At 64.0% G+C, this 115,343-nt stretch carries 96 protein-coding genes and 4 pseudogenes (2 of these 100 running past the window's edge); 41 read left to right on the top strand and 59 right to left on the bottom strand.

Going from position 1 to position 115,343, the window contains the following annotated elements:
• Positions 1-754: the 5' portion of a lytic murein transglycosylase gene (locus HV765_RS10160; protein ID WP_175169660.1), read on the bottom strand. It extends 473 nt beyond the left edge of the window; only the first 754 of its 1,227 coding nucleotides appear in the window; the start codon lies at positions 752-754; its stop codon lies off the left edge, out of view.
• A 24-nt stretch (positions 755-778) separates the two neighbouring features.
• Positions 779-1,603, bottom strand: a complete 825-nt coding sequence (locus tag HV765_RS10155) for a ferritin-like domain-containing protein (protein WP_175169659.1) — start codon at positions 1,601-1,603, stop codon at positions 779-781.
• A gap of 97 nt (positions 1,604-1,700) precedes the next feature.
• Between HV765_RS10155 and HV765_RS10150 the strand changes: the two genes are divergently transcribed.
• Positions 1,701-2,831: a GNAT family N-acetyltransferase gene (locus HV765_RS10150; RefSeq protein ID WP_175169658.1), complete on the top strand. Its 1,131-nt coding sequence runs from the start codon at positions 1,701-1,703 to the stop codon at positions 2,829-2,831.
• Between the two features lie 20 nt (positions 2,832-2,851).
• Here HV765_RS10150 and HV765_RS10145 read toward each other — a convergent pair whose 3' ends face one another.
• Both HV765_RS10145 and HV765_RS10140 read right to left on the bottom strand, forming a co-directional pair.
• Positions 2,852-3,322, bottom strand: a complete 471-nt coding sequence (locus HV765_RS10145; protein WP_175169657.1) for a cyanophycin metabolism-associated DUF1854 family protein — start codon at positions 3,320-3,322, stop codon at positions 2,852-2,854.
• A gap of 21 nt (positions 3,323-3,343) precedes the next feature.
• The gene (locus HV765_RS10140) at positions 3,344-5,629 is read right to left on the bottom strand and encodes a cyanophycin metabolism-associated ABC transporter (protein WP_054423783.1); all 2,286 of its coding nucleotides are present in this window, start codon (positions 5,627-5,629) and stop codon (positions 3,344-3,346) included.
• A gap of 270 nt (positions 5,630-5,899) precedes the next feature.
• On the opposite strand from HV765_RS10140, the gene cphA (HV765_RS10135) reads away from it, so the two are divergent.
• Positions 5,900-8,515 carry a cyanophycin synthetase gene (gene cphA, locus HV765_RS10135; RefSeq protein ID WP_175169656.1) on the top strand — a complete coding sequence of 872 codons (2,616 nt, stop codon included), beginning with the start codon at positions 5,900-5,902 and terminating at the stop codon, positions 8,513-8,515.
• Positions 8,516-8,529: 14 nt separating this feature from the next.
• Positions 8,530-11,100: a cyanophycin synthetase gene (gene cphA / locus HV765_RS10130; protein ID WP_175169655.1), complete on the top strand. Its 2,571-nt coding sequence runs from the start codon at positions 8,530-8,532 to the stop codon at positions 11,098-11,100.
• A 137-nt stretch (positions 11,101-11,237) separates the two neighbouring features.
• Here the strand turns inward: cphA (HV765_RS10130) and HV765_RS32060 are convergent, their stop codons facing one another.
• Positions 11,238-11,360 (bottom strand): hypothetical protein, encoded by a 123-nt coding sequence (locus HV765_RS32060; protein ID WP_276325541.1) that lies wholly within the window; start codon positions 11,358-11,360, stop codon positions 11,238-11,240.
• Positions 11,361-11,729: 369 nt separating this feature from the next.
• Here HV765_RS32060 and HV765_RS10125 point away from each other — a divergent pair, with 369 nt between their 5' ends.
• From HV765_RS10125 to HV765_RS10115, 3 genes are all read left to right on the top strand, one after another.
• Positions 11,730-11,930: a CsbD family protein gene (locus tag HV765_RS10125; RefSeq protein WP_054423793.1), complete on the top strand. Its 201-nt coding sequence runs from the start codon at positions 11,730-11,732 to the stop codon at positions 11,928-11,930.
• 44 nt (positions 11,931-11,974) lie between these two features.
• Complete coding sequence (locus HV765_RS10120) at positions 11,975-12,139, top strand: DUF1328 domain-containing protein (protein ID WP_006218179.1); 165 nt, start codon at positions 11,975-11,977, stop codon at positions 12,137-12,139.
• Positions 12,140-12,234: 95 nt separating this feature from the next.
• Positions 12,235-12,573, top strand: coding sequence for a BON domain-containing protein (locus HV765_RS10115; protein WP_054423796.1), 339 nt, complete (start codon positions 12,235-12,237; stop codon positions 12,571-12,573).
• A gap of 97 nt (positions 12,574-12,670) precedes the next feature.
• Here the strand turns inward: HV765_RS10115 and HV765_RS10110 are convergent, their stop codons facing one another.
• The 12 genes and pseudogenes from HV765_RS10110 to HV765_RS10065 all read right to left on the bottom strand — a co-directional run bounded on the left by HV765_RS10110 (position 12,671) and on the right by HV765_RS10065 (position 22,246).
• Positions 12,671-13,543, bottom strand: coding sequence for a PhzF family phenazine biosynthesis protein (locus HV765_RS10110; RefSeq protein WP_175169654.1), 873 nt, complete (start codon positions 13,541-13,543; stop codon positions 12,671-12,673).
• Positions 13,544-13,631: 88 nt separating this feature from the next.
• The gene (locus tag HV765_RS10105) at positions 13,632-15,029 is read right to left on the bottom strand and encodes a 4Fe-4S binding protein (protein WP_175169653.1); all 1,398 of its coding nucleotides are present in this window, start codon (positions 15,027-15,029) and stop codon (positions 13,632-13,634) included.
• Between the two features lie 39 nt (positions 15,030-15,068).
• Positions 15,069-15,920 (bottom strand): FTR1 family iron permease, encoded by an 852-nt coding sequence (locus HV765_RS10100; RefSeq protein WP_054423804.1) that lies wholly within the window; start codon positions 15,918-15,920, stop codon positions 15,069-15,071.
• 13 nt (positions 15,921-15,933) lie between these two features.
• Positions 15,934-16,257: a cupredoxin domain-containing protein gene (locus HV765_RS10095; RefSeq protein ID WP_056322182.1), complete on the bottom strand. Its 324-nt coding sequence runs from the start codon at positions 16,255-16,257 to the stop codon at positions 15,934-15,936.
• 32 nt (positions 16,258-16,289) lie between these two features.
• Complete coding sequence (locus tag HV765_RS10090) at positions 16,290-16,826, bottom strand: iron transporter (RefSeq protein WP_054423806.1); 537 nt, start codon at positions 16,824-16,826, stop codon at positions 16,290-16,292.
• A gap of 207 nt (positions 16,827-17,033) precedes the next feature.
• Entirely contained in the window at positions 17,034-17,612 is a 579-nt protein-coding gene (gene phaR / locus HV765_RS10085; protein ID WP_054423809.1) for a polyhydroxyalkanoate synthesis repressor PhaR, read from the bottom strand.
• 121 nt (positions 17,613-17,733) lie between these two features.
• The gene (phbB, locus tag HV765_RS10080) at positions 17,734-18,471 is read right to left on the bottom strand and encodes an acetoacetyl-CoA reductase (protein WP_054423812.1); all 738 of its coding nucleotides are present in this window, start codon (positions 18,469-18,471) and stop codon (positions 17,734-17,736) included.
• A 77-nt stretch (positions 18,472-18,548) separates the two neighbouring features.
• Entirely contained in the window at positions 18,549-20,186 is a 1,638-nt protein-coding gene (locus HV765_RS10075; RefSeq protein ID WP_054423814.1) for a PHA/PHB synthase family protein, read from the bottom strand.
• A 123-nt stretch (positions 20,187-20,309) separates the two neighbouring features.
• Positions 20,310-20,801, bottom strand: a pseudogene (locus HV765_RS32185) (purine nucleoside phosphorylase YfiH/LACC1 family protein); the annotation flags it as partial.
• A gap of 137 nt (positions 20,802-20,938) precedes the next feature.
• Positions 20,939-20,989, bottom strand: a pseudogene (locus tag HV765_RS32180) (hypothetical protein); the annotation flags it as partial.
• 13 nt (positions 20,990-21,002) lie between these two features.
• Positions 21,003-21,239: pseudogene (locus tag HV765_RS32175) on the bottom strand (laccase domain-containing protein); the annotation flags it as partial.
• A complete protein-coding gene (locus HV765_RS10065) occupies positions 21,227-22,246 on the bottom strand; it encodes an RluA family pseudouridine synthase (RefSeq protein ID WP_082387097.1) in 1,020 nt (339 codons plus the stop codon). The pseudogene HV765_RS32175 and the gene HV765_RS10065, both read right to left, overlap by 13 nt.
• Before the next feature lie 107 nt (positions 22,247-22,353).
• Here HV765_RS10065 and HV765_RS10060 point away from each other — a divergent pair, with 107 nt between their 5' ends.
• Complete coding sequence (locus tag HV765_RS10060; RefSeq protein WP_175169760.1) at positions 22,354-23,142, top strand: outer membrane protein assembly factor BamD; 789 nt, start codon at positions 22,354-22,356, stop codon at positions 23,140-23,142.
• 187 nt (positions 23,143-23,329) lie between these two features.
• On the opposite strand, the gene HV765_RS10055 is transcribed toward HV765_RS10060, so the two are convergent.
• The gene (locus tag HV765_RS10055) at positions 23,330-25,459 is read right to left on the bottom strand and encodes a DNA repair helicase YoaA (RefSeq protein ID WP_054423822.1); all 2,130 of its coding nucleotides are present in this window, start codon (positions 25,457-25,459) and stop codon (positions 23,330-23,332) included.
• A gap of 213 nt (positions 25,460-25,672) precedes the next feature.
• Between HV765_RS10055 and tex the strand changes: the two genes are divergently transcribed.
• The gene (gene tex / locus HV765_RS10050; protein ID WP_175169651.1) at positions 25,673-28,051 is read left to right on the top strand and encodes an RNA-binding transcriptional accessory protein Tex; all 2,379 of its coding nucleotides are present in this window, start codon (positions 25,673-25,675) and stop codon (positions 28,049-28,051) included.
• A 289-nt stretch (positions 28,052-28,340) separates the two neighbouring features.
• Positions 28,341-28,853, top strand: coding sequence for a hypothetical protein (locus HV765_RS10045; RefSeq protein WP_175169650.1), 513 nt, complete (start codon positions 28,341-28,343; stop codon positions 28,851-28,853).
• Between the two features lie 109 nt (positions 28,854-28,962).
• On the opposite strand, the gene HV765_RS10040 is transcribed toward HV765_RS10045, so the two are convergent.
• The 5 genes from HV765_RS10040 to HV765_RS10020 form a co-directional block, all read right to left on the bottom strand.
• A complete protein-coding gene (locus HV765_RS10040; protein ID WP_054423828.1) occupies positions 28,963-30,282 on the bottom strand; it encodes a tryptophan--tRNA ligase in 1,320 nt (439 codons plus the stop codon).
• A gap of 152 nt (positions 30,283-30,434) precedes the next feature.
• A complete protein-coding gene (locus HV765_RS10035; protein WP_054423829.1) occupies positions 30,435-30,758 on the bottom strand; it encodes a DUF3325 domain-containing protein in 324 nt (107 codons plus the stop codon).
• Positions 30,755-32,509: a PepSY-associated TM helix domain-containing protein gene (locus HV765_RS10030; RefSeq protein WP_175169649.1), complete on the bottom strand. Its 1,755-nt coding sequence runs from the start codon at positions 32,507-32,509 to the stop codon at positions 30,755-30,757. Before HV765_RS10030 ends, HV765_RS10035 begins: the two co-directional genes overlap by 4 nt.
• Positions 32,506-32,787: a DUF3649 domain-containing protein gene (locus tag HV765_RS10025; RefSeq protein ID WP_175169648.1), complete on the bottom strand. Its 282-nt coding sequence runs from the start codon at positions 32,785-32,787 to the stop codon at positions 32,506-32,508. Before HV765_RS10025 ends, HV765_RS10030 begins: the two co-directional genes overlap by 4 nt.
• Before the next feature lie 23 nt (positions 32,788-32,810).
• Positions 32,811-33,443, bottom strand: a complete 633-nt coding sequence (locus HV765_RS10020) for a DUF4198 domain-containing protein (RefSeq protein WP_054423835.1) — start codon at positions 33,441-33,443, stop codon at positions 32,811-32,813.
• Between the two features lie 253 nt (positions 33,444-33,696).
• Here HV765_RS10020 and HV765_RS10015 point away from each other — a divergent pair, with 253 nt between their 5' ends.
• The 8 genes from HV765_RS10015 to HV765_RS09980 all read left to right on the top strand — a co-directional run bounded on the left by HV765_RS10015 (position 33,697) and on the right by HV765_RS09980 (position 43,219).
• A complete protein-coding gene (locus HV765_RS10015) occupies positions 33,697-34,611 on the top strand; it encodes a dihydrodipicolinate synthase family protein (protein ID WP_054423837.1) in 915 nt (304 codons plus the stop codon).
• Between the two features lie 201 nt (positions 34,612-34,812).
• Positions 34,813-35,745, top strand: a complete 933-nt coding sequence (locus HV765_RS10010; RefSeq protein ID WP_175169647.1) for a 4-hydroxyproline epimerase — start codon at positions 34,813-34,815, stop codon at positions 35,743-35,745.
• Positions 35,746-35,765: 20 nt separating this feature from the next.
• Entirely contained in the window at positions 35,766-36,986 is a 1,221-nt protein-coding gene (locus tag HV765_RS10005) for an NAD(P)/FAD-dependent oxidoreductase (RefSeq protein WP_175169646.1), read from the top strand.
• Entirely contained in the window at positions 36,983-38,593 is a 1,611-nt protein-coding gene (locus tag HV765_RS10000; protein ID WP_175169645.1) for an FAD-dependent oxidoreductase, read from the top strand. The genes HV765_RS10005 and HV765_RS10000 overlap by 4 nt, the downstream gene beginning before the upstream one ends.
• A gap of 9 nt (positions 38,594-38,602) precedes the next feature.
• Positions 38,603-39,403 carry an inositol monophosphatase family protein gene (locus HV765_RS09995; protein ID WP_054423848.1) on the top strand — a complete coding sequence of 267 codons (801 nt, stop codon included), beginning with the start codon at positions 38,603-38,605 and terminating at the stop codon, positions 39,401-39,403.
• A gap of 63 nt (positions 39,404-39,466) precedes the next feature.
• Positions 39,467-40,516, top strand: coding sequence for an ABC transporter ATP-binding protein (locus HV765_RS09990; RefSeq protein WP_054423850.1), 1,050 nt, complete (start codon positions 39,467-39,469; stop codon positions 40,514-40,516).
• Positions 40,513-42,165, top strand: a complete 1,653-nt coding sequence (locus HV765_RS09985) for an ABC transporter permease (protein WP_054423852.1) — start codon at positions 40,513-40,515, stop codon at positions 42,163-42,165. The genes HV765_RS09990 and HV765_RS09985 overlap by 4 nt, the downstream gene beginning before the upstream one ends.
• A 34-nt stretch (positions 42,166-42,199) precedes the next feature.
• Positions 42,200-43,219 (top strand): extracellular solute-binding protein, encoded by a 1,020-nt coding sequence (locus HV765_RS09980; RefSeq protein WP_175169644.1) that lies wholly within the window; start codon positions 42,200-42,202, stop codon positions 43,217-43,219.
• 107 nt (positions 43,220-43,326) lie between these two features.
• Here HV765_RS09980 and HV765_RS09975 read toward each other — a convergent pair whose 3' ends face one another.
• The 8 genes from HV765_RS09975 to HV765_RS09940 all read right to left on the bottom strand — a co-directional run bounded on the left by HV765_RS09975 (position 43,327) and on the right by HV765_RS09940 (position 55,248).
• Positions 43,327-45,786, bottom strand: coding sequence for a TonB-dependent siderophore receptor (locus HV765_RS09975; RefSeq protein ID WP_175169759.1), 2,460 nt, complete (start codon positions 45,784-45,786; stop codon positions 43,327-43,329).
• A 138-nt stretch (positions 45,787-45,924) separates the two neighbouring features.
• The gene (locus HV765_RS09970; protein WP_175169643.1) at positions 45,925-46,884 is read right to left on the bottom strand and encodes a FecR domain-containing protein; all 960 of its coding nucleotides are present in this window, start codon (positions 46,882-46,884) and stop codon (positions 45,925-45,927) included.
• Positions 46,877-47,407 carry a sigma-70 family RNA polymerase sigma factor gene (locus tag HV765_RS09965; RefSeq protein WP_054423860.1) on the bottom strand — a complete coding sequence of 177 codons (531 nt, stop codon included), beginning with the start codon at positions 47,405-47,407 and terminating at the stop codon, positions 46,877-46,879. Before HV765_RS09965 ends, HV765_RS09970 begins: the two co-directional genes overlap by 8 nt.
• 111 nt (positions 47,408-47,518) lie before the next feature.
• Complete coding sequence (zapE, locus tag HV765_RS09960) at positions 47,519-48,610, bottom strand: cell division protein ZapE (RefSeq protein ID WP_175169642.1); 1,092 nt, start codon at positions 48,608-48,610, stop codon at positions 47,519-47,521.
• Between the two features lie 79 nt (positions 48,611-48,689).
• The gene (gene lpdA, locus HV765_RS09955; protein WP_054423864.1) at positions 48,690-50,117 is read right to left on the bottom strand and encodes a dihydrolipoyl dehydrogenase; all 1,428 of its coding nucleotides are present in this window, start codon (positions 50,115-50,117) and stop codon (positions 48,690-48,692) included.
• A gap of 129 nt (positions 50,118-50,246) precedes the next feature.
• Positions 50,247-51,479 (bottom strand): 2-oxoglutarate dehydrogenase complex dihydrolipoyllysine-residue succinyltransferase, encoded by a 1,233-nt coding sequence (odhB, locus tag HV765_RS09950; protein WP_054423866.1) that lies wholly within the window; start codon positions 51,477-51,479, stop codon positions 50,247-50,249.
• 103 nt (positions 51,480-51,582) lie between these two features.
• The gene (locus tag HV765_RS09945; RefSeq protein ID WP_054423868.1) at positions 51,583-54,450 is read right to left on the bottom strand and encodes a 2-oxoglutarate dehydrogenase E1 component; all 2,868 of its coding nucleotides are present in this window, start codon (positions 54,448-54,450) and stop codon (positions 51,583-51,585) included.
• Between the two features lie 327 nt (positions 54,451-54,777).
• Positions 54,778-55,248, bottom strand: a complete 471-nt coding sequence (locus tag HV765_RS09940; protein ID WP_054423870.1) for an Lrp/AsnC family transcriptional regulator — start codon at positions 55,246-55,248, stop codon at positions 54,778-54,780.
• A 192-nt stretch (positions 55,249-55,440) separates the two neighbouring features.
• On the opposite strand from HV765_RS09940, the gene HV765_RS09935 reads away from it, so the two are divergent.
• A complete protein-coding gene (locus tag HV765_RS09935; RefSeq protein ID WP_175169641.1) occupies positions 55,441-56,457 on the top strand; it encodes a 1-aminocyclopropane-1-carboxylate deaminase in 1,017 nt (338 codons plus the stop codon).
• A gap of 81 nt (positions 56,458-56,538) precedes the next feature.
• On the opposite strand, the gene HV765_RS09930 is transcribed toward HV765_RS09935, so the two are convergent.
• Together HV765_RS09930 and uraH are read right to left on the bottom strand one after the other, a co-directional pair.
• Complete coding sequence (locus HV765_RS09930) at positions 56,539-57,744, bottom strand: urate hydroxylase PuuD (RefSeq protein WP_175169640.1); 1,206 nt, start codon at positions 57,742-57,744, stop codon at positions 56,539-56,541.
• A gap of 338 nt (positions 57,745-58,082) precedes the next feature.
• Positions 58,083-58,433 (bottom strand): hydroxyisourate hydrolase, encoded by a 351-nt coding sequence (gene uraH, locus HV765_RS09925; protein WP_054423877.1) that lies wholly within the window; start codon positions 58,431-58,433, stop codon positions 58,083-58,085.
• Positions 58,434-58,629: 196 nt separating this feature from the next.
• Between uraH and puuE the strand changes: the two genes are divergently transcribed.
• The 4 genes from puuE to HV765_RS09905 all read left to right on the top strand — a co-directional run bounded on the left by puuE (position 58,630) and on the right by HV765_RS09905 (position 64,387).
• Positions 58,630-59,574 carry an allantoinase PuuE gene (puuE, locus tag HV765_RS09920; protein WP_175169639.1) on the top strand — a complete coding sequence of 315 codons (945 nt, stop codon included), beginning with the start codon at positions 58,630-58,632 and terminating at the stop codon, positions 59,572-59,574.
• Positions 59,575-59,585: 11 nt separating this feature from the next.
• The gene (gene uraD / locus HV765_RS09915; RefSeq protein ID WP_175169638.1) at positions 59,586-61,364 is read left to right on the top strand and encodes a 2-oxo-4-hydroxy-4-carboxy-5-ureidoimidazoline decarboxylase; all 1,779 of its coding nucleotides are present in this window, start codon (positions 59,586-59,588) and stop codon (positions 61,362-61,364) included.
• Positions 61,365-61,368: 4 nt separating this feature from the next.
• Positions 61,369-62,598, top strand: a complete 1,230-nt coding sequence (locus HV765_RS09910; protein WP_175169637.1) for a M20 family metallopeptidase — start codon at positions 61,369-61,371, stop codon at positions 62,596-62,598.
• Between the two features lie 283 nt (positions 62,599-62,881).
• Complete coding sequence (locus HV765_RS09905; protein WP_175169636.1) at positions 62,882-64,387, top strand: nucleobase:cation symporter-2 family protein; 1,506 nt, start codon at positions 62,882-62,884, stop codon at positions 64,385-64,387.
• 41 nt (positions 64,388-64,428) lie between these two features.
• Here HV765_RS09905 and HV765_RS09900 read toward each other — a convergent pair whose 3' ends face one another.
• Positions 64,429-66,480 carry an OPT family oligopeptide transporter gene (locus tag HV765_RS09900; protein ID WP_175169635.1) on the bottom strand — a complete coding sequence of 684 codons (2,052 nt, stop codon included), beginning with the start codon at positions 66,478-66,480 and terminating at the stop codon, positions 64,429-64,431.
• A 220-nt stretch (positions 66,481-66,700) separates the two neighbouring features.
• Here HV765_RS09900 and mdeB point away from each other — a divergent pair, with 220 nt between their 5' ends.
• The 3 genes from mdeB (at position 66,701) to HV765_RS09885 (ending at position 72,542) form a co-directional block, all read left to right on the top strand.
• Positions 66,701-69,388 carry an alpha-ketoglutarate dehydrogenase gene (gene mdeB, locus HV765_RS09895; protein WP_175169634.1) on the top strand — a complete coding sequence of 896 codons (2,688 nt, stop codon included), beginning with the start codon at positions 66,701-66,703 and terminating at the stop codon, positions 69,386-69,388.
• A gap of 181 nt (positions 69,389-69,569) precedes the next feature.
• Positions 69,570-71,867, top strand: coding sequence for an NADP-dependent malic enzyme (locus HV765_RS09890; protein WP_054423891.1), 2,298 nt, complete (start codon positions 69,570-69,572; stop codon positions 71,865-71,867).
• 222 nt (positions 71,868-72,089) lie between these two features.
• The gene (locus HV765_RS09885; protein WP_054423893.1) at positions 72,090-72,542 is read left to right on the top strand and encodes a DUF2214 family protein; all 453 of its coding nucleotides are present in this window, start codon (positions 72,090-72,092) and stop codon (positions 72,540-72,542) included.
• On the opposite strand, the gene HV765_RS09880 is transcribed toward HV765_RS09885, so the two are convergent.
• The 9 genes from HV765_RS09880 to HV765_RS09840 all read right to left on the bottom strand — a co-directional run bounded on the left by HV765_RS09880 (position 72,532) and on the right by HV765_RS09840 (position 80,648).
• The gene (locus HV765_RS09880) at positions 72,532-73,428 is read right to left on the bottom strand and encodes a LysR family transcriptional regulator (protein WP_175169758.1); all 897 of its coding nucleotides are present in this window, start codon (positions 73,426-73,428) and stop codon (positions 72,532-72,534) included. The two genes, HV765_RS09885 and HV765_RS09880, sit on opposite strands and share 11 nt — an antisense overlap.
• A gap of 146 nt (positions 73,429-73,574) precedes the next feature.
• On the bottom strand, positions 73,575-74,696 hold the full coding sequence (locus HV765_RS09875) for a hypothetical protein (protein WP_254600523.1): 1,122 nt from the start codon (positions 74,694-74,696) through the stop codon (positions 73,575-73,577).
• 100 nt (positions 74,697-74,796) lie between these two features.
• On the bottom strand, positions 74,797-76,107 hold the full coding sequence (locus HV765_RS09870; protein ID WP_025141293.1) for a citrate synthase: 1,311 nt from the start codon (positions 76,105-76,107) through the stop codon (positions 74,797-74,799).
• Positions 76,108-76,127: 20 nt separating this feature from the next.
• Positions 76,128-76,388, bottom strand: coding sequence for a succinate dehydrogenase assembly factor 2 (locus HV765_RS09865; protein ID WP_006218128.1), 261 nt, complete (start codon positions 76,386-76,388; stop codon positions 76,128-76,130).
• A gap of 41 nt (positions 76,389-76,429) precedes the next feature.
• The gene (locus HV765_RS09860; RefSeq protein WP_006218127.1) at positions 76,430-77,146 is read right to left on the bottom strand and encodes a succinate dehydrogenase iron-sulfur subunit; all 717 of its coding nucleotides are present in this window, start codon (positions 77,144-77,146) and stop codon (positions 76,430-76,432) included.
• 18 nt (positions 77,147-77,164) lie between these two features.
• Entirely contained in the window at positions 77,165-78,943 is a 1,779-nt protein-coding gene (gene sdhA, locus HV765_RS09855) for a succinate dehydrogenase flavoprotein subunit (protein WP_054423897.1), read from the bottom strand.
• A 3-nt stretch (positions 78,944-78,946) separates the two neighbouring features.
• Positions 78,947-79,330, bottom strand: coding sequence for a succinate dehydrogenase, hydrophobic membrane anchor protein (gene sdhD / locus HV765_RS09850; RefSeq protein WP_175169633.1), 384 nt, complete (start codon positions 79,328-79,330; stop codon positions 78,947-78,949).
• Positions 79,331-79,747, bottom strand: coding sequence for a succinate dehydrogenase, cytochrome b556 subunit (gene sdhC, locus HV765_RS09845; RefSeq protein WP_006223904.1), 417 nt, complete (start codon positions 79,745-79,747; stop codon positions 79,331-79,333).
• A 121-nt stretch (positions 79,748-79,868) separates the two neighbouring features.
• Entirely contained in the window at positions 79,869-80,648 is a 780-nt protein-coding gene (locus HV765_RS09840) for a GntR family transcriptional regulator (protein ID WP_054423901.1), read from the bottom strand.
• A gap of 372 nt (positions 80,649-81,020) precedes the next feature.
• Between HV765_RS09840 and HV765_RS09835 the strand changes: the two genes are divergently transcribed.
• The 14 genes and pseudogenes from HV765_RS09835 to HV765_RS09770 all read left to right on the top strand — a co-directional run bounded on the left by HV765_RS09835 (position 81,021) and on the right by HV765_RS09770 (position 96,200).
• Positions 81,021-82,010, top strand: a complete 990-nt coding sequence (locus HV765_RS09835) for a malate dehydrogenase (RefSeq protein ID WP_054423904.1) — start codon at positions 81,021-81,023, stop codon at positions 82,008-82,010.
• Between the two features lie 185 nt (positions 82,011-82,195).
• Positions 82,196-83,086 carry a methylisocitrate lyase gene (gene prpB, locus HV765_RS09830; protein ID WP_054423906.1) on the top strand — a complete coding sequence of 297 codons (891 nt, stop codon included), beginning with the start codon at positions 82,196-82,198 and terminating at the stop codon, positions 83,084-83,086.
• A 96-nt stretch (positions 83,087-83,182) separates the two neighbouring features.
• Positions 83,183-84,376 (top strand): bifunctional 2-methylcitrate synthase/citrate synthase, encoded by a 1,194-nt coding sequence (prpC, locus tag HV765_RS09825; protein WP_054423908.1) that lies wholly within the window; start codon positions 83,183-83,185, stop codon positions 84,374-84,376.
• Between the two features lie 72 nt (positions 84,377-84,448).
• A complete protein-coding gene (locus HV765_RS09820; protein ID WP_175169632.1) occupies positions 84,449-85,900 on the top strand; it encodes a bifunctional 2-methylcitrate dehydratase/aconitate hydratase in 1,452 nt (483 codons plus the stop codon).
• A 141-nt stretch (positions 85,901-86,041) separates the two neighbouring features.
• Positions 86,042-86,470: a CopD family protein gene (locus tag HV765_RS09815; RefSeq protein WP_006218118.1), complete on the top strand. Its 429-nt coding sequence runs from the start codon at positions 86,042-86,044 to the stop codon at positions 86,468-86,470.
• Between the two features lie 556 nt (positions 86,471-87,026).
• Entirely contained in the window at positions 87,027-88,382 is a 1,356-nt protein-coding gene (locus HV765_RS09810; RefSeq protein ID WP_338077796.1) for a THUMP domain-containing class I SAM-dependent RNA methyltransferase, read from the top strand.
• 256 nt (positions 88,383-88,638) lie between these two features.
• The gene (locus tag HV765_RS09805) at positions 88,639-88,827 is read left to right on the top strand and encodes a hypothetical protein (RefSeq protein WP_035212795.1); all 189 of its coding nucleotides are present in this window, start codon (positions 88,639-88,641) and stop codon (positions 88,825-88,827) included.
• A gap of 324 nt (positions 88,828-89,151) precedes the next feature.
• Positions 89,152-89,667, top strand: coding sequence for an RDD family protein (locus tag HV765_RS09800; RefSeq protein WP_054423913.1), 516 nt, complete (start codon positions 89,152-89,154; stop codon positions 89,665-89,667).
• A 129-nt stretch (positions 89,668-89,796) separates the two neighbouring features.
• Entirely contained in the window at positions 89,797-90,708 is a 912-nt protein-coding gene (locus HV765_RS09795; RefSeq protein WP_054423915.1) for a DUF2167 domain-containing protein, read from the top strand.
• 103 nt (positions 90,709-90,811) lie between these two features.
• Entirely contained in the window at positions 90,812-91,684 is an 873-nt protein-coding gene (locus tag HV765_RS09790; protein WP_156336610.1) for a UDP-2,3-diacylglucosamine diphosphatase, read from the top strand.
• 129 nt (positions 91,685-91,813) lie between these two features.
• A pseudogene (locus tag HV765_RS09785) lies at positions 91,814-93,460 on the top strand (acetate--CoA ligase); the annotation flags it as partial.
• A 377-nt stretch (positions 93,461-93,837) separates the two neighbouring features.
• A complete protein-coding gene (locus HV765_RS09780) occupies positions 93,838-94,359 on the top strand; it encodes a gamma carbonic anhydrase family protein (protein ID WP_054423916.1) in 522 nt (173 codons plus the stop codon).
• A 73-nt stretch (positions 94,360-94,432) separates the two neighbouring features.
• Positions 94,433-95,362, top strand: a complete 930-nt coding sequence (gene hslO, locus HV765_RS09775) for an Hsp33 family molecular chaperone HslO (RefSeq protein ID WP_175169630.1) — start codon at positions 94,433-94,435, stop codon at positions 95,360-95,362.
• Between the two features lie 91 nt (positions 95,363-95,453).
• Positions 95,454-96,200 (top strand): TadE/TadG family type IV pilus assembly protein, encoded by a 747-nt coding sequence (locus tag HV765_RS09770; RefSeq protein ID WP_175169629.1) that lies wholly within the window; start codon positions 95,454-95,456, stop codon positions 96,198-96,200.
• 62 nt (positions 96,201-96,262) lie between these two features.
• Here HV765_RS09770 and ftsB read toward each other — a convergent pair whose 3' ends face one another.
• From ftsB to HV765_RS09750, 4 genes are all read right to left on the bottom strand, one after another.
• Positions 96,263-96,706 carry a cell division protein FtsB gene (gene ftsB / locus HV765_RS09765; protein ID WP_175169628.1) on the bottom strand — a complete coding sequence of 148 codons (444 nt, stop codon included), beginning with the start codon at positions 96,704-96,706 and terminating at the stop codon, positions 96,263-96,265.
• A gap of 71 nt (positions 96,707-96,777) precedes the next feature.
• A complete protein-coding gene (gene eno, locus HV765_RS09760; RefSeq protein WP_054423924.1) occupies positions 96,778-98,064 on the bottom strand; it encodes a phosphopyruvate hydratase in 1,287 nt (428 codons plus the stop codon).
• 4 nt (positions 98,065-98,068) lie between these two features.
• The gene (locus HV765_RS09755; protein WP_006223888.1) at positions 98,069-98,353 is read right to left on the bottom strand and encodes a DUF1330 domain-containing protein; all 285 of its coding nucleotides are present in this window, start codon (positions 98,351-98,353) and stop codon (positions 98,069-98,071) included.
• 217 nt (positions 98,354-98,570) lie between these two features.
• Positions 98,571-100,223 (bottom strand): CTP synthase, encoded by a 1,653-nt coding sequence (locus tag HV765_RS09750; protein WP_175169627.1) that lies wholly within the window; start codon positions 100,221-100,223, stop codon positions 98,571-98,573.
• 223 nt (positions 100,224-100,446) lie between these two features.
• Here HV765_RS09750 and HV765_RS09745 point away from each other — a divergent pair, with 223 nt between their 5' ends.
• Positions 100,447-101,421: a hypothetical protein gene (locus HV765_RS09745; RefSeq protein ID WP_175169626.1), complete on the top strand. Its 975-nt coding sequence runs from the start codon at positions 100,447-100,449 to the stop codon at positions 101,419-101,421.
• A gap of 86 nt (positions 101,422-101,507) precedes the next feature.
• Here HV765_RS09745 and HV765_RS09740 read toward each other — a convergent pair whose 3' ends face one another.
• From HV765_RS09740 to HV765_RS09700, 9 genes are all read right to left on the bottom strand, one after another.
• Positions 101,508-103,298 carry an aminopeptidase P family protein gene (locus tag HV765_RS09740; protein ID WP_175169625.1) on the bottom strand — a complete coding sequence of 597 codons (1,791 nt, stop codon included), beginning with the start codon at positions 103,296-103,298 and terminating at the stop codon, positions 101,508-101,510.
• Between the two features lie 14 nt (positions 103,299-103,312).
• A complete protein-coding gene (locus HV765_RS09735; RefSeq protein WP_175169624.1) occupies positions 103,313-104,158 on the bottom strand; it encodes a M55 family metallopeptidase in 846 nt (281 codons plus the stop codon).
• A 20-nt stretch (positions 104,159-104,178) separates the two neighbouring features.
• The gene (locus HV765_RS09730; protein ID WP_175169623.1) at positions 104,179-105,273 is read right to left on the bottom strand and encodes a DmpA family aminopeptidase; all 1,095 of its coding nucleotides are present in this window, start codon (positions 105,271-105,273) and stop codon (positions 104,179-104,181) included.
• A 109-nt stretch (positions 105,274-105,382) separates the two neighbouring features.
• Positions 105,383-106,282, bottom strand: a complete 900-nt coding sequence (gene gsiD / locus HV765_RS09725; RefSeq protein ID WP_054423934.1) for a glutathione ABC transporter permease GsiD — start codon at positions 106,280-106,282, stop codon at positions 105,383-105,385.
• A 7-nt stretch (positions 106,283-106,289) separates the two neighbouring features.
• Positions 106,290-107,210, bottom strand: a complete 921-nt coding sequence (gene gsiC, locus HV765_RS09720) for a glutathione ABC transporter permease GsiC (RefSeq protein ID WP_054423936.1) — start codon at positions 107,208-107,210, stop codon at positions 106,290-106,292.
• 89 nt (positions 107,211-107,299) lie between these two features.
• Positions 107,300-108,853, bottom strand: coding sequence for a glutathione ABC transporter substrate-binding protein GsiB (gsiB, locus tag HV765_RS09715; protein ID WP_054423938.1), 1,554 nt, complete (start codon positions 108,851-108,853; stop codon positions 107,300-107,302).
• Positions 108,854-108,919: 66 nt separating this feature from the next.
• The gene (locus HV765_RS09710; RefSeq protein ID WP_054423940.1) at positions 108,920-110,806 is read right to left on the bottom strand and encodes a dipeptide ABC transporter ATP-binding protein; all 1,887 of its coding nucleotides are present in this window, start codon (positions 110,804-110,806) and stop codon (positions 108,920-108,922) included.
• Positions 110,807-110,850: 44 nt separating this feature from the next.
• Positions 110,851-111,831: an isoaspartyl peptidase/L-asparaginase family protein gene (locus HV765_RS09705; RefSeq protein WP_054423942.1), complete on the bottom strand. Its 981-nt coding sequence runs from the start codon at positions 111,829-111,831 to the stop codon at positions 110,851-110,853.
• Positions 111,828-112,703: a MurR/RpiR family transcriptional regulator gene (locus HV765_RS09700; protein WP_054423944.1), complete on the bottom strand. Its 876-nt coding sequence runs from the start codon at positions 112,701-112,703 to the stop codon at positions 111,828-111,830. The genes HV765_RS09705 and HV765_RS09700 overlap by 4 nt, the downstream gene beginning before the upstream one ends.
• A gap of 192 nt (positions 112,704-112,895) precedes the next feature.
• Between HV765_RS09700 and HV765_RS09695 the strand changes: the two genes are divergently transcribed.
• Positions 112,896-113,354, top strand: coding sequence for a GNAT family N-acetyltransferase (locus tag HV765_RS09695; RefSeq protein ID WP_175169622.1), 459 nt, complete (start codon positions 112,896-112,898; stop codon positions 113,352-113,354).
• 87 nt (positions 113,355-113,441) lie between these two features.
• On the opposite strand, the gene HV765_RS09690 is transcribed toward HV765_RS09695, so the two are convergent.
• The 3 genes from HV765_RS09690 to HV765_RS09680 form a co-directional block, all read right to left on the bottom strand.
• Positions 113,442-114,095 (bottom strand): CoA transferase subunit B, encoded by a 654-nt coding sequence (locus tag HV765_RS09690; RefSeq protein ID WP_054423948.1) that lies wholly within the window; start codon positions 114,093-114,095, stop codon positions 113,442-113,444.
• A 12-nt stretch (positions 114,096-114,107) separates the two neighbouring features.
• Complete coding sequence (locus HV765_RS09685; protein ID WP_054423951.1) at positions 114,108-114,806, bottom strand: CoA transferase subunit A; 699 nt, start codon at positions 114,804-114,806, stop codon at positions 114,108-114,110.
• A 291-nt stretch (positions 114,807-115,097) separates the two neighbouring features.
• Positions 115,098-115,343: the 3' portion of an acyl-CoA thioesterase gene (locus HV765_RS09680; RefSeq protein WP_054423953.1), read on the bottom strand. Its footprint extends 204 nt past the window's final position; 246 of the gene's 450 nt are visible here — the last part of the coding sequence; its start codon lies beyond the right edge, outside the window — the gene reads right to left on this strand; its stop codon occupies positions 115,098-115,100.

The raw sequence follows: 115,343 nt of genomic DNA, 5'->3' as shown, positions 1-115,343 counted from the left end.
CGGCGCCCGATGTGTCCAGCCCAGCAGGCAGCTTGACCTCGTAGCCCCAGGCCAGCGACGGATTCCAGCCGGCGCGCTTCAAGAAATTGGCGGTGGACGCCAGCGCATCGGGCACGCTGTCGACCAGATCGCGGCGGCCATCGCCATCAAAATCCACGGCCAGCCGCAAGTAGGTGGACGGCATGAACTGCGTCTGGCCGAACGCGCCCGCCCAGGAGCCCACCAGCCGGTCGGGCGCGATGTGCTCGTCCTGGATGATCTTCAGCGTCGAGAAGAACTCACCCCGGAAATACGCCTGGCGGCGGCCAAAGCACGACAACGTCGACAGCGAGGTCAGCAGTGGCCGGCCACCCAGCGTACGGCCGAAATTGCTTTCCACGCCCCACACCGCCGCAATGGTGGCCGGGTCTACGCCATAGCGCGAGGCGGCGCGGTCCAGGTCGGACTGCCAGCGCGCCATGCCCGCCTTGCCATCCGCCACGCGCTCGTCATCGACCAGCCCGGCCATGTAATCCCAAATGGGCGTCTTGAATTCGGGCTGGGCGTCCAGCAGGTCAATCACCGCCATGTCGGGCGTCAGGCCGGCAGTGTGCGTATCGAAGGTGGCGCCGGACACACCCGCTTTCAGCGCAGGGCCGCGCAATTGCGCGAGGCAGGTAGCGAATGGGTCAGCGGCGTGGGCGGTCGCGATGCAAAGCGCCCCCGCCAAGGTCAAGGCGGCACGGGGTAGCACGGAGGCCAATCGGGTGGTCATGCGAAGAATTCCTTTGGGGTCGAATCAACCCGCTTGCAGCGCGGCGAGTTCGGCGTCGTCGAAGCCGGCCGCACGGCGGGCCTCCAGGTTGAAGGGGCCGCGCAAGCGGGGGGCGTCATAGCGCTGCGCCAGATCAGCGTAGCAGGCCACGGGTTCCTGGCCTGCTTGCGAGCAAAGCAGTTTGAACCAGTGGTTGCCGATGGCGACGTGGCCGATCTCATCGCGCAGGATGATGTCCACAATGGCGGCGCTATCCGCATCCCCCGCCCCAGCCAATTTGTTGCGGATCATCGGCGACGCATCCAGGCCGCGCGCCTCCAGCGTGCGGGGCACCAGCGCCAGCCGGGCCAGCAGGTCGCCGCGCGTGCGTTCGGCCATGTCCCACAAGCCGTTGTGCGCCGGAAAATCCCCATAGGCATAGCCCAAGGTGTCCAGCCGCTGGCGCAGCAGATCGAAGTGATAGGCCTCTTCGCGGGCGACACGCAGCCAATCCCGGTAGAACGCATCGGGCATACCGGCGAAGCGCCAGAGGATGTCCAGCGCCAGATTGACCGCGTTGAATTCAATATGGGCCAGCGCGTGCAGCAACGCCGCGCGCCCTTCCAGCGTGGCCATGGAGCGGTGCTTGACCAGCGCGGGCGCAACCAGCTCCGGCCTCGCGGGCCGGCCGGGCAAGCCTTCCGGCGCCGAGAATTCACGCTGGCAGTCCATCACGGCGCTATCGCTGATTGCGCGTACCGCCGCCATTTTCTCGGGCCACTCGCGCGCGGCAAGCGCGGCGAGAGCCTGGCCGCGAAGGCAGTGCGAGCCTGACCCTTCCTTGGCGGAAGGGGTCGTGTTGCTATCCATGATGTGTGCGAATCCCAAGCGGCGCGAAGCCGCTGCAAAACCTGAAAAAACGAACGGTTTCAAGACCGTGCGTTGACGAAGACTTTATCATTCACGAATGGATTCCCTGCGCTTGACCATTGAAACCGACCTGTCCCGCATCGACGCCCAAGCCTGGGACGCGTTGGCCGGGGACCAGCCCTTTCTGCGGCACGCGTTTTTGTGCGCGCTGCACGAAACGGGCTGCGCCGCGCCCGAGACGGGTTGGGCGCCGCATTATCTGGCGCTGTGGCGCGATGGTGGGCTGGCCGCGGCCACCCCGCTCTATCTGAAATCCCATTCTCGTGGCGAATACGTGTTCGACTACGCCTGGGCCGACGCCTTCCAGCGCCACGGCATGCGCTACTACCCCAAGCTGCTGTCGGCCATCCCCTTCACGCCGGTGACGGGCCCTCGCCTGCTGGCATCTAACGATGAAGACCGCGCCACGCTCGTGCGCGGTTTGGTGGCCTTTGCCGAAGAGGTCAAGGTGTCGTCGCTGCATCTGCTGTTTCCGTCTGACGCCGATATGCGCGTGCTGCGCGAAGCCGGTTTCATGATTCGCGAGAGCGTGCAGTTTCATTGGACCAACGACGGCTTTGCGGACTTTGATGCGTTCCTGGCGCGAATGAGCCACGACAAGCGCAAGAAAATACGGCAAGACAGAAAGAAGGTGGCCGCGGCCGGGCTGGCGTTCCGGTGGCTGCGCGGCAGCGATATTCAAGAGGCCGATCTGGCCTTCTTCTATGACTGCTATTGCCGCACGTATTTTCAGCACGGCAACCCGCCCTATCTGAATCGCGACTTCTTTCTGCGCGCCTACCGCGAACAACCCGATGCCTTTGTGCTGATCATGGCCGAGCGCGAGGGCGAGCCGGTGGCGGCGGCGTTAAATCTGGCGGGCGGCGATGCGCTTTACGGGCGCTACTGGGGCGCGACGGAATACGTGCCGGGGCTGCATTTCGAGACCTGCTACATGCAGTCCATCGCGTATTGCATCGCGCACGGCATCGCACGTTTCGAAGGTGGCGCGCAGGGCGAACACAAAATGGCGCGCGGCCTGTTGCCCACGCCAACGTGGTCGGCGCATTGGGTCGCCCACCCCGGTTTCGCCGAGGCGATCCAGAACTTCCTGGACGAAGAGACCTCGGCGGTGACGGACTATTTGGGTGAATTGGAAGCGCACACGCCGTTCAAGGGCAGCGCGTAGGCAACACGTAGGCAACACGTTTACAGGAACCGGTCCAGCAGTTTGCGGCTGTGCTTGTCCAGCGACAGGATGTCGCGCACTAGATAGAAGATGCCGTGGCTGTCGGCGATCAGCAGCGTCTGCGGGCTGAGCCGGCGGATGTCTTCTTCGCCGCGCAGCGTGAACGACGTCGGACCGCGATCGGTTTCCACCTTCCAGGTGCTGGGCGTGGCAAACGTGGACACGCTGGCCAGCTTGCGGATTTCGGGCATGAATTCACGGCCCGCCAACTCTTCCTCGATCAGCGCGCGCGGCTCAGCCGGAACGTCGGACAGGTGTTCGATCCACACCAGCTCGTGGCCGTCGGCAGTCACCAGCGACAGGCCGCGGCCCGCTTCACTGATCGGAAAGGCGCGCACGGGCAAAACGCCTTCGTGCATTTCGCCATCGGCGGATTGGTATTCCAGGCGCCCGAAGGCATTGCGGCGCAATTGAAAGGTGGGCAACGTCATGACGATAATCCTGGGTCCGCGTCAGGCCACGGCGGCGATGTTTTCGCCGTCCGACGCTTGGGCGTCGGCTTCCGCCTGGCGCGCCTGCGCCTGGTAGAGACGATAGTAGGCGCCCTCGCGGGCCATCAATTCTTCGTGCGGCCCTTGCTCCACGATCTGGCCACGATCCAGCACAACCAGGCGATCTGCTTTGCGCAGCGTGCTCAGGCGGTGCGCGATGGCGATGGTGGTGCGGCCGCGCACCAGATTGTCCAGCGCCTTCTGAATTTCCTTTTCCGTGGTGGTGTCCACCGACGACGTGGCTTCGTCCAGGATCAAGATGCGCGGGTCGATCAGCAAGGCGCGCGCAATCGAAATACGCTGGCGTTCGCCGCCCGACAAGGCCTGGCCGCGCTCACCTACCAGCGAATCGTAGCCATGCGGCAGGCGCAGAATGAACTCGTGCGCATGCGCCGCGCGGGCGGCGGCCACGATTTCATCGCGCGTGGCGTCAGGCTTGCCGTAGGCGATGTTCTCGGCAATGGTGCCGAAGAACAGGAACGGCTCTTGCAGCACCAAACCAATATTGCGGCGGTAGTCGGCCACGCGCACCGAACGGATGTCGGCGCCATCCACCAGCACCGCGCCTTCGGACACGTCGTAGAAGCGGCAGATCAGGTTGATCAGCGTGCTCTTGCCCGACCCGCTATGGCCCACCAGGCCGATCATCTCGCCCGGGGCGATGGTCAGGTCCAGCCCGCGAATCACTTGGCGATTACCGTAGCGGAACCCCACATCGCGCAGTTCGATGCGGCCGTTGATATGCGGCAGCTTGGCCGGATTCTGCGGTTCGGGAACGCTGGAAACGTGGTCAAGAATATCGAAGATGCGCTTGGCACCCGCGGCTGCTTTCTGCGTCACCGAGACGATGCGGCTCATGGAATCCAGGCGCAAATAAAAGCGCCCGATATACGCCAGGAACGCGGCCAGCACGCCCACCGTAATCTGCTTCTGCGACACCTGCCAGATACCGAAAATCCACACCACCAGCAGGCCCACTTCCGTCAGCAACGTGACCGTGGGCGAGAACAGCGACCACGTCGTGTTCACGCGGTCGTTCACTTCCAGGTTGCGGTTATTGGCTTCGCGAAAGCGCGCCACTTCGCGCTTTTCCTGTGCAAACGCCTTGACCACGCGGATGCCCGGAATGGTGTCCGCCAGCACGTTCGTGATCTCGGACCAGATGCGGTCGACCTTTTCAAAGCCGTGGCGCAAGCGGTCGCGCACCGCGTGGATCATCCAGATAATGAACGGCAGCGGCACCAGCGTAACCAGCGCCAGCCAGGGGTTGATGGACACCAGAATCACCGCCGTCATGACGATCATCAGGATGTCGGTGGCGAAGTCCAGCAGATGCAAAGACAGGAACACGCAAATGCGGTCGGTCTCGCTACCGATACGGGAAATCAGATCGCCCGTGCGCTTGCCGCCGAAATACTCCAGCGACAGCTGCTGCAAGTGTTCATAGGTGGTGGTGCGCAAGTCGGCGCCGATACGCTCACTGACCCACGCCAGAATGTAGGTGCGCGCCCAGCCCAGCCCCCAGGCCAGGATGGCGGACGCCAACAGACCGCTCAGGTAGAGGCGGACCTTGCTGTAATCAATGGGCGCGCCGTTCTGGAACGGAATCAGCACGTCGTCCATCAGCGGCATCGTCAGGTACGGCGGCACCAGGGTCGCAGCCGTGCCCAACAACGTCAGCACAAAACCGGCCAGCAAAGCGCCGCGATACGGCCGGGCAAAACGCCACAGGCGCAACAGCGCCCAGGTGGAAGACGGCGCCGCCTGCTCTTGATTGCAGGTGGGGCATTCTTCCTCGCCCGCGGGAATAACGTTATTACAGATGGTGCAGTTGCGTTCCTGCGGCGCCTCTTCCTGATGGCCGGACAGGCGGATCGCCTGTTGCGACTCGAAGTGCGACAAGAGGCGCAGCGCGGCCGGATTGCGGGCCAGCGTGAAGCGCCAGATGGCCAGACGCGCGGTGTCGTCGTGCAATTCCAGCACGGCGGCGCCCGCGTGATCGGTAAGATTCAGCGTTAATTGGGGGCCATAGACCCACGATTCCCAGCCGTTATCGGCAGCATTACGAGCCAATAGCCGACGGTCGGTAGCTGCAATCAGCCCCGGCTGGAACTTCAGCCGCTGGTCCAGGTCTATTTCAACCCAGGCCAGCAAGGTTTCGCCGTCCGCTAATTCAGCGCGGATTTCATCCCGCCAGGCGGCAGGAAAGGCATCGGCAAGGCCAGAAAGCAGGTGTGGTTTTTTCATTGGAACGCATACCGGGCCAGGACTCTGCCCTACTAGGCGGCAACCGGTTTACCACCAACGGCGGCAAACGTGTCCCTTCCTTACAACACAACGAGTTCACGCCTTGAAGGCGTCGTATAGTAGCAGCCGATTTTTCTAATTAGGAATATCTGGGATCCCCCACTCGTTGGCATTATTCTTAAAGCGCAACCCCATAAATTTGCCAGTAAATTCGCGGTCTTACATAGGGGCGTCCGCGCGTGCCAACCTGCTTCTCAAGTAAATTAAAACATGAAAAAGAAAGACATTGAATTTCTCGATGTCGTGGCTTTGCGCGGCCCGAACATTTGGACGTATCGCCCGGTCCTTGAAGCGTGGGTGGATATTGGTGAGTTGGAGGACTATCCGTCCAACACCATTCCCGGGTTTTACGAGCGCCTGTCTGAATGGTTGCCGTCGCTGATTGAGCACCGTTGCAGCCCCGGCGTCCGCGGCGGCTTCCTGGCCCGCCTGAAAGAAGGCACCTGGCCCGGCCACATTCTTGAACATGTCACGCTGGAATTGCAGAACCTGGCCGGCTTGCGCGGCGGTTTCGGCAAAGCCCGCGAAACGTCGACCCGCGGCGTCTACAAAGTGGTGGTGCGCGCCTGGCAGGAACAGGTCACCCGCACGGCGCTGAACGAAGCCCGCGACCTGGTCATGGCGGCCATTGAAGACCGCCCGTTCGACGTGCCCGCCACGATTGCCAAGCTGCGCACGCTGGTGGACCGGCACTGCCTGGGCCCCAGCACCGCCTGCATCGTGGACGCGGCCGATGACCGCGACATTCCCTACATCCGCCTGTTCGAGGGCAACCTTGTGCAGTTCGGCTACGGATCGGCCCAGCGCCGCATCTGGACGGCCGAAACCGACCGCACCAGCGCCATCGCCGAAGGCATTTCGCGCGACAAGGATCTGACCAAGGAACTGCTGTCGACCTGCGGCGTGCCGGTGCCGGAAGGCCGCCTGGTGCGCAGCGAAGACGACGCCTGGGAAGCGGCCGAAGACATCGGCCTGCCCGTTGTGGTCAAGCCGTACGACGGCAACCACGGCCGTGGCGTATTCACCAACCTGACGACCCGCGAAGAGGTGGTGTCCGCCTACCGCGTGGCGGTGGACGAAGGCAGCGGCGTGATCGTCGAGCGCTTCGTGTTGGGCAACGAACACCGTTTGCTGGTGGTGGGCAACCGCATGGTGGCCGCCGCCGCCGGCGAACCGGCCTGGGTGACGGGCGACGGCAAGTCCACCATTACCGAACTGATCGACAACCAGATCAATATCGACCCGCGCCGTGGCCGCACTGAAAACCATCCGCTGAACTTTGTGCGCCTGGATTCCGCCGCCCGGCTGGAAATTGCGCGCCAGGGCATGTCGGAAGACAGCGTGCCGGCCGACGGCCAGCGCGTGTTGGTGCAGCGCAGCGGCAACGTCGCCTTCGACGTGACCGACCGCGTGCACCCGAGCATTGCCGCCACCGTGACGCTGGCCGCCCGCGTGGTGGGCCTGGATATCGCGGGCGTGGACCTGGTGGCCGAAGACATCACCCGGCCGCTGGCTGAGCAGCGCGGCGCCATCGTGGAAGTCAACGCCGGCCCCGGCCTGCTGATGCACCTGAAGCCCGCTGACGGCACGCCGCGCCCGGTGGGCCGCGCCATCGTCGACCATCTGTTCCCCGAAGGCGATGCGGGCCGCATCCCCATCGTGGGCGTCACCGGCACCAACGGCAAAACCGTGGTCGCGCGACTGGTTGCCCGCCTGCTGCATCTGTCGGGCAAGCGCACGGGCCTGGCTTGCAGCGAAGGCCTGTACCTGGACCGCCGCCTGGTGCAAAAGGGCGACCGCGCCGACTTCGCGTCGGGCACCCGCCTGCTGATGAACCGCAACGTGGATGCCGCCGTCATCGAAAACGACAGCGGCGTCATCCTGGGCCAAGGCCTGGCTTATGACCGCTGCCAAGTTGGCGTCGTCACCAACATCGACGACGCCGACCATCTGGGCGACTTCGACATCAACGAAACGGAGCGCATGTTCAATGTGTTCCGCACGCAGGTTGACGTGGTGCTGCCGACGGGCGCCGCCGTGCTCAACGCACGCGACCCGCGCGTGGTGGAAATGGCCGAGCTGTGCGACGGCGCCGTGATCTTCTTCGGCATCGACCCCGCCCTGCCCGCCATCGCCGCCCATCTGCAACAAGATGGCCGCGCCGTATTCGTGCGCGACGGCAGCATCATCCTGGCGCAAGGCGCCCGCGAAGAACGGCTGGCCGATGTGGCCGCGATTCCGCTGACGCATGGCGGACGCGTGGCCTTCCAGGTGGAAAACGTGCTGGCCGCCGTGGGCTCCGCCTGGGCGCTGGACATTCCCGTGGAACTGATCCGCGCCGGCATCGAAACCTTCGATATCGACCAGGCCGACGCGCCGTGGCAGTTCACGCTGTTTGAGCGTAACGGCGGCACCGTGGTGGTTGACGACGTGCACAACGCCTCGGCGTTGCGCCCGCTGATCGCCGCCATCGACCAGTTCCCGTCGACGACGCGCGCCGCGGTTTACTCCGCCGGCGCCGACCGCCGCGATGCCGATCTGATCGAACAGGGCCGCCTGCTGGGCGACGCCTTTGACCGCGTCGTGCTCTATGACGACAAGACCGTCAAGAGCAAGCGCCCCGACGGCGAGGCGCGCGCGCTGCTGCGCCAGGGCTTGTCGCAAGGCAGCCGCGTGAAAGACATCCAGGACGAGCCGGACCATGGCAAAGCCATCGAGAGCGTGCTGAACGGCATCGCGGCGGGCGACTTCGCGCTGCTGCAATCCGACGAAGCCTTCTCTGGCCCCACCATCGATCTGGTGCGCCGCTGGATTCAACAATACTGACAGGAATACCTGCCATGGAAGTTTCCCGTATCCGGGCCCTGCGCGGCCCCAATCTGTGGAGCAAGAACACCGCGATCGAGGCCATTGTTTCGTGCGCCGACGCCGAGTGCTCCATCGACAACCTGCCCGAGTTCGAAGCCCGCCTGCGCGCACGCCTGCCACAGATGGGGCTGATGCGCCCGGAAGGCCATCAAGACGCCGTGTCGATTGCCCACGTTTTGCAGATCGTAGCGTTGACGATGCAGGCGCACGCCGGCTGCCCCGTCACCTTCGGCCGCACGCACTCGACCATCGAGCCCGGCGTGTTCCAGGTCGTTGTCGAATACAGCGAAGAAGAAGTCGGCCTGCTGGCGATGGACCTGGCGCAGCAGCTCGTGCGCGCCGCGTTGGATGACACGCCGTTCGACCTGGCTGACGCGCTCAAGCGCCTGCGCGAACTGGACGAAGACGTGCGCCTGGGACCCAGCACCGGGGCCATCGTGAACGCGGCCGTCGTGCGCAATATTCCGTTCCGCCGCCTGACGCAAGGCAGCATGGTGCAGTTTGGCTGGGGCAGCAAGCAGCGCCGCATCCAGGCCGCCGAAACCGACCTGACCAGCGCCATCTCGGAATCGATCGCACAAGACAAAGACCTGACCAAGATGCTGCTGGACGCCGCCGGCGTGCCGGTGCCGATGGGCCGTTCCGTGACCACGGCTGAAGAAGCCTGGGAAGCCGCGCAGGAATTGAACGGCCCCGTGGTCGTCAAGCCGCGCGACGGCAGCCAGGGGCGCGGCGTGGCGGTCAACATCGAGACGCGCGAGCGTGTGATCCAGGCCTTTGAAGTGGCCGAAGAAATCAGCTCGGAAGTCATCGTTGAACGCTATATTCCCGGCCACGATTTCCGTTTGCTGGTGGTGGGCGGCGCGCTGGTGGCGGCATCGCGCCGCGACCCGCCGCAAGTCACGGGCGACGGCCAGCAGACCATCCGCCAACTGGTGGACCAGGTCAACGCCGACCCCTTGCGTGGCGATGGGCACGCAACGTCACTGACCAAGATCCGCTTTGACGACATTGCGTTGGCCACGCTGAAAAAGCAGGGCTTCGACGCCGATTCCGTGCCGCCTCCCGGCACGCTGATCTTCCTGCGCAATAACGCCAACCTGAGCACGGGCGGCTCGGCCACCGACGTGACCGACGAAGTGCACCCCGAGATGGCCGCGCGCGCCGTGTCGGCTGCCCGCATGATCGGCCTGGATATCTGCGGCGTGGACGTGGTGGCGCAAAGCGTGCACTACCCGCTTGAAGAGCAGCACGGCGGCGTGGTGGAAGTGAACGCCGCGCCCGGCCTGCGCATGCACTTGAACCCCTCGTTCGGCAAGGGCCGCCCGGTGGGCGAGGCCATCATCGCCAACATGTACGCCGACGGCGACGACGGCCGGATTCCGGTCGTGGCCGTGGCCGGCACCAACGGCAAGACGACCACGGTGCGCCTGACCGCCCACATTCTGGGCACGGCCGGCAACCGCGTTGGCATGACGAATTCCGACGGCGTCTACGTAGACAACCTGCGTATCGACACGGGTGATTGCAGCGGCCCGCGCAGCGCCCGCAGCGTGCTCATGCACCCCGACGTCGACGCCGCCGTGTTCGAAACGGCGCGCGGCGGCATCCTGCGCGAAGGCTTGGCGTTTGACCGCTGCAATGTGGCTATCGTCACGAACATCGGCATGGGCGACCACCTGGGCCTGGGCTATATCAGCACGGTGGAAGACCTGGCGGTCGTCAAGCGCGTCATCGTCCAGCATGTGCATCCGTCCGGCACGGCGGTGTTGAATGCCGCCGACCCGATCGTGGCCGAGATGGCGTCCAGCTGCCCGGGTTCGATCACCTACTTCGCCGAAGACCGCAATCACCCGGTGTTGGCGACGCATCGCGCGCAGGGCCTGCGGTCGGTGTATCGCGATGGCGACGCCATCGTGGCGGCCCAGGGTGCGGAAGAAACCCGTTTTCCGCTTGCCGAGATTCCGCTGACGCGCAACGGCACGATCACGTTCCAGGTCGAAAACGCCATGGCGTCGATTGCCGCTGCTTGGGCGTTGAACCTGGATTGGGACATCGTTCGCCGTGGCCTGGCCACCTTCGTCAACGACGCGCAGACGGCCCCCGGCCGCTTCAACGTGTTCGACTACCGCGGGGCCACGGTGATTGCGGACTACGGCCACAACCCCGACGCCATTCTGGCCCTGGTGCGCGCGGTGGACGCCATGCCCGCCAAGCGCCGGTCGGTGGTCATCAGCGGGGCGGGCGACCGCCGCGATGAAGACATCCGCATGCAGACCGAAATCCTTGGCGCGGCGTTTGACGACGTGCTGCTGTATCAGGACCAATGCCAACGTGGCCGCGCCGATGGCGAAGTGCTGGCGTTGCTGCAAGAAGGCCTGGTCGGCGCGCCGCGCACCCAGCATATCGAAGAGATCCATGGCGAGTTCCTGGCCATCGATACCGCGCTGGGTCGGCTGTCGGCCGGCGATCTGTGCCTGATCCTGGTGGACCAGGTGGAAGAGGCGCTGGAGCACATTGCGCAGCGTATCGCGCAGGGCTGACCCCGCGGCCGCAGCCTGACTGCGGCGACGGCAATGCAAACGGGGCGCTCAGGCGCCCCGTTTGCATGATTGGCCCAATCTTTCAGCCCCTACCTAGCAGCACACCTATCTGGCAGCACACCTACCTGGCAGCCCCCTTACGTGCTTGGCGTCACCACTGCGGGTGCCGTGGCCTGATACCGATCCGTCACGTGCGTGCACCCTACTGCCGCCATGGCGGCCAGCGCCAGCAAGATTGCGCTGCAAAGTCGTTGCGTCATGCGTACCCTCTCCCTTTCCTGTTGATGAACCTCGACGAGTTCCGTCACGACTATACCGGGGCGCACCCCCATCGGCCAGGGCGAATATCGCGCAAAAACCCCGTATCTCCCGTTACTAGCCCCGCTCAAAAGGGGACAAAACATTGCGGGAATGTAACTCTTGAGCGGCATTCTTCGGCTGCCGATTTCCGTCGAAAAACCGGGCTGCGGGGGGCCAATTCGGCGGTTACATTTACCCACAGCCAGGTTTGACAGCCCCTATGGCCGACTCGTACGGTAGGGGCTAGCTGATCAGTGTCCAACTCAACCGCGAATGCAGGACTTATAGGCCATAAGCCTTGTGTCGCACGCAGACAAAGAGAGGTCACCATGAATAACGACATCATCGCCGGCAAGTGGAAGCAACTGACCGGCAAGGCCAAAGCGGCCTGGGGTGAACTCACCGACGACGAGTTGACCCGTACGGAAGGCAACGCCGAACGCCTGGCTGGCTTGATCCAGGAGCGTTATGGCAAGACCAAGGAAGATGCTCAGAAGGAAGTCCGGGATTTCTTCGACCGCAATCCCTGATTCCTGCCCCGCCTTGATCGGTCGAAACTTCTGGAGAAGCTGACATGTTGCATTACGCCGTAGTTTTCTTCGTCATCGCGATCATCGCGGCGGTTCTCGGCTTTGGCGGCATTGCCGCCGGGGCCGCGGGTATCGCCAAGATCCTGTTCTTTGTCTTCCTGGTGCTGGCGCTCTTGTCCATCTTGAGCGGCGCTCTTCGAAAGAAATAGAACACGCAGATAGCACGGATACCCAACACGAATATTGAACGTCTGGCGCATGAACCATCACCGCGCCAGACAATACGAAAATAAGGAGCACGACTATGGAAATTCGCAAGCTGATCGCCGCCGCCGCACTGGGTACGGGCGCTGTCTTCACTTCCATGGCATTTGCGGCCGATGACGGCAAGCCGAAGCAGTCCGTGGGCGAGTACGCCTCTGACGCGACGGTCACGACGAAGGTCAAGGCCGCCTTCGTTGCCGACAAGCAATTGAGCGCGCTGGACATTGCAGTGGAAACCAACAACGGCGTCGCCACCCTGACGGGTACCGTCGGCACCGCAGCCGAAGCCGATCACGCAGCCACCGTCACCCGTGGCGTGGAAGGCGTGAAGCAAGTGATGAACAACATCAAGGTCGACCCGGCCAAGAACAAGAAGTAAGCAAGGCCGCATTCCATACTGAGGCCTAGAGAGCCAAACGGCGCCCGTGTCTGACACGGGCGCCGTTTTTTTTGGCTGACCGGAATCGTTGATGGGCTTAGAGGGTGACGGTGCCCCGCCCGATCTCCAATGCGCGGCCGCCCACCTGGATGCGGCCATCAGCCAGCACATCAAGCAGCAAGCGGCAGGGCCGGCCCATCTGATCACCCTGCTCGACCAGGATGCGGGCGGGCAAGGGACGCTTCTGGTGAATCAGCCAGCCGCCCAGATTCGCGCAGGCCGAACCCGTGCCGGCATCTTCGTCCACGCCGCCGCCCGCCTTGGCGAAGAAGTAGCGGGCCACGACGATCTGGCGTTCGTCTTGCACATTGCCTTCGTCGAAGGCGAACACATATAGGGTCTTGCGGCCCAGGCTGCTGACTTGCCAGCGGTTCAGCTTTGACGAATCGGGAGCAGCACGGCGCACGGCATCAACGCTGGCCAGCGGCACCAGCAGTTGGTCAGCGCCGGTGTCGACCCAGATGGGATCGCCCAGCAGGTCATCGGCGTTCAGGCCGATCAGGCCGGCGATCTCGGCACGGTCCATTTCAGGCGGCGCGGTGCGCACGCCACCGGGGCATGGAGCCGTGAAGGTCCAGGTATCGCCACTGGCTTGCACGGGCACGACGCCGGCCTTGAATTCGAGCGTCAATGCATCGCCGGTTTGGCGCAGATCGCGCACCACTTGCGAGGTGCCGATGGTGGGGTGCCCCGCGAACTTCATTTCGTAGCCTGGCGTGAAGATGCGCACGTGCGCATCCGCCTGTTCGGACGGCAGGATGAAGGTGGTTTCGGAAAGATTGAACTGGGCCGCCAGATTCAGCATGGTGGCGTCGTCCAAGCCGCGCGCGTCTTCGAACACGCACAGCTGGTTGCCGCTGAAGGGGGTAGACGCGAAAACGTTGAGCAGGCGAAACGCGTAAGAAGTCATGAAGAAGCGTGTAGAAGAAGGCCGCCGGCCAGTCCGGCGCAGCCTTCCACTGTATCGCAGCGCCCGGCCTCAGGCTATCAAGCGGTTCTTACCAGATTGCAAAGAAAAACACCCAGGCCATGCAGAACGGCGCCAGGCCCGCCACCAGCACCAGCCAGGCCGCAGCCATGCGCCAGCCGCGGGTTTGACGCTGTGTGAGCAGGCGCGCGAAGAGACGCAAGGTCCACAACACGGCAAGCGTCAGCAAGGTGAAACGCACGGGGCCGGCCCACGCGGCTTGCACCCCTTCGTGCTTGAGCAGGTTGACGGTGGTGGCCGACAAGCCCAGGAACACGCCGATGCCAGCCGACGGAATCAGCGCCTGCGCAAGCTTGTGCACGCCGGGGCGAATCCAGCCAGTCGCCCGGGCGTCTGCTTCCATTGCGGCGGGCGCCAGGCGGTCGGCGAGCCACAGTGACAGGAAGCTTGAGCCGCCCACCACGATGGTTGCGCCGACGACGAACATCAGAATGCCTGCACCGTCCAGCCACGAGAAGCTGTCGTTCACGTCCGGGTAGTGGGTCAAGATGAACCAGGGCGCGTTGTCCATCAACGGCCACATGATGTCGTGCTCGACCAGCCAGGTTGCGGCCCATTGCTTGGCCGTCACGAACCAGGGGCTGGCGCTCCAGAGGAAGGCGCCGATCGCAATGCCCATCAGGCCAAAGCACAGCAAGGCGGTCTGCCAGCCGTCGCCGTCGGCCACGTTCACGATTTCTTCTTCGGGCGAACGCGCGGTCAGCTCGATGGCGCCGCGGTAGCCGCTGCAACGCCCGCACATGTGACAGTCGCCGGCGCCCTTCATGTGACGAAGGGGCACCAGCGGCGCACAGTTGATGGGTTCAATGCGGATGACCGGGTGACGCCACTTTTCTTCGTCAACCTTGAAGTGCCAGGGCGCCAGCTTGGCCAGCAGATTGAACACGCCGTTGACCGGGCAAAGGTACTTGCACCACACGCGCTTGCTGCGGCCATAGCGCCAGCCGACGATCATGGCGGCGACGGTCGAGCCGCCCAGCACCGCCAGCACGGCCAGCGGATATTGGTAGACGCTGACAAGCTGGCCATAGATCGTAGTCAGCGCAAAGGCCACGAACGGCCAGCCGCCCCACCGCATCCATTTGGGAATGGCGCGGCCCTGGCCCCGCTCGCTGGCCCATTCGGTCAGCATGCCTTCGGGACACAGCCAGCCACACCAGGCGCGGCCCAGAATTGGCATGGAGATCAGCACGAACGGCCACCAGACGCCCCAAAAGGCGAACTGCGCAACGATCGTCAGATTGTTGAACACCGATGCCGTGTTGTCCGGCAACGGCAGGAGCACAGGCACGATCAACAGGAACGCGTACATCGCAACAATGCCCCACTGCAGCTTGCGCAACAGCGGGGCATGGTCACGAAGAAAGTCGGCGATCCGGGAGGTCACCCTCCCGAGTACAGCTGCCATGGTCAAACCTTCATTGTTCAGTCCGGCATCAAACCGGAATCAGGACGCGCTCCGAGCGGCGGCCGGCGCGCGGACGGGCTTGTTGCCCACCCAGCGCAACAGCGCCCAGACCACAATCCAGTAAGCCACCCACAACAACACCGAGATCAGGGCGGGCAACGCGCGGTAGCCGGCGAAGTCGGCCAGGACCTTGCCCACGCCAGTGCTGTCGCTCAAGAGCCACGAGCTGTCCCACACGGGGTCGATGATGGTGGGCAAGACATCCAGCGAAATCAGATGGTCCAGGCCGCCCACAAGCAGCGAGCCGGCCAGCAGCAACAGCAGAATTTCGGTCACGCGGAAGAACCGGCGCCACGTAATCAGCTTGCCGCCCAGCTGCAACAGCCAGAACGTCAGCAGCGCCACGGCAAAGCCCGCCACACCGGCCAGCGCCAGCTTCAGCATGTCGCTGCCGCCTTCGCCCGCCGACACGGTGCCGTACAGGAACACCACGGTTTCGCTGCCTTCGCGGGCAACCGCAATGGCGACCAGCACAAACAGGCCCCACCAGTTGTCATTGGCAACCGAACTGCGCGCCCCGCTTTCAAGCTCGCCTTTCAGCGTGCGCCCGTGCTTCTTCATCCATACAACCATCTGCACGACCAGTGCGCATGCCGCCAGCGACATGATGGCCTGGAACCATTCCTGCCCTTCGTCGCTGAGCCAGGACGACACGCCCAGCAGCACCAGCGCCAAGGCCACGGCCAGCGCCAGACCCGCCGCAACGCCGCCCCACAGATAGTTCAGCCCCCGCTTGCCTTCGGGCGTAGAACGCAGCCAGGTGTACAAAATACCCACCACGAGCAAGGCTTCGACGCTTTCACGCCAGACGATAAAGAGGACTTGTTCCATGTATAGCTACCGCTTATTCCTTGGGCTTGACGACCAGGGTGCCTTTCACGCTTTGGTGAAAGTCATCAAAGAAGGGATACTCGCCGGGACGCGAAATGGTGATCACCACAAAGGATTTCACCCCGGGTCCCAGGACTTTTTCCTTGCGCAGCGGAATGCTTTCGAATTCCACCGGCTCGTTGCTTTCGTTGATGAGTTCAATCTTGAAACGGCCGGCGGGCACTTCCAGGGTGGCCGGCTCGAACGTGCCGTCCGGCTTGAACCTGAGTGTGAACGTCGGCAGTTCATCCGCCTGCGCAGGCGCCATGCCGGCAACACCGGCCAGGCCGATCAGCAGCGCGGCAACTCCGTTAAGCAGGCGGCGCACGATCAGTAACCGCCCTTCTTGCCGGTACCGGCGTAGACGAATTCATATTCCAGTTCGAACGGCTCGAACCACGGACCCACACCGGTTTCCTTGTCGATGTGGCGGCCGAAGTGGGCCATTTTGTTTTCGGACGGCGGCAGGATCGTGTACTTCAGCTTGTACTTGCCCGGGCCTTCCAGCTTGACGTTGTCGCCATAGTGCGGGCCGTCGTTGGCGACCATGGGCATGAAGGTGCCCTTCTGCACGTTCTGGCTGCCGACTTTCTGGATCTCGAAGTTCACGACCAGGTACGGCACCCATTCGCCTTCCGGAAAGCCCGTCTTGTTGCCGGCGGTGGCGTGGATGTCGGCCTCAAGGTGCACATCGGAATCCTTGGCGGCGCGCATCATGCCGGGCGGGTCCATTTCGATCGGCTGCAGATACACCGCGCCAATTTCCATGCCGCCCTTTTCAACCGGCTTGCCGATGGGGTATTCGGCCGCGTTGGCGGCAGACACGCTCAGAGCGACGATGGCCAGCGCCAAGGCTTTCTTGATCATGTGCATAATCCTTGAGACACAAATGAATGGCGGTTCTAAGAAGCTAAACAAGAACCGTTTTCATTAATGTAACGAAAAAAACTGACATATCCCTGAACCATGGGACCCCAAAAGGGGCGGATTATTGCGTTTGCTCAAACGGCGGCAGGCCACAAAAAAGCCGGCGGGGCTGTTGCCACACCGGCTTTTGAACGAACGGATGTCGGGCTACTTGCGGCCCGTACCCGTGCCCGTGCCCGGCGTGCTGCCGGGCGTGAACGGGAAGGTCGAGAACATCGCGCGCGTTTGGTCCTGCATCTGATCCTGCATCTGCACGAACAGGTTTTTGCTCTGATCGATGTAGTTGTTCATCATGTTCTGCAGCATGGGCGTCTGCACGTTCATGAACTGCGTCCAGGCCTCGGGCCCGAACTGGCTGCCGTACAGGCCCTTGGACTGCTCGGCCATGCGCGTCTGGATTTCCATGAAGGCCTGGATGTTCTTCTCAAGATAAGAACCCATGATGCCCTGCATGGCATGACCATAGAAACGGATGATCTGCGACAGCATGTTCGACGAGAACATGGGCATGCCGCCGCTTTCCTCTTCCAGAATGATCTGCAAGAGAATGCTGCGGGTCAGGTCTTCGCCGCTCTTGGCGTCGACAACCTGGAATTCTTCATTGGCCAGAACCAGTTGCTTGACATCTGCCAGAGTGATGTAGGTGCTGGTCCGGGTGTCGTATAGGCGACGGTTGGGGTACTTTTTAATCAGGCGCAGGCTGGCGCCGGTTTGTGCTTGCGTCATGTGTGTCCCCGGATCGGGCGATCTCTTAGACTTCGAATAAGGTGGAGTGTAATGCCGGAAGGCCCTCTCCCCGAGGCCTTCCGGCGCCTGAGGCCGCCCACGGCGGCCCCGCTTGCCAGCATCAGCCCATGTGCAGGCCGCCGTTGAGCGAGAAGTCTGCGCCCGTCGAAAAACCCGACTCATCAGAAGCCAGCCACGACGTCATGGAAGCGATTTCCTCGGGCGTGCCCAAGCGGCGCACCGGAATGGTGGCCACAATCTTTTCCAGCACTTCGGGACGGATGGCGCGAACCATGTCCGTGCCGATATAGCCCGGCGAGATCGTATTGACCGTGACGCCCTTGCTAGCCACTTCCTGCGCCAGCGCCATGGTGAAACCATGGATGCCGGCCTTAGCCGTGGAATAGTTGGTCTGGCCGAACTGGCCCTTCTGACCATTCACCGAGCTGATGTTGACGATGCGGCCCCACTGCCGTTCAACCATGCCTTCAATGACCTGCTTGGTCACGTTGAAGAGGCTGTTCAGGTTGGTGTCGATCACAGCGCGCCAATCATCGGCGCTCATTTTGCGGAACAGCCCATCGCGGGTGATGCCCGCGTTGTTGACCAGCACATCGACCGGGCCGAGGTCCGCGGTGACTTTCTCGAAAGCCTTTACCGTGGAATCCCAATCCGACACGTTGCCCACCGATGCGTAGAACGTGTAGCCCTGTGCTGCCTGCTCATCCAGCCATTGCTGGTAATTGCGGCTGGGGCCGCAACCTGCCACCACGCGAAAGCCATCCTTGGCCAAGCGCTGGCAAATAGAGGTGCCGATACCGCCCATCCCGCCTGTTACGTAAGCCAGTTTTCCGCTCATTGGACTTCCTCCTGTGTGCGACGGACGCCTCGTTGATTAACTTTCTTATTGGCCTGGGCCAACCGCGCTGGGCGGTTTCAGGCTGCCCGGACCTTCACATACCTGCCAGGCGCCGGCTCGATCGGCTGGTGCTTGGCATTGCCTAATTTTGTACGCGCCTTGACCTGCTTGCCCGAATGCTGCGACAGCCAGTCTGTCCAATCGGGCCACCAGCTGCCCGCGTGCTCGGCCGCTTGTGCGAACCAGGCATTGGGGTCGCCGGGCATGTCGTCGTGCCCCTGCTTGCCCAGCCCGTCCGCCACCCAATAGCTGCGGCGTTTCTTGGCCGGCGGATTGACCACGCCCGCGATGTGGCCCGAGGCCCCCAGCACGAAGCGTTGCGGTCCGCGCAGCAGCTGCGTGGACGCGTAGGCCGACACCCAAGGCACGATATGGTCTTCGCGTGACCCGAAGATGTACGCCGGCATCGTCAGGCGCGTCAGGTCCAGCGGCATGCCGGCGGCTTGCGCGCGGCCCGGCACCTTCAGATTGTTTTCAAGATAGGTATTGCGGAAGTACCAGGAAAAGAACGGACCCGGCAGATTGGTGCTGTCGCCATTCCAGAACAGCAGATCGAACGGGGGCGGCTTTTGGCCCTTCAGATAGTTGCCGACCACGTAGTTCCAGACCAGCTCATTGGGCCGCAGGAACGAGAACGTGGTGGCCAGGTCGCGGCCGGGCATCAACCCGCCGTTGCCTAATTGATGGTCGCGCAGCAACGCGTGCGCTTCGTCCACGAAGACATTCAGGATGCCCGTGTCGTGGAAATCAAGCAGCGACGTCAGCAACGTCAGCGAGGCCACCGGATGCTCGCCGCGCGCTTCAGCCAGCGCCAGCGCGGAAGCCAGCATCGTGCCGCCCACGCAGAAGCCCAGCGCATTGACCTTGGGTTGCTTGGTGATGTCGCTGGCCACCCGCAGCGCTTGCAGCACGGCGTTGTCCAGGTAGTCGGACCAGGTGGCGCGGTCGATGCCGTCGGTGTCGCTTGCTACCGGGTTGCGCCACGACACCAGGAACACCGTAAAGCCCTGCTCCACCGCGTGACGCACGAAGGAATTCTCGGGCTGCAGATCCAGGATGTAGAACTTATTGATGTTCGGCGGCACGATCACCAGCGGGCGTTCGTGCACCGTGGCGGTCGACGGCGTGTACTGGATCAGCTGGAACAGCGTGTTCTCGTAAACCACTTCGCCGGGCGTCACCGCCACGTTGCGGCCGATCTCGAACTGCGATTCGTCGGTTTGCGTGATGCGGCCTTTCTTGACGTCGCCCAGCAGGTTCGCCAGCCCTTCGTTCAGCGCGCGGCCCGCGCTTTCGACGATGGATTGCTGGGCGTCCGGATTCAGCGCCAGGAAGTTCGACGGCGACAGCGCATCCACCCATTGCATGATGGAAAAGCGCAGGCGGTTGCGCATGGGTTCGCTGACCTGGGCGGCGTCAACCATGCGCTGCATGGCGCGCGCCGACAGCAAATACGTGTGCGCCATCAGCAGATGGGAGCTATTGGCGGACCAGGCGTCGCCGGCGAAGCGGCGGTCAGCCAGGGGCGCAAGCGCGCCGCGTCGGGCATCGTCGCAAAGGCGCTGCCACTCGCGAGAGAATTCGGCCTGAATGTCGGCCAGGATTTCCGGTGCCACGCTCACCGGAATGGGTCCTGCGGAGAGATTGGCGTTCACTTCGACACCTTGTTATCGACACTGCTCGATTGATGTTGCATTCCGGGTCCAGGACTGTCAATGCGGGTATACAAGGAGGCAATCAGGGTAGGACTCAACCCCGCCTGCCGGCCTTGCGCAAGATCAAACCGGGTCGAGCCAGGCCAGCAATGCCATGCGTCCGGTTTCGCCGTCGCGCCGATAAGAGAAGAAGCGATCCGAGGCCGATACGGTACACAAGCCGCTTAACGCCACCTCTTGTACCCCGGCGCGGCGCAGGCGGAAATCGGCCAATCCGGCGAGGTCGGCCAGCCACTTTCCCGATAGCCCCGGGCGCGGCGTGAAGTAACGCGCCGTGGCGGGATCATCGGCCGTGAACGCATCCAGCACGTCTTGGCCCACTTCGAAATGTTGCGGGCCGATGCCGGGGCCCACCCAAGCGCGCCAGCCTTCGGCCTGCGGCGCCTTGGCCCGCATGGCGGCCAATGTGTTTTCCAGCACGCCGCCCGACAGGCCGCGCCAGCCGGCGTGCGCCGCGCCCAGCACCTGGCCTTTGGAATCGGTAATGACGACGGGCAGGCAATCAGCCACCATGACGGCCAGCACGCGGCCCGGCTGCGTCGTGACGCTGGCGTCCACGGCAGGTTCATCCTGCGCGGGCGCGCCCGTCGTGGATTCGCCTGCCGCGGGTTCGCCTGCCGCAGGTTCACTTGCCGCAGGTTCGCCTGCCGCGGGTTCGCCCGCCGCAGGTTCGCCCGCCGCAGGTTCGCCTGCCGCAGGTTCGCCTGCCGCGGGTTCGCCCGCCGCAGGTTCGCCTGCCGCATCCATCGCGTCCGCGTCCACGACTTCGCTGCCATGGACTTGGCGCAACCACAGCGGCTCGGCCGGCACGGCGGCGCGCACGCGGCGGCGGTTCTCGGCCACGGTGTCGGGGTTGTCGCCCGCGCGGCGCCCCAGGTTCAGGGTGTCATGCGGGGCCACGCCCACGCCGCCCGCGCGTGTCGTGCAGAAATAATTCACACCGGCCCACTGGGGGCCGGTTACGACAGGCAGGCTGGCGATCACGCGTTCCATGCAATGCTTTCCTGGACCAGGGTCATGTCAGCGGGCACGGCGGCGGCGAATTGGACTTCACCGTTGCCGCCCGGATCATCGAAATGCAGGGCGCGGGCGTGCAGCATCTGGCGCTGCGCCCCCGCGATGTTCTTGCCGCCATAGATGGTGTCGGCCAGCAGCGGGTGGCCCAGGCTGGCCATGTGCACGCGAATCTGGTGGGTGCGCCCCGTTTCCAGGCGGCACACCACTTCCGTGACGCGGCCGCCGGGGTCAACCTGGCCACGGCGGACCGGTGCGTAATTGGTAATGGCGGGCTTGGGCGCCACGGGGCGCTCGACGCTCATGCGGATGGGCACGCGGGAATCGCGGCCAATGGCGCGCTCAACACGGCCACCGTTTGCGACCCAGCCATGGGCCAGGGCCACGTATTCGCGGCCCATGCTGCGTGCCTGCAACTGGCGCACCAGATGCGTCTGGGCCTTCTCGTTGCGGGCCACGACCATGAGTCCGGAGGTGTCCTTGTCCAGCCTGTGAACAATGCCGGCACGCGCCACGGCCGCCAATTCCGGGTAGCGGTAAAGCAGGCCGTTGAGCAGCGTACCGCTCCAGTTGCCCGCGCCCGGATGCGTGACCAGGCCGGCAGGCTTGTTCACGACGATCCAGTCGGGGCTTTCGCCCACCACGGTGAATTCAACGGGTTCGGGCGTGAAGGCGCGGGCGTCGGGGGCGGGCTGGGCCCATACCAGCAGCTCGTCGCCGGGGCCCACCGTCTGGCGGATCTTGCCGGGTGCGCCGTTCACGTGCACATTGCCGGATTCGATCCAGCCTTGCAGGCGGCTGCGGGAATGGTCGGGCATCAGCCCGGCCAGAACCTTGTCGAGCCGATCGGCCTTGGTGCTGGAAGGAACCGTTACAAGTTGCGGTTCACCCCGGTTTTCCCCGGGATTTCCGTCCGCATTTTCGTCAGGAAGGCCCAGGAGTTCGTCGTCGGAAACGAGATCTGTGCCGGCGGCTGTATCAGACATGGAGACAAATCATATAATCAGCCTGCCATGCTAACACCAAGGATACGATTCTCGTGATTCACCACTCCGCAGCTCCCTCGAACCCCGCATCCCGAAGCGGGCCGGTTTTGCGCGTGGTTATCGCGCTATTTGCCGTCATCGTCATCGCCGGTTGCGGCTCGACCAACAGCAAGTACGACAAGACCACCAACTGGAGCGCCGAACAGCTTTACGCTGACGCCAAGTCCGAAATGTCCTCGGGCGGTTGGAAAGAAGCGCGCGAGCGCCTGACCGCCATCGAAAGCCGCTACCCCTTCGGCGTCTATGCCCAGCAAGCCCTGCTTGAACTGGCCTACGTCAACTGGAAAGACGGCGAAAACGAACAAGCCCTGGCCGCCATTGACCGCTTCCAGCAGCTCTACCCCAACCACCCCGGCACCGACTACGCGCTGTACCTGAAGGGCCTGATCAACTTCACGCCGGCCAGCGCCTTCATGACCAACATCACGGGCCAGGACCCGGCCGAACGCGACCCCAAGGGCTTGCGCGCGTCTTACGATGCGTTCAACGAGCTGATCAAGCGCTACCCGGATAGCAAGTACACCGTAGATGCCGAAAAGCGAGTGGCGTGGCTGGTCAACACCATCGCCATGAACGAAGTGCACGTCGCCCGTTATTACTACGAGCGCGGCGCCTACGTGGCCGCCGCCAACCGTGCGCAAACCGTCATCACCGACTTCGAAGGCGCCCCCGCCACCGAAGAAGCGCTGTACTTGATGGTCTCGTCCTACGACAAGCTGGGCATGACCGAACTGAAGAACGATGCGCAGCGCGTGTACGACAAGAACTACCCCAACAGCGACTTCAAGACCAAGGGTCTGCAGGCGGATCGCAGCTGGTGGAACCCGTTCGACTGATCCGTCAGCTGCTCCGCCTTCCCCGCATGGGAAAAGAAAAAGCTCCTCGAATTATTCGAGGAGCTTTTTTTTAACCGGGTGGGCATCGGCCTTGGTCTTAGCCTTGGTCTTAGCCTTGGTCTTGGTCTTGGTCTTGGTCTTGGTCTTAGTCTTAGCCTTGGCCTTAGCCTTGGTCTTAGTCTTGGTCTTAGTCTTGGTCTTGGTCTTGGTCTTCCCCGCCCTCTTGCTTGCGGCGATAGAACGCCAGCACCTCTTCCAGTTCGCGCGTTCGCGCAAAGGGCGGCAACCCGCGCCACAGGCGTTTGCCGTAAGGCTTTTCCACCAGACGCGCATCGCCCACCATCAGCACACCCCAATCCGACTCGGTACGAATCAGCCGGCCCGCGCCCTGCTTGAGCGAAATGGCGGCTTCGGGCAATTGGTATTCCGAAAACGGATTGCCGCCTTGGGCCCGGCAAGCCCGCAGCCGGGCTTCGATGACAGGATCATCGGGCGGCGCGAATGGCAGCTTATCAATGGCCACCAACGTCAGCACATCGCCGGGCAGGTCGATGCCTTCCCAGAAGCTGGCGCTACCCACCAGCACCGGATGCTTGAGCTTGCAGAAGCGGTCAAGCAGGTCCCGGCGCGTGCCTTCGCCTTGCTTGAGCAGCGGCCAATCATGGCCAGCATCGTCAAAGGCATCGGCTAGCAAGGTCGCCACCTTCTCCACGGCGCGCAAGGTCGTGCACAGCACCAGCGTGCCGCCGGGGCTGGCTTCCAGCAACGGCATCAGCGTGTCGACGAAGCGGTCAAGAAACTGCGGCGACTGCGGCTCGGGCATGCCGCGCGGCACGAACAGCAGGGCCTGTTCCGGGTAATTGAACGGCGACTCCCACTTGCCCGTGCGCGCCTTTTCCAACCCCAGCTGACTGGTGAAATGATGGAACTCGCCATTCACCGACAGCGTGGCCGACGTCATGATCCAGGCCTGACCCGGCTTGCGGTATTTCGAGAAAGCCTGCGCCACCGACAACGGCGCCGAATGCAGGCGGACATGGTGCTGGCCGTGTTCGACCCAGCGCACCGCGGGCCCCGTCCATTGTTCGGCTGCGGCGGCCACGCCTTCCAGAATGGCCGCAGGCGTGGACGCCCCGTCGCCCAGCGCAGCGATGGCGTCAGCGGCGGCCGGCTCGGGGGCTTGATCGTCCCGGCCCCACCCTTCGTCGGCAAACCCGGCATCCGCACGGCCGGGCGTGGCCCAGCGCTTGAGCCGTACCGAGATCTCGGCGCCGATGCGCGCGGCCGCCATCAGGTCAGGGTGTTTTTCCGCGACCACGCCCAAGGCCTTGGTGGCCGTATCCACGGCTTCGCGTAAGGCCAATAGGGCCTCGTCGAATTCCTCGGGGTTGGGAATGGCGTCGAACGTGGCCTTGCGGCCCGGCATGCGGTCAAGCGGCGCACAGACCAGGCGCAGTTCGCGCGCGGCGGTTTCCAGATGCCGGCTGACGTCGCTCCATTTGGCGGCCTCGCGGGCATACGCCAACCCCGCCACTTCCAGCGCGCGGCCAAAGTCCATCAGTTGGTGGGTGGACACGCTGCTGCCCAGAAAGCGCGTGGCCGTGTCGGGCAACTGATGCGCTTCGTCGAAGATGACGGTGTCGGCTTCTGGCAGCAGATCGGTCACGCCCTCTTCGCGCAACACCAGGTCGGCCATGAAGAGCGCATGGTTGACGACCACGACGTCAGCTTCCTGCGCCTGCCGGCGCGCCTTCACGACGAAACAGTCGCGGATGCGCGGGCATTCCTGGCCCAGACAGTTTTCGCGCGTGGACGTCACGCGCTGCCAGATGTCGGCGTCTTCAGGCACCTGCGCAAGATCGCTGCGGTCGCCTGTTTTGGTGATGCCGGCGAACACCTGAATCTGGCGCAATTGCTGGATTTCGGTGCGCGACTTCAAGGCGCGTTCGTCGCCCTGCAAGCGTTCCAGGTGATAGTGGCAGACGTAATTGCCGCGGCCCTTGAGCAACGCGGCCGTGACCGGTGCGGCCAACGCCGCGCGCACGCGCGGCAGGTCTCGCGCAAATAACTGGTCTTGCAGCGTGCGGGTACCGGTGGAAATCAGCACCTTGCCGCCCTGAATGAAGGCGGGTACAAGGTAAGCCCAGGTTTTGCCGATACCGGTGCCGGCTTCGGCCACCAGCGTGGCGCGGTCTTGAATGGCGTCGCCAATCGCCTGCGACAATTCCACCTGCGAAGGGCGTGGCTTGTAGCCGGGCATGGCCGTGGCCAGCGGCCCGTCCTCGTCAAAAAATTCGGATATATCCAGGTCCAGCATTACGGCAGCCTAGTGTCAGTCGGCGTCTTCGGAGATACCGGTACCCATACGGTACGGCCGCCAGACACTGATGTGGGAAAGGACCAAATGATACTCGGTGCAGCCGCCTGATCCGGCTCGCGCAGGGACAGATCGGTCCACCCTCACACGTTCTGTAACAGTGGCTTATGGCACAATCCGCCCCTTGTTTTTCCTTTTTGTCGTCGTATAGAGATGTCTGAAACTTCCGCTATCACGAACGTCGCCGCCGGCGTCGACAACGCCCGCATCGTCGCGCAGCTCGCCACCGAGCTCGGCGCGCGCGCCTCCCAGATCGCTTCGGCGGTGGAACTGCTGGATGACGGCGCCACCGTGCCGTTTATCTCTCGCTATCGCAAGGAAGCCACTGGCGGCCTGGACGATACCGTGCTGCGCAATCTGGAAGTGCGCCTGGGTTACCTGCGCGAACTCGAAGAGCGCCGCGGCTCGATCCTTGAATCCATCTCGCAGCAGGGCAAGCTCACGCCCGAGCTCCAGCAGGAAATCGCCACGGCTGACACCAAGCAGCGCCTGGAAGACTTGTACGCGCCGTACAAGCCCAAGCGCCGCACCCGCGCCCAGATCGCCCGCGAGGCCGGTCTGGAACCGCTGGCCGACGCCATCCTGGCGGACCTTGCCTGCGACCCCGCCGTGCTGGCCGCGCAGTACCTGAACCCCGAAGCGTCGATCAACGACGCCAAGGCGGCGCTGGACGGCGCGCGCGACATCCTGGCCGAGCGCTACGCGGAAAACGCGGACCTGCTGGCCGACATGCGCGAGCACCTGTGGTCCACCGGCCTGATCTACTCCAAGATGATCGACGGCAAGGAAACCGAGGGCGCCAACTTCCGCGACTGGTTCGACTTCAACGAGCCGCTGCGCACGCTGCCCTCGCACCGCATCCTGGCGCTGCTGCGCGGCCGCCAGCAAGGCGTGCTGGAACTGCGTCTGGGCCTGGAAGCCGAGCTGGAAGCGCAACTGCCGCACCCGTGCGTGGCGCGCATCGCCAACTTCCTGAAGCTGGGCAACGGCCTGTTCGCGCTGGACGCCACGCCGCGCGCCCGCTGGCTGGGCGAAGTCTGCCGCTGGACCTGGCGCGTGAAGCTGCTGACGGCATTCGAAAGCGAACTGATCGGCCGCCTGCGCGAAAGCGGCGAAGCCGAAGCCATTCGCGTGTTCGCCGCCAACTTGAAAGACTTGCTGCTGGCCGCGCCTGCCGGCCCCAAGGCCGTGCTGGGCCTGGACCCGGGCATCCGCACGGGCTGCAAGATTGCCGTGATCGACCAGACCGGCAAGGTCGTCGACACCACCACCGTCTACCCCTTCGAACCGCGCCGCGACCGTGAAGGCACGATCAACACGCTGGCCGCGCTGGTGGCGCGCCACAAGGTGGACCTGATCGCCATCGGTAACGGCACCGCATCGCGCGAAAGCGAGAAGCTGGTGGGCGACATGATGGAACGCTTCCCCGACCTGAAGGTCACCCGCGTGGTGGTCTCCGAGGCCGGCGCGTCGGTGTATTCCGCATCGGAAACCGCCGCCCTGGAATTCCCCGACCTGGACGTGACGCTGCGCGGCGCCGTGTCCATCGCCCGCCGCTTGCAAGACCCGCTGGCCGAATTGGTCAAGATCGATCCCAAGGCGATCGGCGTGGGTCAGTACCAGCACGACGTCAACCAGCGCGAGCTGGCGCGTTCGCTGGACGCCGTGGTCGAAGATTGCGTGAACGCGGTGGGTGTGGACGTCAACACGGCATCGGCTGCGTTGCTGGCTCGCGTGTCCGGGTTGAACTCGCTGCTGGCCAAGAACATCGTGGCCTGGCGCGACGAGAACGGCGCGTTCCCCACGCGTGAAATCCTGCGCAAAGTGCCGCGCTTTGGCGAAAAGGCCTTCGAACAGGCCGCCGGCTTCCTGCGCATTCCCAACGGCGACAACCCGCTGGATGCGTCGTCGGTTCACCCCGAAGCCTATCCCGTGGTCGAGCGCATCGTCGCCAAGATCAAGGCGGAAGTGAAGCAGATCATCGGCCAGCGCGAAGCCCTGAAAGGCGTGTCGCCGTCCGACTTCACCGACGAGCGTTTCGGCTTGCCCACGGTGCGCGACATCTTCGCCGAACTGGAAAAGCCCGGCCGCGATCCGCGCCCCGAGTTCAAGACCGCGCAGTTCAAGGAAGGCGTGGAAACGCTGAACGACCTGTACCCGGGCATGATCCTGGAAGGCGTCGTGACCAACGTGGCCAACTTCGGCGCGTTCGTTGACATCGGCGTGCACCAGGACGGCCTGGTCCACATTTCGGCGCTGGCCGAAAAGTTCGTGAAGGACCCGCGTGATGTGGTGCGCGTGGGCCAGACGGTCAGCGTGAAGGTGCTGGAAGTGGACGCCGCGCGCAAACGCGTCGCGCTGACCATGCGCCTGAACGACACCGCTGCCCCGGCTCGCCGCAGCGGCGACGCGCCCAAGGGCGGTGACCGCCCGCGCCGTTCGCAAAGCGATGGCGGCCGCGGCAACGCAGGCGCTGCCGCAGGCGGCATGAACAGCGCGATGGCCGACGCCTTCGCCAAGCTCAAGCGCTGATTCCCGAAGATTCACCGCTCATCAAAAAGCCCGGCGCATCGCATGCGCCGGGCTTTTTCTTTAGCTTAGGACTTTCCCTTAGATTGGCGATTTCCTTGCGCTCCCTCAATCAAGCAATCTAAAAATAAGGGAAAATATCGAATTGTGTCCAAATAATAAAAGCCGGTGGCGTTGGGGAACTCGGCAGGCACAAACATCCATGATCAGGCGAACCGCGGCGCGAACCGTCTATCAGGCAAGAAATCCAAAAAAAGCGCCCCTACCCTGAAAGCCCGGAGAGCGATTCGTCATGCGCAATACCATTACGCTTGCCGCCAATGAAGCGGCAACGATCACCGAAAAAGAAGCCGGCGCGGGCGGCGCCTACAGCGAAGTCACGCTGGGCCAATATGCGCACCTGATCGTTGATGGCGCGGAAGTCACCTTCAAGCACATCACGTTGGAACGCCTGGGCACCCGCATCATCGAATTGCAGAACGGCGCGCAGCTGCATGTGGGCGCGCTGGGTTTCGCCAGCATGGGCGCCAGCATCGTGTACCGCATCGGCGCGGGCTGCGCGCTGGTATTCGACGCCAGCCAATGGGACCCCGAAGTGGTCGCCAACACAACCTTCGACTTCGTCAGCCAGGGCAGCGGCACGCTGAAGTACTTTCCGTTCATCAACCCGGAATGGCTCGACTGCCCGAACGTCACGGGCTATTCGGAAGGCGACATGCTGGAGATCGCGGGCCAGGGCAACGCCCAGCGTTTCCAGGTGCGCGATGGCCGCATCGTCGCCAACGCGAACGCACGCGCAGCCTGAATGTGAAACGACGCGGATGGGACCGTATCCCATACCGCGTCGTAATCCAGCCTGAGCGGGCGGCGCGTGCAGCGGCGCATGATGCCGCCACACCGCCCCGCTATCCCTTTTATTCCTGAGACATCGACACCAGCGCGTCGCGCACGCGGCCCAACAGGACGGGGTCCACATCCCCAGCCGCGGCCGTGTCAGCCCCTTGCAGCAGGCCCGTCAGCACCGCGTCCGAGGGATCGGACTTCAGCGTTTGCATCAAGCCGCCCGCGTCCTTCGGATTGGCAAAGCCCGGCGACAACAGCAGCTCTTCGCCATCGGCAGCCAGAAGGCGGAAGCGGAAAGCGCCGTCTTCATCGCGGAAGCTGACGAAGCGCGCGCCCTTGCCCTTTTCCTTTTTGCCCTGCGCCTTGCCCGCCGTGGCGCCCGCGTTCAGGTTGCGCAGGCCCACGGCCTCGCGCAGTTCCTGCATCAGCGGCAGCGCCAGCGTGCGCGCCTTGGCGGCGCCGGCTTGCAGAATGTCTTCGATGCGGCCGGGGTTGGCGATCAGGTCAACGTACTTCTCGCGCATCGGCGCAAGCAGGTTTTCCAGATGCTCGTACAGCGCCTGTTTGGCGTCGCCCCAACCCATGCCCTCTTCCAACTGCTTGCGGAACGCCGCCGATTGCTCGTGCGTGGCGAATGCGCGGTACAGCGTGTACAGGTGCGAGCTCTCGGCGTCCTTGGGTTCGCCGGGTTCACGCGAATCGGTCACGATGCGCATCACCGACGCGCGCAGCGCCTTTGCGCCGCCTTCGAACAACGGAATGGTGTTGTTGTAGCTCTTGGACATCTTGCGGCCATCCAGGCCGGGCAAGGTCGCCACGTCTTCCTCGATCACCACTTCGGGCAGCGTGAAGTAATCACGGCCGTACAGGTGGTTGAAGCGCTGGGCGATGTCGCGCGCCATTTCCAGATGCTGGATCTGATCGCGGCCGACCGGCACGCGGTTCGCGTTGAACATCAGGATGTCCGCGGCCATCAGGATCGGATACGAGAACAAGCCCATCGTGACGCCGTCGTCGGGCTCCACGCCCTTGGCCACGTTCTGGTCCACCGACGCCTTGTAGGCGTGCGCGCGGTTCATCAGGCCCTTGGCCGTGACGCAGGTCAGGAGCCAGCTGAGTTCGGGAATTTCAGGAATGTCGGACTGGCGATAGAACGTGACACGATCGTGGTCCAGGCCCACGGCCAGCCAGGTCGCCGCGATTTCCAGGCGGGAACGCGCGACACGCGCCGGATCATCGCACTTGATCAGCGCGTGATAGTCCGCCAGAAAAAAGAATGCGTCCACGCCGGGCTGCGTACTGGCCTGCACGGCGGGCCGGATAGCGCCCGCATAGTTGCCAAGGTGGGGGGTGCCAGTGGTGGTAATGCCAGTAAGGACGCGGGTATTCATGGGGCGAAGAGGCGTTTGCTAGGGGAAACGAGCAGTGTAACGTGCCGGAGCGCCCAGCCGTCGGGCGGGCGTCTTCGTCGCCGGGATGCGTGGAATGGCTCAGCGGGGCTCGGTCAGGGCTGGCTCGGCGCAACCCGAGCCGGCCGGCGAACTTACAGCACCGCCAAGAGCGGCGCCGCCAGGGCGCACACCCCGCCCGTGGTCAGCGCGGCGCGCGGGCGGAAGGTCAGGAACCAGATCAGCAGCAGGCCGGCAATGCTGAGGATGCCGATCCACTCGACCGTGCCGTAGCTCCAGCCCCACACCGCGGCTGACGCGCATAGCGATAAGGCCAGCGCGATCCAGCCGAACGCGCGCAACGGCACCCGATGACGCCGGGGCATGGCCCGGTCGAACAGATCTTCGTAGTGGCGGTCCATGCCCAGGCACAGGGCGGAAAACCCCGCGTAGGCCAGGCAGAAGGCGGCAAGCGTCATGGCGTATCACCTCGCGGTTCATAAACGACGGCACTGGGGGCGGACTTCGTCACGGGCGCCTCGGCAACGGGGGAAGACGGGTGCCGGGTGGAGGCGGCGGGCGCGGCGGCAGCGGCAGCGGCAGGCGCAGCGGCAGCCCCTTTTTCCGCGTGCGGCTTGGCGGCAGCGCGCGGCTTGGCGGCAGCGCGTGCCGGCTGCGTCGCAGGCGCCTTGCGGGCCCGCGCCGCCTTGCGCGCCATCCAGGCGAACAACAGCGCCGTGGCCAGGCAGGTCAGGTCAAAACCGGCCATCACCCAATCGCCCTGCGGCAGCGACACGCCCAGGTGACGCGACGTGGTCAACGCATTGACGACCGGCACCAAGGCCATCGCGGCAGCCGCCACGGCCAGCAGGTCTTGCCATTTGCGGCGTTGGAACACGAAGGCATAGACCAGCGACAGCGCCCACGCCGAAAAGAACGCGCGCACTTCCCAGAGTTGGCGGCCGGGCATCTCAGCGGGCAGCAGGCGGTTGGCCAGGAAAAATGCAGCCACGCCAAAGACCACGCCCGCGATCGTGCCTGCGTTCAGGCCATCGACCAGACGCAGCGAAAAAGCTTCGCGGGCATCGCCCGGACGCGCCTTCTGACGGCGCTTGGCGATCCAGAGCACCAGCCCCGTGCCGACCATGCCGGTGCCAGCAAGGCTGACCACAAAGTAGAACCAGCGCAACAGCGGTTCAGCAAACAAGCCCAGATGCAGGCCGATGATGGTGCCGGCCGTCTGCACGGTGCCGCTAAGGTCATCCTCGCCTTCCAGGTACTTCCCAGTCACGCCATCAAAACGCATGTACGGCGCCAAGCGCCCATACGACACGCCATCGGCGGCGTCGCGCACCATCGTCACGGTGGCGCCGGCGTCGCCCGGGTTATTGACGGTGACGCGGCCGACGCGGCCCTGCCAGTGTTGCTGCGCCTGCTCAAGCAGCGGCGCAATCGGCAGCAGCGGGGCGGGCTGATTCAGCGGCGGCGTGACCTTGAACGATTTGAAAACGTCGTCCGTGTATTGGCGCGGATTCTCGTAGACGGCGTTGATGCCGGCCGGCATCAGCATCACCATGAACAGCATCAGGCCGCTGAAGGTGATCATCAGATGAAACGGCAGCCCCAATACCGACAGCACGTTATGGCCGTCCATCCAGGCGCGCTGCCCACCCTTTTTAGGGCGGAAGGTAAAGAAATCGGTGAATATCTTTTTGTGCGTGATGATGCCGCTGATGATCGCCACCAGCATGAACATGCCCGCGATGCTGGCCAGCCAGCGCCCCCACGGGTACGCGGTTTCCAATTCGAAATGGAAGCGGTAGAAGAACTCGCCGCCGCGTGTTTCCCGGCCTTTGACTTCCTGCCCGTTCTGATCCAGCTTCACGCGCACGAAACCGCGCTCGCCCGGCTTGGGCTTGGCAACCTGGTACAGCAGCAGCGTCAGCGGTTCGCGAGCGGTGGGCGGCGTGATGAACCAGCGCTTGGCGTCCGGCGCATTGTCATTCAGATAGCGTTGCGCCATCTCCACGGCTTGCACGGCAGGCAGGGCCTGCACCTGAATTTCCGGCTGCATCCAGCGCGTGATCTCGGGCCGGAAAAACGCGAGCGAACCCGTCAGGAACATCGCGAACAACACCCAGCCAAAAATAAGCCCCGCCCAGGTATGCAACCAGGACATGGACTGGCGCAGGCCTTCTTCGCCTTGCGCGCGGGCTTTGCCTGCCTTCATGCCACCCCCATCGTGCGGCCGGCCAGGAACAACGCGCCCAGCACGGCGGCAGGGATCAGGATGCCCGCCCAGGCGCGCCAGGCGTTGCGCGTGGCGAACACCCAGATCACGCCACAGGCGTAGACCACGAAGGACAACATCTGCGCCGTGGTGACGGCGTCCGCCCGCCCCATGGGCAGCCAGACGGCCAGGCAAGCCGCAGCCGCCGAGGCGAGGGCATAGCCGCCCAGGATGGCCGCAGCCGCCCTGGAAAATACGGCCATTCGATAGCGCATCATGCCTGCGCCGGCTGCGGGAGCTTTCACTTGGACACGTTGAAGGTCAGGGTGGAAACGTAGCGGATCTTGGCGTAGGACTTGCCATCAGCCTCGCCCGCCTTCTCTTCGACGTGCGCGGCTTCCAGCACGTACTGGCCGGGCCACGGCGTCGTGATTTCGATGCGGCCATTTTCATCACTGTAGAAACGCTTTTCCCACTTCGGCGGGCCGAACACGGTGACTTCGGTCTTGGCCAGCGGCTTGCCCTGGAATTGCAGCACGAAGGTGTTGGCGTCTGCGGCGGTGGGGACGAGTTCCAGATCCAGCTTGCCTTGCGTATCCGCGCGGCCGGCCTTGGCGCCGTACTTCACCAGCGTGTCTTTGAATTGAATGGGCTGAGCCAGGCGGACGTCGCCCTTGCCAGCGGCTGCGAATTCAACGAAGTCGGCGCCTTCGGCCGATGCCTTCAGCGTCTTGCCATCGGCTGCCGTCACCACCGGCGACACCAGGACTTTGCCCAACAAGCCATCGCGCTTTTCGCGCAGGTCATCGGCCCACTCGCCAAAGTACGCCTTGGCCGGACCCTCGGCAGTGCGTTCCAACCAAACAAAGTGCGCTTGCGCGGCGCCTGCCGAGCCCAACAGGGCAATAGCGGCCAAAGTCCTTGCGAATTTCATTGTCGATTTTTCCTCATTGTGGATCTTGTGGGTCTTGTGGGTCTTGTCTTCAGTCCGATCACCACAACAGGCAAGCCCCGCGGCCAATGCCTGTTTGACAAGGCCTGAATTATAACCATTCTCACTAAGATCCACAGCTAAAAATTGGGGCCTGACACTTTGCGCTGGTTAACCCTCATGGCTTACCCCTTCTCTTTAAATATATTTAACGTATATTTTGAGTTTCTAACGCCCCTTCAACCAGGAGTCCGTCATGACCCACCCTCGCTGGACTGGCATCTTTCCCGCCATCACCACCAAGTTCCACGCCGATGAACGCATCGACGCCGAAGGCACGGCCAAGCACATCGACTTCCAGATTCGCAACGGTATTCACGGCGTCGTCACCTGCGGCTCTCTGGGCGAGGCCAGCACGCTGACGCTGGAAGAAAAGCTGGAAGTCACCAAGATTGCGCTGGACGCCGCCGGCGGCCGCATCCCGGTTCTGGCCAACGTGTCCGAGACCAGCACCCGTGAAGCCCTGCGATTTATCGACGGCGCCAACAAGCTGGGCGTGGCCGGATTCATGGTCATGCCCTCGCTGATCTACGTCGCTGACGCCCGCGAAGCCATGCAGAACGTGCGCACCATGGCGGATGCCGCCCAGCAGCCCGTGATGGTCTACAACAACCCGATCGCCTATCGCGTGGACTTGAGCCCCGCGCACATGGCCGAGCTTGCCGACTGCAAATGGCTTGCGGCCGTCAAAGACAGCTCGGGCGATACCCGCCGCGTGACCGACCTGCGCAACGCCGTCGGCGACCGCTACCAGATCTTCCTGGGCGTAGACGATCTGGCCTACGAAGGGCTGGCGCTGGGGTGCGATGGCCTGCTGGCCGGCGTGGGCTGCGCCTTCCCGCGCGAAACCGTGGCGCTCTATGACTTGATGAAAGCCGGCAAGCACGCGGAAGCCCTGGCGCTCTATCAATGGATGACGCCGCTGCTGCATCTGGACGTGTCCACCAAGCTCGTGCAAAACCTGAAGCTGATCGACGTGCTGGTCGGCGTCGGCACCGAACACGTTCGCCGCCCGCGCCTGCCCGTCATCGGCGAAGAGCGCGCACTGATCGAACGCGTGGTGGCACAGGCGCTGGCCACGCGTCCGGCTCAATACCAATCCGTTCCGTAAGGCATATGCGTGACATCGCCATCACGCTTCGGGCGACGTCACGCAGCTAATTGCCTAGACTGAGCCGGTCAAAGGTTGGCCGTGGCGGCTTGCCCTAGTGGTTGGCCGTGACGGCTCCCCCTGGCGGCTGACTGTCGTGGCTGGCCGTAGTCGTTGGCCATCACGGTTGGCCGTTCACTCCCTTGCAGATGAAGCGCGTCAATGAAACAGATCCGTGTCGTCGATTCCCACACGGGCGGTGAGCCCACCCGGCTGGTCGTGGCCGGTTTTCCTGCGCTGGGCGCGGGCAGCATGGCTGACCGGCAACGTCGGCTGGCATCCGATCACGATGCGTGGCGCGCCGCCACCGTGCAGGAGCCCCGGGGCAGCGATGTCATCGTGGGCGCCTTGCTGTGCGAACCCGCAGACCCGGCCAACGCCGCTGGCGTCATCTTCTTCAACAACGCCGGCTATCTGGGCATGTGCGGCCACGGCACCATCGGCCTGGTCGCCACGCTTGCCTATCTGAAGCGCATCGGCCCGGGTGAACACGGCATCGAAACGCCCGTTGGCGTTGTCCGCGCCACGCTGCACGACGACGGCGCGGTCAGCGTGCGCAATGTGCCCGCGTACCGCAGGCATCACGCCGTGCGCGTCAACGTGCCGGGTTACGGCGAGGTCATCGGCGATGTCGCCTGGGGCGGCAACTGGTTCTTCCTGATCGGCGAACACGATCAACGCGTCGCGCCCGACAACCTCGACGCCCTGACTCATTACGCACGGGCCGTACGGCTGGCCCTGGCGGCAGCGGGCATTACGGGCGCGGATGGGGCCGAAATCGACCACATCGAACTGTTCGCACCCGACCCGGCAGCCGACAGCCGCAACTTCGTGCTGTGCCCCGGCAACGCCTATGACCGCTCGCCCTGCGGCACGGGCACCAGCGCCAAGCTGGCCTGCCTGGCGGCCGATGGCAAGCTCGCTCCTGGGCAAGTCTGGCGCCAGGCCAGCGTGATTGGCAGCGTGTTCGAAGCCAGCTACGTACGGGACGGCGACCACATCATCCCCACCATTCGAGGCCGCGCCTATGTCTGCGCGGAATCCACCTTGCTGATTCCGCCGGACGATCCTTTCGGCTGGGGCATCCGGCTGTAATTCCACGACGGGGGCTTTATATGTCTCACGGCCATACAGACGTGCTGGTCATCGGCGCCGGCATCATCGGCGCGGCCTGCGCGCACGAACTGGCGCTGGCCGGCTTGTCGGTACGCGTGGTGGATGCCCGGCTGGGGGGCGCCACGCAAACCGGCATGGGGCATTTGGTCGCCATGGATGCCCACCCGGCCGAACTGGCGTTAAGCGCCGCCTCATTGGAAATCTGGCGCGAATGGGGCCCCCGCATGAACCACACGGACCCGGCATGCGCCTATACCGGTTGCGGCACGATGTGGGTGGCCGAAAGCGATCACGACATGGCAGAGGCCGAGTGCAAGCAGCGCCGCTTGCTGGAGCACGGGGTGTCCTCCACGCTGTTGAACGCACAACAACTGGCGCAAGCCGAACCGGCCTTGCGCGCCGGACTCGCCGGCGCATTGCAAGTGTCCGGCGACGCGCTGATCTATGCGCCCAGTGCCGCCCGCTGGCTGCTCACGCATGCCCCTCCGTGTCTGTCTTTCGAAGCCGTTGAAGTCTGCAAGATCGACGCGCAAGGCGTGGTCCTGTCCGACGGTTCCCGGCGCACCGCTGAAGCCATCGTGCTGGCAGCGGGCATGTTGGCAAGCCGGCTGTGTGACGACCTGCCTCTGCATCCCAAGAAAGGCCATCTGGCCATCACCGACCGTTACCCCACCGGTATCCGCCATCAATTGGTTGAGCTCGGCTACACGGCCAGTACCCAGCAGCGCGAAGGCGCCGCAGTGGCCTTCAACGTGCAGCCCCGCCCCACCGGCCAATTGCTGATCGGGTCCTCCCGGCAAATCGGTGACCAGCAATACGCGGCGGGTTCTGCGGCGGGTTCTGCCGCGAGTTCTGCCGCGAGTTCTGCCTCGAGCTCCGCCGCGGGTTCCGCCCCCGACACCGCCCTCACCCCCGCCGTCGAACCCGCCGTGTTGGCCAGCATGCTCCGGCGCGCGATCGGCTATCTGCCGGGCCTGTCCGGCTTGAACCTCATCCGCACCTGGACGGGCGTGCGCGCCGCCACCCCGGATGGGCTTCCGCTGATCGGCCGCCACCCTTCGCGCGACAAGCTGTGGCTGGCGGTCGGCCATGAAGGCCTGGGTGTGACCACGGCCCCCGCCACCGGCCGCCTGCTGGCCGCGCTGATGACCGGCGCAGCCACGCCGCTGGACCCCACTCCATTTGCCGCATCCCGCTCCTTCGACGAGGTCACGCCATGACGAAGACTCCGCCCGACTGCGCACGCTTGCGCATCCAGCTCGACGGCCAATCCTTGCGCGTCGCCGTGGGCAGCAGCGTCGCCGCCGCGCTCGCCCTGCGCGCACCCGGCAATTCCCGCATCTCTGTCTCGGGCGAAAAGCGTGCAGCGTTTTGCGGGATGGGCATCTGCCATGAATGCCGAGTGCTGGTCGACGGCCACTTGCGCCTGGCCTGCCAAACCCCTTGCCACGACGGTATGCGCGTCGACACCGTTCTCGACCCAACGGCCTGGGCCGGCGTACCGGATCGGGCAGCTGGCCAACACCGCACCTGCGACCTGCTCATTGTTGGCGCCGGCCCAGCTGGCATGGCGGCGGCGTTGGCGGCGGCCCCCAGCGGACGCGCCATCGTGCTGGTGGATGACAACCCCGCCGCAGGCGGACAAATCTGGCGCGACGGCCCCGCTGCCGCCCTGCCTGCCCAGGCGCAGCGCCTGCGCGAACAGCTGGCGCGCCACGCAAACATCACGCTGCTATGCGGCACGCGCGTGGTGGGCCTGGCCGGCCAACCCGGACAGGCCGCGCTGCTGCTTGAAGATGCGCGCGAGGGTTGGACCCAGCATTACGACTCGCTGATTCTCTGCACCGGCGCGCGCGAATTGCTGCTGCCGTTTCCCGGCTGGACGCTGCCCGGCGTCACCGGTGCCGGTGGGTTGCAGGCGCTGGTCAAGGCCGGCACCTCGCTGCGCGGCCAGCGCATCGTCATCGCGGGGACCGGGCCGCTGCTGCTGGCCGCCGCCCGCACCGCACGCGAAGCCGGGGCCACGGTTGTACGCATTGCCGAACAGGCCGACTGGCGCGCACTCCTGCGCTTTGCCAGCGGCCTGCCGCGCTGGCCGGGCAAAGCCTTGCAAGCCATCACTCTGTTGCACCCGCAATACCGCAGCGCCAGCCATGTGCTTGAGGCCAGCGGCAACGGCCGGCTTCAGCACGTGCGCCTGCGTCGCGCCGATGGCGAAGAACAGATCGCCTGCCACCGCCTGGCCTGCGGCTTCGGCCTGATCCCCAATACCAAACTGGGCCAGATGCTGGGATGCGAACTGGATGCGCATCAGGCGTTGCAAGTGGACGATCTGCTTCAAACCTCTGTCCCCGGCGTCTTCGCGGCGGGCGAATGCACCGGCATTGGCGGCGGCGAACGGTCGCAGATCCAGGGGGCCATCGCGGGCCACGCGGCGATTGGCGAATTGGCGCAGGCCGCACGCCTTGCGCCCGACCTCGCGCGATGGCAAGGCTTCGCCAACACCGTGCGCCGGCATTTCGCGCTGCGCTCGCCCCTCTTGACGCTGGCTCGCCCCGACACGCTGATCTGCCGCTGCGAAGACGTCCCGCAATCCGCCCTGGCCGCTTGCAAAAACTGGATCGACGCCAAGCTGCACACCCGCTGCGGCATGGGCGCCTGTCAGGGTCGCGTGTGTGGCGCCGCCACGCAAGCCCTGTACGGCTGGACGCCCGCGCCGCCCAAGCACCTGCTTGCGCCCGCCCGCATCGGCACGCTGGCGGGCGTGGGCGCCAGCCTCGCTCCAGATGGCCGCCCGCCGCCTTCAAGCAGCAGCTCAACCGAATAAGGAAACCTCATGACAGACCGCCTGGCTCCCTTCATCGTCTTCGCTGAATGCCTGGCCCAAGAGGCCCGCGAACGCTTCGCGCCCTACTTGGCGACGGGGCAACACAGCGTGCCGCGCCCCGACATCAAGCCAGACCGCAGCCTTGTCACCGCGTTGGACCACGCCATTGAAGCGCATCTGCGCGCCCGCATCGAACACGCCTATCCCGACCACGGCATTTACGGCGAAGAAGGCGGCGTTGTCAGATCGGACGCCGAATACGTCTGGGTGCTTGACCCCATCGACGGCACCGCACCCTTCCTGGCTGGCGTACCGGTATTCGGCACGCTGATCGCCCTGCTGCATCGCGGCGAACCCGTGATCGGCGTCATGGACTTCCCCTCGACCGCAGACCGCTGGGTTGGCGCCGCCGGCCAGCCCACCCGGCACCGGGGCCAGCCCTGCCACACGCGCCCGTGCGACGCCATGGGCGACGCCATGCTCAGCACCAGCAACCCCGACTTCTACGCCGCCGATGAACTGCCCGCTTTCCAAGCGCTGCGCGAGCGCACCCGCTGGCGCATCTACGGCGGCTGCTGCCTGGCATACGGGCTGCTGGCGTGCGGGCGCACCGATGTCGCCATCGACGCCAAGCTGGCGCTTTACGACTACGCGCCTTTCGTGCCGGTCATTCAAGGGGCGGGGGGCGTCATCACCGATTGGCACGGCCGCGCGCTCAGCCTGGACAACCCCGCCACGCAGATTCTGGCCGCGGGCGACCCTGCCCGTCACCGCGAAGCGCTGGGCCTGCTACGACCCGCCCTGCCCTGACTCCCGCCGCTTGCCTGCTGTTGTTCGTTGATGTGCCTACTCTTGAGCCAGGAGCCGCCTGCCATGGATATCCGCATTGAAAATCTCTGCATCTCATATAGCAAACAACGCGTCATCGACGGCCTGAACCTGGCCATTCCTCCGGGTTGCTTCTTCACCCTGCTCGGCCCCAGCGGCTGCGGCAAGACCACCTTGCTGCGCACGCTGGCAGGCTTCATCCCCGTCGAATCCGGCCGCTTGTCGTTCGGCGGCAACGACGTCACGCGCGTGCCGGCGCATCAGCGCAACATCGGCATGGTGTTTCAGGACTACGCGCTCTTTCCCAACCGCAGCGTCTTTGACAACGCCGCCTACGGCCTGCGTGCCCGCAAAGTGCCGCTGGCCTTGATCAAACAAAGAGTGGCGGCCGCGCTGGACCGCGTGGGGCTGGCGCAATATGCGTCGCGCCTGCCTGCCGAGCTGTCGGGCGGACAGCGTCAACGCGTGGCGCTTGCCCGCGCGCTGGTGATCCAGCCCCAAGTGCTGCTGATGGACGAGCCCCTGTCCAACCTGGACGCCAAGCTGCGCATCCAGGTGCGGCAGACCATTTCCGAGCTTCAGCGCGAAGCGGGCATCACCACCGTCTTTGTCACCCATGACCAGGAAGAAGCACTCGCCCTGTCTGACCAGATCGCCGTCATGGAGCAGGGCCGCGTGGCGCAATTAGGCACGCCGCGCGACGTCTATGGCCAGCCTGCCAGCGGCTATGTCGCCGACTTCATTGGCGCCGCCAATCTGCTGCCAGTGCAATGCGTGGCATCGGCATCAGGGTCCGTCCGCCTGGAGCTTGACGGCCACCCCGTCGCCGCCCACGCGCCCGCGCCGCTGTCCGGGCAAGCCGTGTTGGTCGCACGCCCCGAAGACATCGGCGTATCCACGCAACCCGAAGCCGGCGTGCCCGCGCGCATCCTGGCCGAACAATACCTGGGCATCAAGATGCATTACCGGGTGGAACTGCCCAGCGGGCGCGTCATGAACGTGGATGTGCATGGCGGCCAAACGTCGCCGTTGGGCCGGGGCATGCAGATCGGCTTGATGTTTGATCCGCAGAAGACGCTGGTGCTTGCATCATGAAGCGCCTGATCGCCCTGCTCCGCTCGCCATGGACGTGGCTGTCCGTGGCCGTTCTGGCGATGCTGCTGGTCTTTCTGGTGTGGCCAGTGCTGAACATTCTGTCGGCCAGTGTGCTCGCCCGCGATGACGCCGGCCAGTCAGGCTGGCACATTCTGATATCCGATCCGCGATACCTGCGCGCCATCGGCAACACCTTGCTGCTGGGCGCCGGCGTCACGGTGCTTGCCGCCGGCATCGGCGTGCCGCTCGCGTATCTGACCGCGCGCCACCATTACCCTGGCAAGGCTCTGGTATCGATCTTGCCGCTGATCACGCTGGTCATCCCCGAGGTCATCGGCGCGCAAACCTGGCTGATGATTCTGGGCAACAACGGCGTGCTCACGCGTGCGCTGCGCGATGGGCTGGGGCTGGACCCGCCGTCGTTCTACGGCTGGCCGGGCCTGCTGACCGTCATGACCTTCACGTATTACGCCTACATCTACATCGGCACGCTGGCGGCCATACGCGGTTTCGATTCGCAATTGGAAGAAGCCGCGCAAAGCCTGGGAACGTCGCCGCCCGTGTCGCGGTTCAAGGTGATGGCGCCCGTCGTCATGCCCGCCATTCTGGCCAGCGCGCTGCTGGTCTTCACCATGGTCGTGGGCAACTTCGCCACGTCAATGATCCTGGGTCATCGTGTAGAGCTGCTATCGGTGCTGACGTATCAGGCGTCGGTCTCGGAAACCGGCAGCGACCCCGTCATGCAAAGCACGCTGGCGACGACATCGATCTCGCTGGTCATGCTGGCGCTGTTCCTGCAACGCTGGATCGTCTCGCGCGGGCGCTACGAAATCACGCAAGGACGCGGCGCGCCAGAGACCCCGATGCGCGGCCCGCGTGGTGCGGCCATGGCGTGCGCCGCGCTGGTTGTGATGGGGATGTCGATGCTGCCGCTAGGCACGCTTGCGGTCGGCGCATTCACCCGCGCGCACGGTCCCGTGATGCGTTGGGGGGAATGGACCATCGCCCATCTGGAACGCGTGTTGGTCAATGCGCCCGCGCCCGTCGTGAACTCCATCGGCTACGCGGGCGCGGCCACCTTGATCGCCATCGCGTTCAGCACGCTGGCCAGCTATCTGATCGTCAAGAAGCGCAACTTGCTGACGCCCTGGCTGGACTACCTGAGCGCCATTCCGCTGGCGTTGTCTGGCACGGTCATCGGCATCGGCCTGCTGATGACCTTCGGCCACGGCGCGTTCGACTTGTCTGGCACGGCGTCGCTGATCGTGCTGGCCTACATCGTGCGGCGCCTGCCTTTCGGCGTACGCAATGCCTCGTCCACGCTGTTCAACCTGCCCGACTCCATTGAAGAAGCCTCGGTCAGTTTGGGGGTGCCGCCCTTCACGTCCTTTCTGAAGGTGGTGCTGCCGTTGATGGCGCCCGCCATCGCGGCCGCCGCCGTGCTGACCTGGACCACCACCGTGTCCGAACTCAGCGCATCGGTGATCGTGTATTCGCCGGGACACGAGACCTTGCCCATTCAGATTTTCCGGCTGATCGACAGCGGCCTCATGGCCCAGGCGTCGGCCTACGGGCTGGTGCTGATCACGGTGATCCTGGCGCCTGTGCTGCTGGCGACCCGGGTATTTCGCATCCGGCTCTTCGCCTGAGCCTTTCTTTCACACTCGTCTCAAGGGGAACCCCATGATCCAGCTTCCTTCTCTCAACCGCCGCCAAGTGCTCAAACTGCTGGCCGTCATGGGCGGCATCTCGGCGCTGCCCACGCGCGCCAAGGCTCAACGCAGCGAAAAGGTCGTGCTCTACACGACGCTGAACTCACAATCAGTCGACACCGCCAGCGACATCGCGCGCGACGTGCTGCCCCACGTCAAACCCAGCGCCGTCGTGGGTGGCAGCAGCCAGTTGCTCAGGCGGATCGAGGCCGAAGCCGGCCAACCCAAAGGTGACGTGTTCTGGACGTCCAGCGCCAACGTCATGCACGGTTATCGCAGCCTGTTCGAACCCTACCGTTCGCCAGAAGCCGAAGCCATACCCAGCCACCTGCACGGCCCCGATGACTTATGGACGGCGGCCAACCTGCACATCGTGGTCGGCATGGTCAACGCGCGGCAGCTCTCCGGCCCCGCCCCCGTCCGTTGGGCCGACCTGACCGACCGCCGCTTCAAGGGCAAGATCATCATCGGCGACCCGGGCAACAGCTCCACCGCCTTCACCGCGCTGTGGGGGATAGAACGCGTGCTGGGCGAAGACGGCCTGAAGGCGTTGGCGCGCAACGTCAGCGTCTCCAGCGCCGCCTCGCATGTGGTGCGCAGCGTGGGGCAAGGCGAATACGCCGTCGGCATCACCTTCGAATCCACCGCCTATCCGTATGTAGCGGGCGGCCAGAAGGAAATCAGCATCCTGTACCCCGAGGACGGCACGTTCACCGTGGCGGACAACATGGCGCTGGTGAAGAATTCCCCGAACCCGGCCGCCGCCAAACGCATGTACGACTTGCTGCTGTCGCGCGACATGCAAGTGGCGCTGCTGCAAAACGCCTACCGCCGCCCCAGCCGCAGCGACATCGACGTCAGCAAGCATCTGGACATGCCCGCGCTGGATGACGTGAAGATCGTGCCAGTGGACGAAGCAGCCGCCGCCGCCGACCGCGACGCGTTCCTGGCGCGGTGGCGGGCGCATGTGGCGGCGGCGCGCAGCGCGTAACGTTTAGCGCCAGGGCCAGCAGGCGGCCACAAATAGTCACCCATAAAAAAAGCGGCCACAAAGGCCGCTTTCCTGTTCCCGCGCTTTCCTTTTTCCGCGCTTTCCGTTTACCAGCGGTACCGCAGGCTGGCCTTGATAGAACGCTGATACCCGTACCAGCACCACGACTCGCCCGAGCAAGACGCGATGTATTCCTTGTCGAACAGGTTCTGTACGTTCAGCGCGACCTGCATGCCCTTCAACGTGGGCGACACGCGGCCCATGTCGTAGTCCAGCATCAGGTCAAACAGCGTTACCGACGGCACCTTCAGGGTGTTGGTTTCGTTCGCGTACGACGAGCCGATGTAGCGCACGCCACCGCCCACGCCCATGCCGGCCAGCGGGCCTTCCTGCAACTGGTAACGCGCCCACGCCGACGCTTGCTGCGACGGCACGGCGGCGGGCGTCTTGCCCTTCAGGTCCAGTCCGGCCACGCTGGGATAGGCCTTGGAGTATTCGTTGTCCATCAACGAATACGCCGCCACCAGCGTCAGGCCGTGCATCGGCTCCGTCTTGGCTTCCAGTTCAATACCCTGCGTGCGCAATTCACCAGCCTGGATCGAGCACCGCCCGGCTGCCGTACCGCACACGTGCGTCGGGTCGGGATCGGTGGTCGTCATGTTTTCGCGGCGAATGTCAAAGGCCGCAAACGACAGCATCGTGGCGGTGCCAGGCGGCTGGTACTTGATGCCCACTTCATACTGCTTGCCTTCGATCGGCTTGAACGGCACGTTCTGCCAGCCCGTGCCGGATTGCGGCTCGAACGATTCCGAATAGCTGAAGTACGGCGCCACACCATTGTCGAAGTTGTAGATCACGCCCATGCGGCCCGTGAACGCTTCCGCATTCAACGACGACGGCGCGACGCGCCCTGTGGAGATGGTGGTGGTTTCACCCACCGTGCGCGACCAGTCATAGCGGCCGCCCAGCAGCACGGACAAGCGATCGATCTTGATCTGGTCCTGGAAGTACAGGCCGGTCTGATATTGCTTGGAGGTCGCATCCGACGAGAACGCCGGCACCGGAATGTTCTGATGATTATTCGGGTTCAGCACCGACAGCGCCGGGGCCGAGCCAAAGCCCGACAAGGTATCGGTCTTCACGTGCTGATAGTCAAAGCCCAGCAGCACCGTGTGTCCGAACACGCCAGTGTTGAAACGCGCCTGCATGTTGTTGTCGATCGTGAGCGCGCCCACATCCACATCGGTCGCGATCGACGCGCGCTGATGGTACAGGTACGTGTTGTCCGTGTAGCCGTAGTTGTTCGTCATGGCGCCGTAGATGCTGCGGTACTTGGCCTCGGACCGCGTCCAGCGCAGGCTTTGCGTCGCCTTGAACGTGTCGTTGAAGCGGTGGTCCAGCACGTAGCCCAGCGAATAGCTCTTGCGATCGCTCTTCTCGAAATTCGCGTCGCCATCGTAATAATCAGCCGGCAGACGGATGCCATCCGGCGCCGACAACAGCGTGCGCATTGCAGGCGCCGCGCCATACGAGCCCATGTCGGGGTCGCGCTGGAAGTTCGTCAGCACCGTCAGCGACGTGTCGCCATTGGGCTTCCACGTGAAAGCCGGCGACACGAAGTAGCGGCGTTCTTTCGTGTCCTTGATCTGGCCGTCGGACATATAGCCCGAGCCCACCAGGCGGTACAGGTACTTGCCCTCTTCATCCACGGGGCCGCCGAAATCGAAGTTGGCGCGGCCGTAGTCGTAGTTACCGACCTGCACTTCCACTTCGCGCAGCGTCTCAGCCAAGGGGCGCTTGCTGACCTGGTTCACCACGCCGCCCGGGCCGCCTTGCCCGTACATGACGGACGCCGGGCCCTTCAGCACATCCACGCGCTCAAGGCGGTAGGTGTCCACTTGCGGCAAGGCATCGCGCCCGCCAAATACCCGCAGGCCGTCCAGGTAGCTTGACGCGGAAAAGCCGCGCACGCTGAACTGGTCCAAACGCGTGGCGGTGGCGCCGCGCGATTCGGTCGCCACGCCCGCCGTGTAGCGCAGCACCTGGTTCAAGGTCTGCGCGCCCTGCTCCGTGATCTGTTCACGCGTCACAACGGACACCGACTGCGGCGTTTCAATCAACGGCGTATCCGTCTTGGTGGCGCTGACGCTGGCCGTGGCCACATAGCCCACCGTGGGCGCCAACGCGCTGTCCGCCATGCCGGACACCGTCACCGGCGCCAGCACATGCGTGTCACCAGACGACGTGGGCGCAGGCACGAGCGTCCAGGTGTTGCCCGACTGCCCGCGTGCTTGCAGACCGCTGCCCGACAGCAGGCGGGCAAAACCGGCGCCCACCGAGTACGCGCCATTCAGCCCGTCCGAACGCAAGCCCCGCACCATCGCGGGGTCAAACGACAGGACCACGCCCGCGCTGCGCGCGAATTGCGTCAAGGCGTCGGCCAACTGGCCAGCGGGAATTTGATACGTGCGCGACGCATTGGCGGCGGCGGCCGGTGCGGACTGCGCCCAGGCGGCGGGCATGCCCGCGGCAAGCGCGCCCGCGCACGTGGCGGCCAGCACGGCCATGCGGCCGGCGGTCAATGTGGCGCGCAGGCGCGATTGAGATGAAGCAGACACAAAACTCTCCCTGTACGGTGGTCTATCTCTGCCTTTCCGTATGGGGATCAAAAACCTGCAATGCGTCGGGCAAAAAAGTTGTAACGGTCAAATCTGACGCGGGCTCACTTGCAGCCAATATTGCGTGTGCCGCGTCACGCTGATGGGCAGCGCGGGTTCCAGCGCCTTCAGCGCGCGTTCGGCGTCGTCCAGCGGAAACACGCCTGACAACTGCAAAGCGGCCACGGCCGGGTCCACGCGAATCACGCCCATGCGTTGGCGCGCCAGATACTGCGCGAAATAATCCAGCCGCCATTCCTTGGCCACCACCAGGCCGTCGACCCAGGCCAGCCGGTCGGAGTCCGACGCGTTGCGGTGAAGCAGACCGTCATCTGCAAAGGCCAGCCGTTCGCCCGCGGCGGCATGCGTCCACACGCCGTCGCGCAGCAAGGCCACGCTGCCTTCATACACGCCCAAGCGCGATCCGGTATCGGTACGGCGCAAGTCAAAGCGGGCGTGTTCCGCCCGCAACTCGCCATACCCCGTGTCTACGCGCAAGGCGTCCACGCCGGGACGCATGGCGGTGTCGACCAGCATTTCGCCGCGCAGCAGATCGATGCCGCGCGCGTTGCCGCTCAGCCGCAAGCGCACGGCGCTGTCGCTATTCAAGGTAATGCTCAAGCCATCGGCAACCGCCACCGTGCGCCGCTCGCCAATGCTTGTGCTCACGTCGGCCGCCAGGCGCTGCCAGGGCGTGTGCCGGTAACCCGCCCAGCCCGTTGCGGCAAGCGCCGTCACCCCCAGCAAGCTGCGCAGCGCCGCCCGCCGGCCGTGCGACGGCGGCGCATTCAAGGCCGCGTGCGCCAGGGCCGCTGGCACGCGGCGGGCGTCACGGCCAATGGCCTGCAAACGGTCCCAGGCCTGCTGGTGCGCGGCGTCCGCGGCCAGCCAGGCCCGACAGGATTCCCGGTCGTGCGCGTCAGCCAAGCCGGATTGCAGCTTGGCCCACCAGGCAATCGCCTGGCGCACGACCGGGTCCGGCGGCATGCGGCCTGCGGCGTTACTCATAGAACGCCGTGTAGCACGCGGACATCGCGCGCACCATGTACTGCTGGACGGAACTCAGGGATACGTTCAGACGCTGGGCGATTTCGGGATACGTCAGCCCGTCCAGTTGCGACATCAGAAATGCCGCGCGCGCCTTGGGCGGCAAGCCATCCAGCAGGCGGTCCAGTTGCTTTAACGATTGCAGCTGTTCTGTCTGCGTTTCGGGCGACGGCGCATACGCTTCGGGCAACGTGGCCAGATAGCTCAGGTAGGCGTTTTCCAGCGCGGCATGGCGCTGGTGGTCCACGACCAGCCCCTTCGCAATCGTGGTCAGCAAGGCGCGGGCCTCGTTGGCGCGCACGGCCTTGCGCCCTTGGATCACGCGCACGAAAACATCCTGCGCCAGATCTTCGGCGCGATGCTCGCAACCGAGCTTGCGGCGCAGCCAGCCGAACAGCCAGGGACGATGATCGCGGTACAGGCCATCGACAGGCGCGACAGCGTCAGCGCACGGTGCCGATGAGGAAAGGACGGAGGAGGACACAGTTGAGACAGCGGTACGGGACCAAAAGTCTCAAAATCTTAAGTGATAATGACTTGCATTACCAATCTTATGCACGCCGGCCCCGTGTAACAGGGGCCGGATGCGGCATTACTACAACGTCGCGGTCAGGCGGCGTTCCGATTCCAGGTATTCGCGCGACTGCATTTCAAGAATGCGCGACACAGTGCGATGGAATTCATTGGCCAGCGCGCCTTCGGTGTAGATCTCTTCCGGCTCGCACTCGGCCGACATGATGAGCTTCACGCGGTGGTCGTAGAACACGTCGATCAGCCACGTGAAGCGGCGTGCTTCGGAAGCCTGGCGCGGCCCCATCTTCGGCACGCCAGACAGGATCACGGCGTGGAAGCGGTTGGCCAGTTCCAGATAGTCGTTCTGCGAACGCGGGCCGCCGCAAAGCGTTGCGAAATCAAACCACACCACGGCCCCCGCCAAGGCCAGCGCGCGAATCTCGCGATGCTCGATATGCAGCACCGGGTCTTGCGGCGGCGTGTCGGCCAGGCTGTCGAACGCCTTTTGCAACGCGGCCTGCGCGTGCTCGTCCAGCGGCGTGTGAAAGCACTGCACTTGCTCAAGCGAACGGCGGCGGTAATCCACGCCGGCATCCACGTTCATGACGTCCATGCGCGACTGGATCAGCGCAATGGCGGGCAGCACGCGGTCGCGGTGCAGGCCATCGGTGTAGAGCGTGGACGGCTCGTAGTTGGACGTCATCACAAACGACGTGCCGTATTCGAACAGCTTGAGCAGCAAGCGGTGCAGGATCATCGCGTCGGCCACATCCGACACGTGGAATTCGTCAAAGCAGATCAGGCGGTAGCGCTTGGCGACCCGCTTGGCCACTTCGTCCAGCGGATCTTGCATGCCCTTCACTTCTTCCAGCTCGCGATGCACGCCACGCATGAATTCGTGAAAGTGCAGACGCGTCTTGCGCACCACCGGCACGGTCGCGTAGAAGGCATCCATCAGGAAGCTCTTGCCGCGCCCCACCCCGCCCCACAGATACACGCCGCGCGGCACGTCGGGCCGATTCAGCAGCTTCTTCAGCGCGTTCGAGCGCATCGACTTGAACTTGACCCATTCGTCGTAATAGCGCTGCAAGCGGTCGATGGCCAGCTTTTGCGCGGCATCGGGCTTGTAGCCACGTTCGGCCAGGGCGTGTTCGTAGTATTCGCGGACGTTCATGGGGCTTAGCTCAACCAACCAAAATGAAAAAAGGGCGGGTCCTTGAACCCGCCCCCTGTCTAGCTCAGGTCAAGGACGCTTAGAAGTTCAACGCGCGCTTGTCCACGGCCAGAGCGGCTTCCTTCACGGCTTCCGACAGCGTCGGGTGCGCGTGGCAGATGCGGGCGATGTCTTCAGCGGCGCCACGGAATTCCATGATGGTCACGGCTTCCGAGATCAGCTCCGAGGCCATCGGGCCCACAATGTGCACGCCCAACACTTCGTCGGTCTTGGCGTCAGCGATCACCTTGGCAAAGCCCGTGGTGTCGCCCAGCGCGCGAGCGCGGCCGTTGGCCAGGAACGGGAAGCTGCCAGCCTTGTACTCGCGGCCTTCGGCCTTGAGCTGCTGTTCGGTCTTGCCGACCCAGGCGATTTCCGGCGACGTGTAGATGACCCACGGCACGGTGTCGAAGTTGACGTGGCCATGCTGGCCGGCGATGCGCTCGGCAACCGCCACACCTTCTTCTTCGGCCTTGTGCGCCAGCATCGGGCCGCGCACCACGTCACCCACTGCCCAGACGTTCGGCAGGTTGGTCTTGCAATCGCCGTCCACGGCCACGAAGCCGCGTTCGTCCAGCTTCAGGCCCACGGCGTCGGCGTTCAGGCCGCCGGTGTAAGGCACGCGGCCGATCGAGACGATCAGCTTGTCGACCACCAGCTTCTGCTCGGCGCCCTTGGCGTCGACGTAGGGCACGGTCACCGACTTGGCGGTGGCCTTGATCTCGCCGATCTTCACACCCATCTGGATGTTCAGGCCTTGCTTGGTGAACGCCTTCAGCGCTTCCTTGGCCACTTGGCCGTCGGCAGCAGCCAGGAATTCCGGCATGGCTTCCAGGATCGTGACTTCCGAACCCAGGCGGCGCCACACGCTGCCCATTTCCAGGCCGATCACGCCAGCGCCGATCACGCCCAGCGTCTTCGGCACGGCGCCGATGTTCAGTGCGCCGTCGTTGGACAGCACGACCTTTTCGTCAAACGGCAGGCCGGGCAATTCACGCGCCGACGAACCCGTTGCCACCACGACGTGCTTGGCAACCAGGTCTTCTTCGGCGGTGCCGGTGACCTTGATGGCCCAGCCGCCTTCCACTTGGCCGCTGAACTGGCCCTTGCCGTGGAAGAACGTGACCTTGTTCTTCTTGAACAGGTACAGGATGCCGTCGTTGTTTTGCTTGACCACCGTGTTCTTGCGGCCGATCAGCGTATCGAGCTTCAGGCTCACGCCCTTGACTTCGATGCCGTGCTCGGCGAAGTGGTGGTTGGCTTGTTCGAAGTGCTCGGACGATTGCAGCAGCGCCTTGGACGGGATGCAACCGACGTTGGTGCACGTACCGCCAGGAGCCGGGCCGCCTTGGCCGTTCTGCCAGGCGTCGATGCAAGCGACCGACATGCCGAGTTGCGCTGCGCGAATGGCGGCGATGTAGCCGCCAGGGCCTGCGCCGATCACGACGACGTCAAATTGTTTGGACATAGTGTTCTCGCGAATGAGTGTGGGGTGGAACACGCCCCGCCCGGTGTTTGCGAGCCGGAGGCCAGCCGTGGGCCGGCCGGGGCGCCGCGATCCGGAAGGCCCGGTGCGGCGCCGCGCGGAGCGTCGAGATTACAGGTCCAGCAACAGGCGCTGCGGATCTTCCAGGGCGTCCTTCATGGCGACCAGGCCCAGCACGGCTTCGCGGCCGTCGATGATGCGGTGGTCGTAGGACAGCGCCAGGTAGTTCATCGGGCGGATGACGATCTGGCCGTTTTCGACAACAGCGCGATCCTTGGTGGCGTGCACGCCCAGGATGGCCGATTGCGGCGGGTTGATGATCGGGGTCGACAGCATCGAACCGAACACGCCACCGTTGGAGATCGAGAACGTGCCGCCGGTCATTTCTTCAATGCCCAGCTTGCCGTCAGCGGCGCGGCGGCCGAAGTCAGCGATGGTCTTTTCGATTTCAGCGATGGACAGCTGGTCGGCGTTGCGCAGGATCGGCACCACCAGGCCACGCGGGCTGCCGACAGCGATACCGATGTCGAAGTAGCCGTGATAGATGATGTCCTTGCCGTCGATCGACGCGTTGATCAGCGGGTACTTCTTCAGGGCGGCAACGGCGGCCTTGACGAAGAACGACATGAAACCCAGCTTGATGCCGTGTTCCTTTTCGAACTTGTCCTTGTACTTGCTGCGCAGATCGATGACCGCTTGCATGTTCACTTCGTTGAACGTGGTCAGGATTGCGTTTTCTTGCTGCGATTGCAGCAGGCGTTCGGCGATGCGGGCGCGCAGGCGGCTCATCGGCACGCGCTGTTCCGGACGGCCGTCCAGCGACAGCGTGGTCGGGGCCGGAGCAGCCGGGGCCTTGGCAGGCGCGGCCTTGGCGGCGGGTGCGCTGGCGGCCAGGGCGTCGCCCTTGGTCACGCGGCCGTCACGGCCGGTGCCCGACACGGAAGCGGCGTCAACGCCCTTCTCGGCCAGGATCTTGGCAGCGGCGGGCGAGGCCACGCCAGCAGCGGCGGACGAGGCCGGGGCAGCAGCGGCCGGAGCGGCAGCGGCTTGTTCAGCGGCCTTGGGGGCAGCGGCGGGAGCGGTCGCGGCGGAGGCAGCCTTGGCGGCGGTGTCGATACGGGCCAGCACTTCGCCCGAGGTCACGGTGCTGCCATCGCCCTTGACGATTTCAGCCAGCACGCCCGAAGCGGGAGCCGGCACTTCCAGCACAACCTTGTCGGTTTCGACTTCGATCAGGATTTCGTCCGCTTCAACGGCAGCGCCCGGCTGCTTCTTCCAGGTCAGCAGGGTCGCTTCGGAAACGGATTCGGAAAGTTGGGGGACGACGACGTCGGTAATTGCCATTTTGTTTGTTCCGTAAAGTTTGTGTTCTGGTCACGCGGCGCGGCAAGGTTCGAAATCGAGTTCCAAAACGCTTGCCGCGCGCGGCGCATGCATCAAGTCAGGGTTACTTCGTCAACATGACCTTGAACTTGGGCGCGAAAGCCGTTTCGATCAGGGCCTTCTGCTGCTCCTGGTGCTTGGCCAGGTAGCCCACGGCCGGCGATGCCGACGCGGCGCGGCCGGCGTAGCCCAGCTTCTGGCCTTCCACCATGTTCTCGTACACGTGATGCTGAACGTAGAACCAGGCGCCTTGGTTCTGCGGTTCGTCCTGAACCCAGATCACTTCGGTGGCCTTCGGGTACTTGCGCAGTTCCGTTTCAAACGACTTGTGCGCAAACGGGTACAGCTGCTCGACGCGGACGATGGCGACGTTGTCGGCGCCACGCTCACGGCGGGCGTTGACCAAGTCGTAATACACCTTGCCCGAGCAAGCCAGAACGCGCTTGACCTTGCTGGCGTCGATGGTGTCGTCGACTTCGCCGATCACCGGCTGGAAGCTGCCGCCTGCCAGATCGGTCAGGGGGGAGCCGGCGTCCTTGTTACGCAGCAGCGACTTCGGCGTGAACAGCACCAGCGGCTTGCGGAACGGGCGGATCATCTGGCGGCGCAGAACGTGGAAGATCTGCGAGGCAGAGGTCGGCTGGACCACTTGCATGTTGTTGTCGGCGCACAGTTGCAGGAAGCGCTCGATGCGGCCCGACGAGTGCTCGGGGCCTTGGCCTTCGTAGCCGTGCGGCAGCATCAGGGTCAGGCCCGACTGGCGGCCCCACTTGGCTTCGCCGGAGCTGATGAACTGATCGATCACGACCTGGGCGCCGTTGACGAAGTCGCCAAACTGGCCTTCCCAGATGGTCAGCGTGTTCGGTTCAGCGCTGGAGTAACCGTATTCAAAGGCCAGCACCGCCTCTTCGGACAGCACGGAGTCGATGACGGTGAACGGGGCCTGGCCTTCCGACACGTTCTGCAGCGGAATGTAGGTGCCGTCGTTCCAGCGTTCGCGGTTCTGGTCGTGCAGCACGGCGTGGCGGTGCGTGAACGTGCCACGGCCCGAGTCCTGGCCGGTGATGCGGATGGCGTAGCCCGAGGACACCAGGGTCGCAAAAGCGAGGTGTTCGCCCATGCCCCAGTCCAGGTTCAATTCGCCCTTGGCCATCGTGCGGCGGTCGTTCAGCAGCTTGGCGACCAGCGGGTGCACCGTGAAGCCTTCCGGAACCGTCGTGATGCGTTCGCCGATGCGCTTCAACTCAGCCAGCGGCACAGCCGTGTCGGCCTGGTCGGTCCACTTGGCGCCCAGGAACGGGGACCAGTCGATCGCGTACTTGCTCTTGTAGTCGGTCAGCACGGGTTCGATCGTGCGCTGGCCGTCTTCCATCAGCTGACGGTAGTCCTTGACCAGTTGATCGGCTTCGCCTTCAGCCAGCACGCCTTGCGTGGTCAGCTTGTCGGCGTACAGCTTGCGCGTGCCGGGGTGATGGCCGATACGCTTGTACATCAGGGGCTGCGTCAGCGACGGGGTGTCTTGCTCGTTGTGGCCCAGCTTGCGGAAGCAAACGATGTCCACGACGATGTCGTGACGGAATTGCAGACGGTAGTCCAGCGCCAGCTTGGTGACGAACACCACGGCTTCGGGGTCGTCGCCGTTGACGTGGAACACCGGGGCTTCGATCATCTTGACGACGTCGGTGCAATACAGCGTCGAACGCGAGTCACGCGGGTCAGACGTCGTGAAGCCGATCTGGTTGTTGATGACGATGTGCAGCGTGCCGCCCGTACCGTAGCCGCGCGTCTGGGCCAGGTTCAGGGTTTCCATGACCACGCCTTGGCCGGCGAAAGCCGCGTCGCCGTGCACCAGCACCGGCAGCACGGACTTGCCTTCGGCGTCACCGCGGCGTTCCTGGCGAGCGCGCACGCTGCCTTCGACCACGGGGTTGACGATTTCAAGGTGGGACGGGTTGAACGCCAACGACAGGTGGACCGGGCCGCCACGGGTGGACAGGTCGGAGGAGAAGCCGTTGTGGTACTTCACGTCGCCGTCGGTCAGGCCTTCGGCGTGCTTGCCTTCGAACTCGGCGAACAGGTCGCCAGGCATCTTGCCCATGATGTTCACGAGCAGGTTCAGGCGGCCGCGGTGGGCCATGCCGACCACGATTTCCTGGACGCCGTTTTCACCGGCGTGGTTCACCACTTCGTCCATCGAGGCGATGAAGCTTTCGCCGCCTTCCAGCGAGAAACGCTTCTGGCCGACGTACTTGGTGTGCAGGAAGCGCTCGAGGCCTTCGGACTCGGTCAGCTGCTGCAGGATGTGGCGCTTTTCTTCGACCGAGTAGGTCGGCGCACCCAGCGTGGTTTCCAGGCGTTCCTGAATCCAGCGCTTGGCGGCGGGGTCGGAGATGTGCGTGAATTCAGCACCGATGCTGCGGCAATACGTGTCGCGCAGCGCCTTCAGGATGTCGCGCAGCGTCATGGTGCTGGCGGTCGTGAAGTAGGTGTTGGTGGCCGAGTAGGTTTGATCCAGATCGGCTTCGGTCAGGCCGTAGAAGGCGGGATCGAGTTCCGGGATCGGCGGGCGCTCTTGGCGCTTGAGCGGGTCCAGATCGGCCCAGCGCGAACCCAGCGAACGGTAGGCGGCAATCAGCGATTGCACCGACACTTGCTTGCTGGCGACGCTCAGATCGGGTTCGGCCGTACGTTGCACAAAGGCATTGGCCTTGGCGCGCTGGGCGAACGATTCGACGATGGGAGCGTGGGCCTGGTCGCGAGTGGATTCCTGGCCGTCGGTAGCGGGAGCGTGCTGCAACTGGTCGAAATATTCGCGCCAGTTATCAGGAACCGAACCGGGATTGTCGAGGTAGGCTTCGTAAAGCTCCTCAACATACGGGGCGTTACCCCCAAAGAGATAAGACGTGGATAGAGATTCTATTTCCGAAGACATATCGCTTCACCTTTACGAGTGCTTCACTCGACACGATGCAGGAAAACCTTCCGCAGCACGGGCTTCCCGTTAAGCGGATAGCAGGGGCAGAAGGCGCGTACAAGCCTTGAAAGCCGTATGCCGAGCAGTATAACCCTTTGAGTTTACGGCCGTCTTCCTGCATTTCTGTGATGCAAAAGCCGATTCGGAATGCCGCCATGCGGCTTTGGAATGTCCTGGCAACCCCTGACATTGCGCCGTCTACGCACCATCAAATTCTGTTAATCCAAAATGCCGCAGCGCGTCATTTTTTAGCCGCTAAAAGAAGAGTGTTGCGCATTAGCCGCGTCACACCGGCAACGCGGTCGTCGACAAGATCTCTTTCAGCACGAAAAAAGTACGAATCTGGCGCACGCCAGGCAGCTTGATGATCTCGCCCGCATGCAGCTTGTTGAAGCGTTCAAGATCCCGTATGCGCAGCATCAGAAAGTAGTCGAACTCGCCGGCCACCAAGTGGCATTCCAGGCAGCCGCTGATGCCGCGCGCCGCTTCTTCAAAGTCGGTGAAGGACTCGGGCGTGGAGCGGTCCAGCACCACGCCCACGATGACGAGCGTGGCCATGTCGACGTCAGCCGGTTCCAACAACGCGACCGTCTTTTTGATGACGCCTTCGGCCTTCAATTTTTCAACGCGCCGCAGGCACGCGGCCGGACTCAAATGCACGCGAGTGCTCAGATCCAGATTGGTGATCTGCGCATCGTCTTGCAAGACGCGCAAGATGTGGCGGTCGATGCGGTCCAGACTTGCGAGCGCGGCCATTTGATACGTCCCTAAAAATTTAATTTCGTATTTGTTTTTATATTCGAAATATTTATTCTCAGGCAACGATTATTAAAACCCTTAAATGACGGAACGGATAAAAATACGCAATTGACCGCATATCGCTGCGATTCCTATGATTTTTCCATCCGCGCCACCCCGCCGGCCGGAACGTCACCCTCAGGAGTCCGCATGGATCTGCAACGCTTTCCCCGTCATCGCCTGACCTTTGGCGACACCCCCATCGAAAAGCTCGACCGCCTGTCCGCGCACTTAGGCGGCAAGGTCGAGATCTACGCCAAGCGCGAAGACTGCAACAGCGGCCTGGCGTTCGGCGGCAACAAGCTGCGCAAGCTGGAATACCTGATTCCGCAGGCGCTTGAGCAAGGCTGCGACACGCTGGTGACGATTGGCGGCATTCAGTCCAACCACACCCGCATGGTGGCCGCGGTGGCCGCCAAGCTGGGGCTGGCCTGCGTGCTGGTTCAGGAAAACTGGGTGGACTATTCGGATGCGGTCTACGACCGCGTCGGCAACATCATGATGAGCCGCCTGATGGGCGCCGATGTGCGGCTGGTGGACCAGGGCTTTGACATCGGCTTTCGGCGCAGCTGGGAAGAAGCGCTGGAAGACGTCAGAAAGCGCGGCGGCAAGCCCTACGCCATTCCGGCCGGCGCGTCCGACCACGAACTGGGTGGGCTGGGCTATGTGGGCTTCGCCGAGGAAGTGCGGCGGCAGGAAGCCGAGCTGGGTTTCAAGTTCGACTACATCGTCGTGTGCGCCGTCACAGGCAGCACGCAAGCGGGCATGGTGGTGGGCTTTGCGGCCGATGGCCGCGCCGACCGCGTGATTGGCATCGATGCGTCCGCCACGCCGGATCAAACGCGCGCGCAGATTCTGCGTATTGCGCGTCGCACCGCAGACATGGTCGGGCTGGAACAAGGCATTGCCGACAGCGACGTGGTGCTGGACACACGCTATGCCTATCCCGCCTACGGCCTGCCATCCGCCGAAACCAACGAAGCCATCCGCACCTGCGCGCGGCTGGAAGGCATGATGACCGACCCGGTGTACGAGGGGAAGTCCATGCAGGGGATGATGGACATCATCCGCCGCGGCGAAATTCCCGCCGGGTCGAAGGTTCTGTATGCGCACCTGGGAGGGGTGCCGGCGATCAACGCCTATAGCTTTCTGTACCGCAACGGCTGAAGAGGGCTACCCGGCGCAAGGCTTCGGTTCCATGGGCTGGCCGGCGGGCGACTTGCGCTGAACCGGCCCGCCCTGCCCGCTTCAGTTCGTCTTGGCTCCCGCCTGGAACCAGGCGCCGATCAACGCGCGTTCGTCGTCGGTCATGCCGGTGGAATTGGCCATTGGCATGATTTTCGACACGACCACTTGCTGGTAGACGGCTTGCGCGTGGGTGGCGATCTGCTCCACGGAATCCAGCCGCACGTTCTTCATCTGCACCTGCGCACCGTGGCAAAGCAGGCAGCGCTGGTCGAACACCTGGCGCACTTGCGTGAACGCGACGTCGGCGGGCGGCGCCACGGCCGCAGACGCCGCCACCGGCGCGGGCCGCATCCAGATGATGGTCAGGCCCAGCACCGCGATACCCAGCAACACATACGGCAGCGGATTGCGCGCATTGCCCAGCTTGAAACGATGGCGCACCACGAAGAACTGGCGTATCGCCGCGCCGCCCAGCATGATCAGCAGCAGCACGATCCAGTTGTACTGATGGGTGTAGGTGAAGCTGTAGTGGTTGCTCATCATCGTGAACACCACCGGCAGCGTGAAGTAGGTGTTGTGCACGCTACGCTGCTTGCCGCGCTGGCCGTTGACCGGGTCGACGGGCTTGCCCGCCCGCATCGCCGCCACGTTCTTCCTTTGGCCGGGAATGATCCAGAAGAACACGTTGCCGCTCATGGTGGTGGCCATCATGGCGCCCACCAGCAGGAATGCCGCGCGGCCCGCAAACCAGTGGCAGGCCAGCCACGACGCCAACGCGATGAACACCGCGATCAACACACCGACGATGGTGTCGCCATGTTTGCCACGGCCGAACAGCCGGCAGATGCCGTCGTAGACAATCCAGAACACCACAAAAAAGGCCAGCGCCACCGCCACGGCGGTCGAGGGCTGCCAGTCCATTTTTGAACGATCAATGAGATAGGTGCTGGCGTTCCACAGGTACGACATGGTGAACAGCGCAAAGCCGGTCAGCCATGTGCTGTAGCTTTCCCAGAACGACCAATGCAGATGATCGGGCAGCTTCTTGGGTTGCACCGCGTACTTCTGCATGTTGTAGAAGCCGCCGCCGTGCACCGCCCATTGCTCGCCGCCTACGCCTTTGTCCAGCGATTCTGCGTCGCGCGGTTTTTCCAGGCTGTTGTCCAGCATCACGAAGTAGAACGACGTGCCGATCCACGCGATGCCGGTAATGATGTGGGCCCAACGCAGCAGCAGATTGACCCAATCCAGGTAGTAGCTTTCCATTCACGCCCCCGCAGCGGGCGGGCCTGTAAGGCTCCGCCACACTGCTCACCACCGCGGGCGCTGTAAGCAGAAGACGATCGCGCACAAGGCTTGGGGCCATGCACCGCTGCGATCAAGATCCGCGAAATTGTATGCAGGTTTTGTTCACAAGGCTATGCGGCAGCGCCCGTTTCGGCATCAGGAATACCCTAGGCCGGGCAAGCGGAACGTCGCGCGATGCAAACTGAAGCGCTGCCTGTTGCGCGCGGTGAGCGGTGAGCGGTGAGCGGTGAGCGGTGAGCGGTGAGCGGTGAGCGGTGAGCGGTGAGCCGTGAGCGGTGAGCGAGTTGCGTGCCAGCCTACGAGCCGCGATACGTCGAATAGCTCCAGGGGCTGACAAGCAGCGGCACGTGATAGTGCTGGTCTGCGTGGGCCACGCCGAAATCCAGGCTGACTTGATTCAGGAAGTTGGGCTCGGGCAAGGCCACGCCGCGCGCCTTGAAATAGCCGGCCACATCGAACACCAACCGGTACGTGCCTACCTTCAGGTCTTGATCGGTGAATAACGGTTTGGCGCTGCGGCCGTCGTCATTCAGCGTGAATTGGTTAAGCAGCGTGGCGCTCGCGCCCTCGGTGGCGTAAAGCGCAACGGCCATCCCCGCTGCGGGGCAGCCGTGCATGGTGTCGAGTACGTGTGTGGTCAGGCCCAATCTTGTCTCCTCATGCCCTCGTACCGCCGGGCGATATCATGGTTATCCTTAATGATGTACATAAATTGTATACAGCTAATTGCTTTCCAGCTATTGTTTAGCCCATCATGAAACTCCCCGTCATCGTGCTTCTGCCCGGGGTTTCAAGTTCAGGGTCATCAACGTCCGCGCTTTCAGGCTATCCGCCCGTCCATTCATGAACACCTACGATTCCACGCTTCCGTATCCCCGCGACCTGGTCGGTTATGGCCGCAATCCGCCGCACGCGCAATGGCCGGGCCGCGCCCGAATCGCCGTGCAATTCGTGCTGAATTACGAAGAAGGCGGCGAGAACTCCGTGCTGCACGGGGATGCCGGCTCCGAACAATTCCTGTCCGAGATGTTCAACCCCGCCAGCTACCCGGACCGCCATCTCAGCATGGAAGGCATCTATGAATACGGGTCGCGCACGGGCGTCTGGCGCATCTTGCGCGAATTCGAAAAGCGGCAGTTGCCGCTGACCGTCTTCGGCGTGGGCATGGCCTTGCAGCGTCACCCCGAACTGACGGCGGCGTTCACCGAACTGGGCCATGAAATCGCCTGCCACGGCTGGCGCTGGGTGCACTACCAGAACGTGGATGAAGCCACCGAACGCGAGCACATGCGACTGGGCATGGACGCCATCACGCAACTGACCGGCAGCCGCCCGCTGGGCTGGTACACCGGCCGCGACAGCCCGCGCACGCGCCGGCTTGTTGCCGACTACGGCGGCTTCGAATACGACAGCGATTATTACGGCGACGACCTGCCCTTCTGGATGCAGGTGCAAAAGACGGACGGCGCCGTCGTGCCGCAACTGATCGTGCCCTACACGCTGGACTGCAACGACATGCGCTTCGCGCTGCCCCAGGGGTACTCGCACGCCGACCCGTTCTTCCAATATCTGAAAGACAGCTTCGATGTGCTGTACGCCGAAGGCGAGGACGCGCCCAAGATGCTCAGCATCGGCATGCACTGCCGGCTGCTCGGCCGGCCCGGGCGCATCACGGCGCTGCAACGCTTTCTGGATCACATCGCCCGCCATGACCGCGTCTGGGTGTGCCGCCGGCTGGACATCGCCCGGCACTGGAAAGCCACCCACCCCTACCTTCCCAACCGCTAAGCGCTCCGACCATGGCCTACACGCTGGAACAACTCAACGCCGCCACGCCCGATGACGCCGTGGCCATGCTCGACGGCTTGTACGAGCATTCGCCCTGGATCGCCCGGCAGGCGCTGGCCGCCCGCCCGTTCCGGTCGTTGGCCCATTTGCAGGACCAGATGCGCCGGGTGCTGGACGATGCCGATATCGAAGCCCGGCTGGCGCTGATCCGCGCCCACCCGGAGCTGGCCGGCCGCGCCATGCTGCGCAATAGCCTCACCGCCGAATCCACGCAAGAACAGGATCAGGCGGGGCTCACGCATTGCTCGCCCGAAGAGCTTGCGCAGTTGCAGCAACTGAACACCGACTACAACGCCCGCTTCGGCTTTCCCTTCATCCTGGCTGTGCGCGGTGCGCGCGGCACGGGGTTGAACCGCCAGCAGATCATTGATGAATTCACCCGCCGGCTCGACAACCCGCCGGACGTCGAAATCAGCGAAGCGCTGCGCAACATTCACCGCATCGTCGAAATCCGCATGGCCGACAAATTCGGTGTCGACCTGACGCTGGGCAACGATATCTGGGACTGGCAGGAACGGCTCAGCATTCACAGCGACCCGGGCTACGCCGAAAAAGGCCAGCTCACCGTCACGTATCTGACCGAGGCGCACCGCGCCTGCGCGCAACGCATTTCGCACTGGATGCGCGACTGCGGCTTCGATGAAGTCGAGATCGACGCCGTCGGCAACGTGGTCGGCCGCTACCGCGCCAGCCGCGACGACGCCCCCACACTAATGACCGGCAGCCACTACGACACCGTCCGCAACGGCGGCAAGTACGACGGCCGGCTGGGCATCTTCGTGCCAATGGCCTGCGTGCGCGAACTGCATCGCCAGGGGCGCCGCCTGCCCTATCACCTTGAGGTCATCGGCTTTGCCGAAGAAGAAGGCCAGCGTTACCGCGCCACCTTCCTGGGTTCCGGCGCCTTGATCGGCGACTTCAAACCCGAATGGCTGGACCAGAAAGACGCGCAAGGCATCACGATGCGCGACGCCATGTTGCACGCCGGCCTGTGCATTGATGACATCCCCAAGCTGCGCCGCGATCCTGCCCGCTATCTGGGCTTTATCGAAGTGCACATCGAACAAGGTCCCGTGCTGTTCGAAATGGGCCTGCCGCTGGGCATCGTCACGTCCATCAACGGCAGCGTGCGCTACCAGGCGCAGCTCTTCGGCATGGCCTGCCACGCCGGCACCACGCCCATGAACCGCCGCCGCGATGCGGCCACCGCCACCGCCGAACTGGCGTTGTATGTGGAGCAGCGCGCCGCGCGCGACGGCGATTCGGTCGGCACGATCGGCATGCTGGAAGTGCCCAACGGTTCAATCAACGTCGTGCCGGGCGAATGCCGTTTCAGCCTGGATTTGCGCGCCCCCAGCGACCCGCAACGCGACGCCTTGGTGAACGACGTGCTGGCCGAGCTTGCCGCCATCTGCCAACGCCGCGGCCTGCGCTACGCGCTTGAAGAAACCATGCGCGCCGCCGCCGCGCCCAGCGACCCGGTCTGGCAACAGCGCTGGGAACGCGCCGTTGACGCGCTGGGCGTGCCGCTGCACCGCATGCCTAGCGGCGCAGGCCACGACGCCATGAAGCTGCACGAAGTCATGCCTCAGGCCATGTTGTTCGTGCGCGGCCAGAATTCCGGCATCAGCCACAACCCCCGCGAATCCACCACCCGCGACGACATCCAGCTGGCCGCGCTTGCCATGCAGCGCTTGCTGGACGACGTTGCCAACGACATCACACGCTAAAACCATGACCGACTACGCCCGACTCGACGCCTGGGTAGACGCCCACTTTGATGAGGAAGTGCGCTTCCTGCAATCGCTAGTGCGCGTGCCCACCGACACGCCTCCCGGCAACAACGCCCCCCACGCCGTCCGCACCGCCGAACTGCTGCAAGACTTTGGCTTCGACGCCGAAGCGCACACCGTGCCCGCCGAGCAGGTCAAGGACTACGGCATGGAGTCCATCACCAACCTGATCGTGCGGCGCGAGTACGGCCCCGGCCGCCGCGTGGCGCTGAACGCGCACGGCGACGTGGTGCCTCCGGGCGACGGCTGGCAGCACGACCCTTACGGCGCCGAGATCGATAACGGCAGCCTGTACGGCCGCGCCGCCGCCGTCAGCAAGAGCGACTTCGCCAGCTTCACCTTCGCCGTGCGCGCGCTGGAAGCCGTGGCGCACCCCACGCACGGCGCGGTCGAACTGCACTTCACCTATGACGAAGAATTTGGCGGATTGCTGGGCCCCGGCTGGCTGCTGTCGCAAGGCCTGACCAAGCCCGACCTGATGATTGCCGCGGGCTTCAGCTATGAAGTCGTGACCGCGCACAACGGCTGCCTGCAGATGGAAGTGACCGTGCACGGCAAGATGGCGCACGCCGCCATTCCGTCCACCGGCGTGGACGCGCTGCAAGGCGCGGTCAAAATCCTGAACGCGCTGTATGCGCAGAACGAGCAATACCAGCACATCACGTCCGACGTTCCGGGCATCAGCCACCCCTACCTGAATATTGGACGCATTGAAGGCGGCACCAACACCAACGTGGTTCCCGGCAAGGTCAGCTTCAAGCTCGACCGGCGCATGATCCCCGAAGAAAATGCGGCGGAAGTCGAAGCGAACATTCGTCAGATCATCCAGGACGCGGCCGCCTCCATGCCCGGCATCAGCATCGACATCAAACGCCTGTTGCTGGCCAATTCCATGCGCCCGCTGCCGGGTAACCAGCCGCTGGTTGCCGCCATCCAGAAGCATGGCGAAGCCCTCTTTGGGGAACCCATACCCGCCATGGGCACGCCGCTGTACACGGATGTGCGCCTGTATGCCGAAGCGGGCATTCCCGGCGTGATCTACGGTGCGGGGCCGCGCACGGTGCTGGAATCGCACGCCAAGCGCAACGATGAACGCGTGGTGCTGGAAGACCTGCGCCGCGCCACCAAGGTCATTGCCCGCACGCTGGCGGACCTGCTTCATCCCGTCTGATAAATCGTCTGACTGAACCGGGCACGGCGCCACCCGATGCGCGTCGTGCCCGCGCATCCCCCTTCCTCTTAAGTCCGGCGGCAACCCTGTCCGGCCTGGCGGCCGCCCTGTCCGCGGCATCCCCACGTTCGTACAATTCCTTCATTAAGTAACTTTTAATGTCAATTTAATGCGGGTTTTCCTCTATTTCGAACCTTAACCCTGCCTGTATACATTCCTCGTACACAAGAAAGGCTTTTCAGGATTTTCCCGACCGACATTCCACTCCGCCAGGAGACTTCCCATGCAGGCTGCATCGTCCGCGCCATCCAGCGCGTCGCAAGACATCCATCCCGTTGATCAGCGCCTGCCCAACGGCAAGCTCGCGGCGCTAGGCCTGCAACACGTACTGGTGATGTATGCCGGCGCCGTGGCCGTGCCACTGATCGTGGGCCGGGCGCTTAACCTCACGCCTGACGAAGTGGCCATGCTGATCTCGGCCGACCTGTTCTGTTGCGGGCTGGTGACCCTGGTGCAAACGCTGGGCGCCACGCAATGGTTCGGCATCAAGCTGCCCGTCATGATGGGCGTCACCTTTGCGGCGGTTGCGCCGATGGTGGCGATGGCCAACGCCAACCCCGGGCAGGCGGGCGCCCAGCTGCTGTTCGGAACCATCATCGGGGCGGGCATCGTGTCGATCCTCATCGCCCCCTTGATCAGCCGCATGCTGCGCTACTTTCCGCCCGTCGTAACAGGCACCATCATCACCGTCATCGGCATCACGCTGATGCGCGTGGGCATCAACTGGATCTTCGGCAATCCGTCCGGCCCCACCGCCCCCGTCATCGTTGACCCCATCTATGCCAAATGGCTGGCCGACGTCACCTCCCCGGGCAGCGCGATTCCGCCCGTGCCGCAAGGCTTCGCCATCATGCCGTCCATGCCCAACCCCAAGTACGCCGACCTGACCGGCCTGGGCATTGCAGCGCTGGTGCTGGTGGCGATACTGCTGATCGTGAAGTACACGCGCGGCTTCATCGCCAACATTTCGGTGCTGCTAGGCATCGTCATCGGCGCCGTCGTGGCGTCAGCAACCGGCATCATGACGTTCGAAAAAATCGGCCAGGCCGACTGGTTCGATATCGTGCTGCCCTTTCACTTCGGCATGCCGCAATTCGACCCCATGCTGATTTTGAGCATGTCGCTGATCATGGTTGTGGTGATGATCGAATCCACCGGCATGTTCCTGGCGCTGGGCGAAATGACGGATCGCGAAATCACCCAGCAAGCCATGGCGCGCGGCCTGCGCACCGATGGCTTGGGCACCTTGCTCGGCGGCATTTTCAATACGTTTCCCTACACCAGCTTTTCGCAAAACGTCGGGCTGGTTGCGGTAACGGGCGTGAAGAGCCGCTTCGTCTGCGTGGCGGGCGGCATCATTCTGCTGGTGCTAGGTTTGCTGCCCAAGATGGCGGCGCTGGTGGAATCGTTGCCTACCGTAGTGCTGGGTGGCGCGGGCATCGTCATGTTCGGCATGGTGACGGCCACGGGCATCCGCATCCTGTCCGGCGTGGACTTCAAGGGCAACCGCCACAACGCGATGATCGTGGCGGTGTCGATCGGGGTCGGCATGGTGCCGCTGATCGCGCCCAACTTCAAGCAATGGATGCCGCACTCGCTGCATACGCTGATTGAGTCGGGCATTTTGCTGGCGTCGCTGTCGGCCGTGTTGCTCAACCTGTTCCTGAACGGCGCCACGCACGACGAGCGCGCCATCATCACGGCCGCCTTGCAAGCCGAAGAACACTGACCGTCGCCGCCGCGGCCCTGGGCCGCGGCGTTTAAAGCCCATCAGGCCAGGCGCATCACCCGGCGCCAGAACAGCACGGCCACCATCACAAAGACCGCCAGGCCCAGGTAGGACGCGGGCTTCGCGAACGTCTCGCCAGCGATCGCCAGCGGCGCGTCCGTACCCGCGCCGCCAATAATGGCCGCCATCAACACCCCCACCAGACTTTCACCAACGATCAAGCCAGACGCAATCAGCACGCCACGGCGGTTGGCCGCGTCTGCAAACTGCTCGTAAGGCTTGCCCGCGGCGGCGGCACGGCGGCGCAACGCGCGCTCAAGCAGCCACGCCAGCACCGCCCCTGCCACGATGGGCGCGGCCACGGTGGGCGGCAGATAAATGCCGATGCCCACCGCCAGCACGGGGATGCGCGCGACGCGGCAAGTGCGCTTGAGGATTTCATCCACCACAATCAGCGCCACGCCCACGGCCATGCCGATCAGGATCATCGTCCAGTTCAATTGATGCGTGAAGATGCCGCGCGCAATCGCCAGCATCAACGTCGCCTGCGGGGCCGACAAGGCTTGGGCGGGGTCCATGCCGTCGCGCGGCATCGCGTCCGCAAAACCGTAGGCGTTGTAAAGCAGTTCCAGCACCGGGGAAATGACTGCCGCGCCCACCACGCAACCAATCAACAGCGCCACCTGCTGACGCCACGGCGTGGCGCCGACAAGCCAGCCCGTCTTCAAGTCTTGCAGGTTGTCGTTGGAAATCGAGGCCACGGCCACCACCGCCGATGTGCTGAAGATGGCCAACGCAATCGCCATCTGCACGCCGTTCTGCACCGCCAGCAACTCGCCGCCCAGCGCCAACATCAACAGCGACACCAGCACGATGGCGACGATGCCCACGCCTGAAATCGGGCTCGTCGACGAACCCACCAAGCCCGCCATGTAGCCGCAAGCCGCGGCCACCAGAAAGCCGAATACGAATGCAAACAGCACGGCATAGGCCACCAGCTTCCAGATGGCGGCGGCCGACAAGGGCGCGCCCGCCAGGAACACCTGGAAGGTGATCACCAGAACGACCACCAGCACCAGCGTCACTACCGAGATCCAGCCTGCAGACAAGTCGCGTTCGGTGCGCGGCGCCTTACCGGCCCGCGCCGCGCCCGCCTTCGTCAACGCCGAGAACGACGCTTTGACGCCACGCGCCATCGGCATGAACAAGGTGGCCAACGTCCAGATTGCCCCCACGCCGATCACGCCCGCGCCGATGAAGCGCACCTGCGACGACCACAGTCCGGTGGCGTACTGGGCCAGTGACATATCAGCGGGCATGTCGCCCATGGCGGTCAGCACCGGCACGGCAATGCCCCACGAGATGATCAGGCCGGTCAGCATGGCCAAGCCCGCGACGATGCCGATCAGGTAGCCGGCGCCGAGCAACGCCAAGGAAAATCCCATCGGCAGACGGAACACCGCGCCGCCCCACGCGAACCAGCCGCTGACGCTGTCGCCCAGCACCCGCAGGCCGCTGGCGGCAAAGCTGACGACCGCAGCCACCGCGCCACCCGCCACGATGTCGCCCATGCCGGTCGCAGCCGGTTTGGCCGATGCGCCGCCGCTGTCTTCCGCGGCATCTTGCGCCCGCTCGGCGCTACCCACGCGCAGGATCTCTGCGGCGGCCACGCCTTCGGGGTACGGCAGGTCGCTTTGCACCACCATCACGTGGCGCAGCGGAATCGTGAACATCACGCCCAGCATGCCGCCGGCCGCGCAAATGCCCAGCGTCTGCCAGAACGGAAAGCCCTGCCAGTGGCCCATCATGACCAGCGCAGGCAGGATGAAAATGATGGAAGACAAGGTGCCCGCGGCCGAGGCCTGCGTCTGCACCATATTGTTTTCAAGGATGTTGGCGTCTTTGAACAGACGCAGCACCGACATCGAAATCACCGCAGCGGGGATGGCGGATGAGAACGTCAGGCCCACCTTCAGCCCCAGGAAGACGTTAGAGGCCGTGAAGATCACGGTGATCAGTGCGCCGAGCAAGACGCCGCGAAACGTAAGCTCCGGAAGGGTGACGTTTGCCGGGACGCTGACGGGTTGAGTCATTGAAGTCTCCCGTTTGGAATTCTGCTAAACCGCGCATTCTAGCGCTTCAGCGTCCACCCAGTGGTCACCACGCGTAAGCGTCGCCTGGCGGCAGAAGCTGCCGGCAATGGAAAGGCTGGCAAAAGATTATGCTGAAAGCCGGTACATCCGCCCTGGAATTTGATCACTCATGCCATCGACACAGGTCTAGCATGGAGCGATAACAGGAGACATATTCACGATGCGCGACCAGAGCCACCCCGCCCCCGACGCCGATCACCCGCACGACGCCGACCCCGCCGAAACCGCCGAATGGCGCGACGCTTTGCAGTCACTGGTTGACGCGGAAGGCGCTGGCCGCGCCGGCTATGTGCTGGATAACCTGCTGGGGCATGCCGCCTCGCTGGGGCTGCGCGCCAACAGCCAGACGCGCACCGCCTACCTGAACACGATTCCGGCCGACCAGGAACCGCCCTTTCCCGGCAACCTGGCGGTAGAAGAACGCATCGCCCGCATCAACCGCTGGAACGCGCTGGCCATGGTGGTGCGCGCCAACCAGGCGCACGGTGAATTGGGCGGCCACATTGCCAGCTACGCATCGGCCGCCGATTTGTTTGAAGTGGGCTTCAACCATTTCTTCCGCGCGCAGTCGGAAGATGGCCCGGGCGACCTGGTCTACATGCAGCCGCACTCGGCGCCAGGCGTCTACGCCCGCGCTTATCTGGAAGGCTTTCTGAATGAGGCCGACCTGGCGCACTTCCGCCAGGAAATCACGGCCACGTCGCGCGGCTTGCGCGGCTTGTCGTCCTATCCGCACCCGTGGCTGATGCCGGACTTCTGGCAATTCCCGACCGGTTCAATGGGCATCGGCCCCATCAACGCCATCTATCAAGCCCGCTTCATGCGCTACCTGGAACACCGCTCGCTGGTGCCGGGCGGCGACCGCAAGGTCTGGGGCATTTTTGGCGACGGCGAAATGGACGAACCCGAATCCATCGCCGCCCTGACGCTCGCCGCACGTGAAAAGCTCGACAACCTGGTCTTCGTCGTCAACTGCAACCTGCAACGGCTGGACGGGCCGGTGCGCGGCAACGGCCGCATCATCGACGAACTGGAAACGCTGTACGCGGGCGCGGGCTGGAACGTGATCAAGCTGGTCTGGGGCAGCGACTGGGACGCTCTGCTCAGGCGCGACACCAGCGGCGCGCTGGCCCGCGCATTCGCCAACACCGTTGACGGCCAATTCCAAACCTTTGCCGCCAACGACGGCGCGTTCAACCGCGCCCACTTCTTCAACCAGAACCCCGAACTGGCCGCGCTGGTTGCTGACTGGACCGACGAGGCCATCGACCGCCTGCATCGCGGCGGCCACGACATGGTGAAGATTCACGCCGCCTATCTCCGCGCGGCGCAGCACCGTGGGCAGCCCACGGTGATTCTGGCGCAGACGAAGAAAGGCTTCGGCATGGGCGCCGCCGGCCAGGGCAAGATGACCACGCACCAGCAAAAGAAGCTGGACGACGAGGCCCTGCTGGCGTTTCGCGACCGCTTCGCGCTGCCGATTTCGGACGCCGATTGTCTGGCGCTCAAGTTCTATCGGCCCGCTGAAGACAGCGCCGAACTGCGCCATCTGCAAGCGCGCCGCGCTGCGCTGGGCGGCCACATCCCACGCCGCCGCACCGAAGCGCCGCGCCTGACGCCGCCGGATGCCGAACACTGGGCACGCTTCGCGCTGGCCGCCGACGGCAAGGAAATGTCGTCCACGATGGCCATCGTGCGCATGCTGACCGCGTTGCTCAAGGACAGCACCGTGGGCTCGCGCATCGTGCCCATCGTGGCCGACGAAGCCCGCACCTTCGGCATGGCCAACCTGTTCCGCCAGATCGGCATCTACTCGGCTCAAGGCCAGTTGTACGAACCCGAAGACATCGGCTCGGTGCTGTACTACCGCGAAGCGCGCGACGGCCAGATTCTTGAGGAAGGCATCACCGAAGCCGGCGCGATCTCGTCGTGGACGGCGGCCGGCACCAGCTACTCGGTGAACGGCCTGCCGATGCTGCCCTTCTATATCTATTACTCGATGTTCGGCTTTCAGCGCATCGGTGACCTGATCTGGGCCGCCGCCGACCAACGCACGCGCGGCTTTCTGGTGGGCGCCACATCGGGCCGCACCACGCTGGGCGGCGAAGGGCTGCAACACCAGGACGGTTCCAGCCACATCATGGCCGCCGCCGTGCCCAACTGCCGCGCCTACGACCCGGCCTACGCGTACGAGGTCGCCGTCATCGTCGAACACGGCATGCGGCGCATGCTGGACGAGCAGCGCGACGAATTCTTCTACCTGACGGTCACGAACGAAAACCTGGCGCAGCCCGACATGCCCGCCGACGCCGGGGTGCGCGAAGGCATTCTGCGCGGGCTGTATCGCCTGCGCGCCGCACGCGGCAAGGCGCAAGTGCGGCTGCTGGGCGCAGGCCCGATGTTGCGCGAAGCCGAAATGGCCGCCGACCGTTTGCGCGATCAGCATGGCGTGGACGCCGAAGTCTGGAGCGTCACCAGCTTTTCCGAGCTGGCCCGCGACGGCCGCGAAGCTGAACGCGCCCGCGTGTTGGGCCTGGACGCAGCGCCCGGCGCCGACTGGGTCCGCACGTGCCTGGGCGGCAGCGACGCCCCCGTCATCGCGGCCACCGACTACGTGCGCGCCGTGCCTGACCAGATCCGCGCCTGGGTGCCCGCCCCCTACCGCACGCTGGGCACCGATGGTTTTGGCCGCAGCGACACGCGCGCGCAGCTGCGCGACTTCTTCGAAGTCAGCGCCGATTGGATCGTGCTGTACGCGCTGGACAGCCTGGGCCGCCAGGAAGACGCCAACACGCTGCGCAAGAAACTGAACGCCCATACGCGAGGAACGCCTCCCTGGGAATCGTAAAAAATCCGACTCGTTCTTGATCAAAAGCGTCCGCTCGCTGCACTGCAACAACCAATCGTGCGCGCTTTCTGGTGAAATACGGGCGTTCCCTAAGCATTTCGCAAAGAAACCGGCGGGCCGCGAGCCCGCCGTTTGTCATCCCGTTTTCTTTTTCAGTTAGTGCCTCAGAGGCCCCGATCCCATGGACGACACTCTTACCAAAATGGCGTTGGATTACCACGCCTATCCCACCCCCGGCAAAATCTCGGTCGTGCCGACCAAGACCTTGGCCAACCAGGACGACTTGTCCCTGGCCTACTCGCCCGGCGTGGCTGCAGCTTGCATGGCCATCTTCGACCAAGGTGAAGACGCCGCCTCGAAGTACACCTCGCGCGGCAACCTGGTGGGCGTGATCACCAACGGCACCGCCGTCCTCGGCCTGGGCAACATCGGCCCGCTGGCCGCCAAGCCGGTCATGGAAGGCAAGGGCTGCCTGTTCAAGAAGTTTGCCGGCATCGACGTGTTCGACATCGAACTGGCCGAGAACGATCCGGACAAGCTGGTCGACATCATCGCAGCGCTGGAACCCACGCTGGGCGGCGTCAACCTGGAAGACATCAAGGCGCCCGAGTGCTTCTACATCGAGAAGAAGCTGCGCGAGCGCATGAAGATTCCCGTCTTCCATGACGATCAGCACGGCACCGCCATCATCTCGTCGGCCGCCATCCTGAACGGCCTGAAGGTCGTGAACAAGGACATCGGTTCGGTCAAGCTGGCTTGCTCCGGCGCCGGCGCCGCCGCCATCGCTTGCCTGGACCTGCTGGTCCACCTGGGCGTCAAGCGCGAGAACATCTTCGTGGTGGATTCCCGCGGCGTCATCTGGGAAGGCCGCGATGAAAACATGGAACCCAACAAGAAGCGCTATGCGCAGAAGACCGACGCGCGCACGCTGGCCGATGTGGTCAACGGCGCCGACGTGTTCCTGGGCTGCTCGACTGCCGGCGTCATGACGGGCGACATGGTCAAGACCATGGCCGACCGTCCGCTGATCCTGGCCCTGGCCAACCCGGAACCGGAAATCCGCCCCGAAGTGGCCAAGGCCGCCCGCCCGGATTGCATCATCGCCACCGGCCGTTCGGACTACCCGAACCAGGTCAACAACGTGCTGTGCTTCCCCTTCATCTTCCGCGGCGCCATGGATGCCGGCGCTTCGCGCATCACGGAAGAAATGAAGCTGGCTTGCGTGAAGGCCATTGCCGATCTGGCGCAAGCCGAGCAGAACGATGAAGTGGCCCGCGCCTACGCCGGCCAGGAACTGTCGTTCGGCCCCGACTACATCATCCCGAAGCCCTTCGACCCGCGCCTGATTTTCCAGATCGCGCCGGCCGTGGCCCAAGCTGCCGCCGACTCCGGCGTGGCCGCCCGCCCCATCGAAGACATCGAAGCCTACCGCCAAAAGCTGATGGGCTTTGTGTACCACTCCGGCCAGCTGATGCGTCCGCTGTTCGCCCAAGCCAAGAAGGCGCCCAAGCGCGTCATCTACGCTGACGGCGAAGACGAACGCGTCCTGCGCGCCGTGCAAACGGTGGCCGACGAAAAGCTGGCCCGCCCGATCCTGATCGGCCGTCCGTCGGTCATCGAAATGCGCATCAACAAGGCCGGCCTGCGCCTGGTGGCCGGTGAGCACTTCGAAATCGTTGACCCGGAAGACGACGAGCGCTTCAACGAAACCTGGAACGCGTACTACCAGCTGAAGGGCCGTGAAGGCGTGACGCCGGCCATCGCCAAGGCGATGATCCGCAAGCACAACACGCTGATCGGCGCGATGCTGCTGCGCCGTGGCGATGCCGACGCGCTGCTGTGCGGCGTGGCCAGCAAGTACGACAACCAGCTCAAGTACATCGACGAAATCATCGGCAAGAAGGAAGGCCAGACGTACGCCGCCCTGAACGTGCTGATGCTGCCTGACCAGACGCTGTTCGTCACCGACACCCACGTCAACGAAAACCCGACGTCGGAAGAAGTGGCCAACATCACGATCCAGGCTGCCGACGAAATGCTGCGCTTTGGCGTGGTACCGAAGATTGCTCTGCTGTCGCACTCGAACTTTGGCAGCCGCGTGACGGAGTCGTCGAAGAAGATGGCCGCCGCCAGCAAGCTCGTGCAAGAGCGCGCGCCTGACCTGGAAGTGGACGGCGAAATGCACGCCGACGCCGCCCTGTCGGAAAAGATCCGCGTTCTGGCCTACCCGGACAGCACGCTGAAGGGCCGCGCCAACCTGCTGGTCATGCCGAACCTGGACACCGGCAACATCACGTACAACATGCTGAAGATGACGGGCAGCAATGGTGTCGCGATGGGCCCGATCCTGCTGGGCGCGGCACGCCCGGTGCACATCCTGACGACCAGCGCCACCGTGCGCCGCATCGTCAACATGACGGCGCTGGCCGTTGTGGATGCGCAGCAGGAAGCCGCTGACGCCGCCAAGAAGCGCCGTTGATCACCAACGCGCTTTAGCCGCACGGGCGCCCCACGGGGCGCCCGTTCTCATTGGGCGGCATCGCACAGCCACATCCCGCAGCTGCATCCCACAGCCACATCCCGCAGCTGCGACCCACAGCTGCATCCCACCCGCCATCGTGTCGCGATAGTTCACGCGCGAAGATAGTCTGCGGCCCCAGGCGGATGGTAAAACCGAGCTTGTCACTTTTCTGGAGACGACATGCTGGCCGATGCCCTCTATGCCTGGTTCCACTACCTGGCTATCTTCGTCATGGTGGTGGTGCTGACCGCCGAAGCCGTGCTGCTGCGCCCCGACCTTACCGCCAATGGCGTGAAGCGGCTGATCATCTATGACCGCCTCTATGGCGTCAGCGCCATCCTGGTGCTGGTCACCGGCCTGCTGCGCCTGACCTTGGGTGCGAAAGGCGCGGCGTTCTACATGAGCTCACCGTGGTTCCACGCCAAGATCACGCTGTTCGTCATCATTGCGCTCTGTTCGATCCCGCCCACGCTGAAGATCCTGCGCTGGGCGAAACAATCCCGTCAGCAGGCGGGCTTCGTGCCGGCCGCGCCAGAGATCAAAAGCGTACGGCGCTGGGTGATGATTGAGTCGCACCTGTTCATCTTCCTGCCGCTGTTCGCCGTGCTGATGGCGCGCCACATCAGCGTGTAGCCGCTGACGCCGGCCAGCCTTTGGCCAGGCAGGCGATCAGGTAATCGACAAATGCCCGGGCCCGGGCTGGCAGCAAGCGGGTTTCCGTGACGACGTGCACGGGAAACGGGCCCAGGCTCCATTCAGGCAGCACGCGCCGCAAACCGCCGGATGACTCCAGCTCGGTCTGGTCGCCGCCTAGCGCGGCGATGCCCGCGCCCAGCATCGCCAGCCGGCGCGCCATGCCCGCTTCGTTCACCGAAAACCGGCTGCCGGGCATGACGCTGACCTGCTCGTTGCCACGAACAAGCTGCCAACGCGTCGACGCCCCGTTGTCTTGCGCCCGAAATCCGATGCATTCATGCGCCGTCAATTCCGACGGATGCGTGGGCGCGCCGTGAGTCAACAGATAGTCTTCCGATGCGTAAAGATGCACGCGCAGCGCACCCAGCGTTCTGGCGATGCGCGAAGAGTCGGGCAACTCGCCAATCTTGATCGTCAAATCGCAGGGCTCGGCCACGCGATCTACATGTTCCAGGCTGGCCAGATTCACATGAAACGCCACCTCCGGGTGACGGCGCGAGAACCCCAGGAAAATTTCCGCCATCACATCGGTCGCGAAGGTGGCTGGCATGTTGATGCGCAACAGGCCCGAGGGCGTGGCGGTCAGCGCCTGCAATTCCTCGTGCGCAACCTGCGCCTCTTCCACGATGCGCAGGCAGCGTTCCAGATAAATCTCGCCCGCGCCGGTCAGTTCAACCTTGCGGGTGCTGCGGGTCAGCAGGCTCAAGCCCACCGAGCGCTCCAGTTCCGCCACCCGGCGCGATAGTGTCGATTTCGGCAGCCCCAGCACGACGGCGGCGCGGCTGAAGCTGCGCGCCTTGGCTACCTCTGCAAACAGCTCCATGCTGTGCAGGCTTCTCACGGCAGTCTCATCCGGCGTGTCTCCGTTACGGTTTAGCCGGCGTGTCACCCCCGGCGGCAAGCCGCATTGTCGGACCAGACTTTTAAGAATTTCTTAATGGGTGCTGCAAACGTGGACACCTCATGCCGCTACGGGCAGCGTGCGCGCGCAGGGGGCTTTGGCTCCTCGTCGCCGACGACGAAGGTCGCGAACTTAAAGACGCCGACTTCATCGTTCGTCACAATGCCGGCGAGCGTTCCGTCGAACGCTTGCATGACTGACATGCCTTCTGGCACGTCGGCATGGCCCTCGCGCCTGGCCACCCGCCCTTCCCCCGGGCTGAACACCAGTACGCCGGGAAAAGGCTCGCGCTGCCCGTCGATCACGCGCCTGATGGTCTTGACCTGCGTGCCCTCGGCATAGTCAAAGCCCCCTCGCTGCACGCGGCAGGCAAGCTCCGCGTCGCTGACTCGCAGCAAGCGCCGGTCAATATCCAGATATATCCGGGGCTCGCTCAACATCAGGCCGAACACCTTCACCGCCACGGGATCTTTTACTTCGATGCGCCAGCGGTCAGGGTCGCTCGAGCCGTCCACATAAACCGTGCCGGTCGAGCCATACAACACCGAACCCGCATGGATCGCAATTCCCTCGACCTCGTTGCCGCTACCCAGCGTGCATTGGTTCAGGGCCTTCATGGCGCCGTCGGATTCGGTGTCAAATTCGATGTCCTGCGTGCTGTCGCAACGCCACCCCTGCACCAGTTGGTCGCCCTGGCCTTTCAGGACGATATTTCGCGGATACCGGCGAATCAGCTCGTACGTGTCTTTTTCGTATTCGGTGTCCAGATATCGGCGCGCAAACAGGGTATGCACGCCGAAGATGGGCGTGGGCGCAGGAAATTCGGCCTCGACGTACGTTTCCAGCTGCCCTTCGTCTTGCAACTTCAGCCGGGTGCCGGCGGGCATTGCCACGCCGCCCACGGTAGCCGCTTGTTCCAGCGTCACGTTGCGCGCGGCCTCGGCCCGCTCACTCTCGCGCTCAATTTGCCAGACGATGGTGTGTACCCAGGCGAAGAAGGCAAAGGGCACCGCCAACACCACGAACAGCACGGCCGACTTCTTCCAGTGCTTACGGACGGTTCTGCGATGGCTGGCACTGACGGCCAGCACCACGCCCCAAATGGCCAGCACGACCCCGGCAAGCAGGCCCAGGGAAAGCAACAGGTAAAAATTGGCTGATGGAAGCGAGACAGGAATCATGGCCAGCATGATATCCGCTTCTTCCCGCCGGAGAAGCACCCAAGCGGCAGGCAACAAAAAACCGCCCGAAGGCGGTTTTTTGTCAGTGTCCTGCCGAAGGGTAAGCGGATTAACGCTTGTCCATCGGGGGCACGTCGCGGGTCACGGAACCCGTGAACAGCTGGCGCGGGCGGCCGATCTTGTAATCGGGGTCCGACAGCATTTCGTTCCACTGGGCAATCCAGCCCACCGTGCGGGCCAGCGCGAAGATGGCCGTGAACAGCGAGGTCGGGATGCCGATGGCGCGCTGGACGATACCCGAGTAGAAGTCCACGTTCGGGTACAGCTTGCGCTGCACGAAGTACGGGTCCGACAGGGCGATGCGTTCCAGTTCCATGGCCAGCTTGAACAGCGGGTCGTTTTCCAGGCCCAGGGCCGAGAGCACTTCCTTGCACGTTTCTTGCATCAGCTTGGCGCGCGGGTCGTAGTTCTTGTAGACGCGGTGGCCAAAGCCCATCAGGCGCACGCCCGAGTTCTTGTCCTTGACCTTCTCCATGAACTCGCCAACCTTGGCGATGCCGCCGTTGGCTTGCAGCTCTTCCAGCATTTGCAGGCAAGCTTCGTTGGCGCCGCCGTGAGCCGGGCCCCACAGGCAAGCCACGCCAGCCGAGATGGCGGCAAACGGGTTGGTGCCCGACGAACCGCACAGGCGCACGGTGGAGGTCGACGCGTTTTGCTCGTGATCAGCGTGCAGGATGAAGATGCGGTCCAGCGCGCGCTCGACGACTTCATTGACCTTGTAGTCTTCGCACGGCGTGGCGAACATCATGCGCAGGAAGTTGCCCGTGTAGGACAGGTCGTTCTGCGGGTAGATGAACGGTTGGCCTTGCGAGTACTTGTACGCCATCGCAACCAGCGTCGGCATCTTGGCGATCAGGCGGATGGCCGAGATGTGGCGATGCTGCGGGTTCGTGATGTCGGTGGAGTCGTGGTAGAACGCGGACAGCGCGCCAACCAGACCCGTCAGCACAGCCATCGGGTGAGCGTCACGGCGGAAGCCGCGCAGGAAGAAGTGCAGCTGCTCGTTGACCATCGTGTGATGGGTCACTTGCGAATCAAAGTCAGCCTTCTGTTCCTGGTTCGGCAGTTCGCCGTTCAGGATCAGGTAGCAGATGTCCATGAAGTCGCAATTGACGGCCAATTGCTCGATGGGGAAACCGCGGTACAGCAGTTCGCCCTTGTCGCCGTCGATGTACGTGATGCCCGATTCGCAAGCGGCCGTGGACATGAAGCCCGGGTCAAACGTAAACATGCCCGTCTGGCCATACAGCTTGCGGATGTCGATCACATCCGGACCGACCGTGCCCTTGTAGACAGGGAACTCAATGGGTGCGCTGCCATCCGAGAAGGATAGAGTGGCTTTTTTGTCAGACAGGTTCATGTTATTTCCTCTCACATTAATCAGAGTGCGCGCATCTGGCCAATAATGCCCCGAAGCCTGGGGGTGTCCAGGTCGCCTTCGAGTTCCTTACGGGCCAGCAGCAGGTCGAGAAGATCGTTGTCTCCCATCTCGAACAGCTGGGTCAATGCGGCCACATCATCATCGGTAAGTTCAGCCTCGTAAGCGTCAAGATACCGAGTGATGATCAAGTCGTTTTCGAGCAGGCCGCGGCGCGCCCGCCAACGCAGACGCGCCCGCTCCAGTTCAGTTAGCCTGCTCATCGTTACACCATAAATACAAAAGTCTTCACGCTAGATAGACACTAGACCGTACGGCGAACCATCAGTTCCTTGATCTTGCCGATGGCCTTCGTCGGGTTCAGGCCCTTCGGACAGACGTCGACGCAGTTCATGATGGTGTGGCAACGGAACAGGCGGTACGGATCTTCCAGGTTGTCCAGACGCTCGCCGGTGGCTTCGTCGCGGCTGTCGGCGATGAAGCGGTAGGCTTGCAGCAGGCCGGCCGGGCCGACGAACTTGTCCGGGTTCCACCAGAACGACGGGCAGGAAGTGGAACAGCACGCGCACAGAATGCACTCGTACAGGCCATCCAGCTCTTCGCGCGCCTCGGGCGACTGCAGGCGCTCTTTTTCGGGCGGCGGCGCGTCGTTGATGAGGTACGGACGGATCGAGTGGTACTGGTTGAAGAAGTGCGTCATGTCCACGATCAGGTCGCGGATGACGGGCAGGCCCGGCAGCGGACGCAGAACGATGGGTTCCTTCAATTCGCGCAGGTTCGTCGTGCAGGCCAGACCGTTCTTGCCGTTTATGTTCATGGCGTCCGAACCGCACACGCCTTCACGGCACGAGCGGCGCAGGGCCAGGCTGTCATCGACGTCGTTCTTGATGCGCACCAGCGCATCAAGCAGCATCTTGTCGGTGGGCTGGAGTTCAACGTCCAGCTTCTGCATGTACGGGCGCTCGTCCTTGTCCGGATCGTAGCGGTAGATTTCGAACTTGACGATTCTCTTGGTGCTCATAATGGGCTCTATCCGGACTTAGAAGGTACGCGCCTTGGGCGGGAAGGACTCAACGGTGAGCGGCTTCATCTGCACAGGCTTGTAATCCAGGCGGCTGCCTTCGGAGTACCACAGCGTGTGCTTCAGCCAGTTCTCGTCGTCGCGCGTCGGGTGGTCGTCCAGCGCGTGAGCGCCACGGCTTTCCGTACGGGCAGCGGCCGACTTGATCGTGGCGCGGGCCACTTCGGTCATGTTGGCCAGTTCCAGCGCTTCGACGCGCGCGGTGTTGAACACCTTGGACTTGTCCTTGAAGTAGATATTGTCGGCTTGCTTGGCCAGATCTTCGATCTGCGTCACGCCTTCGTTCAGCAGTTCCAGCGTGCGGAACACGCCGCAGTGGCGCTGCATCGAGAAGCGGATGGCGTTGCCGATGTCTTGCGTCTTTTCGCCCGAGGTGCGCGATTCCAGCTTGTTCACGCGGTCCAGCGAGAATTCCACGGCTTCCTTCGGCAGGTCCTGGTGCGCACGCTGGCGCTCCGGGTGCGAATTCACGATGTGGTTGCCGGTGGCGCGGCCGAAGACGATCAGGTCCAGCAGCGAGTTCGTGCCCAGGCGGTTGGCGCCGTGCACCGACACCGCGGCGCATTCGCCGATGGCGTACAGGCCGTTGACGACCTTGTTCTCGCCGTTTTCGCGCGACAGCACCTGGCCGTGGTAGTTGGCCGGAATACCGCCCATCTGGTAGTGAATGGTCGGGACGACGGGGATCGGTTCCTTGATCGGGTCGACGTTACCGAACTTGATGGCGATTTCGCGGATCGAGGGCAGACGCTTGTTGATGACGTCGGCGCCCAGGTGATCCAGCTTCAGGACGACGTAGCTGCCGTCCGGACCGCAACCGCGGCCTTCCTTGATTTCCTGGTCCATCGAACGCGACACGAAGTCACGCGGAGCCAAGTCCTTCAGCGTGGGCGCATAGCGCTCCATGAAGCGTTCGCCATCCTTGTTCAACAGGATGCCGCCTTCGCCACGCACGCCTTCGGTGATCAGCACGCCCGCGCCAGCAACGCCGGTCGGGTGGAATTGCCAGAATTCCATGTCTTGCAGCGGGATGCCTGCGCGCGCAGCCATGCCCAGGCCGTCACCGGTGTTGATGAAGGCGTTGGTGGAAGCGGCCCAGATACGGCCAGCGCCGCCGGTGGCCAGCACCGTGGTCTTGGCTTCCAGGATGTAGATTTCGCCCGTTTCCATTTCCAGAGCGGTGACGCCGACGACGTCGCCCGCCTCGTTGCGCAGCAGGTCCAGCGCCATCCATTCGACGAAGAACTGGGTGCGCGCGGCAACGTTGCGCTGGTAGAGCGTGTGCAACAGCGCGTGGCCGGTGCGGTCGGCGGCGGCACAGGCGCGCTGCACCGGCTTTTCACCGAAGTTGGCGGTGTGACCGCCGAACGGACGCTGGTAGATCGTGCCGTCGGGGTTGCGGTCAAACGGCATGCCGAAGTGCTCGAGCTCGTACACGGCGTTCGGCGCTTCACGGCACATGAATTCGATGGCGTCCTGGTCGCCCAGCCAATCCGACCCCTTGACGGTGTCGTACATGTGCCAGTACCAGTTGTCTTCGCTCATGTTGCCCAGCGAGGCGCTCACGCCGCCTTGTGCGGCAACGGTGTGCGAACGCGTGGGGAACACTTTGGACAGCACTGCAACGGACAGGCCCGCTTGGGACAGTTGCAGCGAACAACGCATGCCGGCTCCACCGGCGCCAACGACCACCACATCAAACTGGCGGCGCGGCAAGGATTTCATGACAGAGACCACGGCTTAAATGCTCCAGAGGATTTGCGCGAAGTAAACGACCGTACCGACCAGCCAGAGGATCGTCAGCACTTGCAGCAGCAGGCGCAGGCCCACCGGCTTGACGTAGTCCATCCAGATGTCGCGCACGCCAATCCAGGCATGCCAGGCCAACGCAATGAATGCAAGGGAGGCCAGGATCTGGCCAACCGGAATGAAGCCCACGTAGAAATTGAACAGCTTGACCCAGTGTTCATACGTGAAGGCAGGCATCGTCAAGATGCCGACGAGCAGCACCAGCGTATACACGACCATGATGACGGCGGTGATGCGCTGGATGATGAAATCCATGACCCCATAGTGGGCGCCAACGACCAGGCGCTTGGGTCCGTAGTTTTTAGCGGCGGCCATTTACAGCACTCCGAACAGTTTGAGACCGAACACCAGCGTCAGCGCCAGGCTGACACCGAAAACCACGCCGGCGCTTTTCTTGGCCGACAGCTTGTCGATACCGATGTGCAAGTCCAGCAGCAGGTAGCGGATGCCAGCACAGAAGTGATGCAGGTAGCCCCAGATCAGGACCAGGAAGACAAGCTTGACGATCGGGTTTGCCGCGATGGAGGCGATCCAGGCGAACGATTGCGGTGCGGCCACGCTAGCTGCGAACAGCGGCACGATGACCAAGGGCAAACAGAGGAACAGCAAAATGCCGCTGATGCGGTGCAGGATGGACAGCTTGCCGGCCAGGGGCAGGCGATAGGAGAACGCAACTTGGGCAAGCCCAATATTGCGAAACTGCGGACGTGGCTTGGCAGCGGTGTCGGACATGACGGCCTCGGTGTTTCGGAACTAGGGAATCGTGACGGCGAAAGTGCCGTGGCCCTTTCGGGCAAACACAGTATTTTCGCCCAGAGATTGGGTTGGTATCAAATCGTAGTTAAAAAGCTCATCAATTCAGACTATTGCGGTAGTGGTATCGATCGGTCAAGTACAAACCCCGGCGAATTTCCATGGGGCGGTCACCATAGGTGTAAGACACCCGATCCACCTGCAACAACGGCGTGCCGGCCGGAACATTAAGCAGGGGACAGACTTCGGCCGGCGCAATCACTGCGCGCAGCTTCTCGTCCGCGCGCACCATGCTGACGCCGAACTCGGATTCGAACAGACCATAGAGCGGCGCCTTGTTGGCGGTCAGCAGCTCCAGGGTCAGTCCACGGAAAATGGAACCGGGCAGCCAGATGTCGTCCACGACGGTGGGCGTCTGCCCCATGGACAGCAGGCGGCGGATCATGACAACGGTTTCGCCCGCACGCAGATCAAGAGCGCGCGCGATTTCAGCGGGCGCACGCAGGCGGCGGCATTCCAGAATACGACTTTCCGCTCGGCCGGGCTCGCCTTCTTCATCGGCGGCCAGGCGCAGGAAACGGTAACGCACGCGGGCTTCGTGGTGGGTGGCGACAAACGTGCCCTTGCCCTGGCGGCGCAGCAGCATGTGCTCGGCGGCCAACTCATCAACCGCCTTGCGCACCGTGCCCTGGCTCACCTGAAAACGGGCGGCCAGATCGATTTCGCTGGGGATGAGTTCACCGGGCTTCCATTCACCGCGCTCAAGGCTTTGAACGAGCAGATCCTTGATCTGGCGATAGAGCGGACTGAAAGCGGCCCCCTCGCCCGTTGAACGGGCGGCGCGTGTGCGTAAGGAGGTTTCGGGCCGAGGCTCTGCCATGGATCTTCTTGAAAGTGTCATGTTCATCCGGATGATGGGAGGGCAGCGCAAAAAACGATGCGAAACACAATGCAAACGTACGATGCCGATGCACGGTGTAAACCCACATCCAAAATGCGCTGGAAAGAGCACAGCGGGCCGTGCTGCAACGCATTCGAATAAACGCTCTATTGTGGCATATCGGGCGGGACGCTGTCCAACGTCTTATGTCTTATATAAGATAGAAGAGCGTTTGACGCCCCCTGGAAATCGTTCTAGGATTCACGGCTGTCAGGGCCCCGCGCTGGCTTGTTCGTGCGCGCTGTTTTTGATGCCCCAACGATTACACTGATTGGTGAGATTTTTCTCGCCAAACCATTACGGAGAACGTCCATGTCCAAGCCTGCCTTGCGTGTCGCCGTCACCGGCGCCGCCGGCCAAATCGGTTACGCACTGCTATTCCGCATCGCCTCTGGCGAAATGCTGGGTAAAGATCAACCCGTCATCCTGCAACTGCTGGAAATCCCCGACGAGAAAGCGCAAAAGGCCCTGAAGGGCGTCATCATGGAATTGGATGACTGCGCCTTCCCGCTGCTGCAGGAAGTGACCGCCCACAGCGACCCCCGCACCGCCTTCAAGGATGCCGACGTGGCCCTGCTGGTTGGCGCCCGTCCGCGCGGCCCCGGCATGGAGCGCAAGGACCTGCTGTCCGTCAACGCCCAGATCTTCACGGCGCAGGGCAAGGCCCTGAACGACGTGGCCAGCCGCAACGTCAAGGTCCTGGTCGTCGGCAACCCCGCCAACACCAACGCCTACATCGCCATGAAGTCGGCGCCGGACCTGCCGGCAAAGAACTTCACCGCCATGCTGCGCCTGGACCACAACCGCGCCCTGTCGCAGTTGTCGGCCAAGTCGGGCAAGCCGGTTGCCGCTATCGAAAAGCTGGTCGTGTGGGGCAACCACTCGCCCACGATGTACCCGGACTTCCGCTTCGCCACCGTCGGCGGCGAGTCGCTCACCAAGCTCATCAATGACGACGCCTGGAACCGCGACACGTTCATCCCGACCGTGGGCAAGCGTGGCGCCGCCATCATCGAAGCCCGTGGCCTGTCCTCGGCCGCTTCGGCCGCCAACGCCGCCATCGACCACGTCCGTGACTGGGTCCTGGGCAGCAACGGCAAGTGGGTCACGATGGGTATCCCGTCGGATGGTTCCTACGGCATCCCCGAAGGCATCATCTACGGCGTGCCGGTCACGACCGAAAACGGCGAATACAAGCGTGTTGAAGGCCTGGAAATCGACGCCTTCTCGCGTGAGCGCCTGGACTTCACGCTGAAAGAGCTCCTGGAAGAGCGCGACGGCGTCAAGGACCTGCTGAAGTAAGCAGCGCTTGAATCAGAATTGGGCCCGCTCACGCGGGCCCAATTCCTAAGCAAGACCGAAACATCCATCCGAAACATACATCTGTCTCACTGCCCCGCCGCCGGCGATTGTCGCGTAGGGGACAGATTTATATTCCGGACCCGCGATAAGGTCGTGGGCTAGTCATAAAAGAAACGGAGACTTCCATGTCCAGACCCGAATCGCCCGGCGCCCTCTTCCGTCGCGCCCTCGCCGAAGAAAGCCCGCTGCAAATCATTGGCGCCATCAACGCCAACCACGCACTGCTGGCCAAGCGCGCCGGCTATCGCGCCATCTACCTGTCTGGCGGCGGTGTGGCGGCGGGGTCCCTGGGCCTGCCCGATCTGGGCATCAACACCATGGACGACGTGCTGACCGACGTGCGCCGCATCACCGACGTGTGCGACGTGCCGCTGGTGGTGGACATCGACACCGGCTTTGGCCCGTCGGCGTTCAACATCGGCCGCACGGTCAAAAGCCTGATCAAGTTCGGCGCGGCCGCCTGCCACATCGAAGACCAGGTCGGCGCCAAGCGCTGCGGCCATCGCCCGGGCAAGGAAATCGTCACCACCGAAGAAATGGCCGACCGCGTCAAGGCAGCGGCCGACGCGCGCACCGACTCCGATTTCTACCTGATCGCCCGCACCGACGCCATTGCGTCCCACGGCGTGGACGCCGCCATCGAACGCGCGCTGGCCTGCGTGGAAGCCGGCGCTGACGCGATCTTCGCCGAAGCCGCCTACGACCTGCCCACCTATGACCGCTTCGTCAAAGCCGTCAAAGTGCCCGTACTGGCCAACATCACCGAATTCGGCAAGACGCCGCTGTTCACCGTTGAAGAACTCAAGAGCGTGGGCGTGGGCATGGTGCTCTACCCGCTGTCGGCCTTCCGCGCCATGAACAAGGCCGCCGAAGCCGTCTACACCGCCATCCGCCGCGACGGCCACCAGAAAAATGTGGTGGACCTGATGCAAACGCGCGAAGAGCTGTACGACCGCATCGGCTATCACGAATTCGAATCCAAACTGGATGCGCTCTTCCAGAAGGGCAAAGCGTAATCCCGCCACGCCTTTGGTATCCGGCGCCGCGCCACCCGCGCGACGCCACGAGTATCCCCATTGCATCGACCACAGCGAAAGGAAAGGAGTAGAGACATGAGCACGGCTGCCAAAAAGCAAGAAGCCAAGCCGGACGCGAAGCCGGAAGAGAAAGCCGGTTTCAAACCCAAGAAATCCGTCGCCCTGTCGGGCGTGGTCGCAGGCAACACCGCGCTGTGCACGGTGGGCCGCAGCGGCAACGACCTGCACTACCGCGGCTACGACATTCTGGACATCGCCCACACCAGCGAGTTCGAGGAAATTGCTCACCTGCTGGTCCACGGCAAGCTGCCCAACAAGGCCGAACTGGCCGCGTACAAGCAGAAGCTGAAGAGCCTGCGCGGCCTGCCCGCCCAGCTGCAAGTGGCGCTGGAAGCGCTGCCCGCCTCCAGCCACCCGATGGACGTGATGCGCACCGCCGTGTCCGTGCTGGGCTGCGTGCTGCCTGAGAAAGACGACCACAACACCCCGGGCGCGCGCGACATCGCCGACCGCCTGATGGCCAACCTGGGTTCGGCGCTGCTGTACTGGTATCACTACAGCCACAACGGCCACATGATCGACGTGCAAACCGACGACGACAGCATCGGCGGCCACTTCCTGCACTTGCTGCACGGCGAAAAGCCCAGCGACGAATGGGTCAAGGCGATGCACATCTCCTTGAACCTGTACGCCGAGCACGAATTCAATGCGTCGACCTTCACCGCGCGCGTCATCGCGGGCACGGGTTCGGACATGTTCTCGTCGATTGCCGGCGCCATTGGCGCGCTGCGCGGCCCCAAGCACGGCGGCGCCAACGAAGTGGCGTTTGATGTACAAAAGCGCTATGAAACGCCGGACGAGGCCGAAGCCGACATCCGCCGCCGCGTCGAAGCCAAGGAAGTCATCATCGGCTTTGGCCACCCGGTCTATACCGTGTCCGACCCGCGCAACAAGGTCATCAAGGAAGTGGCGAAGAAGCTGTCCAAGAAGGCCGGCAGCACCAAGATGTTCGACATCGCCGAACGCCTGGAAACCGTCATGTGGGACATCAAGAAGATGTTCCCGAACCTGGACTGGTTCTCGGCCGTCAGCTATCACATGATGGGCGTGCCCACCGCCATGTTCACCCCGCTGTTCGTCATCGCGCGCACGGCAGGCTGGTCGGCCCACATCATTGAACAGCGCATCGACAACAAGATCATCCGCCCCACCGCCAACTACGTCGGCCCGGAAGATCAGAAGTTCGTGCCGCTGGACAAGCGCAAGTAAGGCGAGCCCACCACAACGAGAGCGGCGCGGCATGGCCACCTGTATTGACTTCTTCGCTAAGGAGGGTTCGCAATGTCCGCCCCAATCTCTAACGTACGCCCCGAGCCCGACCAGGTCCTGGTTGATATCGCGGACTACGTTCTTAACTACGAGATCAAAAGCAGCCTGGCGTACGAGACCGCCCGTAACTGCTTGATCGACACGCTGGGCTGCGGCCTGGAAGCGCTGGAATATCCGGCGTGCAAAAAGCTGCTGGGGCCGGTCGTGCCTGGCACGGTGGTGCCCAACGGCGCCAAAGTGCCGGGCACCTCTTTCCAGCTTGATCCTATCCAGGCCGCGTTCAACATCGGCACCGCCATCCGCTGGCTCGATTTCAACGACACCTGGCTTGCCGCCGAATGGGGCCACCCGTCGGACAATCTGGGCGGCATTCTTGCCACGGCCGATTGGCTGTCGCGCACGGCGGTCGCTGCCGGCAAAGCGCCCCTGCTGATGCGTGACGTGCTGACAGGCATGATCAAAGCGCACGAAATCCAGGGCTGCATCGCGCTGGAGAATTCCTTCAACAAGGTCGGTCTGGACCACGTCGTGCTGGTCAAGGTGGCGTCCACCGCCGTCGTGGCGCAGATGCTGGGGCTGGACCGCGATGAAGTGATCAACGCCGTGTCGCTGGCCTGGGTCGACGGCCAAAGCCTGCGCACCTATCGCCATGCTCCTAACACCGGCAGCCGCAAAAGCTGGGCCGCGGGCGACGCCACCAGCCGCGCCGTGCGCCTTGCGCTGATCGCCAAGACGGGCGAAATGGGGTATCCGTCGGTGCTCAGCGCCAAGACCTGGGGCTTTTACGATGTGCTCTTCAAGGGCCAGCCGTTCAAATTCCAGCGGCCCTATGGCAGTTACGTGATGGAGAACGTGCTGTTCAAGATTTCGTTCCCGGCGGAGTTCCACTCGCAGACCGCCGTGGAATGCGCGATGGAAATCCACGACAAGCTGAAGTCAGCGGGCAAGACCGCCGACGACATCAAGGCCATCAAGATACGCACGCATGAGGCGTGCATCCGCATCATCGACAAGAAGGGGCCGTTGAACAATCCGGCTGACCGCGACCATTGCATCCAGTACATGGTGGCCGTGCCGGTGCTGTTCGGCCGGCTGACAGCTGCCGACTACGAAGACGACGTGGCCCGCGATCCGCGCATTGATGCGCTGCGCGACAAGATCGTCTGCGTGGAAGACCCGGCCTACACCCGCGATTACCACGATCCCGACAAGCGCTCGATCGCCAACGCGCTGACGGCAGAGTTCAACGATGGCACGCGGCTCAATGAAGTCGTCTGCGAATACCCCATCGGCCACAAGCGCCGCCGCGCCGACGGCATTCCGTTGCTGGAAGCCAAGTTCCGCACCAACCTGGCCCGCATGTTCCCCACCAAGCAGCAGCGCCGCATCCTGACCGTATCGCTGAACCAGCAGGCGCTTGAGGCCATGCCGGTGCATGAATACGTAGACCTGTACGTGATTTAGGGTGCGCCGTTTGATGGGTTGCGCCCGTTCTGCATTCAATTTCTTAGAACAGCCGCACCGCGCGCCACCCATCCTACGACGCCCTCCCGCAGCCACTACCCACCGGCCTTACAATGCGGCTTTCCTCGATCGGACACCGCCATGGCCATGCTTTGGGTCAAGACCTTTCATATCGTCTTCATCGCGTCCTGGTTCGCCGGACTGTTCTATCTGCCGCGCATTTTCGTGAATCTGGCGCAGCAATCGGACGCTTCCGTGCAGGCCACCCTGCTGGGCATGGCCCGCCGCTTGTACCGTTTCACCACCATTCTGGCCGTCGTCGCCATCGTGTTCGGCATGTGGCTGTATCTGGGTTATCGCATCGGCGTGGGCCCGGGTAACGGCTGGATGCACGCCAAACTCTTTTTCGTCTTGCTCGTCATCGGCTACCATCACGCCTGTGGCTTGATGCTGCGTAAATTCGAACAGGGCAAAAACACCCGTTCGCACAAGTTCTATCGCTGGTTCAACGAAGTTCCCGTCTTGCTGCTCTTGGTGGTGGTGGCGCTGGTCGTCGTCAAACCCTTCTGATTCCCCCTACCTTTGCACATTCGCCAGGATTCGTATGTCCTCTGATGAACAGGACCGCCCGCGCAAGACGCTGTCGATCAAAAAAACGGCGCGCGACGCCCACGCCGAAGAGGCGCCCAAGCGTGTCCGCGCTGGCGCACGCGCCCGGCTGGTCGCGCAGATTTCGCGCACCAAAGAAAACGTAGAACGCCAGAAAGACCCGGAAGGCTATCAACGCCGCCAGGAAGAAGAGGCGCGCCGCAAGCCCGGAGCGGGTGCGCGGGGACAGGCGCCTCGCGGCGGTCATTCTGAACGTGGCCAGTACGATCGCGGGCCGTCTGAGCGAGGTCAATCTGACCGCCGTTCGTCCGAACGCGGCCAGTACGATCGCAACCAGCCCAGTCGTGGCCCCAGCCGTGGCGCCGCTGACCGCAGCCCGGCCGACCGCGGCCCGACCGATCGCCGCTCTGCGGATCGCGGCCCGTCCACGCGCAGCCGTTCCGACGACTCGCGCCGCGAGGCCCCCTCCAGCGCCCCCAGCGCGCGCTCGGGACGCCCGCCGCAACGCGCACCGCGCCTGCGCGACGACCAATACATCGCCCCCGCCACGCCCGACGGCCGCTTCTACGATCCGTTCGAAGAAGATGGCCCCGCGCCGGAATTCATGGCCGAGCCGGAACACCTGCACGAACCGGAAGCGCACGCCGCCGACGAACGGGATTATTCCCGCGAGCGCACGCCCACGGTCGAGACCCGCAGCCGCCGTCCGCGCGAACCGCGCCAGGCGGAAGTGTTCACGGTGTTCGCCCCCTGCCCCCAAGGGCTGGAAGAGGCCTTGACCGCCGAAATGCAGGCGCTGGGCTATGACGACGCCAAGGCCGGCCGCGCGGGCTGCTCGTTTACCGCCGACTGGGCAGGCGTGCAGCGCGCGAATCTGTATTCGCGCCTGGCCACCCGCATCCTGGTGCAAGTCGCCCACGCCGAGATTTCGCACGAAGACGACATCCTGGACCTGGCTCGCGACACGCCCTGGGAACGCTGGTTTGGCGCGGAACAAACACTGCGCGTGGACACCTCGGCCATCAAGAGCCCGGTGCAAAGCCTGCAGTACTGCAATCTGCGCGCCAAAGACGGCATTTGCGACCGCCTGCGCGAACTGGAAGGCGAACGCCCCAGCATCGACACGGTGCGCCCCGACGCTCGCGTCCACCTGTTCCTGACGGGCCATACGGCCACGCTGTATCTGGACACGTCGGGCGAATCGCTGTTCAAGCGTGGCTGGCGGCTGGACAAGGGCGAAGCCCCGCTGCGCGAAAACCTGGCGGCCGGCATGCTGGCCCTGGCGGGCTGGGACCCGGCGGCGCCGCTCTTGGACCCGTTCTGCGGCTCGGGCACCATCCTGATCGAAGCGGCCTGGATTGCGCTGGGCGTGCCCCCGGGCATTTCGCGCCCGTTCGGCTTTGAGCGCCTGCGCGATCACGACGCCTACCGCTGGCGCGACCTGAAGGACGATGCCCGCTCGCGCATCCTGCCCCAGCTGGACGCCCCGCTGGTGGGTTACGACCTGGACCCGCAAGCTATCGAATTCGCCCAGAACAACGCCGAACGCGCGTGGCTGACGGCCGATTCGATCCGCTTTGAAGTGGGCGACGCCCGCGAGATCACGGCGCCCGCCGACCACGGCTGGATTGTCACCAATCCGCCCTATGGCGAACGCATGCTGACCGAGCAGGACGCCGAGCTGTGGCGTGATTGGGCCGCGTGCCTGAAGCGCAATTTCGCCGGCTGGCAGTTGCATGTCATCACCAGCGACCTGACCCTGCCCAATCAGATGCGCTTGAAGCCCAAGCGCCGCGTGCCGCTGCACAACGGCGCGCTGGACTGCCGCCTGTTCGGCTTCGAACTGGTCGCCGCCGGCTACCGCGACGCCTGATCGCACGCGCCCGGGGCGGTTTCTCCCCGGGCGCAGTCTCGACAAGCCTGTCCGCCCTCACGTTGTAAAAGCGCCGCAACATGGCGCCCGTATCTTTGCTTATGGTGCCCCGCCGCTCGGTTTTGGGGCATTATCAGCACCAAGGTGTTGCCAAGTTGCACCTGCTTGCACCTCCCGCTTGCACAGTTTCAGGGTAAACCCTATAATTCGGGTTATCCCTAGTAGCAAACAACTGTGCAAGCCCGTGGAGGCTAACGTGATCAACCCGAACAACACCATCCGCCTGACCGACGAACTCGAGCGCCAACTGATGCTCCAGGCTATCGAAGAACAATTCCGTCCGCATCCGATGCGGGCTCTGGCCGCAGGCCTGCGTAAGCTGGCCCACGGCGTCAAGGCCCTGGCTGGCAAGACGAGCGCCAAGAACGCGCACTCCGCAGCCTAAAGACAGGCCTGGACCTTAAGCGCTAAGGTCCGAACGATTTTCCCCTTGGGGGCTGCATAGCCCCTTTTATAGACCCGCCCTTACCGGCGGGTTTTTTTTCGCCCCTCGGAAGCCGCGTAGGGGCGCACCGTGGGGCGCCCTTTTCCCCGCCGGGCCGCCCCAAGGGGAAAAAGCCCCCTCGGGGGGCAGGAAGCCGCGCAGCGGCGCACCGTGGGGGCCCTTTTCCCCGCCGGGCCGCCCCAAGGGGAAAAAGCCCCCTCGAGGGGCAGGAAGCCGCGTAGCGGCGCACCGTGGGGGCCCCCTTTTATTGGATAATGGCGTCCCATGACGACAGACGCCCTCGACCAGACCCCCAATCGGCTGCGCCGATTTGCCTGCATGATGTACGAAGCCGTGCTGCTGTTTGGCGTGGTGTTTCTTGCGGGCTATCTGTTGGATACGCTCACGCAGAGCAAAAATGCGCTGGAACTGCGCTCGGCCCGGCAGGCGTGGCTGTTCGTGGCGATTGGCGCCTACTTCGTGTTGTGCTGGCGCCGGCGCGGGCAGACGCTGCCCATGAAGACCTGGAACATCCGGCTCGTTGACCGCGACGGCAACACCCCCGGCATCCCCCGCCTGATCTTGCGCTACGTGCTGGTTTGGCCGCTGGTGCTGGCAGGCGCTGCCGTGGTCTGGGGCGCCGCCAGCCTCACGGGCTGGGCGTCGATGGACATGTTCATCGTGGCCGCGCCCTTCACCATTTTCATCTGGTCGTGGTTCGACCCCGACGGCCAATTCTTGCACGACCGATTGCTGGGCACCCGCCTGCGCAACGCGCCGCAGCGCCAGAAAGCGCGCTGATCGGCCAACCTTACACAGCACGTTACATCCCGAAAAAACCTGCGGCGAATTCGCCGCGGGCTTTCAGAAAGTTGAAAGTCGACCGCAAAGACAATGAGGCCCCTTTAAAACAGACGCCTCCAGACTCTCATGCGCGCTTTCCTTTCACGCCTGTCGCTGGCCGCCGCCAGCGCGCTTCTCTTTCTGCCCAATGGGGCCTGGGCGCAGAATGCGTCCGCCCAGCAGGAAATCGAATCCGCCATGAAAGCCGCTTTCGCCGCCGCCCAGCAAGGGCCGGCCGATGTGAAGCTGGGCGAGCAAGCGGTCGTGCACCTGCCGCAGAACATGTTCTTCGTGCCGCGCTTGCAGGCCGAGCGGCTGATGCAAGCCTATGGCAATGGCAAAGACCCGTCGCTGCTGGGCGTCGTCATGCCCAAGAGCGACGATGATGACTGGGTCGTCACCGTCAATTTCGACAAGGCCGGCTACATCAAGGACGACGACGCCCGCAATTGGAACGTCAGCGAATTGCTGGACAGCCTGCGCGAAGGCACCGAGCAATCCAATGAAGAACGCAAGAAGCGCGGCTTCCCGGAGCTGAGCGTGGACGGCTGGGTCGAAGCGCCCAAGTACGACAGCAACACCCAGCGCCTGGTCTGGTCGGTGGCGGCCAAGCATAAGGGCGCGGGCGCGGAAGAAGACCCGACCGTGAACTACAACACCTACGCGCTGGGGCGCGACGGCTACATCACGCTGGACCTCATCACCCAGCAAAGCCTGGTGCCCAAGGACAAGACCGCGGTGCTGGCGCTGCTGGACAACCTGAACTACGTGGACGGCAAACGCTACGCGGACTTCGATTCGTCCACCGACAAGGTCGCGGAATATGGGCTGGCCGCGCTGGTGGCGGGGGTGGCCGCCAAGAAGCTCGGCCTGTTTGCGGTGATCGCCGCGTTCCTGGCGAAGTTCGCCAAGGTTGGCATTCTGGCCGCGGCTGCGCTGGGCGGCGGGCTGTGGAAGCGCCTGCGCGGCAAGAAGTCCGACCCGCAGCAACCCGGCTGATTCCAGCCCGTGACGGTGGCGGGGCAGGTTGGCTCCCCACCGTCACAACTGCGTCACGGAAGCTTCACACGCCCGTCATCGCCGGATGATTTCATCCTGAAGCATGACGACAGCCCACATGGAAGCGACCGTGAACGAAATCCGACCCGCGCACTGGCGTGCTCTCTGGATTTCCGATATTCACCTGGGCACTGCCGGGTGCAAGGCGGAATTCCTGCTCGATTTCCTGGACCACAACGATTCGGACACCCTATATCTGGTGGGCGACATTGTGGACGGCTGGCAATTGCGCAAGCACTGGCACTGGCCTCGGGCGCATAACGACGTCATCCAGCGCATTCTGCGCAAGGCGCGCAATGGAACACGGGTGGTGTTCATCCCCGGCAACCACGACGAATTCGCACGCGAGTTCGCGGGGTTTGCGTTTGGCGACATTGAAATCCTGGATGAAGACGTGCACGTCACCGCGAAGGGCCTGCGGCTGCTGGTGCTGCACGGGGATCAATTCGACGGCGTGATTCAGCACAGCCGCTGGCTGGCGCATCTGGGCGATGGGCTCTACCAGTTGGCTCTGTGGATTAACCACCATTTCAACCGGCTGCGCCACCGGCTGGGCATGCATTATTGGTCGCTGTCGCAATACCTGAAGCACAAGGTGAAGAACGCGGTGTCGTTCATTACCGACTTCGAAGAAGCCCTGGCGGGCGAGGCGCGCCGGCGCGGGCTGGACGGCGTTGTGTGCGGCCACATTCACAAAGCTGAGCTCCGCGACGTGGGCGGCATCCTCTATTGCAATGATGGCGATTGGGTGGAAAGCCTGTCGGCCCTGGCCGAAACCCACGATGGCCAGTTGCAGTTGCTGGACTGGGCCGCCATTCAGGCCGAACGGCAGACGGAACCCTCGGTCCGGCCGCCGCGTTCGCTGTCGTTGCCCGCCCTGCCCTCAGCGCTGCGCCGCCAAAGCAAACACCCGTGATAACCCGTATGCGTCCCCATTACGCAACGGGGATATTGCAGTTCACGGCCCTCTAGGTCATGCTTGCATCTGAGGCAACGGGCGAGCCGCCCCGTTCACGCAGCTGCAACATGCTTACAACATAGGGCCATGAACGACCAATATCAGGCGCTCTACCAATCATTCCGCTGGCTGGTTCCCACCCAGTTCAACATCGCGGATGCGTGCTGCCACCGCTGGGCATCCAGTAGTCCGGATGCGCGGCGCATTGCCATCTACTACGAAGATGAATCCGGCAACCGCGAGGTCTGGACCTATGCCCGCTTGGCGGAGGCCGTGAATCAGCTGGCCAACGGCCTGGTGAAGATGGGCGTGGGCCGCGGTGATCGGGTCGGTGTCGTTTTGGGGCAACGCCCTGAAACCGTCGTCGCCCACATGGCCATCTACACCGTCGGCGGCGTCGTGCTGCCCTTGTCGGCCTTGTTCGGGCCCGAGGCATTGGAAAGCCGCTTGCGAGACTCGGAAACGCGAGTCGCCATCGTGGACCATGCCTCAAGCGCCAACCTGCTGGCCGTGAGCGACAACTGCCCCAATCTTCAGCAAGTGATCGGCATTGGTTTCGCGGACGAGCGCGTGTTGCCCTGGCGCAGCCTGCTTGCCCGTCAGCCCAGCGAATTCAAGGCCATCCCGACGCGTTCGTCCGATCCCGCCATCCTGCTCTATACCTCTGGCACAACGGGCGCCCCGAAAGGCGCCTTGTTGCCGCACAGCGTACTGATCGGCAACCTGCCCGGCTTCGTCGCTTCGCAAGACTGGTTCCCCAAGCCCGCTGACGTGTTCTGGTCGCCGGCCGACTGGGCCTGGACGGGCGGCATGATGGACGCGCTCTTGCCCACGCTGTATTTCGGCCATCCCATCGTCGGCACGCGCGGGCGCTTTTCTGCCGAGCGCGCCTTTGAGCTGATGGAGCGCTATCAGGTCACCAACACCTTCCTGTTCCCCACCGCGCTGAAGATGATGATGAAGGCGGTGCCGGAACCCCGCGGCCGCTACCAGCTGGCGCTGCGCTCCATCATGAGCGCGGGCGAAAGCGTGGGTGAAACCGTCTTTGAATGGTGCCAGTCAGCGCTCGGCGTGACGCCCAACGAGATGTTCGGCCAGACGGAAATGAACTACGTGGTGGGCAACAGCCAACGGCGCTGGCCCGCCCGGCCCGGCAGCATGGGCCGGCCCTATCCTGGCCACCAGGTGGCCGTGCTCAATGATGACGGCCAGCCTGTCGCCCCCGGAGAAATCGGCGAGATCGCCGTCAACCGGCTCGACATCCACGGCTTTCCCGACCCGGTGATGTTCCTGGGCTACTGGCGCAACGAAGCCGCCACCCAGGCCAAATTCAAGGGCGATTGGTGCCTGACCGGTGATCTGGCCTCGGTGGATGCCGACGGCTACCTCTGGTACGCCGGCCGCGCCGACGACGTGTTCAAGTCGGCGGGCTACCGGATCGGCCCCGGGGAAATCGAAAGCTGCCTGATCGGGCATCCGGCGGTTGCCAACGCCGCGGTCGTGCCCAAGCCGGATGCCGAACGCGGCGCGCTGGTCAAAGCCTATGTGGTGCTGACGCCGGAGTTCGCCCATCGAGACCGGTCCGATGTGATCGAAAACTTGCAGGAACATGTGCGCGAGCGCCTGGCGCCGTACGAGTACCCGAAAGAGATCGAGTTCGTCGACGCGTTGCCGATGACCACCACCGGCAAGATCCAGCGCCGCATTCTGCGCCTGCGCGAAGAAGAACGCGCCCGCGCCATCGCGGCGGCGGCCCCGCCGCCCGTGTCCGAGCCGATGACGGCCGCGCCGGCGTCACCTTCCGGGCCCACTTCGGCGCCCACTTCGGCGCCCACATCCGGAGCCATTTCCGGGTCCACTTCGGCGTCGACTTCCGGGTCCACTTCGGGGTCCACTTCGGCGTCGACTTCCGGGGCCACGACAGCGCCCACGACAGCGCCCACTACAGCCCCTACTACAGCCTCCACTTCGACGCCCACGCAGGGAGCCGCGCCGGGGGCCACGCCCCAGCCGGAACCTGCGGCGGCCCCCGCCCCGCCTGCGGTGACCGCCGTGGCCGACGACAACATTGAACCGGCCCCCAGAGGCCCTGAGCAGCAATCGGAGACGTAATGCCCATTTACCAGCTTGACGACCTGATCCCCCGCATCGACCCCGCCGCTTACGTGGCGGACAGTGCCGACATCATCGGCAATGTCACGCTGGAGGCAGGCGTCAGCATCTGGTCGCACGTGTCGATTCGGGGCGACAACGACGCCATCGTGATCCGCCATGGCACCAATATCCAGGAATCCAGCGTGCTGCATGTGGACAGCGGCTGTCCCATGACGATCGGCCCCAACGTCACCGTGGGCCACCAGGCCATGCTGCACGGCTGTACGATCCACGAAGGTGCGCTGGTAGGCATGCAGGCCATCGTGCTGAACAATGCGGTCATCGGCCGCAACTGCCTGATCGGCGCGGGCGCAATCATTCCCGAAGACCGGGTCATTCCCGACAACTCGCTGGTGATCGGCATTGGCAAGATCGTGCGCGAACTCTCGGAAGAAGAAATCGCCAATCTGCACAAGAACACCGCGCATTACGTGGCGCGGGGCCAACACTACAAGACGGCCCTGAAACGGCTGGCCTGATCCCCCCGGGCAATCGCCGAACCCCCTGCTGCCAGCAGGGGGAATAGGCGGCCTGATCGGCTAACATTCCGCTATGACCGATCAGCTCAAAAAATACCTCACCGAAGACCGCAGCGTCCGCATTCAGGCCGTGCGCCTTGACGCAACCTGGAAAGCCGTTCAGGCCAATCACGACTACCCGCCTGCCATCACCCACCTGCTGGGCGAACTGGTGGCCGCGTCCACGCTGCTGGCCGCCAACATCAAGTTTGATGGCTCGCTGGTGCTTCAGATCCAGGGCGACGGCCCCATCGCTTTGCTGGTGGTGGAATGCCGCTCTGACCTGAGCCTGCGCGCCACCGTCAAGGTGCGCGAAGGCCAGGACGTGCCGGCCGACGGCACCATGCAAAGCCTGCTGAACCCGGGCGGCAACGGCCGCTTCATCGTGGTGCTGGACCCGCAGCGCAAGCTGCCGGGCCAGCAGACCTATCAGGGCATCGTGCCGCTGGAAGGCGACACGGTGGCAGAGGCCCTGCAACACTACATGAAGGCATCCGAACAGCTGGACACGCGCCTGTGGCTGGCGGCCGATGCCGACCATGCCGCCGGCATGCTGATCCAGCGCCTGCCCTTCCATGGCGGCACGGACGCCCCGCTGCTGACCGAACAGTCGGCCGCTGAAACCTGGGACCGCACCAACGCGCTGGCCAGCACCTTGAAGCGCGACGAACTGCTGGAAGCTGATATCGACACGCTGATTCACCGCCTGTACTGGGAAGACACGCTGGTGGCCTTCGAGCCCGCGTCGGTGCGTTGGCACTGCCCGTGCACCCGCGAACGCGTGGCCAGCATGCTGCGCTCGCTGGGCGAAGAAGAAGTCAACAGCGTCCTGGCTGAACGCGGCCAGGTCGATGTGTCTTGCGACTTCTGTGGCAAGCCGTACAAGTTCGATGCCGTTGACTGCGCCGCCCTGTTCACGCCGAACCAGCCGCCGCCGGACGACGCGCCCCCGACGGTGCACTGATTCCCCGCGTCCCGCCTCCTGGCGGGACGTTTTCATCCCTTCGGCTTATCCGTATCGACAGGCGGTCATGCCCGCGCCACACTGCGCAGCCATGACCGCCTTTGTCTTTGCCCGTTCCCGGCAGCGCGGCGCCGCCGCCCTCGAATTTGCCGTCGCCGGGGCCATGGTGCTACTGCTGGGATTGCTCGGCATCGAGGCCGCCCGCTGGCAAACCGTGCGTCAGATGGCACATCTGGCGCTGATCGAAGCCGGCCGCGCGGGCGCCACCGCGCACGGGCATCCGGCACCTATGCGCGATGCATTTCTACAAGGATTGCTGCCGCTCTATGTCGGCCCGCAAGGGGAAGCCGGGGCGCGCACCCGGCTGAAGCACAGCCACGCCGCATTGTCCTCAACAAGCGGCCTGACGCCGTGGCGAATCGAAATCCTTCAGCCCGACGCCCGCGCGTTTCGCGAACACGGCCGGGCCGATTTACGCGTACAAGCGGCGCCCGGCCGGCGCGCCATCGACAATGACTACCAAGACTTGCAGCACGCGCGCCGGCCGGCCAGGCCGGGCAGCGCGACCATCTTCGACGCCAACACGCTGACACTGCGGCTGACCTATCTGCACAAACCGTTGCTGCCGCCGATGCAAGCCGTGCTGGCCCTGCTCGCGCGAGCAGACGCCGCCAGCTATGCCGGCCAGGCGCAGGCCAGGGGCTTATTGCCGATACAGCTGGAACTGGAAATGGAGATGCACACGCACCCGGTCGATTGGGCGGGGCTCAAGCCCATGCCACCGGGCATGGTGATCGGTGCCTGCCGCAAGATGCATTGCGGCGCAGGCCGAGGCTGACACCGAGGTCAGCTTTAGCGCTAGGGCTATGGCTAGTGCTAGTGCAAGCGCAATTGCAATCGCTAGTGCCGGGTCGTGGCGTTGTTTGCCGAGTTGGCGGGGGGCTTGGGCGCCGTCGCCGCCGCGCGGCTGGCGGGTGGCTTGGCAGCCGGTGCGCTGGCACGCGCAGGCGTGGCAGGCGGCTTGGCGCCGGCATCGGTCGACAGCGTGGCGCCGGCTGCGGGCGGCTGCGTGTTTTGCGGCAGGATATGAACGAACACTTCACCGTCGCGCATCATGCCCAGCTCGCCACGGGCGCGCTCTTCAACCGCGCCAGAACCGCCTTCAAGGTCGCGCACTTCGGCTTCCAGCGCCGCATTGCGCGCGCGCAGGCCTTCGTTGGTCTCGCGCTGCTCGGCCACTTGGCGTTGCAGATCCCAGACCTTGAACCAGCCGCCCTTACCCAGCCACAGCGGGTATTGGATCAAGCCTACCAGCACGAACAGCACCAGGAACAACAGGCGCATACGCGAGAACCCTCAGAGCAGTCGTGGCGCGGATGCGGCCGCGGCGCCAGGCGCCGCAACCGCGCTTCCCATCAACGCAGGTTGTAGAAAGCTTCCAAGCCAGGATACGACGCCACTTCAGCCAGCTCTTCCTCGATACGCAGAAGCTGGTTGTACTTGGCCATACGATCCGAACGGGACAGCGAACCCGTCTTGATCTGCATGGCGTTGGTCGCCACGGCGATGTCGGCGATGGTGGAATCTTCGGTTTCGCCCGAACGGTGCGACACGACGGCGGTGTAGCCGGCGCGCTTGGCCATTTCGATGGCGGCGAAGGTTTCGGTCAGCGTGCCGATCTGGTTGATCTTGATCAGGATCGAGTTGGCGACGCCCTTCTGGATGCCTTCGCGCAGGATCTTGGTGTTGGTGACGAACAGGTCGTCGCCCACCAATTGCACCTTCTTGCCCAGTTGGTCGGTCAGCAGCTTCCAGCCGTCCCAATCGTTTTCGGCCATGCCGTCTTCGATGGAGATGATCGGGTACTTGTCGCACCACGTGGCCAGCAGGTTGGTGAACTCTTGCGAGGACAGCGAGATGCCGCCTTCGCCAGCCAGCGTGTACTTGCCGTCGCGGTAGAACTCCGAGCTGGCGCAATCCAGGCCCAGGGCGATCTGCGTGCCCGGCTCGTAGCCGGCTTCGGTGATGGCCTTCAGGATCAGCTGGATAGCCGCTTCATGGCTGGGCACGTTGGGGGCAAAGCCGCCTTCGTCGCCAACAGCCGTGGACATGCCCTGGCCGTGAATCAGCTTCTTCAGCATGTGGAAGACTTCAGCGCCCCAACGCAGGGCTTCGCGGAAGCTGCCTGCGCCCACCGGCAGAATCATCAGTTCTTGCAGGTCGAGCGTGTTGTTGGCGTGCGCACCACCGTTGATGACGTTCATCATCGGCACCGGCATGCTCATCGGGCCGCTGCCGCCGAAATAGCGGTACAGCGACAGGCCGGATTCATCGGCGGCGGCGCGGGCCACGGCCATGCTGGCGGCCAGGATCGCGTTGGCGCCCAGGCGTTCCTTGGACTCGGTGCCATCCAGCTCGATCAGGGTGCGATCGACGAAGGTCTGTTCCTGGGCGTCCAGGCCCATCAGCGCTTCGGAGATTTCCGTGTTCAGGTTTTCAACGGCGCGCAGCACGCCCTTGCCCAGATAACGGTTCTTGTCACCGTCGCGCAGCTCGATGGCTTCGCGGGCGCCCGTGGATGCGCCGGACGGCACAGCCGCACGGCCCATGGCGCCGGATTCCAGCAGCACATCACATTCCACGGTGGGGTTGCCGCGCGAATCCAGAATCTCGCGGCCGATGATATCGACGATTGCACTCATGACTTTACATTCCCTGAACGATAAACATATTCATGACGGCCGCACCCTCGCGGGCATTGCGGGCGCGGCGGTACTGCCAGGAGTCGTAGAACGCCTGGGCGGCGGCCATGGACGGAAACTCCATGACGACGGTGCGGCCAGGCTCACGGCCCTCAAGGTGCTTGGACTCTCCGCCTCGCACCAGGATCTTGGCATCGTACGCGCGCATGGCGAGCGTGGACAGACGCTTGTAGTCCTCGTATTGCGCGGGCTTGGTCACCGTGACGTCGGCGATGAGATAAGCACTCATGGGGTTCCTTCAGAGCAGTTGCGTTGGTTGGTATCTGATGCGTGATACGGCACGCCGGATACGGCAAAGCCGCCAGTGTCGCTCAACGCGGCACGGCGACGCATATCCGATGCTAATTGGTTGTATCCGAAAGAAGCGCCGCCGTATAGGGCGGCGCTGGGCGAACGGCCCGCGGCCCCGAAGATCCGCTTACGGAACTCGAGACCGCAGACGCGCATTACGCCTCCTGACCGCGGCGAGACTTCTGCTCGATGGCGGCGCGGATATAGCTGGAGAACAACGGGTGGCCATCACGCGGCGTGGACGTGAACTCCGGGTGGAACTGCACACCCACAAACCACGGGTGGTCGGGCAGTTCCATCATTTCCGGCAGGTTCTCGGACGGCGTACGGGCGCTGATCACCATGCCGGCCTCTTCCAGGCGCGGCACGTAGACGTTGTTGACCTCGTAGCGGTGACGGTGACGCTCGTTCACTTCGTCGCCGTAGATGGTCTGCGCACGGGTGCCCGGCTTGATCGGCACGCGTTGCGCCCCCTTGCGCATGGTGCCGCCCAGGTCGGACGAGTTGTCGCGCTTCTCGACCTTGCCTTCGCGGTCCATCCATTCGGTGATCAGGGCCACCACGGGGTGCGGCGCCGACGGATCGAATTCCGTGCTGTTGGCGCCACCCAGACCGGCGACGTGGCGTGCGAACTCGATGACGGCCAGCTGCATGCCCAGGCAGATGCCCAGGTACGGCACGCCGTTTTCACGGGCGTAGCGGATGGCGGCGATCTTGCCCTCGGTGCCGCGCTTGCCGAAGCCGCCCGGAACCAGAATGGCGTCCAGGTGCTTCAGTTGGTCGGTGCCGCGGGTTTCGATGTCTTCCGAATCGATGTACTCGATGTTGATTTTCGAGCGCGTGTGGATGCCGGCGTGGACCAGGGCTTCCGTCAGCGACTTGTACGATTCGGTCAGGTCGACGTACTTGCCGACCATGCCGATCGTCAGCTGGTGCTGCGGGTGCTCCAGGGCTTCGACCAGGTTGTCCCACATGGACAGATCAGCCGGCGGCGGGGTCAGGCCCAGCGCTTCGCAGACGATGTTGTCCACGCCTTGCTTGTGCAGCATGGCGGGAATCTTGTAGATCGAGTCGGCGTCCCAGACGGAAATGACCGCGTCCAGGGGCACGTTGGAGAACATCGAGATCTTGGCGCGCTCGTCGTCCGGGATGGGACGGTCGGCACGGCACAAGAGCGCGTTCGGATAGATACCGATTTCGCGCAGCTTCTGCACCGAGTGCTGCGTGGGCTTGGTCTTCAGTTCGCCGGCGGAGGCGATGAAGGGCACCAGCGTCAGATGCACAAAGGCAGCATTGTTGCGGCCCATGCGCAGGCTCATCTGGCGAGCAGCTTCCAGGAAAGGCAGGGATTCGATGTCACCCACGGTGCCGCCGATTTCAACAATCGCGACGTCCGTGTTGCCGTTCCAGCCGGCTTCGGCGCCACGGGCGATGAAGTCCTGGATTTCGTTGGTGATGTGCGGAATCACCTGGACAGTTTTGCCCAGGTAGTCGCCACGGCGCTCTTTGCGCAGCACCGATTCGTAAATCTGGCCGGTGGTGAAGTTGTTCACCTTGTGCATGCGAGCGGAAATGAAACGCTCGTAGTGGCCCAAGTCCAGATCGGTTTCGGCGCCGTCTTCCGTGACGAACACTTCACCGTGCTGGAAGGGGCTCATCGTGCCCGGATCGACGTTGATGTACGGGTCGAGCTTCAGCATGGTGACCTGCAAACCACGCGACTCGAGAATGGCGGCGAGCGACGCAGCGGCGATGCCCTTGCCCAGGGAAGACACCACTCCGCCGGTGACAAATACGTATTTGGTCATCGTAATGAGCACCCGGGACGAGCGGGCGCGTGCGGGAAATTTGGATTATAGCCGGGAGGCGAAGGTTATTTGGGTTTTCCCCTAGCGATGACGCGTAACATTTGGCAGCACTAGAAACGCAAGCACGGCCAGCCTGTTGCATGGCGCGCCCCAGCGCCGTGCTATGTTCGATCCCTATTTTTTTCGACTGCTGTTTTTTCTCAACACGCTTCGGACAATGTTGATGATCGATCCCGCCCGCCCCCCCTCCTCGCTTGCCTGGCGTCTGGCATTGACGGCAGTCATCGTGCGCGTGGCCTACGCCGCGCTGGTGCAAAGCTACTCGGTGTTCGGGCTGCCCCAGTCCGAGTTGCTGCGCGACATGTACAGCCAGCCGCAATTCCTGTTGCCGCTGCTGACCACCATTGCCGCGTCGACCGTCTTTGTCGGCTTGACCGTGTGGGGCGCCATGCACCGCTGGCTGCGGCAGCACAACACGCAGGCCGTGGACGAACCCCGCAAGCTCTTCGGCACCTTCATCGCCTTGCTGTTGCTCTACTCGTTGATCGTGTCGGCCGCCTCGGCGTACCTGCACAACGTGATGATGCAGTACGTCATGGAGCGCGCCGGCGGGGTGGGCAACTTCATTGCCATGGGGCTGTTCATCCGAGCCTTGACCATCGTCCTGGAAATTCTTGGCGCGTATCTCGTCGTGCGCATCGCCACGTGGACCGTGCAGCCTGCCGGCCCCGCCGGGGGTCCGGCGTATGAACAGCGCCACGCGGCCTGGAGCTCTGGGCTGACGGTACTGGGCTGGCAATTGAGTGTGTCGCTCGCCTTGGGCGGCTACCTGCAAATGCAGATGCTCAGCGCCGGCTGGCTGGAATACGCGCTGGGCTACCTGGCGCTGCCCGCCATCATCCTGGTACTGTGCACGCAGGTCTGCCTGAAAATCCTGCCGCGACCGATCGGCGCCGCGCGCCAAGCGCGTGCGGTGGTCCACGGCACGCTGGCCTTCTGGCTGGCGCAGGTGTTGGGTGTCGGCATGGGCTTTTTGGCCATTCGAGCCATGAGCTTGGGCCAATTGATGCGCGTGGCGGAATCCAATGTGACGGCCGCCGTGACGCTGCTGGTATATGCCGCGCTGCTGGTGTTGGGCTGCATGGTTGGAAAGCTGGCGCTTTACACCCCTTCCACCCGGCCCTCTGCGGACCACTGAACACCGCACACAAAAAGGCCGCGCGCAAAACACAAAGGCCGCAGGCAAAATGCCCGCGGCCTTTTTTCATACGTTCACGCGCGTGATCAGATCGCTGCCGTGCGGCGCGCAAGCCAGGCCAGGGCCTCGCCTTCAACCAACGGCGACAGGCGTTCGAACACCGTCTTGTGATAGTCGTTCAGCCACGCGATTTCATCGGCGCGCATCAGCGACGGTTCAATGCAGCGCGTGTCGATCGGGCACAGCGTCAGCGTTTCGAAGCACAGGAATTCGCCCAGTTCGGACGTCAGCCAGCTGCGGTTGGCCACCAGGTTCTCGATACGCACGCCCCAACGGCCCGGACGATAGATGCCCGGTTCGTTGGACGTGATCATGCCCGGCTCCATCGCCGTGTGCGGGCCAGGCATCGCGCGATACGAAATGACTTGCGGGCCTTCGTGCACGTTCAGGAAGTAGCCCACGCCATGGCCCGTGCCGTGGCCATATTCCGCACCGCCTTCCCAGATGGGCGCACGCGCAATGGCGTCCAGCATCGGCGACGGGGTGCCGCGCGGGAACGACGCGCGCGACAGCGCGATCATGCCCTTGAGCACCAGCGTGAAGTCCACCTTCTGGTCGGCGCTGGGCGTGCCCACGGCGACGACGCGGGTGATGTCGGTGGTGCCGCCCAGGTACTGGCCGCCCGAATCGATCAGCAGCAGGCCATCGCCTTCAATCGTCGAATGGGATTCCGGCGTGGCGCGGTAATGCGGCATGGCGCCGTTGGCGTTGAAACCGGCGATGGTGGCAAAGCTGGGGCAGACATAGGCGGGACGGCGGGCGCGGGCGGCGGTGATCTGCTCGTCGATCGTCAGTTCGGTAATGGTCTCGTTGCCCAGCGCGCCTTCGAACCACGAAAAGAATTCACAGAGGGCCGCACCGTCTTGCGCCATGGCCTGGCGCACGTGGGCCAGTTCCGCGTCGGTCTTGCGCGACTTGAACAAGGTAGACGGGTTGATGGCTTCAATGCGCGGCACCGCCGGGTCCATGGCATGGAACACGCCGCAGGTCACACGCGCCGGATCAATCAGCAGCTTCTGATCCAGCTCCAGCGAAGCCAGGGCATCGGCAGCCTGTGCATAGGCAGCCACTTCAACGCCATCGGCGGCCAGCGTGGCGCGCAAGGCGTCATCAATCTTGCCGTCGGCGACGAACAGCGTGGCGTGATCCAGGCCGATCAGCGCATGGCCGACGAACACCGGGTTGTAGTCCACATCCGCGCCGCGCAGGTTCAGCAGCCAGGCGATGTCGTCCACCGTGCAGATGAAATGCACGTCGGCGCCCTGGGCGCGCATCGCGTCGCGCACTTGCGCCAGCTTGTCGGCACGCGTGACGCAGGCTTCGGGCGCAACGTGTTCGTAGATCTTCGCGTCAGGCAAGCCGGCGCGGTCGGTCCAGACTTCATCCAGCAAGTCTTCGCGGATTTCCAGCGTGGCGCCCGACTTGGCCGCCGCCGCCGACAAGGCGCGGAACGCGCCCAGGCCCAATACCTGGCCGTCGACGCCGATGACGTCGCCCGCGCGGGTGTTGGCAGCCAGCCAGTCGACATGGCCGGGGGTGGAGGCCAGCGCAATCTTCATCAGCTGCACGCCGGTGCCGGCCAGCTGCGCCTCGGCCTGCACCCAGTAGCGGCTATCCACCCACAGGCCGGCGAAATCAGCGGTGACGACCAGCGTGCCCACGGACCCCGTGAAGCCCGACAGCCAGCGCCGCCCTTGCCAGCGCGCCGGCAGATACTCGGACAGATGCGGGTCCGAAGACGGAACGATATAGGCGGACAGGCCGCGGCGGCTCATGGCCTGCCGCAATTGGGCAATACGGGCGTCGGTGCTAGACATGGGGGATGGAATCCTTAGCGCAACATGAAAGACATGGCGGCCAGGCTGTTCAGCGTGCGGACGGCCGACTGCATGCTATCCACGGTGAATCGCAAGGTGACGCCGTCCACGCGTTCCAGCGTGGGCCACATGCAGAACAGGTCGGCGAGCGCCGCACTCTGCGTCTGCAACCGGCATTCTATAGGGGCGGGAATGCGGAAAGGAATGGCTTTTCCGCCACTGGACTTGCCCGAGGCCGCTTTCAGGTTGCGGACGGCCGTTTCGGCGGCAGCGGCAATGGCGCGACGCGACGCAGCGGGCGACAAGGTCACGCCGCTGCCTTGGCCATGGGCCACTTTGGTCTGCACCCATTCGGCGCCCGGGAACGTGTCGCGGGTTTCCGAGATGAATACGTCGTCGCCCGTCGCCAAGATCACCGGCACACCCATTTCACCCGCCAGCGCGCCGTACAGGCCCGCTTCGCCCAGCTCCATGCCGTTGATGAACACGCGCGCGAACGCGAAGCTGTTGATGGTGTGCGCCAGAATGCCGCGGCCTTGCGAGCGCGAGTGGTAGCCGATCATGAAGACGGCGTCGCAGCCCTCTTCCAGGCCGCCCATCATGCCCAGGTAGCGCGGCTTGCCCAGCACCAGGCGTGCGCGTTCATCCAGGCCGTCGGGCAGCAGGTTGCGAAAGCCGCCGTGCGAGTCGTTGACCAGGATGTCTTCGGCGCCGCCGGCAATGGCGCCTTGCACGGCCGCGTTGGCCTCGGCGGTCATCCAGGCGCGGGCGCGCTCGTATTCGCCGTTGCCGGCGCGGACTTGTTCGGGGTGGAAGACGCCGGCGACGCCTTCGATATCGGTGGAAATCAGGATCTTCATGGGATCAGCCTTCGAGAGATTCAAAATGCGGTGTCGGACAGCCACTGGCGCCATTGCGGCGCGGCGTCGCGGATGGCGGCGCGGTGATGGCCGTCTCGCCCCGTCACGCCATCGGCATGCCAGAGCGCGGAAATGATGGCCTGCTCGCAGGCCTCGGCGGCCGCTTCGAACAGGGGGTCGATACGGGTTTCGTGCAGCATCGCCAGCGCCGGCATGGGTTGCTCGGCCAATTGCGGCACGGTGTAGGCCGTGGAAAACGCCAGGGCGATGTCGCCGCTGCCGTGGCCGAACACGGAACCGGTGCGCGCCAGCCCTGCCCCGGCACGCAGCGACAGCCGGCGCAGTTGGCGCGCATCCAGCGGCGCGTCGGTAGCCAGCAGCAAGATGATGGAGCCCTTCTCGGGCACGATCACCGCGTTCTCACCTTGCTGCGCCAGGCTTTGGTCCAGCTTGCTGGCCAGCCGGCGTCCGAACGGGCGGCCCGCCACGGTCAGGTTGGGCAAGCGGCCGAAGTTGGCCAGCACCAGCGCGCCGACGGTGTATGCCAAGCCGGGCTGGATCGACGCCACGCGAGACGCCGAACCGATACCGCCCTTGAATGAAAAGCACGACATGCCGCGCCCCGCCCCCACCGCGCCCTGCGCGAAGGGTTTGGCCGCATCGGCATAAGCGTCGGCGTAGTGCGATTCCTGCACCGCCAGCGCCTGGATGTCATTCAGATAGCCGTCATTGCATTCAAAGACCAGCGGGTTCACCGTCGCCATGCCGCGGCCGATGCCGGGGTTGGCCGCAAGCGCCTGGCGGATTTGCGCGTTGGCCACGGTGCCCACGCCAAACGTGTTGGTCAGTGCGATGGGCGTTTCCAGCACGCCCAATTCCTGTACCTGAATCAGGCCGGTGCTTTTGCCGAAACCGTTCAACACGGTTGCGGCGGCGGGCACCTTGTCCATATACGGGTCGCCGGCGTGCGGGCGCACGACGGTGACGCCCGTCTGCTGCGCGCCGTCGGCCAGCGTGCTGTGCCCGACAGTGACATCGCCCACGTCGCAAATCGAATCCAGCGGACCCGACGGCAGCACGCCGATGCGGGGAAGGTCCAGCGCTTGTTTGTCCATGGTTTTCGCCAAGGTCCTTAATGCAAAACGCCGCCGCCCCGAGTCCGGGAGCGGCGGCTGGAAGGTGCTGCCCCTGCGCCGCGCCTGTCGGGCGGGCCGGGGGCGCCTATTACTTGCGATCGATCTTGGGATCGAGCGCGTCGCGCAAGCCGTCGCCCAACAGGTTGAATGCCAACACCGTCAGGAAGATCGCCAGCGCCGGGAAGATCGCCACGTGCGGGGCGATGACCATGTCGGCGCGCGCTTCGTTCAGCATCGCGCCCCACTCCGGCGTGGGAGGCGATGCGCCCATGCCCAGGAACGACAGGCTGGCGGCGGTGATGATCGACGTGCCGATACGCATCGTGCCGTACACCACGATCGGCGAGATCGTGCCGGGCAGGATGTGGCGCATGATGATGGTCCAGTCGGACGCGCCCACGCTCTTGACCGCTTCGACATACGTCATCTGCTTGATCGACAGCGTGTTGCCGCGAACCAGGCGGGCGAACGCCGGCACGCTGAAAACGGCCACGGCCACGATCACGTTGATCATGCTGGAGCCCAGGATGGCGACGACGCCAATGGCCAGCAGCATGCCTGGGAAGGCCAGCAGCACATCAGAGACGCGCATCGTGATGCGTTCCCACCAGCCTTCGTAGTAACCGGCCATCAAGCCCATGAAGGTGCCGACGATGGCGCCCATGGCCACCGACAGGAAGCCCGCAGCCAGCGAGATCCGCGCGCCCATCACGATGCGGCTGAAGATGTCGCGGCCCAGCGAGTCCACGCCCAGCCAGTGCGTCAGTGACGGCCCGGCATTCAGCGCGTCGTAGTCAAAAAAGTTCTCGGCGTCGAACGGCACGATCCAGGGCGCGAAGACCGCGACCACGACCAGCAGCAGGACGAAGAGCCCTGCGCCCACGGCCAGCTTCTGCTTCTTGAATTTGCGCCAGAACTCGGTGGCGGGCGTGCGCACATCGTTCTTCGGAACGGCGGCGATGGTCGTGGCGGGTGTCGTATTGCTCATGGCCGCCTCACTTATAACGGATGCTGGGATTGATGACGCCATAGAGCACGTCGACAATCAGGTTGATCAGGATGAATTCCAGCGAGAACAGCAGCACCAGGCCCTGAATCACCGGATAGTCGCGCTGGGTCACGGCGTCCACCAGCAGGCGGCCAAGGCCGGGCCAGTTGAACACGGTCTCGACCACGATCGAGCCGCCCAGCAGGAAGCCGAACTGCAAGCCCATCATGGTCACGACGGGAATCAGCGCGTTGCGCAACGCGTGCTTGATGATGACGCGGCGTTCAGTCAGGCCCTTGGCGCGCGCTGTGCGCACGAAGTCTTCCTGAATGACTTCCACAAACGATGCCCGCGTGAATCGCGCCATCACGGCGGCCACCGCGGCGCCCAGGGTGATGGACGGCAGTATGTAGTGTTGCCAGGTCGAGGCGCCCACCGTGGGCAACCAGCCCAGGTTCACGGAGAACACCTGCATCAGCATCATGCCCAGCGCGAATGCGGGGAAAGAAATACCTGACACCGCCAGGGTCATGCCAAGCCGGTCGGGCCAGCGATTGCGCCAGACCGCCGACACGATCCCGATGATCATGCCGAACGACACGGACCACACCATACTGGCGAGCGTCAGCCACAAGGTGGGCATGAAGCGGTCGGAAATCTCGGTCGAGACGGGGCGCTTGGTACGCAAGGACGTACCCAGGTCGCCTTGCAGCATGTGGCTGAAGTAGCGCACGAACTGCTGCGGCAGGGGCAGATCCAGCCCAAGTTCCTTGCGCACGAGCTCAACGGTTTGCTGGTCGGCTTCCTGGCCCGCGGCCAGTCGCGCCGGGTCGCCCGGAAGCATGTGCACAAACAGGAACACGACCACGGCTACCAGCAGCAGCGTGGGGATCATGCCCAGAAGACGTTTGACGATGTAGGTCAGCATTGAAATTCCTGCAACATCGGCGGGGACACCGCGCCCCCGCCGTATGTGGCCTTACAAGGGCCCGAAGGCCCTGAGAGTGACTGCTAGGTTTACTGCTTCAGGTCGATGTCGCCGAACCAGAACGAGGTGTCCGGTTCCACATACACGCCCGACAGGTTCTTCGACTTCACGTACAGGTTGTTCTGGGTCACCAGGAAGGCCCACGGGGCGTCCTTCCAGATGGTTTCCTGAACGGTCTTGTAGATTTCAGTCTTCTTGGCGCGATCGGTCGTGGCCAGGGCTTCCTGGATGCCGTCGTCCACCGACTTGTTCGAGTAGTACGACACGTTGTTCAGCACCGGCGGGAAAGCGGCGGTGGTCAGCAACGGACGCAGGCCCCAGTCGGCTTCACCGGTCGAGGACGACCAGCCGGCGTAGTACATGCGGACCTTGGCGTCTTCAGGCTTTTGCACCTGTTGAACGCGCTGCACGCGTTGGCCCGATTCCAGCACTTCCACTTGGACCTTGATGCCGACTTGCGACAGCTGCTGTTGCAGGAACTGAACCACCTTCACCGAGGTGCCGTCGTTATAGGCGGACCACAGTTGGCTTTCGAAGCCGTTCGGGTAGCCGGCTTCAGCCAGCAGGGCCTTGGCCTTCTTGATGTCGTACGGCCACGGGCCGGTCTTGTGTGCGAAGTCCACGCCGGTCGGCACGACGCCGTCAACGACGGTGGCGTAGCCCGAGAAAGCGACCTTGGCCAGGGCTTCCTTGTTGATGGCGTAGTTGATGGCTTCACGCACCTTCGGGTTGTCGAACGGCTTTTGCTGCGTGTTCATCGACAGGTAGCGGGCCATGATCGAGTTCTTGTGATCGACCACGTCCAGCTTGTCGTTCTTGGACAGCACGGCGGCTTGTTCGAACGGCACCGGGAAAGCAAACTGCGCTTCGCCCGTTTGCACCACGGCGGCGCGCGTGTTGTTGTCGGTCACGGTACGGAAGGTCAGCGTGTCGACCTTCGGGTAGCCCTTCTTCCAGTAGCCGTCGAACTTCTTGACCTTCAGGTATTCAGCCGGCTTCCATTCGACGAATTCGAACGGGCCCGTACCCACCGGGTGGAAACCGATTTCCTTGCCGTACTTGGCCAGGGCTGCCGGCGAGATCATCATGGCGGCCGGGTGGGCCAGCGCGTTGATGAAGGCCGAGAACGGCTTCTTCAGCGTGATCTTGATGGTCATCGGGTCGACCACTTCGGTCTTGTCGATAACGCTGAACTGGATGTAGCGCGACAGGCGGTTTTCCGGGTTGGCCGGACGATCGAAGTTGATCTTGACCGCTTCAGCGTTGAAGTCGGTGCCGTCGTGGAACTTCACGCCGGGACGCAGCTTGAACGTGTAGACCAGGCCGTCTTCGCTGACGGTGTAGTCGGTGGCCAGCACCTTCTGAACCTTCAGGTCCTTGTCGAATTCGAACAGGCCTTCGTAGTAGGCCTTGCCCGCGGCTTGGTTCAGCGTGCTGTTGGTGTTGTACGGATCGAGCGTTTCCAGTGCGATGGAGACGGCAAACGTCACGTCCTTGGCAGCATGCGCCAGCGGCGAAGTGAGCACGCCGAAGGCCACCGCAGCGGCGGCCATCAGCTTGGTGGGGCGCAGAACTTTCATCATTGCAACTCCTGGTTCCAGAATGGAATTAGGGGGTTTGGTGGAAGAAAAACAAGTACGACAACGGACTCAATACGCGCCGCCGACCGGATGACGGGCGACGAAGTGATCGGTTCCAACCTGCACCAGCGGCTGCACCACCGGCTCGTCGCCGAGCTTGCGGATCGGGCTGGGGATTTCATCGGACAACAAGGTGCGCTTCAGATGGCGGCGTGCCGGATCGGCGATCGGCACGGCCGACATCAGCTTCTTGGTGTACGGGTGCTGCGGGTTCTCAAAGATGGCGCGGCGCGGGCCGATCTCAACGATCTGGCCCAGGTACATCACGGCCACGCGATGGCTGACGCGTTCAACCACGGCCATATCGTGCGAGATGAACAGGAACGAAATGCCCATGTCGCGTTGCAGGTCGATCAGCAGGTTCACGATCTGCGCCTGAATCGACACGTCCAGCGCCGACACGGATTCGTCCGCGATCACCACCTTCGGGTTCAGGGCAAGCGCGCGCGCGATGCAGATGCGCTGGCGCTGGCCACCCGAGAATTCATGCGGGTAGCGCTGCGCCATTTCCGGCGGCAGGCCCACGCGCTCCAGCAATTCGGCCACGCGGCGTTCGGCATCGCGGCCCTTGGCCACGCCGTGCACCAGCAGCGGCTCCATGATGGAGAAGCCAACGGTGACGCGCGGGTCCAGCGATGCGAACGGGTCCTGGAACACGAACTGAATATCGCGGCGCAGGGATTGCAGTTCGTTGTTCTTCAGGCGCACGATGTCGCGGCCGCCGAACTTGATCTCGCCGCCCTGGCTGTTCACCAGACGCAGCAGCGAACGGCCGGTCGTGGACTTGCCGCAACCCGATTCGCCCACCAGCGACAGCGTTTCGCCCGGGTACAGATCAAAGCTGACCTGCTCCACGGCGTGCACGCGGCGCTGCACGCGGCTCAGAATGCCGCCGCGCAGATCAAAACGGGTCACCAGATTACGCACGCTCAGGATCGGTTCGCGCTTGGCGGCCGGCACTTCCTGCGTGCTGGTGATGCCGGGTTCCGCCACGGGCTGAACCTGGCCTTCCACTTGCAGCAGCGGGAAGCGCGCGGGCAGATCGGTGCCTTCCATGGCGCCCAGCTTCGGCACGGCCGACAGCAGCGCCTTGGTGTAGGTGTGCTGCGGCGCCGAGAACACTTGTTCAGACGGGCCTTCTTCAACCTTGTCGCCGCGGTACATGACCAGCACGCGGTCGGCCACTTCAGCCACCACGCCCATGTCGTGGGTGATGAACACCACGCCCATGTGCATTTCTTCTTGCAGCTGACGGATCAGTTGCAGAATCTGCGCCTGGATGGTGACGTCGAGCGCGGTGGTGGGTTCGTCAGCGATCAGCAGCGCCGGCTTGCAGGCCAGCGCCATCGCGATCATCACGCGCTGGCGCATGCCGCCCGACAGTTGATGCGGGTAGCGGTCCAGCACCGACTTGGCTTCCGGGATGCGCACTTGTTCCAGCATGCGCAGCGCTTCGGCGCGCGCGGCGGCGGCATCCTTGCCCTGGTGCTGACGGATCGATTCGGCGATCTGGTCGCCGGCCGTGAACACCGGGTTCAAGGAGGTCATCGGCTCCTGGAAAATCATGGCCATGTCGGCGCCGCGCACATTGCGCATGACGCGTTGGCTGGAACCGACCAGGTCGATCACGGAGCCGTTGCGCCGGCGCAGAGCCATGCGGCCCTGGGCGATGCGGCCGCCGCCATGTTCCACCAGACGCATGAGAGCCAGGGACGTCACCGACTTGCCCGAACCCGATTCGCCCACGATGGCCAGGGTTTCACCCCGGTCCACATGGAACGACAGGTTGCGCACGGCTTCGACCGTACGCTCCGACCCTACGAAGCGCACCGTCAGGTCGTCGACCTGGACCACGCGGTTTTCCGGCAGCGCCAGGCTGTTTGCGCGATCAACCATCTCTTTTCATTCCCCAAATACTGAAAAAACGAACCTGCCGCCGCTTAACGATAAATCGCGGTGACGGGCTTCTCGCCTACGCGGGCGTAACCCCGATACATGCCTTCCGTGTTGAACGGCAAAGCCACATTGCCCTGGGCGTCAACGGCGATGAGACCGCCCTTGCCGCCGATGGTGGGCAGCTTTTCCATCACGACGCGATTGGCCGCCGCTTCCAGCGACGCGCCGCAATATTCCATCTGCGCCGCGACGTCATAAGCCGCGACCATGCGGATGAACATTTCGCCCGTGCCCGTCGTGGACACGGCGCAGGTCTTGTTGCTGGCATAGGTGCCGGCGCCGATCATCGGCGCGTCGCCGACGCGGCCAACCTGCTTGTTGGTGATACCGCCGGTCGAGGTTGCGGCGGCCACGTTGCCCTGGGCGTCCACGGCTACCGCGCCCACTGTGCCGAACTTCTTGTCGGCGTCCAGCGGGTCGGCCGGCGCGGGCTGGCCGCGGGCGACCATGGCTTGACCGTCGTGGTCCAGCACAGCGGCATCCGGCGTCTCGCGCTGCACGCGCAGCAATTGTTCGCGGCGGGCTTCGGTCGAGAAATACGACGGGTCAACGATGTCCAGGCCCTCTTCCTTGGCGAAGGCTTCAGCGCCCTCGCCCACGAAGAACACGTGCTTGCTGTTTTCCATGACACGGCGCGCGGCGAAAATCGGGTTGCGCACGCAGTTCACGTTGGCAATCGCGCCCGAACGCAGCGTCGCGCCGTCCATGATGGAGGCGTCCAGCTCGTGGGTGCCGGCGCTGGTGAACACTGCGCCGTGGCCAGCGTTGAACAACGGGCAGTCTTCCAGCAGGCGGACGGCTTCAGTGACGGCGTCCAGCGCGCTGCCGCCATTGGCCAGCACGGCTTGGCCGGCGGTCAGGATGGACTCCAGGGCGGCCAGATATTCCTGTTCTTTCTCGGGCGACATGGCCGCGCGGGACATCGCGCCGGCGCCACCGTGAATGGCAATCACGGGTTGAATCATCGTTTACCTACTCCATGGATGAGCCACGGCATCACGGACTGGGTCACCCCAGCGGCGGCCGCGACGGAATTCTTGGCTCGATAAGCCACCGCGGCGGACAGGGCTTCGATCAAGCCCAGCGCGGCGGTTTCGGAATTGGGGATCAGCTGGCGCGCGGAAAACGCGTACAACACGACGGATGCCGTGGGCGCCAGCGGAGACGTGGGTTTGTCGGTCAGCACCAGCACCGGCACGCCGGCCTGCTTGGCGGCCGCGGCCAGCGTGACGGTGTCGGCCAGGTAACGCGGAAAGCCTATCGCAATCACCAGATCTTTAGCGGTCATGCGCGACATCTGGCGTGCCGCATGCGACACGCCGCCGGGACCGGCCAGCGATTCAACCGAATGCAGGTGCATGCACAGACCGCGTTGCAGCAGGCCAGCCAGGAAACCGCTGGCGCCAAAGCCGATGATGAACACGCGGTCGGCGGCCAGAATGGCGTCCACCGCCTGCTCACAGGCCGCGGAATCCAGCGATTGCAGGTTGCGCTGCGCGTTGCGGATGTCTTCTTCCAGCGTGGCGGCGAAGATCTGCACAGCGCTGGCGGAATGCGCCAGTTCCGTGCGCAGCTTTTCAACGGGTTCCAGCGCGGCTTCGAATCCGCGCGCCAGTTCGGCGCGGAATTGCGGGTAGCCGGGCAAGTCCAGGGCGCGCGCAAAGCGGTTCGCCGTGGCCACCGATACGCCCACCGCCGCCGCGAATTCGTCGATGGTCATCGTGGCGGCGCGGAACTGATGCGCCAGCACGTACTCGGCCATCTTGTGCTGCGTCCGGCTCAGCGCGGGCTGAGCCCGGGCGATCCGATCAGCGATCGTAAGTGCGGCCTTGTTCATCGATTCCGGGGGGTGAGTCGTAGCGGATGTTTGTGTAAATCTGTTTACACACAAATTTTAAATAAGAAAATTCCTTTTCATACTAAGGGTATACCCGTGAATATATGTAACAGTGCTTCAAAAGAAACGGGGCCGGTTTGAGGTACGCTATCCGCGCTCCACTTTCACCCCTTGCCGACTTGGATTGACGCAATGCCCGATTGGATCTGTAAGCCCCACCAGGAACTCACCGTGCCCGAGATCTACGCGATCCTTCGGCTGCGCTCGGAAGTGTTTGTCATCGAGCAGAACTGCATCTTCCAGGACATGGATGGCAAGGATCTGATGGGCCAGACGTCGCACCTGATGGCGTGGCAAGACGGCCAGTTGGCGGCTTATTGCCGCATCCTGGACCCGTCGCTGAAAGACGGGCAGATTGAAATCGGCCGCGTGATCACCGCGCCGTGGACGCGCGGCCAGGGCCTGGGCCACGAGCTGATCCGCCACGCCATGGCGGAAGTGCGCCAGCGCTGGCCCGGCCGCGCCATGTACCTGGGCGCGCAAGCCCGCTTGCGCAATTACTACGGCGGCCATGGCTTTGTGCAGGTCACCGAGGAATACATCGAAGATGGCATCCCGCATGTGGGGATGCGGCTGAACGAGACGGCCTAGCGCCCAAAAGAAAACGCCCCTTGCGGGGCGTTTTCATTGGAACTTCGGCAGCGGGTTTACCGGTTTACCGAGTTACGCATTTACCGGTCACTTAACCGCCGACACGTCCAGCTTCGCAGCCGTCTTGGACTGGATTTCATCCACCGTCACGCCCGGCGCCGTTTCCAGCAGCTTCAGGCCGTTTTCGGTGACTTCCATCACGCCCAGGTCGGTGATGATCAGGTCGACCACGCCCACGCCGGTCAGCGGCAGATTGCATTCGGGCAGCAGCTTGATGTCTTCCGTGCCGTCCTTCTTCTTGGCCACGTGCTCCATCAGGACGACAACGCGGCCTACGCCGGCCACCAAGTCCATTGCGCCGCCCATGCCCTTGACCATCTTGCCCGGGATCATCCAGTTGGCCAGATCGCCCTTTTCGGACACCTGCATCGCGCCCAGGATGGCCAGGTTGATCTTGCCGCCGCGGATCATCGCGAACGAGTCGGCGGACGAGAAGATCGACGAGCCCGGCAGCGTCGTCACCGTTTGCTTGCCGGCGTTGATCAGGTCAGCGTCGACTTCATCATCGGTGGGGAACGGGCCAATGCCCAGCAGGCCGTTTTCGGATTGCAGCCACACCTCAACGCCCTTGGGCACGTGGTTGGCCACCAGGGTCGGCAGGCCGATACCCAGGTTCACATAAAAACCGTCTTGCAGCTCGCGCGCGGCGCGCGCCGCCATTTCATCGCGGGACCATGCCATGTCGTTTTCTCCTTAGGCCGGGCGAGTGGTGCGTTGTTCGATGCGCTTTTCCGGCGTCGTGTTCAGCACGATCCGTTGCACATAGATGCCGGGCAGATGAATCTGGTCGGGGTCCAGGCTGCCGGTGTCAACGATCTCTTCGACTTCGACCACCGTGAACTTGCCAGCCATGGCCACGTTCGGGTTGAAGTTGCGAGCCGTCTTGCGGAACACCAGGTTGCCGCTGCGGTCGGCGATGTGCGCCTTGACAAGCGACACGTCCGGCACCAGCGAACGCTCCATCACGTATTGCTGGCCGTCGAACTCGCGGATTTCCTTGCCGTCGGCCACGATGGTGCCCACACCGGTACGCGTGAAGAACGCGGGAATGCCCGCGCCGCCGGCGCGCAGCTTCTCGGCCAGCGTGCCTTGCGGGGTGAACTCAAGCTCGAGCTCGCCCGACAGGAACTGGCGTTCGAATTCCTTGTTCTCGCCCACGTAGGACGCGATCATCTTGCGAACCTGGCGCGTGTTGAGCAGCTGGCCCAGGCCAAAACCGTCAACACCTGCGTTATTGCTGATGCAAGTCAGGTCCTTCACGCCTGAATCGCGCAGCGCGGCGATCAGGGCTTCGGGAATACCGCAAAGGCCGAAACCGCCCACGGCGATCATCTGACCGTCCTTGACGATGCCTGCCAGCGCCTCCTGGGCGCTTGCAAAAACCTTGTCCATCGCTCCAACTCCTAGTTAAGGTCTAACCGAAGAGAGCCCGCCCCGCCGCTTGCACGGTGTTCCCGCCTGGGGATCAAGAAATTCGGGGAGAGCCCTGTTTTTCCTTGGAGCGCGGCTGCCGGCGTCGGCCCCGGATGGCATCGAAAAACGGCCCGATGTCTCTGGGTGACGGCGCCGAGGGTGGCGCGCCCCTTTATTTCTTTTGTGATTTTGCGCTTGATTTTAACGGCATGACGGGCAATGCGTCGTGGGCTTTTATGGAGGAGCCCGCCCCGCCCGCACGCACCGCCATCAAGCGGCTGCCTGGAACTGCGTGGCCATCTGCGCCAGCACCTCGGGCGGCCACGGGGCGGACGTATTGGCCACGTAGTCCATCCAGACCAGCACATTGCGGCCGCGCGCATAGGGGCCGGCGTCGTCGCCCACCTTCTCCAGCAGCAGCTCGAATTCCGCGCTGGAACGGCCGATACGCGTCACCTTGTGCGTCACGCGGACGGTGGCGGGATAGGTCAGCGGACGCAGGAAATCGCACGAGGC

Origin of the sequence: Achromobacter kerstersii, from assembly GCF_902859595.1 — a bacterium.
GTDB lineage: Bacteria > Pseudomonadota > Gammaproteobacteria > Burkholderiales > Burkholderiaceae_B > Achromobacter > Achromobacter kerstersii.
The sequence above is the reverse complement of the archived record's forward strand: the minus strand, read 5'-3'. Positions and strand labels throughout refer to the sequence as shown.

What these genes read in the sequence shown, in the direction of transcription:
- HV765_RS09790 (WP_156336610.1), top strand. Translation starts at nt 90,812, where the DNA reads ATGACGACAGCCCACATGGAAGCGACCGTGAACGAAATCCGACCCGCG.
- HV765_RS09735 (WP_175169624.1), bottom strand. Translation starts at nt 104,158, where the DNA reads ATGAAGATCCTGATTTCCACCGATATCGAAGGCGTCGCCGGCGTCTTC.
- sdhC (WP_006223904.1), bottom strand. Translation starts at nt 79,747, where the DNA reads ATGTCCGACACCGCTGCCAAGCCACGTCCGCAGTTTCGCAATATTGGG.
- HV765_RS09685 (WP_054423951.1), bottom strand. Translation starts at nt 114,806, where the DNA reads ATGGACAAGGTTTTTGCAAGCGCCCAGGAGGCGCTGGCAGGCATCGTC.
- HV765_RS10155 (WP_175169659.1), bottom strand. Translation starts at nt 1,603, where the DNA reads ATGGATAGCAACACGACCCCTTCCGCCAAGGAAGGGTCAGGCTCGCAC.
- HV765_RS09945 (WP_054423868.1), bottom strand. Translation starts at nt 54,450, where the DNA reads ATGTCTTCGGAAATAGAATCTCTATCCACGTCTTATCTCTTTGGGGGT.
- HV765_RS10145 (WP_175169657.1), bottom strand. Translation starts at nt 3,322, where the DNA reads ATGACGTTGCCCACCTTTCAATTGCGCCGCAATGCCTTCGGGCGCCTG.
- HV765_RS09870 (WP_025141293.1), bottom strand. Translation starts at nt 76,107, where the DNA reads ATGAACCTGTCTGACAAAAAAGCCACTCTATCCTTCTCGGATGGCAGC.
- HV765_RS09935 (WP_175169641.1), top strand. Translation starts at nt 55,441, where the DNA reads ATGGATCTGCAACGCTTTCCCCGTCATCGCCTGACCTTTGGCGACACC.
- gsiC (WP_054423936.1), bottom strand. Translation starts at nt 107,210, where the DNA reads ATGCTGACCTACATCGTCAAACGTCTTCTGGGCATGATCCCCACGCTG.
- HV765_RS09865 (WP_006218128.1), bottom strand. Translation starts at nt 76,388, where the DNA reads ATGAGCAGGCTAACTGAACTGGAGCGGGCGCGTCTGCGTTGGCGGGCG.
- HV765_RS10065 (WP_082387097.1), bottom strand. Translation starts at nt 22,246, where the DNA reads ATGTCTGATACAGCCGCCGGCACAGATCTCGTTTCCGACGACGAACTC.
- cphA (WP_175169656.1), top strand. Translation starts at nt 5,900, where the DNA reads ATGAAAAAGAAAGACATTGAATTTCTCGATGTCGTGGCTTTGCGCGGC.
- HV765_RS09990 (WP_054423850.1), top strand. Translation starts at nt 39,467, where the DNA reads ATGGATATCCGCATTGAAAATCTCTGCATCTCATATAGCAAACAACGC.
- HV765_RS09700 (WP_054423944.1), bottom strand. Translation starts at nt 112,703, where the DNA reads ATGAACAAGGCCGCACTTACGATCGCTGATCGGATCGCCCGGGCTCAG.
- HV765_RS10100 (WP_054423804.1), bottom strand. Translation starts at nt 15,920, where the DNA reads ATGGAACAAGTCCTCTTTATCGTCTGGCGTGAAAGCGTCGAAGCCTTG.
- HV765_RS10090 (WP_054423806.1), bottom strand. Translation starts at nt 16,826, where the DNA reads ATGATCAAGAAAGCCTTGGCGCTGGCCATCGTCGCTCTGAGCGTGTCT.
- tex (WP_175169651.1), top strand. Translation starts at nt 25,673, where the DNA reads ATGTCTGAAACTTCCGCTATCACGAACGTCGCCGCCGGCGTCGACAAC.
- HV765_RS10005 (WP_175169646.1), top strand. Translation starts at nt 35,766, where the DNA reads ATGTCTCACGGCCATACAGACGTGCTGGTCATCGGCGCCGGCATCATC.
- HV765_RS09875 (WP_254600523.1), bottom strand. Translation starts at nt 74,696, where the DNA reads ATGCTGGCCATGATTCCTGTCTCGCTTCCATCAGCCAATTTTTACCTG.
- HV765_RS09890 (WP_054423891.1), top strand. Translation starts at nt 69,570, where the DNA reads ATGGACGACACTCTTACCAAAATGGCGTTGGATTACCACGCCTATCCC.
- HV765_RS09745 (WP_175169626.1), top strand. Translation starts at nt 100,447, where the DNA reads ATGATCGATCCCGCCCGCCCCCCCTCCTCGCTTGCCTGGCGTCTGGCA.
- HV765_RS09770 (WP_175169629.1), top strand. Translation starts at nt 95,454, where the DNA reads ATGACCGCCTTTGTCTTTGCCCGTTCCCGGCAGCGCGGCGCCGCCGCC.
- HV765_RS09730 (WP_175169623.1), bottom strand. Translation starts at nt 105,273, where the DNA reads ATGGACAAACAAGCGCTGGACCTTCCCCGCATCGGCGTGCTGCCGTCG.
- HV765_RS09835 (WP_054423904.1), top strand. Translation starts at nt 81,021, where the DNA reads ATGTCCAAGCCTGCCTTGCGTGTCGCCGTCACCGGCGCCGCCGGCCAA.
- HV765_RS10010 (WP_175169647.1), top strand. Translation starts at nt 34,813, where the DNA reads ATGAAACAGATCCGTGTCGTCGATTCCCACACGGGCGGTGAGCCCACC.
- HV765_RS09860 (WP_006218127.1), bottom strand. Translation starts at nt 77,146, where the DNA reads ATGAGCACCAAGAGAATCGTCAAGTTCGAAATCTACCGCTACGATCCG.
- odhB (WP_054423866.1), bottom strand. Translation starts at nt 51,479, where the DNA reads ATGGCAATTACCGACGTCGTCGTCCCCCAACTTTCCGAATCCGTTTCC.
- zapE (WP_175169642.1), bottom strand. Translation starts at nt 48,610, where the DNA reads ATGAACGTCCGCGAATACTACGAACACGCCCTGGCCGAACGTGGCTAC.
- HV765_RS09710 (WP_054423940.1), bottom strand. Translation starts at nt 110,806, where the DNA reads ATGGTTGATCGCGCAAACAGCCTGGCGCTGCCGGAAAACCGCGTGGTC.
- gsiB (WP_054423938.1), bottom strand. Translation starts at nt 108,853, where the DNA reads ATGATGAAAGTTCTGCGCCCCACCAAGCTGATGGCCGCCGCTGCGGTG.
- HV765_RS09975 (WP_175169759.1), bottom strand. Translation starts at nt 45,786, where the DNA reads ATGGCCGTGCTGGCCGCCACGTGCGCGGGCGCGCTTGCCGCGGGCATG.
- HV765_RS09905 (WP_175169636.1), top strand. Translation starts at nt 62,882, where the DNA reads ATGCAGGCTGCATCGTCCGCGCCATCCAGCGCGTCGCAAGACATCCAT.
- HV765_RS09840 (WP_054423901.1), bottom strand. Translation starts at nt 80,648, where the DNA reads ATGGCAGAGCCTCGGCCCGAAACCTCCTTACGCACACGCGCCGCCCGT.
- HV765_RS09820 (WP_175169632.1), top strand. Translation starts at nt 84,449, where the DNA reads ATGTCCGCCCCAATCTCTAACGTACGCCCCGAGCCCGACCAGGTCCTG.
- HV765_RS09740 (WP_175169625.1), bottom strand. Translation starts at nt 103,298, where the DNA reads ATGTCTAGCACCGACGCCCGTATTGCCCAATTGCGGCAGGCCATGAGC.
- HV765_RS10055 (WP_054423822.1), bottom strand. Translation starts at nt 25,459, where the DNA reads ATGCTGGACCTGGATATATCCGAATTTTTTGACGAGGACGGGCCGCTG.
- HV765_RS10105 (WP_175169653.1), bottom strand. Translation starts at nt 15,029, where the DNA reads ATGGCAGCTGTACTCGGGAGGGTGACCTCCCGGATCGCCGACTTTCTT.
- HV765_RS10030 (WP_175169649.1), bottom strand. Translation starts at nt 32,509, where the DNA reads ATGAAGGCAGGCAAAGCCCGCGCGCAAGGCGAAGAAGGCCTGCGCCAG.
- HV765_RS09750 (WP_175169627.1), bottom strand. Translation starts at nt 100,223, where the DNA reads ATGACCAAATACGTATTTGTCACCGGCGGAGTGGTGTCTTCCCTGGGC.
- HV765_RS09800 (WP_054423913.1), top strand. Translation starts at nt 89,152, where the DNA reads ATGACGACAGACGCCCTCGACCAGACCCCCAATCGGCTGCGCCGATTT.
- phaR (WP_054423809.1), bottom strand. Translation starts at nt 17,612, where the DNA reads ATGACGCAAGCACAAACCGGCGCCAGCCTGCGCCTGATTAAAAAGTAC.
- ftsB (WP_175169628.1), bottom strand. Translation starts at nt 96,706, where the DNA reads ATGCGCCTGTTGTTCCTGGTGCTGTTCGTGCTGGTAGGCTTGATCCAA.
- HV765_RS10040 (WP_054423828.1), bottom strand. Translation starts at nt 30,282, where the DNA reads ATGAATACCCGCGTCCTTACTGGCATTACCACCACTGGCACCCCCCAC.
- HV765_RS10140 (WP_054423783.1), bottom strand. Translation starts at nt 5,629, where the DNA reads ATGAAAAAACCACACCTGCTTTCTGGCCTTGCCGATGCCTTTCCTGCC.
- cphA (WP_175169655.1), top strand. Translation starts at nt 8,530, where the DNA reads ATGGAAGTTTCCCGTATCCGGGCCCTGCGCGGCCCCAATCTGTGGAGC.
- phbB (WP_054423812.1), bottom strand. Translation starts at nt 18,471, where the DNA reads ATGAGCGGAAAACTGGCTTACGTAACAGGCGGGATGGGCGGTATCGGC.
- HV765_RS10125 (WP_054423793.1), top strand. Translation starts at nt 11,730, where the DNA reads ATGAATAACGACATCATCGCCGGCAAGTGGAAGCAACTGACCGGCAAG.
- sdhD (WP_175169633.1), bottom strand. Translation starts at nt 79,330, where the DNA reads ATGGCCGCCGCTAAAAACTACGGACCCAAGCGCCTGGTCGTTGGCGCC.
- gsiD (WP_054423934.1), bottom strand. Translation starts at nt 106,282, where the DNA reads ATGAGCAATACGACACCCGCCACGACCATCGCCGCCGTTCCGAAGAAC.
- HV765_RS10025 (WP_175169648.1), bottom strand. Translation starts at nt 32,787, where the DNA reads ATGATGCGCTATCGAATGGCCGTATTTTCCAGGGCGGCTGCGGCCATC.
- HV765_RS09930 (WP_175169640.1), bottom strand. Translation starts at nt 57,744, where the DNA reads ATGGAAAGCTACTACCTGGATTGGGTCAATCTGCTGCTGCGTTGGGCC.
- HV765_RS09985 (WP_054423852.1), top strand. Translation starts at nt 40,513, where the DNA reads ATGAAGCGCCTGATCGCCCTGCTCCGCTCGCCATGGACGTGGCTGTCC.
- lpdA (WP_054423864.1), bottom strand. Translation starts at nt 50,117, where the DNA reads ATGTCCAAACAATTTGACGTCGTCGTGATCGGCGCAGGCCCTGGCGGC.
- HV765_RS09980 (WP_175169644.1), top strand. Translation starts at nt 42,200, where the DNA reads ATGATCCAGCTTCCTTCTCTCAACCGCCGCCAAGTGCTCAAACTGCTG.
- HV765_RS09910 (WP_175169637.1), top strand. Translation starts at nt 61,369, where the DNA reads ATGACCGACTACGCCCGACTCGACGCCTGGGTAGACGCCCACTTTGAT.
- puuE (WP_175169639.1), top strand. Translation starts at nt 58,630, where the DNA reads ATGAACACCTACGATTCCACGCTTCCGTATCCCCGCGACCTGGTCGGT.
- HV765_RS09880 (WP_175169758.1), bottom strand. Translation starts at nt 73,428, where the DNA reads ATGGAGCTGTTTGCAGAGGTAGCCAAGGCGCGCAGCTTCAGCCGCGCC.
- HV765_RS09690 (WP_054423948.1), bottom strand. Translation starts at nt 114,095, where the DNA reads ATGGCATGGTCCCGCGATGAAATGGCGGCGCGCGCCGCGCGCGAGCTG.
- uraD (WP_175169638.1), top strand. Translation starts at nt 59,586, where the DNA reads ATGGCCTACACGCTGGAACAACTCAACGCCGCCACGCCCGATGACGCC.
- HV765_RS09815 (WP_006218118.1), top strand. Translation starts at nt 86,042, where the DNA reads ATGGCCATGCTTTGGGTCAAGACCTTTCATATCGTCTTCATCGCGTCC.
- HV765_RS09695 (WP_175169622.1), top strand. Translation starts at nt 112,896, where the DNA reads ATGCCCGATTGGATCTGTAAGCCCCACCAGGAACTCACCGTGCCCGAG.
- HV765_RS32060 (WP_276325541.1), bottom strand. Translation starts at nt 11,360, where the DNA reads ATGACGCAACGACTTTGCAGCGCAATCTTGCTGGCGCTGGCCGCCATG.
- HV765_RS09995 (WP_054423848.1), top strand. Translation starts at nt 38,603, where the DNA reads ATGACAGACCGCCTGGCTCCCTTCATCGTCTTCGCTGAATGCCTGGCC.
- HV765_RS09970 (WP_175169643.1), bottom strand. Translation starts at nt 46,884, where the DNA reads ATGAGTAACGCCGCAGGCCGCATGCCGCCGGACCCGGTCGTGCGCCAG.
- HV765_RS09705 (WP_054423942.1), bottom strand. Translation starts at nt 111,831, where the DNA reads ATGATTCAACCCGTGATTGCCATTCACGGTGGCGCCGGCGCGATGTCC.
- hslO (WP_175169630.1), top strand. Translation starts at nt 94,433, where the DNA reads ATGACCGATCAGCTCAAAAAATACCTCACCGAAGACCGCAGCGTCCGC.
- mdeB (WP_175169634.1), top strand. Translation starts at nt 66,701, where the DNA reads ATGCGCGACCAGAGCCACCCCGCCCCCGACGCCGATCACCCGCACGAC.
- eno (WP_054423924.1), bottom strand. Translation starts at nt 98,064, where the DNA reads ATGAGTGCAATCGTCGATATCATCGGCCGCGAGATTCTGGATTCGCGC.
- HV765_RS09940 (WP_054423870.1), bottom strand. Translation starts at nt 55,248, where the DNA reads ATGGCCGCGCTCGCAAGTCTGGACCGCATCGACCGCCACATCTTGCGC.
- HV765_RS10015 (WP_054423837.1), top strand. Translation starts at nt 33,697, where the DNA reads ATGACCCACCCTCGCTGGACTGGCATCTTTCCCGCCATCACCACCAAG.
- HV765_RS09780 (WP_054423916.1), top strand. Translation starts at nt 93,838, where the DNA reads ATGCCCATTTACCAGCTTGACGACCTGATCCCCCGCATCGACCCCGCC.
- HV765_RS10150 (WP_175169658.1), top strand. Translation starts at nt 1,701, where the DNA reads ATGGATTCCCTGCGCTTGACCATTGAAACCGACCTGTCCCGCATCGAC.
- HV765_RS10020 (WP_054423835.1), bottom strand. Translation starts at nt 33,443, where the DNA reads ATGAAATTCGCAAGGACTTTGGCCGCTATTGCCCTGTTGGGCTCGGCA.
- HV765_RS09795 (WP_054423915.1), top strand. Translation starts at nt 89,797, where the DNA reads ATGCGCGCTTTCCTTTCACGCCTGTCGCTGGCCGCCGCCAGCGCGCTT.
- HV765_RS10035 (WP_054423829.1), bottom strand. Translation starts at nt 30,758, where the DNA reads ATGACGCTTGCCGCCTTCTGCCTGGCCTACGCGGGGTTTTCCGCCCTG.
- HV765_RS09755 (WP_006223888.1), bottom strand. Translation starts at nt 98,353, where the DNA reads ATGAGTGCTTATCTCATCGCCGACGTCACGGTGACCAAGCCCGCGCAA.
- HV765_RS10045 (WP_175169650.1), top strand. Translation starts at nt 28,341, where the DNA reads ATGCGCAATACCATTACGCTTGCCGCCAATGAAGCGGCAACGATCACC.
- prpC (WP_054423908.1), top strand. Translation starts at nt 83,183, where the DNA reads ATGAGCACGGCTGCCAAAAAGCAAGAAGCCAAGCCGGACGCGAAGCCG.
- HV765_RS10000 (WP_175169645.1), top strand. Translation starts at nt 36,983, where the DNA reads ATGACGAAGACTCCGCCCGACTGCGCACGCTTGCGCATCCAGCTCGAC.
- HV765_RS09885 (WP_054423893.1), top strand. Translation starts at nt 72,090, where the DNA reads ATGCTGGCCGATGCCCTCTATGCCTGGTTCCACTACCTGGCTATCTTC.
- HV765_RS10115 (WP_054423796.1), top strand. Translation starts at nt 12,235, where the DNA reads ATGGAAATTCGCAAGCTGATCGCCGCCGCCGCACTGGGTACGGGCGCT.
- HV765_RS10110 (WP_175169654.1), bottom strand. Translation starts at nt 13,543, where the DNA reads ATGACTTCTTACGCGTTTCGCCTGCTCAACGTTTTCGCGTCTACCCCC.
- HV765_RS09900 (WP_175169635.1), bottom strand. Translation starts at nt 66,480, where the DNA reads ATGACTCAACCCGTCAGCGTCCCGGCAAACGTCACCCTTCCGGAGCTT.
- prpB (WP_054423906.1), top strand. Translation starts at nt 82,196, where the DNA reads ATGTCCAGACCCGAATCGCCCGGCGCCCTCTTCCGTCGCGCCCTCGCC.
- HV765_RS10120 (WP_006218179.1), top strand. Translation starts at nt 11,975, where the DNA reads ATGTTGCATTACGCCGTAGTTTTCTTCGTCATCGCGATCATCGCGGCG.